Origin of the sequence: Streptomyces sp. ITFR-16, from assembly GCF_031844705.1 — a bacterium.
GTDB lineage: Bacteria > Actinomycetota > Actinomycetes > Streptomycetales > Streptomycetaceae > Streptomyces.
This window is the reverse complement of sequence record NZ_CP134609.1, coordinates 3368404-3481229: the sequence shown is the minus strand read 5'-3', so window position 1 is coordinate 3481229 and position 112826 is coordinate 3368404. Positions and strand designations below refer to the sequence as shown.

Genomic DNA, 112826 nt, shown 5'->3' with positions numbered 1-112826 from the left:
GGTTGGCGCTCAGGGCGTTGAGGGACGAGGACAGTGCTTCGGCGTAGGTGGCGCGGGCGGCCTCGTAGCGGCGGCGTCCCTCGTCCGTGATCACGGCGTAGACGCCGCGCTTGTCGGACGGGCACAGGTCCTTGTACGCGAAGCCGGACTTCTCCAGGCGCCCCACCAGGCGGCTGACCGAGGACGGTTCCAGGCCCACCCGTTCGGCCAGGTCCTGCATGCGCAGCTCACCGTCCTCGGAGTGGTGCAGGTGTTCCAGGGAGCGGAACTCGGACAGGCCCACGCCGTTGGCGCGTTGCAGCGCCAGGGCCAGTTCCCGCTCCACCTGGGCGTGCAGCACGAGCATGCGGTTCCAGACGGCGTGGTCGGACGTGTGCGAGGGGGCGGTGGCCATGAATGCGTCCTCCCGAAGCGGTTGTTGACATCAGAGTACATGCTCATGCAAGCTTCTCGCGTCCCGGAGATCCAGTCACCGGATGCGTACGGGCTGTTTTTAGTTGTATGAGCATGCAATGACTTGATGCCGACACCGAACGAAAGGAACTCCCATGCAGTGGGTCCACCTCGCCGTCGCCGTGGTCTTCGAGATCGGCGTCGCCCTCGCGGCCGGCAAGGCCGAAGGCTTCACCAACCGGACCTGGACGACCGTGACCCTCGTCAGCGGCGCCCTGGGCACGTACTTCCTCAGCAGGGCCCTGCTGACCTTCGACGTCGGCGTCGGCTACGCCCTGTGGACGTCCGTCTCTGGCGTCGGCATCACGCTGCTCGGCGCCACGCTCTTCGGGCAGCGCCTCGACTGGCGCAAGGCGCTGGGCATCCTCGCCATCATCGCCGGAGTCGTCGGACTGCAGCTCAGCGGCGCCGCCTGAGCCCCACGCCGCGCGCTCCCCCTCAGTGAGAACCCGTGATCCGGCTCCTTCGAAAGGAACTTCCCGCCATGTCCCCGACCAGCTCCTCCACCGCCAACTCCTGGCTCATGCTTCTTCTCGCCGGCCTCTTCGAGATCGGCTACGCGCTCTCCGTCGGCGGCAGCCACGGCTTCACCCGGCTGACGTGGTCCCTGGTCGCCGTCGTCTTCTTCCTGCTGACGCTGTGGGCCCTGAGCGTGGGCCTGCGCACCATCGACGTCGGTACCGGCTATGCCGTCTGGGCGGGCATCGGGGCGGCCGGAGCGGCCGCACTCGGCCCGGTCTTCTTCGAGGAGAGCCTCACCCCCGCCCAGGCGTCGTGGCTCGGCCTCATCATCGCGGGGGTCGTCTGGCTCAAGCTCGCCGACCGGACGCGGAGCGCCGACACGCGCTAGCGGGCGGAGGCGTGGACCCCGGGCCGAAGCCGGTCCGGGGTCCACGCGTACGCCCCGCCCACCCCCCACGCCTGGTGCATCGCGTCCGCGTACGCCGCCGCCAGGCGGTGTTCGCCCGTGGGGCCCGGGTGGGTCCCGTCGTAGGTGTCCGTGTGGATGTCGTAGTCCGTGGGGCGCGAGGCCAGCAGGACCGGGGAGGCGGGGTGGTCCAGGTCCGCGACGGCCTTGGCGAGGAGTTCGTTGAAGCGGGCGCACTCCGCGGCGAAGGGGGCGTCCGACTCGGCGCGTATGTTCGGGATGACCGGCAGGAGCACGCACCTGATGTGGGGGTTCGCCGTGCGGGCCGCGGTCAGGAAGGCGCGGGCGTTCGCCGCGGTCTGCCCGCTGTCCGTGTAGAAGCCGAGGTCTATCAGGCCCAGCGAGACCAGCAGGACGTCCGCGCGGTGCTCGGCGACCGTGTCCGCGATCACCGGGGCCATGTGCAGCCAGCCCTCGCCCCAGCCGGCCAGATGGCGGCGGGCGGGGGCCGGGAAGTCCTCGGCGGCGTACGCCTGCGAGACCGGGGTGCCCGTGATGGTGTCGTACAGCTCGGTGCGCGGGCCGACCAGCGCGAAAGCGCCGTCGAAGGACGCCGTCAGGTGCTGCCACATGCGGTAGCGCCATGTGAAGTCCCCGGCGCGTCCGATGGTCATGGAATCGCCGACGCACATGAAACGCATGGCGCCATCATGGCCGATCATGGCTCCGGCCTGCGACGTGACGATGGACACTTGTGCCATGCGTTCGTATCGACTGACCTCTCTCGGCGCCGCCGCGCTCCTCTCCTTCGCGGTGGCGGCGCCCGCCGCGGCCGACGAGGGCGGGGCCGACCGGAGCTTCACGATCGAGGACCCCCGGATCACCGAGTCCAGCGGCCTGGCCGCCAGCCGCGCCCACCCGGGGATCTACTGGACGCACAACGACAGCGACGACGGGCCCTACGTCTTCGCGGTCGACTCCCGGACCGGGAAGACCGTTGCGACGATCACCATGAAGGGCGTCGGCGAGCCCCGCGACGTCGAGGCGATCTCGCTCGGGCCCGACGGCGATCTGTACGTCGGTGACATCGGCGACAACCTGGACGGCAGCTGGGACCACGTCTGGATCTACCGCTTCCCGGAGCCGAAGGTGCTGCGGGACGCGACGGTCCGGGCCACGCAGTTCGACGTCAGGTACGCGGACGGCCCGCGCAATGCGGAAGCGCTGATGGTCCACCCGAAGACGGGCCGGGTCTACATCGCGTCGAAGAAGGAGGGCGGCGGCGGTCTGTACGAGGGCCCCGCGAAGCTCACGGCCGGCACGGACAACGTCTTCCGGCGCGTGGGCGAGGTGCCGTGGGTGACGGACGGGGCGTTCTCGCCCGACGGGAAGGAGCTGGTCCTGCGCTCCTACTTCAGCGCGCGCGGCTACGCCTTCGCCGACGGGCGGCTGGGCAAGGACTACCCGGTCGAGTCGCCCCTGCTGCGGCAGGCCGAGTCGGTGACGTACACGGCGGACGGCTCCGCCCTGATGTACGGCACCGAGGGGCCGCAGAGCGATGTGGTGCGGGTGGACCTGAAGAACGGGGGCGGGGACGGCGGCGGCGGTTCGGACCGGTCCGGCTCCGGGGGGAAGCAGTCGTCGTCCGGCGGCGGGGACGGTTCACCGGTCAAGGGCACCACGCTGACCGGCGTCGCGGTGCTCGCCGGCATCGGGCTGCTGTTCTTCCTGGGGCGCCGGCGCCGGCAGGGGTGAGCGGTCAGGCGCCGACCGGCCGGACCTCGTAGTGCAGGGTCCGGTCCCGCTTGATCCGGTGCGCCAGCGGGACGAGCACGCCGTGCATGACCGGGTACTTGTGCTTGATCAGCGACGCGGCATGCGCGCTCTCCGGGCCGTGCTCCGGCAGCAGCCGCACCCGCGCCCTGATCTCCGGCCCGGTGGGCTTCCCCCGGAGCGTGGAGGGCGCGAGCTCCACCTCGGGGAAGTTCCGCATCCGCTTGACCTTCCAGGCGGAGGAGTAGGTGCGGAAGTAGGCGTGATCGCCCTCGACCGCGAGGTTGACCGGTGTGCCCACGCCCGAGCCGTCGCGCTTGTGGCTGGTGAGCAGCACCGCGTACTGCTTCTCGAAGGGGACGAGCCCCGGGCTCGTGTTCATGACTCCATTGTCGCGCGGGCGGCCCCGCACGTAGGGTCGGGCGGCCATGGAGAACCGAACGATGCCGCACCCCGCCCCCTTTGCCACCGCCCGCCTGGACGTGCTGCCCCTGCGGGTGGCGTACGCGGACGAGATGGCGGCGGTCCTCGCCGACCCGGCCCTGCACGTCTTCACCGGCGGCGCCCCGGAGTCCGCCGACGGTCTGCGGGCGCGGTACGCGCGGCAGACCGCCGGATCGCCGGACCCGGCCGTGCTGTGGTGGAACTGGGTGCTCAGGGTCCGGGACGAGGACCGCCTCGCCGGCTACGTCCAGGCGACGGTGGACACGGCCGGGGCACGGGCGGAGATCGCCTGGGTGGTCGGGAGCGGGTGGCAGGGGCGCGGCTACGCCAAGGAGGCGGCGGTGGGCCTGGTCGCGCATCTGCGGGCCGGGGGCGCGGTCCGTACGGTCGTCGCCCACATCCACCCGGACCACACCGCCTCGGCGGCGGTGGCCGCCGCGGCGGGGCTGGTGCGGACGGGGGAGTGGGAGGACGGGGAGGAGCGGTGGGGGCTGGGCGGTCCGGTGGACGTCAGCTCCGGGGGCGGCCCGCGTTGATCAGCGCGGCGACGTCGAGGGTCACCTCGGCCCCGATCGAGTCGGGGAGCGGGGCCTCCTGGCCGGGGGCGTACACCTCGTGGCGGTCGTAGGCGCCGCCGAGGGGCTCCGTCAGGACATGGACCCGGCCGTGCTTGCGGTCGACGATGACGTAGACGGGGATCTTGGCCTCGGCGTACACGGCGACCTTGTGCCGCAGGTCGCTGTTGTAATTGCTGGAGGTGACCTCCAGGACCAGACGGAAGGCGGCCGGGTCGTAGCAGTTGTACTCGATCAGGTGCTCGTCGAAATCCGCGTCGACCAGGGCGAGGTCGGGGATCGCGTAGTCCTCGGGGCCGCTCGGCAGCCAGAGGCCGATGCCCTGGAGGACTCTCGACTCCGCGCCGTGAAGTCCCGCGGCGAGGAACGGGACCATGAGCGTGGTCAGCGCGTCCGCGTGCGGGCCGTCCGGGGGTGGGGCCACGGTGATGACGCCTCCGATGATCTCGACGCGATAGCCGGGATGCTGCTCGGCGAGCCGGGCGGCTGTGACGAGCAGGGGCTCCGGTCCATCGTCACAGGGGTGCTCGACTGCTGCTGCAGACATTGAGGGCCTCCTGGCATGGCTGGTGTCGAGACCATCATCGTAGAGCGGGACGACCCGAGATCGTGTTTCTGGCATATGCCACTCGGCCGAGTGAAGCAGAAACGGCCCCGCACGCCGTGAGGTGTGCGGGGCCGTTCCGGAGCGGAGGCGTTACAGCTTCTCGATCACGTAGTCGATGCACGCCGTCAGGGCCTGGACGTCCGACGGGTCGATCGCCGGGAACATCGCCACGCGGAGCTGGTTGCGGCCCAGCTTGCGGTACGGCTCCGTGTCGACGATGCCGTTGGCGCGGAGCACCTTGGCGACGGCGGCGGCGTCGATCTCGTCCGCGAAGTCGATCGTGCCGATGACCTGCGAGCGCTTGGCCGGGTCGGTGACGAACGGGGTCGCGTACTTGGACTCCTCGGCCCAGCCGTAGAGGTGGCCGGCGGAGGCGGCCGTGCGGCCGGTGGTGAAGTCCAGGCCGCCCTGGGTGTTCATCCAGGTCAGCTGCTCGTTCAGCAGAAAGAGCGTGGCGAGCGCCGGGGTGTTGTACGTCTGGTTCTTCAGGGAGTTGTCGATCGCCGTGGGCAGCGAGAAGAACTCCGGGATGTGCCGGCCGGAGGCGTGGACGCGGGCCGCGCGCTCCAGGGCCGCCGGGGAGAAGACGCCGATCCACAGGCCGCCGTCGGAGGCGAAGGACTTCTGCGGAGCGAAGTAGTAGACGTCCGTCTCGGCGATGTCGACCGGGAGGCCGCCCGCGCCGGAGGTGGCGTCCACCAGGACGAGGGAGCCCTCGTCGGCGCCCGCGACGCGCTTGACGGGCGCGGCGACACCGGTGGAGGTCTCGTTGTGCGTGAAGGCGTACACGTCGACGCCCGCCTCGGCCTCGGGGTCCGGGTGGGTGCCCGGGTCGGAGGCGATGACGGTCGGGTCGGCCAGCCACGGGGCGAGCTTGGCGGCCTTCGCGAACTTCGACGAGAACTCACCGAAGTTCAGGTGCTGGGACTTCGACTCGATCAGACCGTGCGTCGCGATGTCCCAGAAGGCGGTGGAGCCGCCGTTGCCGAGGATCACCTCGTAGCCCTCGGGGAGGGAGAAGAGGTCGCGTACGCCGTCACGTACCGCGCCGACCAGGTTCTTCACCGGGGCCTGGCGATGGGACGTGCCGAGGAGAGACGTGCCGGTGGCGGCCAGCGCGTCGAGCGCCTCCGTCCGCACCTTGGAAGGACCGGCGCCGAAGCGTCCGTCGGCGGGCTTGATGTCAGCGGGAATCTGGATGTCGGCCACGAGTCGGAGCGTAGCCGCTCGGTGTGGCGGCTACGCATCCTGTCCGTCGGATGAGACAGGAATTCCGATGCGTGGGCGTGGGAGGAACGTCCGTACGGGCCGGGATCAGCCCAGCGTGACCGGGAGTTCGTACAGGTCGTTCTGGGTCACGATCGGCTTGTTGCGCAGCTCGTCCGCCGGGACGGCCAGGGCCAGGCCGGGGAAGCGCTCGTACAGCGCGGGCAGGGCCACGGCCGCCTCCAGACGGGACAGCGCGGCCCCCGGGCACACATGCGGGCCGTGGCCGAAGGAGATGTGCCGGTTGGGGGAGCGGGTGGCGTCGAACTCCGTCGCCGTCGGCCCCCACTGCCCCTCGTCCCGGCCGATGGCCGCGAACGAGATCATGACGCCCTCGCCCTTCGGCAGGATCCGGTCACCGACCTCGATGTCCTCGGTGGCGAACCGGATCAGGATGTGCGAGGTGGGCGCCGACCAGCGCAGCGTCTCCTCGATCACCGAGTCCCAGCCCACCTCGCCCGCCAGCACCGCGCGGCGCTGCTCGGGGTGGCGCTGGAGCGCCACGACGGCATTCACGATGAGGCTGATCGTCGTCTCGTGCCCGGCCGCGATGATCAGCTTCAGGGTGTTGAGGATCTCCTCGTCGGTGAGGTGGTCGCCGTCCTCGGAGGCCACGAGCAGCGCCCCGGTCAGGTCGTCGGCCGGGGACTCCTTCTTCTCGTCGAGGATCCGCGAGAACAGGGCGTGGATGTCCGCCATCATCCGCGGCACCTCGGCGCGGGGCGTCATGTTGGAGAAGAACTTGTCGAACAGTTCCTTCATCCGGGGCAGGTCGGCCGAGTCGATGCCCATCAGCTCGCTGATGACGTTCATCGGCAGCGGGTAGGCGAACTCCGCCTTCAGATCCACCGTTTCGCCCGCCGGGCGCTCCGCCAGCCGGTCCAGCAGCACCTTCGTACGCGCCTCGATGCCGGCGCGCAGCCGCTCCACCCGGCGCACGGTGAGCGCCTGGGCGACCAGCCCGCGCAGCCTGCGGTGCTCGGCGCCGTCGGCGGTGAGCATGGTGCGGCCCGGGTTGACCAGGCCGATCAGCGGCCAGTCGAGCGGGATCTCGCCGCGCTGCCAGGCACCCCAGACGTTGATGTCCTTGACCAGGCGGCTGTCGGTGAGCAGCGCCTTCGCCTCGGCGTAGTGGGTGACGGCGTGGACGGGCACCCCGCCCGGCAGCTCGACCCGGGCGAGCGGGCCCGCCGCGTGCAGCCGCGCGCTCTCGCCCGCGAGATCGCCGACGAGCGGGTCCAGGACGATGCGGTCCCGTCCGTCCGTGCCGGTCGGTTCGGTCGTGGTCGCGGTCATCTCTGGCCTCCAAGAGCGGGGGTGGGCGTGAAGCGCACCGGCAGGTCGGTCAGGCCCCGCAGCCAGGGCGAGGGGCGGCGGGTCAGCCGGTCGGCGGGGACGGCGAGGTCTACGTCGGGCAGCCGGTCGAGGATGACCTCGATGGCCGTACGGGCGATGACCTCGGCGATCTCCTGGGCCGGGAAGGGGCAGCGGTGCTCGCCGTGGCTGAAGGAGAAGAAGGCGTTGTTGCCGCCGGTGAGCGTGGAGCCGTCGGTACGGACCTGGGGGTCGGAGTTGGCGCCCGCCAGGCTGAGGACCAGCAGATCACCGGCCTTGATGTGCCGGCCGCCGAGGTGGGTGTCCCGCGAGGCCCAGCGCCCGGCGATGTTCTGGGACGGGGTGTCCTCCCAGAGCACCTCGTTCATCGCCTCGCCGACGCTGTGCCGGCCGCCGGTGAGCGAGGCGGCGAACCGGTCGTCGGTGAGCATCAGCCGCAGCGAGTTGCCGATCCAGTCGGAGGTCGGCTGGTGCCCGGCGGCCATCATCACCATCAGGTCCCGGGCGACGTCCTCGTCGGTGAAGCCGCCGGTGTTGGCGAGCATCCGGGTGGCCACGTCGTCGCCCGGCTCCTCCCGCCGCTCGGCCAGCAGCCGGTACATGGAGGTGGCGATGTGCCGCTGGCCCGCCAGCGCGGTGGGCCCGCCGTTGATCATGTCGTTCATCGCGGTGACGAGGGCGGGGCCCCGGTCGTCGGAGAAGCCGTACAGCTTCGCCAGTACGCGCACGGGCAGCAGCATCGCGTACGCGGCGACGAGGTCCGTGGTGCCGGCCGAGCAGAACCCGTCGACGAGCTCGTCCGCGAACGCCTCGGTGCTCTTCTTGAGGTCGAAAGGGTTCGCCGCCTCCAGCGCCTCGCAGATCATCGCGGCGCGGAGGCTGTGGCGCTCCCCGACCGTGTAGAGGATGGAGGGCTGGGTCCTGCTGATCATCGGCATCAGCGGCCAGTCCTCGGGGATCTCGGACCACTGGTTCCACAGCTTCGAGTCGCGGCTGAAGAGCACGGGGTCCCCGGTGACCTGGTGCAGTTCCCGGTAGCCGAGGACGAGCCAGGCGGGGATGTCGCCGGGCAGCACGATCGGCGCGACCGCGCCGTGGTCGCGCCGGATCTCCCGGTACAGCCGGGCCGGTTCGGTCTGGAACCGCGGGCCGGACAGGGGTACGGCACCGGCCGCGTGGGGGCACTGGGTCACGGGGTGGGCTCCGAGGTCAGGGCGGCGAGGGCGGGGTCGCCGTCGGGGGAGTCCCCGGCGTCCCCGGCCGCGCTCCCGGCCCGCGCGGCGGACAGCTGGTGCAGGTGCTCCACCAGCGTGATCAGCACGTACTTGCTGGAGGAGCGGTCCCGCGCGTCGCACTCCACGAGCGGGACGTCCGGGGAGATGTCGAGCGCCTCCCGGATCTGCTGCTCGGTGTGGAGCGGGCCGCCGAAGTCGTTGCACGCCACGATGAACGGCGTGCCGTGGTGCTCCAGCCGGTCGATGGCGTACCAGGAGTCGGCCAGGCGCCGGGTGTCGACGAGGACGACGGCGCCCAGGGTCCCGGAGAACAGCCGGTCCCACAGGAACCAGAAGCGCTCCTGGCCGGGCGCGCCGAACAGGTACAGCACCGAGCGTTCGTCGAGGGTGATCCGGCCGAAGTCGAAGGCGACGGTGGTGGACGTCTTCGACTGCACACCGTCGAGGTGGTCGACCGCCTCGCCCGCACGGGTCATCGTCTCCTCCGTGTTGAGCGGACGGATCTCGCTCACGGATCGGACCATGGTGGTCTTGCCGACCCCGAAGCCGCCGACGACGACTATCTTCAGTCCGTTGTCGGCCGTGGCCTGCAGGGCGGCACGGTCAGAGGTTGCGGAGTCCAACGAGCACCTGTTCCAGGATGTCGGGGTCGGGGAGCCGGTCCGCGACGCGGGCGGTGCGCGGATGGCGGGCGCTGATCCGGCCGGTGTCGAGCAGGTCGCACAGCAGGATGCGCACGATGCTGACGGGCAGGTCCAGGCTCGCGGCGATCTCGACGACCGCCGTGGGCCGTACGCACATCCGCAGGATCGTCACGTGCTCCGACTGCATGCCGGGGGACGGCTCGCACTCGGAGACGACCAGCGTGACCAGGTCGAAGGCGGCCGAGTCGGAGCGGCTGCGGCCACCGGTGAGGGTGTACAGCCGGTCCGGGCCGTCGTCCCTGCCCGGGCGGGCGCGGGGGGTCATACGGCGGCTTTCCCGGCGGGCCCGGTGGCCCCGGCCGGTGCGGCGGGCTCCCTCGGCGGGGCCACCAGGTGCTCGCCGAGCTGCTCGACGAGCTCGCTCATGTTGTGCCCGACGAGGCCGACGTCGGCGCTCTCGGAGGCCACGACCGCGAGATGGGCGCCGGCGCCCGCCTCCACGATGAACAGCACACCGCCGTAGAACTCGGCCATGGCCGACCGTACGCCGCCGTTGCCGTTGCCGAACTCCACGGACGCGCCGTGCGAGAGGCTCTGGATGCCGGCGGAGATCGCGGCCAGCTGGTCGGCCTGGTCGACGGACAGCTCGGGCGTACGGCACAGCTTGAGGCCGTCCCTGGACAGCACGAGGGCGTGGCGGGTGCCGGGGGTCCGTTCGAGGAGCCCCTCCAGCAGCCAGTTGAGCTTCTCGTCGGTGGTCGCGGTCATTGGGTGTTGCCTTCCGGGTGCGGGGAGTTGGGCCGTACGGCCTGGCGGAAGCTGCTGAAGCGGGCGGCCCGGTCCTTGGCGTCGGACGCCGGGGGCGTGGCGGCGGCGTCCGGGGTGCCGGGGTCGGCCGCCGCCCGCGCGCGGGACTCGGCCGCGGCCAGGGTGCGCCCGCGGGAGCGCTTGGGCAGGCCGCTCTCCCCGAACCGGGGGAGGTTGCCGGTGGTCTCGGACGCGGAGTCGGAGCGCAGGGGCTCCGGCTCCTGGGGGCGCGGTGCGGCGGGGGAGGCGTGCCGCTCCGCGCCGGACGCGTGCACCGGCTCGGGCTCGGCCGGGGCGGTGGCGGCGGGCGCGGCGGTGGCGGCAGGTTCGGCCGCGGGGGCCTGGGCCGCGGCTGCCGGGGTCCGGGTGATGATCTCCTGCGGGAGCATCATCAGCGCGCCGGTGCCGCCGCGCGCCGAGGGCCGGAAGGAGACGGTCAGTCCGTGCTTGCGGGCGAGCCGGCCGACGACGGCGAGGCCGAGCCGGGTGCCGGAGAGGCCCGCGAGGTCCTGGTCGTCGGCGGAGACGGCGCGCTCGGCCCGGCGCAGCTGCACCTCGCTCATCACCAGTCCGCTGTCCTCGACGGTGAGCACGATGCCGGCCGGCACCTCCTCCACGTACACATGGACCTCGGCCGTGGGCGGGGAGAAGTTCGCCGCGTTGTCGAGGAGTTCGGCCAGGGCGTGCATGACGCCCTCGGCGGCGTGGCCGGCGACGGCGACATCGCTGGTCGAGTGGATCCGGACGCGCTGGTAGCCGCTGATCCGGCCCATCGCGCCGCGCAGGATGGACTCCATGACGATCGGCTTCGCCCAGCGGCGGCCGGAGCGCGCCCCGGTCAGCACGGCGACGGAGTCGGCCAGCCGGCCCGCCTGGGCGGTGCGGTGGTCCAGGTGGAGCAGATCGCCGAGGATGTCCTCGCCGGAGTGCCGGTGCTCCATGTCGCGCAGGTCCGCGAGCATGCTCGTGGCCAGGGCCTGCATCCGGCCGGCGGCGTTGGCGCAGGAGGCGATCGCGGCGGATCGTTCCTGCTCACTGCGGGCGACACGGGCCCTGAGCTTGGCGTTCTCGGCGGTGAGGCGTTCGGCGGTCCGCTCGGACTCCGCGGTGATCCTGGCCGAGTCGGCGGCGGCCGCCGCCTTGACCCGGGCGTTCTCGGCGGTGAACCGCTGGGCCTCGGCGGCCGAGGCCGACACCATCCGCGAGATCTCCGAGGTGAACCGGGCGCTCTCGGCGGCGTTCCGTTCCCGTACCGCGCGCAGGGTGGCGCGGGTGTGGACGGCGACCGCGACGGCGGCGGCGAACAGCACGGCGGCGGCGCCCGTCCCCCAGCCCACCGCGGTCCGGGAGGAGTCGGGGGCGACGAGGGTCGCCCACGCGCACAGGGATCCGGTGAGGGCCACCGTGACCAGCAGGGCCAGTGCGGTCGGCCGGGTTGAGGGGCGCAATCGGAGTCCTTGGGGGCGGACGGTGACGGACAGGGACGGTTCGGTGCTGCTGGTGGGGCGAGGGGCAAAATGCGACAAGTGGAACAGATAATTCCCAGACAAGTCCTGGTCACTATATGAGAATTGACGGCCCGTTTGGGAAGAGCTTCTGGTGCTCTTCGGTGCGTTCGTGTTCGTGAATCCGACTGATTCCGACGTAATAGCGCATTCGGTGGAATCGTGGGCCGCCCGGCGACCATGGACCCCCGCCCACGGCATCCTGGCCCGATGGCATCCACCGATTCGATCACCGCGCTCGCCCGTGAACTGCGGTCGGCCGTACGCGGCGAGGTCGCGTTCGACGCCGCGGCACGGGCGCTGACGACGATGGACGCGTCCAACTACCGGCGGGTGCCGCTCGGAGTCGTCGCCCCGCGCGACGCCGAGGACATCGCCGCCGCGCTCGCGGTCTGCCGTGAGCACCGCGTGCCCGTCGTGCCGCGCGGCGGCGGCACCTCCATCGCCGGGCAGGCCACCGGCACGGGCGTCGTCCTCGACCTCACCCGCCATCTGCGCGCGATCGTCGGCCTGGACCCGGCCGCGCGAACGGCCGTGGTGCAGCCGGGCGTTGTCCTGGACGACCTGCGGGCCGCCGCCGCCCCGCACGGGCTGACCTTCGGCCCGGACCCCTCCACGCACAGCCGCTGCACCCTCGGCGGCATGATCGGCAACAACTCCTGCGGCGCGCACTCCGTCGCCTGGGGCACCACCGCCGACAACGTCCACGCCCTGACCGTCGCCCGCTACGGCGGCGACACCCTGCGCCTGGAACGCGGCGCCGAGGGCCCCGCCGGAGTCCGCCAACTCGTCGACGCCCACCTGGCCCTGCTGCGCACCGGCTTCCCCGAACTCCCGCGCCGCATCTCCGGATACGCGCTGGACGCCCTGCTGCCCGAGCGCGGCCCCGACCCGGCCCGTGCGTTCTGCGGCAGCGAGGGCACCCTCGGCGTGGTCACCGAGGCGACGCTCCGGCTGGTCGAGGCGCCCGCCGCCCGTGCCCTGGCCGTCCTCGGTTACGCCGACGAGTCGGCGGCGGCCGAGGCGGCCCCCGGCCTCCTCCCGTACCACCCGCTCACCGTCGAGGGCATGGCCGCCGACCTCGTACGCGAACCGGCCGGGCTGCCGCGCGGCGGTGCCTGGCTCTTCGCCGAGACCGGCGGCGCCACCCCGGCCGAGGCACGGGCCCACGCGGAACGGCTGGTGCGCGCCGCGTCCGGGGACACCGTGGACGCGGCCGTCGTCACCGATCCGGCCGGGCAGCGGGCGCTGTGGCGCATCCGCGAGGACGCGGCGGGAACGGCCACCCGGATGCCGGAGGGAAGCGAGGCGTGGCCCGGCTGGGAGGACTGCGCGGTGCCGCCCGCCCGGCTCGGCGGCTACCTCCGCGACTTCCGCGCGCTGCTCGCCCAGCACGGTTTGCACGGCACCCCGTACGGGCACTTCGGCGACGGCTGCATCCACGTCCGGATCGACTTCGACCTGCTGACCGGCGAGGGCGTGGCCCGCTTCCGCCGCTTCTCCGAGGACCTCGCCTCGCTCGTCGTCGCCCACGGCGGATCGCTCTCGGGCGAGCACGGCGACGGACAGGCGCGCGCCGAGCTGCTGCCCCGGATGTACGGGGACGAACTCGTCGCGCTCTTCGGCCGGTTCAAGGACCTGTGGGACCCGGACGGCGGCATGAACCCGGGCATCCTCGCCCGCCCGGCCCGCCTCGACGAGAACCTCCGCTTCGACGTGCTGCCGCGCGAGCCCGTCGATGTCGCCTTCGGCTACCCGCAGGACGGCGGCGACTTCTCGGCGGCGGTGCGCCGGTGCGTCGGGGTCGCCAAGTGCCGTACGACGGTGGCGCAGGGCCCGGCCGTGATGTGCCCCTCCTTCCGCGCGACCGGCGAGGAGGCCCACTCCACGCGCGGCCGTGCCCGGCTGCTGCACGAGATGCTGGCCGGCGAGGCGGGCGGCACGGTCACCGACGGCTGGCGCTCCACGGAGGTACGCGACGCGCTCGACCTGTGCCTGTCCTGCAAGGGCTGCCGCAGCGACTGCCCGGTGGGCGTCGACATGGCCACGTACAAGGCGGAGTTCCTGCACCACCACTACCGCCGCCGGCTGCGTCCGGCCGCCCACTACTCGATGGGGCGGCTGCCCCGCTGGCTGCGCCTCGCGGCCCCGTTCGCGGGCCCGCTGAACGCCCTGGCCCGGGTGCGGCCGTTCGCCGCGCTCGCCAAGCGGCTGGCGGGCATCGCGCCGGAGCGCGGGATTCCGCTCCTGGCGCGGGAGACGTTCACCCGGTGGCTGAACCGGCGCTGGGGCAAGGGCACGTTCCTCTTCTCCGGCGACCGGGTGGCCCTGGTCTGGCCCGACACCTTCACCGACCACCTCTCGCCCGAGGTGGGCCGGGCTGCGGTCCGGGTCCTGGAGGCGGCGGGCCGCCACGCGATCCCCGCCGGGCGCGGGGTGTGCTGCGGTCTGACGTACGTCTCCACGGGCCAGCTGGACAAGGCCCGCACGGTGATGCGCCGCACCCTGGACCGGCTCGGCGGGGTGCTCGGCGACCCCGTGGTCGTCCTCGAACCGAGCTGCGCGGCGACCCTGCGCACGGACCTCCCGGAACTCCTGCCCGACGACCCCCGGGCGGCCCGGCTCGCCTCGTCCGTCCACACCCTGGCCCAGTACCTGGAGACGTACGCCCCCGACTGGCAGCCCCCGCACCTCGCCCGCCCGGTCACCGGCCAGACCCACTGCCACCAGCACGCGGTCCTCGGCGACGCGGCCGAGCGCCGGCTGCGCGAACGGGCGGGCCTGACCGGCGATCTGGTCGGCGGCTGCTGCGGCCTGGCCGGCAACTTCGGCTTCGAGCGCGGCCACTGGGACGTCTCCGCGGCCTGCGCCGAGGACGCCCTGCTGCCGGCCGTCCGGGAAGCGGCCCCCGGCACGGAGATCCTGGCCGACGGCTTCTCCTGCCGGACCCAGCTGGCGCAGCTCGGCGGCGTACGGGCCAGACACCTGGCGGAGGCACTGGCGGACGGCCTGCCCCCGGACCCCCGTCCGGCCGTCTCCCCCGAACTGCGGCCGGGGGAGACGCCCTAGGCCGTGCTCAGGCGCGGGCGGCCTTCAGGACGGCTGCCACCAGGCGGGTGTTCTCCGGGGCCGCGCCGCCGGGGAAGGCGAAGCGGCGGCGGGTGTAGCCGTACGCGATCCCGCTCGCCGGGTCCGCGAACGCCTGTGAGCCCGCAGCGCCGCAGTGGCCGTACGCGTCCTCGCCGAGGGACGGGTAGGCCATCTGCGGGCGCTCGAAGCCGAGGCCGAAGTGGTCGGTCTCCAGGGTCACCCGGTCCGTGCCCGTCAGGCCGGGGCGGGCGAACTCGGCCCGGATCTCCGGCTTCAGGAGCGCCGGCCGGCCCGCGAAGTCCGAGAAGGTGGCCGCGTACATCCCGGCCAGTGCGCGCGCCGAGCCGACCCCTCCCGCCGACGCCTGGCCGGCGGCCCGTACGGACGGTTCGTTGATCCAGGCGATCGTGTCGACCGGGGCGTTGAAGGCGATGGCCGGCGGGCTCGTCGGGTCCTTCGGGCGCGCGGCCAGCTCCGCCGCCTGCTCGGGCGTCGGGTTCATGGGCCGGATCGGGAGGTAGCGCGGCTCCAGCTCCGCCGGCTGGCCGAGATAGAGGTCCAGGCCGTACGGGGCGCGGACGCGCTCCTCGAACAGCTCCTGGATCGAGCGCCCGGTGGCCCGCCGCACCACTTCACCGGTCAGCGCGCCGATCGTCAGCGCGTGGTAGCCGTAGGCCGTGCCCGGCTCCCAGAACGGCGCCCGCTCCGCCAGGCGGGCGGCGATCCCCCGGTCGTCGGCCAGTTCCTCGGGGGTGAAGCCGCCCTCGATGCCGATCAGTCCGGCACGGTGGCCCAGCAGCTCCCGCAGGGTCAGCCGGTCCTTGCCCTCGGCGGCGAACTCCGGCCAGTACGAGGCGACCGTGCGGTCCAGATCGAGGGTGCCGTCCTGCACCAGAGGGCGACGACGAGGTGGGCCGCGCCCTTGGTGGAGGAGAAGACGGCGGGCAGCGAGTCGCCGTCGACCCCCTCACCGGCCCAGAGATCGACGACCTGCCGGCCGTCGCGGTGGACTGCCAGCTGCGCGCCCGGTTCATTGGGCTCATCGGCCAGTACGGCGGCGAACTCCTCCCGTACTCCCTCGTATCCGGCGGCCACGGTTCCGTGCACGGTGATGTCGTCCGGCATGGTTCCCCCAGGTGGTGTGTGCGGTGTACGTCCTTGCCCACTGGACCCCAACTGCGCCTCCGCATCGGGAAATTCCCTCGGTCCCGACCCCCGTCCCGACCTCGGTCCGGACTTCAGTCCCCGGCCTCTCGCGCGACGATCTCGCGGGCCAGCGCGGCCAGGTCCGCGAGCGCCGGATGGCCGGGCGCGTCGCGGCGGGCGAGGAGTACGGGGACGGCCGGGGCGTCGGTGAGCGGGCGGTAGACGACCCCGGCGTGCGGGTGCATGGCGGCGGTGGACGCGGTCGAGACGCCCGCGCCCCGGCCCGCCGCGATGGCGGTCAGCCAGTCGTCGGTGTTGGCCACGGTCAGGGTGGCGGCGGGCCGGGCGGACGGCGGCCAGAGACCGGGCGTGGTGGTGCCGGAGACGGTGTTCAGGACCACGCTGCCGGTGGCGAGATCGGCGAGCCGGAGTTCCGCGCGCGCGGCGAGCGGGCTGTCCGCCGCCACGGCCGCGACCCGCTCCTCCTCGTACAGCACCTCGGTCACCAGGCCGGGCACCTCGACCGGGCCGCGCAGCACGGCCGCGTCGACCTCGCCCCGGGTCAGCCCGGCGGTGCGGTCGTCGATCCGCAGCAGTTCCAGCGGGGTCCCCGGATACCGCTCCTGCCAGGTCCGCAGCAACGGCGTGGTGTACCGGCCGAACGCGGACCAGGCGTGCCCCAGCCGCAGCGGCCACCGGCCGGGCCCGCCGGAGCCGAGCGCCTCGTCGAACGCGGCGACCGCGGCGGCGGCCTTGTCGCGGAAGGCGACGCCCTCGGCGGTGAGGGCGAGGTGGTGGGTGGAGCGGTCGACGAGCCGCAGGCCGAGGTGCTGTTCCAGCGCGGCCAGGGTCCGGGAGACGGCGGGCTGGGTGAGCCGGAGGCGGGCGGCGGCCCGGGTGACGCTCGACTCGTCCGCCACGGCGAGGAAGGCGCGCAGATGGCGGACCTCGATCCGGCCCGTACCCCTGCCCCGTTCCCCCGCCTGTCCCGCATCCTGTCCGGCGCTCATGCGCGGGAAGCATAACGGGAGCCCAATCGGCATTTCACGCGCCGCGCGCGGGTCCCTACGGTAAAGAGATGTGCTGCGGAAGGTGAGTGCAGTATCTTCGCAGTGGCAGTGCATTGTGTTGCACTGCCACTCTCCAGGAATTCAGCAGCCGCTCAGCAGGAACTCAGAAGGACAGGCCCCGGGTGAACGACCAGAGCACCGCCGCAGAACCGGCCGCAGCCGCCGTCGCCGTGCCGGAGGCGGTCGCGGCCCCGGCGCTCGGCGACCCGGGCGGCCGACGCGGCCCGGCCGGCGCACGCAGGGCGGCGCTCGTCCCGGTCGCGCTGGTCGTCGCCGGCGGGCTCTCCGTCCAGTTCGGCGCGGCCATCGCCGTCCTGCTGATGCCCAGGGCCGGCGCGCTCGGCGTCGTCACGCTGCGTCTGGCCGCCGCCGCCCTCGTCCTGCTCGTCGTCTGCCGCCCCGCACTGCGCGGCCACTCGCGCGCCGACTGGGGCACCGTGCTGGCCTTCGGCGTCGCGATGGGCGCCATGAACACGCTCTTCTACCAGGCCGCCGACCGCATCCCGCTCGGCGCCGCCGTCACCCTGGAGGTGCTGGGCCCGCTCGCCCTCTCGGTGATCGCCTCGCGCCGCCTGGTCAACGTCGTCTGGGCGGCCCTCGCACTCGGCGGCGTCATCCTGCTGAGCGGCGGCGGCTTCGACCGGCTCGACCCGGCCGGCGCCGCCTACGCCCTGGGCGCGGGCGCCATGTGGGCGGCGTACATCGTCTTCAGTGCCCGCACCGGCCGGCGCTTCCCGCAGGCCGACGGGCTGGCCCTCGCCATGGTGGTGGCGGCCCTCCTCTCGCTGCCGCTCGGCCTCATGGAGGCGGGCTCCGAGCTCCTGGTCCCGACCACCCTCGGGCTCGGCGCCGCCGTGGCGCTGCTCAGCTCCGTCCTCCCGTACACCCTCGAACTCATGGCGCTGCGCCGGCTGCCCGCGCCCACCTTCGCGATCCTGATGAGCCTGGAACCCGCCATCGCCGCCATGGCCGGGTTCCTCATCCTCGACCAGGCGCTCTCCACGACGGACGCCCTCGCCATCGCGCTGGTCATCGGGGCGAGCATGGGCGCGGTACGCAGCCAGGTGCGGGGCGCCCGGAAGCGGTGAGGCACGGGGTGCGCCGGACGGGACCGTTCCGCTGCGCGCCCCCAGGGCCTGTCTTCAGACTCCCCTCTGCCGCGCGACGCCTGGCACGCACTCTCGCTGCACCGGCCGAGATCCCTAGTACGTCCAGTACGAGGGATCGCGGCCGGCACACCGAGAGCACGCACCATGCGCCGCGCGGCCGCCCTCCGGGCGACGAGGGGAGTTTGAAGACAGGCCCTGGGCTGGTCGCGAGACCAGGGAGGCCGCCATGCCGGAACGCGACGATCTGCTCGCGCTCGTGACCGATCAGCGCACCAACTTCCTCTTCACCGTCGAGGGGCTCGACGACACCGGGGCCCGTGCCCGCACCACGGTCAGCGAGCTGACGCTCGGCGGACTCCTGAAGCACCTCGGGCTCGTCCAGCGCGGCTGGCTCGCCGTCGTCGACGGCACCGCCCCGGCCGCGATCGGCTGGGAGGACCTCGACCCCGACGGCAACCGCATGACCGGGGCCGAGACCGTGTCCGGACTGCTGGAGGCCTTCCGCGCGGCGGCGGCCGACTTCGACCGTACGGTGCGCGAGGAGGCCGACCTCGACCGCGAGGTCACGCTGCCGGTGTACCCCTGGTCGCCCCCGGAGCCGGTCGTGTGGACCGTCCGCCACGTGCTGTGGCACATCTTCCGGGAGATCGCCCACCACAGCGGCCACGCCGACATCATCCGCGAGGCGCTGGACGGCGCCAGCACCACGGCGAAGATGAAGGCGGCGGCCGAGGGGCAGTAGACCCCGCGGGCCCGCGCGTGCGGCATGCGGCGGCAAAAATCATGCAAGCATGCTTGATTGTTTTCCGCTCCGCTGGCAGGCTCCCGGACACACCGCCACGCCCCGAGGGGAGCGCACCGTGTCCGATGCCTCAGCCGTACTCGACGACCTGCGCAGCGAGAGCGAGGAACTCGACCTGCTCGTCGCCGGATCGAGCGCCGGGCAGTGGGCGGGACCGACCCCCGCCGCGGGCTGGACCGTCGCCCACCAGATCGCCCATCTGAGCTGGACCGACGAGGTCGCCCTGATCTCCGTCACCGAGCCGGACCGCTTCGGCGACGAGGTCGCGCGGGCGATGAAGGACCCCGAGGGCTTCGTCGACCGGGCCGCCGACGAGGTCGTCGCCGCGTATCCGCCGGACGCCCTGCTCGTCCGCTGGCGCGAGGGCCGCGCCCGCCTCCAGGACGCCCTGCGGGCGGCCCCCGCCGGCACCAGGTTCCCCTGGTACGGCCCGCCGATGAGCATCGCCTCCATGGCGACCGGGCGGCTCATGGAGACCTGGGCGCACGGCCAGGACATCGCCGACGCCCTCGGGGTCACCCGCACCCCCACCGCCCGGCTGCGGCACGTCGCGCGGATCGGGGTCCGGGCCCGCGACTACGCCTTCCTCGTCCGGGGCATCCCGGCCCCCGGCGAGGAGTTCCGGGTGGAACTGACCGCCCCGGACGGCGAGTTGATCGCGTACGGCCCCGAGGGCGCCGCCCAGCGCGTCACCGGGCCGCTGCACGACTTCTGCCTGCTCGTCACCCAGCGCGCCCACCGCGACGACCTCGCGGTCCGGGCCGAGGGAGCCGACGCCGACACCTGGCTGGGCATCGCGCAGGCCTTCGCCGGACCCGCCGGGCCGGGGCGGCCCCCGAAGGCGGACCGATGACCGCGCCGCTCAGGATCGGCAACGCCTCCGGGTTCTACGGCGACCGCTTCGACGCCGTGCGCGAGATGCTCACCGGCGGCCCCCTCGACGTCCTCACCGGCGACTACCTCGCCGAACTGACCATGCTCATCCTCGGCCGCAGCCGCCTCAAGGACCCGTCGCGCGGCTATGCCACCACCTTCCTGCGCCAGTTGGAGGAGGGCCTCGGCCTCGCCCGGGAGCGCGGGGTGCGGATCGTCGCCAACGCGGGCGGGCTCAACCCGGCCGGACTGGCCGACGCGGTCAGGGAACTGGCCGGCAGGGTCGGCGTGCCGGTGCGCGTCGCCCATGTCGAGGGCGACAGCCTCCCCGTGCCCGACGGCTGCCTCACCGCCAACGCCTACCTCGGGGGCGCCGGGATCGCCGCCTGCCTGCGGGAGGGCGCCGATGTCGTCGTCACGGGCCGGGTCACCGACGCGGCCCTCGTCACCGGCCCCGCCGCCGCCCACTTCGGCTGGGGACCCGACGACCTGGACGCGCTGGCCGGAGCGGTCGTCGCGGGGCACGTCCTGGAGTGCGGCACGCAGGCCACCGGCGGGAACTACGCCTTCTTCGGCGGCCACGACCTGCGCCGCCCCGGCTTCCCCGTCGCCGAGATCCACGCCGACGGCACCTCGGTCATCACCAAGCACGACGGCACCGGCGGCGTCGTCGATCTCGGCACCGTCACCGCCCAACTGCTGTACGAGACCGGCGGCGCCCGGTACGCGGGACCCGACGTCACCGCCCGGCTCGACACCGTACGGCTGTCCGCCGACGGGCCCGACCGGGTCCGGATCTCCGGGGTGCGGGGCGAGGCCCCGCCGCCCACCCTCAAGGCCGGGCTCACCCGGCTCGGCGGCTGGCGCAACGAGGTCGTCTTCGTGCTCACCGGACTCGGCATCGAGGCCAAGGCCCAACTGGTGCGCGACCAGATCGCGGACGCGTTCGCCCGCGCCGGACGGCGGCCGCAGGACGTGCGGTGGGAGCTGGCCCGCACCGACCGGGCCGACGCGGCGACCGAGGAGACCGCGAGCGCCCTGCTCCGGCTCGTCGTCCGCGACCCGGAGCCGGATGCGGTCGGGCGCGCGCTCTCCGGCGCCGCGATCGAGCTGGCCCTCGGCAGCTATCCCGGCTTCCATGTCACCGCCCCGCCCGGAAAGGGCGCGCCCTACGGGGTGTTCGAGGCCCGGTACGTACCGGCCGGGGACGTGACGCACGTGGCCGTGCTGCCCGACGGGCGGCGCGCGACGCAGCCGCCGCCGGCCCGGACGCGGGAGCTCACGGACGTCGAACAGCCCCCGCTGCCCGAGCCGTTGCCTCCGGGACCCACCCGCAGCGCTCCGCTCGGGCTGGTCGCGGGCGCCCGCAGCGGCGACAAGGGCGGGGACGCCAACGTCGGGGTGTGGGTGCGTGACGACGCGGCCTGGCGGTGGCTGGCCCATGAGCTGACCGTCGAGCGCTTCCAGGAACTCCTCCCGGAGACCGCCGCGCTCACCGTCGTACGCCATGTCCTGCCGAACCTGCGCGCCCTGAACTTCACCGTCACCGGGCTGCTCGGCGAAGGGGTCGCCGCCCAGCACCGCTTCGACCCGCAGGCCAAGGCGGTGGGTGAGTGGCTGCGCGCCCGCCACCTGGAGATACCCGTGGCCCTGCTGGACAGCGCCGACGCACCGGAGGTGCCCGTATGACCGTCCTGCCCACCGCGCTCGACACCGCGAGCCCCGACTACACCGCCCACCGCGCCGCCATGCTCGACAAGCTCGCCGCGCTCGACGAGGCGCACGCCGGGGCGCTGGCGGGCGGCGGCGAGAAGTACGTCGAGCGGCACCGGGGGCGCGGCAAGATGCCGGCCCGCGAGCGGATCGAGCTGCTGGTGGACCCGGACACCCCGTTCCTGGAGCTGTCGCCGCTGGCCGCCTGGGGCAGTGAGGCCCCCGGGTACACCGTCGGCGCCTCGCTCGTCACCGGCATCGGGGTGGTGGAGGGCGTGGAGTGCCTGATCACCGCCAACGACCCGACCGTACGCGGCGGCGCCTCCAACCCCTGGACGCTGAAGAAGGCGCTGCGGGCCAACGAGATCGCCTTCGCCAACCGGCTGCCCTGCATCAGCCTGGTGGAGTCCGGCGGGGCCGATCTGCCCTCGCAGAAGGAGATCTTCATCCCCGGCGGGGCGCTCTTCCGCGACCTCACCCGCCTCTCGGCCGCCGGCATCCCGACCGTAGCCGTCGTCTTCGGCAACTCCACCGCCGGCGGGGCGTACGTCCCCGGGATGTCCGACCACACCGTGATGATCAAGGAGCGCTCCAAGGTCTTCCTCGGCGGGCCGCCCCTGGTCAAGATGGCCACCGGCGAGGAGAGCGACGACGAGTCGCTCGGCGGCGCCGAGATGCACGCCCGCACCTCCGGTCTCGCCGACCACTTCGCCGTGGACGAGCGGGACGCCCTGCGCCAGGCCCGGCGGATCGTCGCCCGGCTCAACTGGCGCAAGGCGCACCCCGATCCGGGCCCCGCCGAACCGCCGAAGTACGACGGGGACGAGCTGCTCGGCATCGTGCCCGGGGACCTGAAGGTGCCCTTCGACCCGCGCGAGGTCATCGCCCGGCTGGTCGACGGCTCCGACTTCGACGCGTTCAAGCCGCTGTACGGGACGAGCCTGGTCACCGGCTGGGCGCGGCTGCACGGCTACCCCGTCGGCATCCTCGCCAACGCGCAGGGCGTGCTGTTCAGCGAGGAGTCGCAGAAGGCCGCGCAGTTCATCCAGCTCGCCAACCAGCGCGACATCCCGCTGCTCTTCCTGCACAACACCACCGGCTACATGGTCGGCAAGGAGTACGAACAGGGCGGCATCATCAAGCACGGCGCGATGATGATCAACGCCGTCTCCAACTCCCGGGTCCCCCATCTGTCGGTCCTCATGGGCGCCTCGTACGGCGCCGGGCACTACGGGATGTGCGGCCGAGCCTACGACCCGCGCTTCCTGTTCGCCTGGCCCAGCAGCAAGTCCGCCGTCATGGGCCCGCAGCAGCTGGCCGGGGTCCTGTCGATCGTGGCCCGCGCCTCGGCCGCCGCGAAGGGGCGGCCGTACGACGACGAGGCGGACGCAGGACTGCGCGCCATGGTCGAGCAGCAGATCGAGTCCGAGTCGCTGCCGATGTTCCTGTCCGGGCGGCTGTACGACGACGGGGTCATCGATCCCCGCGACACCAGGACCGTCCTCGGGATGTGCCTGTCCGCCATCCACACCGCACCGGTCGAGGGCGCCCGCGGCGGCTTCGGCGTCTTCCGGATGTGAGGGTACGCATGATCAGCACTCTGCTCGTGGCCAACCGGGGCGAGATCGCCTGCCGGATCTTCCGCACCTGCCGGGCCCTCGGCATCGCCACCGTCGCCGTGTACTCCGACGCGGACGCCGGTGCCCTGCACGTGCGGGAGGCCGACACCGCCGTACGGCTGCCGGGCGCGGCCCCCGCCGACACCTATCTGCGCGGCGACCTCGTCGTGGCGGCGGCCCGCGCGGCGGGCGCCGACGCCGTCCACCCCGGATACGGCTTCCTCTCCGAGAACGCAGGCTTCGCCGCCGCCGTGCGGGACGCCGGGCTCGTGTGGGTCGGGCCGCCGGTCAAGGCCATCGAGCTGATGGCGTCCAAGACCCGCGCCAAGGAACTCATGGCCGCCGCAGGGGTGCCGCTGCTCGCCCCCGTGGACCCGGCGGCCGTCACCGCCGAGGACCTGCCGCTGCTGCTGAAGGCGGCGGCCGGGGGTGGCGGGCGCGGGATGCGGGTCGTACGGGAACTGGGCGATCTGCCCGGCGAGCTGACCGCTGCGGCTGCCGAGGCGCTGTCCGCCTTCGGGGACGGCGAGGTCTTCGCCGAGCCGTACGTGGAGCGCGGCCGGCACGTCGAGGTCCAGATCATGGCCGACGGGTACGACGGGATCTGGGCGCTCGGCACCCGCGACTGCTCGCTCCAGCGCCGCCACCAGAAGGTCATCGAGGAGGCGCCCGCGCCCGGCCTCGACGAGGCGCTGCGCGAGCGGCTGCGCGACGCGGCCACGGCCGCCGCACGGGCCGTCGGCTACCGGGGCGCGGGCACCGTCGAATTCCTCGTCGCGGCCGACGGGCGGCCCTACTTCCTGGAGATGAACACCCGGCTCCAGGTCGAACACCCCGTCACCGAGGCGGTGTTCGGACTGGACCTCGTCGCGCTGCAACTGCGGGTCGCGGAGGGCGAGCCGCTGCCCTCCGCCGAACCCCCGCAGCCCCGCGGGCACGCCGTCGAGGTCCGGCTCTACGCCGAGGACCCGGCCCGTGACTGGCAGCCGCAGACCGGAGCACTGCTCGCACTCGACGTGCCCGACGAACCCGGGCTGCGCCTGGACACCGGATACACCGGCGGCGACACCATCGGCGTGCACTACGACCCGATGCTCGCCAAGGTCATCGCCCACGCCCCCTCCCGCGACCTGGCCGTGCGGCTTCTCGCCCGCGCCCTGGAGCGCGCCCGCATCCACGGCCCGGTCACCAACCGGGAGCTGCTCGTCCGCTCCCTGCGCCATCCGGACTTCCTGGCGGCCCGCCCGGACACGGGCTTCTACGACCGCCATCTGGAGGCCCTGACCGAGCCGGCCGACGAGGCTTCCGTCCGGCACGCCGCCACGGCCGCCGCCCTCGCCGAGGCCTCCCGGTCCGCCGGCACCGGCACCGTCGCCCGCTTCGGCGGCTGGCGCAACCTCCCCTCGCAGCCCGGGCTCCGGCGCTACCGGGGTGAGCCCGACGGCCGTGAGTACGACATCACCTACCGCACCACCCGCGACGGCCTCGTGCCCACCGACGGCACCCGCGTCCTCGCCGCCCGGCCCGACCGCGTCACCCTCGACACCGACGGCGTGACCCGGCACTTCGACGTCCACGTCGAGGGCGACCGGGTGTACGTGGACACCGCGTCCGGCGGGTTCACCTTCACCGCCCTGCCCCGCTTCACCGACCCCGCCGCACGCACCGACCGCGGCTCCCTGCTCGCCCCCATGCCCGGCACCGTCGTCCGCCTCGCGGAAGGGCTCGCGGCCGGGAGCGCCGTCGAGGCCGGGCAGCCGCTGATCTGGCTGGAGGCGATGAAGATGGAGCACCGCATCCTCGCCCCCGCCGCCGGCACCCTCACCGCCCTGCACGCCGCACCCGGCCTCCAGGTGGAGGTCGGTGCCCTGCTCGCCGTCGTCACGGAACCATCCACCGGCCTTGTTGAGGAGCAGCCCGCATGAGCACCGTCCTCGAGACAGAAGAGCACCAGGCCCTGCGCGCCGCCGTCGCCGCCCTCGGGAAGCGGTACGGGCGCGACTACATGACCTCCGTCGTCCGCGACGGCTCCCACCCCCGCGAGCTGTGGGCCGAGGCCGCCAAGCTCGGCTACCTCGGCGTGAACCTCCCCGAGGAGTACGGCGGCGGGGGCAGCGGCATGGCGGAACTCTCCATCGTCCTGGAGGAGCTGGGCGCGGCCGGCTCGCCGCTGCTGATGATGGTCGTCTCGCCGGCCATCTGCGGCACGGTCATAGCCCGCTTCGGCACGGACGCGCAGAAGCGGCAGTGGCTGCCCGGGCTCGCCGACGGCAGCCTCACCATGGCCTTCGGCATCACCGAGCCCGACGCCGGGTCCAACTCCCACCGCATCACCACCACCGCCCGCCGCGACGGCGACGACTGGGTGCTCACCGGCCGCAAGGTCTTCGTCTCGGGCGTCGACATCGCGGACGCCACGCTCGTCGTCGGGCGCACCGAGGACGCCAGGACCGGCAGGCTCAAGGCCTGCCTGTTCATCGTCCCGCGCGAGACGCCCGGCTTCCAGCGGTCGCAGATCGACATGGAACTCCAGGCGCCGGAGAAGCAGTTCGAACTCGTCCTGGACGACGTGCGGCTGCCCGCCGACGCGCTGGTGGGAGGGGGCCCCTCCCGTTCGGGCGGAGCCGAGAACGGGGGAGAGGACGCCGGGCTCCTTCAGCTCTTCGCGGGGCTCAACCCCGAGCGCATCATGACCGCCGCCTTCGGCATCGGCATGGGGCGGTACGCCCTCGGGCGCGCCGTCGAGTACGCGAAGACCCGCCAGGTGTGGAAGGAGCCCATCGGCGCCCACCAGGCCATCGCGCACCCCCTGGCCCAGGCCCACATCGAACTCGAACTCGCCCGGCTGATGATGCAGAAGGCCGCGCGGCTCTACGACGACGGCGACGACATCGGCGCCGGCGAGGCCGCCAACATGGCGAAGTACGCCGCCGGAGAGGCCTGCGTCAAGGCCGTCGACCAGGCCGTGCACACCCTCGGCGGCAACGGCCTCACCCGTGAGTACGGCCTCGCGTCCCTGATCACCGCCGCCCGGGTGGCCCGGATCGCGCCCGTCAGCCGGGAAATGATCCTGAATTACGTATCCCACCAGTCCCTGGGTCTCCCCAAGTCGTACTGACAGGGCCCATTCTGTCTCTCCACACCGCGCGCGACCGGTTCACCCGGCTGTTCCACGCGACCGTTCCACGCGACGTACGGGGCGGCGGCGGCACTGCCGCCACCGCCCCGCCATTCCGCACCGAAGGGACCTCTCCCGCCATGGCGCACGTGTTCCGGAGCGACTACCCCGACGTCCAGCCACTCGACACCGCCATCCACGACGCGGTCCTCGGGCACGCGAGCGAGGAGTTCGGCGACACCGTCGCTCTGATCGACGGGACGAACGACGCCGCCCGCCTCACCTACCGGCAGCTCGACGCCTTCCACCGCAAGATCGCCGCCGGGCTGGCCGCCGCCGGACTGGTCAAGGGCGACGTCCTGGCCCTCCACAGCCCCAACACCATCGCCTACCCGGCCGTCTTCCACGCCGCCACCCGGGCCGGCGCCACCGTCACCACGGTCCACCCGCTGGCCACCGCCGAGGAGTTCGCCAAGCAGCTGCGCGACTCCTCCAGCCGCTGGATCGTGACCGTCTCCCCGCTCCTGGCCACCGCGCGCCGCGCCGCCGAACTCGTCGGCGGCATCCAGGAGATCTTCGTCTGCGACCAAGCCGAGGGACACACCTCCGTCCTCGACATGCTCACCACGACCGCCCCCGAACCCATGGTCGCCCTCGACCCGGCCGAGGACGTCGCCGCGCTCCCGTACTCCTCCGGCACCACCGGCACCCCCAAGGGCGTCATGCTCACCCACCGCTCCATGGCCACCAACCTGGAGCAGCTGCGCCCCTTCGTCCCCATGGCCCCCGGCCACCGCATCCTCGCCGTGCTGCCCTTCTTCCACATCTACGGCCTCACCGCCCTGATGAACGCCCCGCTGCGCACCGGCGCCACCGTCGTCGTGCTGCCCCGCTTCGACCTCGCGCAGTTCCTCGCCGCCATCGAGAAGCACCGCATCAACGGGCTGTACGTGGCTCCGCCCATCGTGCTGGCCCTCGCCAAGCAGCCCGTCGTCGACCGCTACGACCTGTCCTCGCTGGAGTACATCGTCAGCGCGGCCGCCCCGCTCGACGCGGACCTCGCCGCCGCCTGCTCCCGCCGCCTCGGCCTGCCCCCGGTCCGCCAGGCGTACGGGATGACGGAGCTCTCCCCGGGCACCCATGTCGTCCCGCTCGCCGCCGAGAACCCGCCGCCCGGGGCCGTCGGCACCCTGCTGCCCAGCACCGAGATGCGGATCGTCTCCCTCGACAGCCCGGACGAGGACGCCGGCACCGGCACCGACGGCGAGATCCTGATCCGGGGCCCGCAGGTCATGAAGGGCTACCTCGGCCGTCCCGACGCCACCGCCGAGATGATCGACGCCGACGGCTGGGTGCACACCGGCGACATCGGCCGCGTCGACGAGGACGGCTGGCTGTTCGTCGTCGACCGCGTCAAGGAGCTCATCAAGTACAAGGGCTACCAGGTGGCCCCCGCCGAACTCGAGGCGCTGCTGCTCGGCCACGAGTCCGTCGCGGACGCGGCCGTGATCGGTGTGTACGACGCCGACGGCAACGAGATCCCGAAGGCGTACGTGGTCCGCCGGCCGGCCGCCCCGGACCTCACCGCCGGGGACGTCATGGCCTGGGTGGCCGAACGCGTCGCCCCGTACAAGAAGATCCGCGGCGTCGCCTTCGTCGACGCCGTGCCCCGGGCCGCCTCCGGGAAGATCCTCCGCCGTGAACTGCGCGAAAGGGAGAAGCAGCAATGAGCCTCGCTCCGGCCGCCCACGAACGGGGCGTCACCACCCTCACGCTCGACTCCCCGGCGAACCGCAACGCGCTGAGCGCGGGGCTGGTGACCGGCCTGTCCGAGGCGCTCGCCGCCTGCGCGGCGGACGAGGCGGTACGGGCCGTGGTCCTCACCCACACGGGCAACACGTTCTGCGCGGGCGCCGACCTGACCGCACCGGCCGACCCGCACGCGTTCGTCGCCCTGATGCGGCAGATCATCGCCCTGCCCAAACCGGTCGTGGCCCGTGTCACCGGCCACGTCCGGGCGGGCGGCCTCGGCCTGCTCGCGGCCTGTGACATCTCGGCCGCAGGCCCCGGCGCCACCTTCGCCCTCACCGAATCCCGCCTCGGCCTGGCCCCGGCGGTCATCTCCCTCCCGCTCCTGGTGCGCACCGACCCCCGGGCCGCCGCCCGCTACTACCTCACCGGCGAACGCTTCGACGCGCCCGAGGCCGCCAGGATCGGCCTCGTGAGCATCGCCACGGAGGACGTGGACAAGGCGCTGATACCGGTACTGGACGGACTGCGCCGCGCCTCACCGCAGGGGCTGGCCGCATCGAAGGAGCTGGTCACGGCTACTGTGCTGGAGAGTTTCGACCAGCACGCAGAAGACCTCGTCGCCCGTTCGGCAGCACTCTTCGCCTCCGCCGAGGCAAGGGAGGGGATGACGGCCTTCCTGGAACGACGGGATCCCGCATGGCTGCTGTGACCCCCACCAGCCCCAAGTCCCCCAAGCAGGACCGCAGCCGCGCCACCCGCCGCCGCCTCCTCGAAGCCGCCGTCGCCAGCCTCGCCGAACACGGCTGGGCCGGCTCCACGGTCTCCGTCGTCGCCGAGCGCGCGGGCGTCTCGCGCGGCGCCGCCCAGCACCACTTCCCCACCCGCGAGGACCTCTTCACCGCCGCCGTCGAGTATGTCGCCGAGGAGCGCTCCGCCGCCCTGCGCGCCGTCCCCGGCCAGGACCGCGCCGCCGTCGTCGCCGCCCTGGTCGACCTCTACACCGGCCCCCTCTTCCGCGCCGCCCTCCAGCTCTGGGTCGCCGCCTCCAACGAGGAGCAGCTCCGCCCCCGCGTCACCGAACTGGAGGCCCGCGTCGGCCGCGAGACCCACCGCATCGCGGTCAGCCTCCTGCATGCCGACGAGACCCGCCCCGGCGTCCGCGAGACGGTCCAGGGCCTCCTGGACATGGCCCGCGGCCTGGGCCTCGCCAACGTCCTGACGGACGACACGGCCCGGCGCGCGCGGGTGGTGCGGCAGTGGGCGGCGCTGGTGGAGGAAGGGCTGGGTCCGGACCTTCCGGCGTACGGGAGTTGACGCGCGGATGAGGAGTCGGCGTCGAACAGCCGCACGGCCGCCCGATCGGCCGTGGGGCGCGGAACCGCTGGCTACGTTGACGCTGTGCGCAGGCGGCAGTGGTCAGAGGGCGACGGCAGGAGCTCCGGTGCGAGCGCGAGCGCGCGGGCGGGCGCGCCGGCCCGCGACGGCGGCCCCCGCTCCCTGCGGGGCATGCAGCAGGCCCTGGGCAACGAGGCCACCACGCGTGCGCTGCGGCGCGGGAAGCAGCCCGTGGTCCGGCCCCCCGCCATCGACGAGCGGGCCGAGCAGGGGCTCGTACTGCCGCCGTATCTGAGGGACCTGGAGGCGGGCGGGCTCTCCACGGCGTACGGGCTGACCGGGCAGGAGTTCGTGGGCAGCGCGGTCGCGGCCGTCGTGGGGCACGGCGGCGGCACGGTGGCCGCGATCTCCGCCGAACTCGCCGGGCGCCCCGAGTCGTTCTTCGGCCGGGGCCGGGCGTTCGCGGTGGAGGGCGCGCAGGGCGGTGACGGGTTCGACGTCACCGTGAGCATCGCGCCCGCGCCCGACGACCTGCCGCCCACGTTCCACCCGGCCGCCGGTCTCACGAGCGCCCCGCCGGACCCGGGCGGGGCGCCGCTCGCCGCGCTGGACGAGGCGGAGGGCAAGGAGACCAAGGTCGACGTCCAGCACAACAGCGGTGCCACCGCGAGCAGTACGGCCGGCAACGCGTCGGGCACGGGAGCGGGCGGTACGGCCTTCGGGCTGGCCCCGGTCGTACCCGGGCTGTGGCTGGGGGCGGCGGTGACGGGCAGCGTGCAGCCCTGGCAGTCCTCCCGGGACTCCCGCTCCCAGCGCGGGGTGGCCGAACCACGGGTGCTGCGCAGCGACAAGGGCTCGGTTGAGGTGGACCGCCGGGTGGTGTACGTCGTACGGGTCCGGCCCCAGGCGGGCGGGGACGCGCAGGTCTTCCGGGGCTCGGGGCGGCTCACCCAGCGGGTGCCCACCGAGCACCTGATCCCGGCGGGGACCGAGGCACCGGCCCCGCCGCAGCCGGTGGACGCCGCCCTCGCGCGGCGGGTCTCGCTGGCCGACTCGCTGGCCCCCGTCGCCGTCTTCGACCCGGCCGGACCGCACCGGGGCGGCGGTGGGCTGTTCGACGCGGTCGCCTCCGTTCTGCACCCCTCGCTGACCGCGCCGGGCGCGCCCGGCCGCTCCCGGCTGTACGAGGCGACGGCCGCTCCGGCCGTGCTGGAGGACCTGCCCCGGCTGCTGGGCGGCGACGGCGTCACGGGGGACGACCTGTACTCCAAGGACGGCAGCAGCGCGGGCAGTTACCGGATGCGCGCCGTCGTCACCGGGCTGACCCCTGCCTGGGGCACCGGGAAGACCCAGCTGCGCACGCGTCAGCAGGCCCAGCACACCGCGACCGAGTCGGCGGGCAAGGGGCGGGCCGTCGCGGGCGGGATCGGCCCGGCGATCGGGGTCGGGGCGGCGGGCAACGCGGCGGTGGTGCGGGCCGCGGCGATGCCGGTCGCCGCCGCCCGCAAGGCCAGGTTCAGCGTGAACGAGCAGACCGTCTCCAGCCGGCAGGGTGCGGAGGTGCGGGGCGAGAAGGTGCTCTACCTGGGGACCGTGCGGTTCACCGCGGAGGGCACAGGACCCCGCTCGGCCCGGATGATCCTGCGCCCCGAGGCGCGGGTGGCCACCCATGAGATGCGGGTCTGGATCGGCCTGCGGGCGGACGAGGCGCGGGAGGCGGGGCTGCCGCTGCCGCCGGGGACGGCGGCGGGCGAGTTCATCAGGAAGCCGGAGCCGCGAGGGACGGGGGCGGAGGCGGAGGACGGGGCCGAGGACGCACGGCACCTGCCCTTCGGCGCGCCGGGGGCGAGCGTGGCGCTCGGCCGCCTCGACACCGCGCCCATGACGAAGGCCGTGCGGGAGCTGTTCGCCACCGATCCCCGGCTGGCCGGGTACCTGCCGGCCTTCGGCACCACGCCGCCCCCGGCAGGCCTCGGCCGGGAGGAGGCCGAGGCGCAGCGCACCAACTACCGCGAGCTGATGACGGCGCTCTCCGAGACCAACCTGCGGGTGAACAAGGACCAGCTGCTGTCCACCGGCATCCGGGTCCGGCTGCGCCGCAAGACCGCGCTGCACTCCCATGACGTCCAGCTGAGGGTGCACGGTGTCATGGGCGAGCCCCGCCATCTGGGCGAGATCGACGACTGGCTGGTCCGCGCGCACTCCGGGGTCGCCGCCAACGCGCAGAGCGGCCGCAGCAGTTCGCGCTCCATCGGGGGCATGGTGCTGGCGCAGGCGCGGCTGATACCGGGTGTGCTCACCGGATCGGCCCGCTACGAGCGCCAGAGCTCCGGCACCCGGCGCAACCAGGGCGGCCCCACCACCCGTACCGACGTCCTCACCAACGGTTCGGAGAAGGCGAGCGCGTTCGGGGCGGCGCTGCGTCTGAACGTGGATGTCACCATGACCTCGCGCCGGCGCAAGGCGGCCCGCGCCCTGACCCCGGGTGCCCCCGGCCGGGACGCGCCGGAGGCCACGCTGCTGTCGGGGCTGCACCTGGAGGAACAGGACGTACGTCTGCTGACGCCGTCCGAGTTCACCGTCGGCACGGACGAGAAGGCACGGCTGGACGCGGGCGGCGGGCAGGCCCCGGGCCCGGAGCGGGCCGTCACGGCGGCGGGCATCGGCGACCTGGCCGGGCTCGCCCCGGTCCCGGCGGCCGGGCGGCCGGTGCGGGACTGGCAGCTGGTGGAGACCGTCGGCGACGGGCAGCCGGTGCGCGACCTCGCCCTGACGCTGCTCTCCCGTGCCGCCGCGCGCGGACAGGCGGGCCGACAGGATCCCGCCCTGGCCGCGGAGGGGCTGGCGCCCCGGCTGGCGGTCGAGGAGCGGTTCAGCCCGCGGGCGGTCGCGGCCGCTCTGCGGCAGGCCTCGTCCTCGGGGTGGGTGGTGAAGAACCTGCGCTACCCGCGCCGGCTGGCCGCGCTGAACGGGGCGGTGGGCACCCGGCTGGCGCTGGCCGCTCCCCGGCTGGTGCACGAGGCGGCGGGTCCGGGCACCGAGACATTCGTGCTGGGCGGCCATCAGGCAGGCGGCCAGCAGGGGGAGGGCACGGCGAGCACGGTGCAGATCGGGGTCAGCGGCGTGCAGAACGGCGCCGGGTGGCGGGTCGGCGAGGGGCTGTCGGGCCACAGTTCGACGAGCAGGGGCGACAGTGAGGCCGCGACCGTGTCGGGCACGGTGGAGCGCAACGCCCACACGCCGAAGAAGGCCCCGCTGTATCTGGTCCGGTGCGATCTGCTCGTCACGATGGTGGCGGAGGTCAAGGTCACGGGCGGCGGCCCGTACGTGGCCGGAGCGGCCCGGACCCTGCCGGGCGCGGCGGCGGTGTGGCTGACGGCGGAGCAGCTGAGGGCGGCGGGGGTGGACCTGCCGGAGTCGGCGCGCAGAGCGCTGAAGGTGAAGCGGCCCGACGACGGCCCCGCCGCGGAAGGCCAGGCCGTCCGCGCGGAGGGCTCGGGGCGGGCCGCGGCCGGTGGCAGTGGCGGCGGTGCCCCGGCCCGGTCGGGGCCGACGCTCGCCCGCGACCTGCCGCTGGGCTTCGGCATGATCGAGGACCTGCCCGACTTCGTCCCCCTGCTTGACCGGCTGCGCGGCAACCTCGCGGCCACCGGCCGGCAGGACCTGGCCGACGATCTCCTGCCCCGCCGGCAGCTGCGGGACCGCAACGACAACGTGCAGCGCCTGCTGCGGGTCCTGGACCGCGACGGCTCGGCCGGACTGCTGGCGGGTGCCATGGACGGCGGGGTCACGGTGGAGCTGCTGGACGGCCGCAGGACGCCGTACTGGGCGGTGTTCAGGATCGTCCGCAGCGGCGACGGCGTCCGGGAGGGCGAGGCGGACGACGGCCGGGACATGGAGTACATCACCTCGGCGGCCGCCCAGCAGGCCACCTCCCACGACGAGGGCGGGACCACCGGCGTGGAGGGCGTTCTGGCGGGCTCCGGCAAACCGGACGGCGGGGCGGGCCCGGTCAGGAGCGCGGGCGCGGCGGCCGGGCTCGGCATCGCCTCCGGCTCCGGACGCCGCAGGGGCGGCGCGGCACGCGGCCAGCTGGGCATGAAGACGGTCGCGGAGGCGAAGACGGCGAAGTCGGCGAGGATACGGGTGCCGATCGTGGCGAGCCTCGAACTCCACCAGGGGGACCGCCGGGTGGCCATGGCCGGCTCGGGCCGTACGTCACTGGTCCACCGGATCCTGGAGAGCGACCTCACGGCCCTGCGCCGGGTGAGCGGCCCGCGCCGCGCCCCGCGCCCCGCTCCGGGCGCCCCGGCCGGCGGCACGGCCGGGCTCGGCACCTGGCGCGCCGACGGGGTCCCGCTGCCGATGGAGGCGCAGCTGAACGGCTTCCAGGGGGCGGCGCACGTACGGGAGCTGGTGAACGCGGCGGTGCGCGCGGCGGGCGGCGGCGACCGCTTCCGGCAGAAGGGGCAGGCGGCCGCGTACACGCTGGGCGAGGCGGTCTCCACCGAGTGGCTGATCGGGGCCCTGCCCCTGCTCACCCACGCCGGCGCGGAGCTGCCCCCGGTGCACGCGAGCGGAGCGGCGGGCCAGGATCTGCGGGCCTCGGTGCACGCGCGGCTGCGCGCGGGCCGGATCCTGGGGGTCGGGGACAAGATGACGTTCGAAACGGTGGCCCAGAGCGGTCTGGGCGCGCCCCGCCCCACCCAGACGGACGGCCAGAGCGCGGCCGAGCGGAGCAGACAGGCGCGCGGCCTCTTCGGCGCCGGGGTGCTGAACGCCGACGAGTTCCGTCTCAACCAGCTGATGGCCAACGCGGGCGGCGCGGGCTCGGCAAGCGGCGCGGCGGCCCAGGGAGCGGGCTCGATGCCGCTCCACAAGCCGAAGTTCGCCTCGGTGCTGGTGCAGTTCACGCTGGACGTACGGGTGGTGGCCCGGGTGACGAACCGGGTACGCGGCTCCCGTGCGCAGGTGGCGGAACGCGAGCTGACACTCCCGCGCCCGGTGGTGATCCGCATGCCCCTCCCGGTGGCGGGCCGCCTGCTGGCCGCGCACCCGGCGCAGCTCGCGGACCCGCAGGACCGGCTGGGCCTGCGGTCGGCGGCGGCGGCGCCGACAGGGCCGTGAGGCACGGCCGGGGGCCCCGATATCCTTCCTCGTCCCGCACCGGCCAGGGAGGTCCGCACCATGAGCAGCAGCACCCCGTCACCCTTCTCCGAGCGCGTCGAGCTCAGGGGCGAGGGTCTCGTCCTGCGTGACTGGGCGGAAGGGGACCTGGCCGCGATGCCGGGGCTGTTCGATCACCCCGACATCGCGCACTGGACGCCGATCGTGTCCCCCTTCGACGAAGCCGCCGCCCGCGACCGGCTGGAGCGGGCGCGGCGGCTGCGGGCCGAGGGGACTGCGGTCCTGCTCGCCGTCACCGCGGACGGCGGGACACCGCTCGGTGAGGTGATGCTGCGCCGCGCACCCGAGGGCACGGAGATCGGGTACGCGATCGGGCCGGCGCACCGGGGCCAGGGGCTCGCCGCGCGGGCCGTGCGGGTGGTGGCCGCGTACGCCTTCGAGCAGCTCGGCGTGGACCGGGTGATCCTGGAGCTGGAGGCCGACAACGCCGCCAGCGTGGCCGTGGCCGTCCGGACGGGCTTCTCGCTGCTCGACGTACCGCTGATCGAGGGGGAGGAGAAGGGGCGGGCCTACGCCTTGCAGACGTGGGGCCTGGACCGCCCCTGATCTCCCCCGGCGCGCGCGGACGGGGCGACGGGCGGTCAGCTGGTCCAGAGGACCGGGCTGTCGCTGTACTCGTCACCCTCGCTGAACGAGGCGGCCACGATGGGCGTGGTCTTCGTCGCGCTCAGCGAACACGTCTCGTACGACGCGCCCTTGCTGGTGAAGTCGCGCGGCGCCGACTCGCTGTCGCACTTGCCCGGGAGGTCGCCTATCAGGATGATGCCCGTGGCGCCGCCGCCCTCCAGCTCGCCGCGCAGCCTCAGCGAGGAGTACGCCAGGTCGGTGCCGCCGACGTTCTCCACCTTCATCCGGATGTAATAGGGCGTCATGCCCTTCGCCTTCGCGCCGAATCCGGACATGTCCGCCTCGGCGCCCTTCTCGATCGCCGTGACGGTCACGGCGATGGTGCCCTTCTTGTCGGTCCCGTACTTGAAGGGCAGGACCGCCCTTTCGCCGACCTTGAACTTGGTGCCCGGCGCGGCGACGTCGCCCCCGGCCGGAGCGGCGCCGTCGTCGCTGGGCTTCGCGGACGGGCTCGCGCTGCCCGGGTCGGACGAGGCCGGGGCGGAGGCCGACGGCGACTCCTGCACCGATGCCGCGTCGTCGCCGTCGTTGCAGGCCGTGAGCCCGAGTCCCATGGTGGTGAGAGCAGCCGCGAGAAGAATGCGTCGCTTGTGTGTCATTTTGACCTAACTGGCAGTGAGAGCTGACCGATACGGCAGCCGGTACGACTGGACGGAGCGTCCGGCCGTGCGGCCGTCACCGTGCCGGAGCGGCACGCCGACGGCCGTCCGTCACCGGGGCGCGCCATGACGCATCTCAGCGTGGGGCGGGAATGCCACAGGAATGCCACAGGCGTGCGACAGGCATGGCACGTTCGCGCCCCCGGCGCGACCGCGGGGTCAGTTGCCCAGGTCCGCCAGCTGGTCGTAGCCCTCGATCTCCCGGGGACTGCGCGACCCGGGGCCCACGTAGCGGGCCGACGGGCGCACCAGGCGGCCCGTCCGCTTCTGCTCCAGGATGTGCGCCGACCAGCCCGCCGTACGGGCGCACGTGAACATCGACGTGAACATGTGCGCCGGGACCTCCGCGAAGTCCAGCATGATCGCCGCCCAGAACTCCACGTTCGTCGCCAGCACCCGGTCCGGGCGCCGCGCGTGCAGTTCCTCCAGCGCGGCCTTCTCCAGCGCCTGCGCCACCTCGAAGCGCGGTGCGCCCAGCTCCTCGGCGGTCCGCCGCAGCACCCGGGCGCGGGGGTCCTCGGCCCGGTAGACGCGGTGGCCGAAGCCCATCAGCCGCTCGCCCTTGTCCAGGGCCTTCTTCACGTACGCGGTGGCGTCGCCGGTGCGCTCGATCTCCTCGATCATGCCGAGGACGCGGGACGGTGCGCCGCCGTGCAGCGGGCCCGACATCGCGCCGACCGCGCCGGACAGTGCGGCGGCCACGTCGGCGCCGGTCGAGGCGATGACCCGGGCGGTGAACGTCGAGGCGTTCATCCCGTGCTCCGCCGCCGACGTCCAGTACGCGTCCACGGCCTTCACATGCCGGGGGTCCGGCTCGCCGCGCCAGCGGATCATGAACCGTTCGACCACGGACCCCGCCTTGTCGATCTCGCTCTGCGGGACCATCGGCCGCCCCTGCCCGCGCGCGGACTGCGCGACGTACGACAGGGCCATGACGGCGGCCCGCGCCAGGTCGTTGCGGGCGGTCTCCTCGTCGATGTCCAGCAGCGGCTTCAGCCCCCACACCGGCGCGAGCATCGCCAGCGCCGACTGCACGTCGACCCGGATGTCCCCGGAGTGCACCGGGATCGGGAACGGCTCGGCCGGCGGCAGACCCGGGCTGAACGCCCCGTCCACCAGCAGCCCCCACACATGGCCGAACGACACATGGCCGACGAGATCCTCGATGTCGACACCCCGGTACCGGAGCGAACCGCCTTCCTTGTCGGGTTCGGCGATTTCCGTTTCGAACGCGACGACTCCTTCGAGTCCGGGTACGAAGTCGGACATCAGGCGGCTCCCTCGGATCGGCGGCTGCGAGCGGGCCCCAGGGCCCACCCAAGATACTGGCGGGTTCCGACGTGACCGGGAAGCGTGACATCCGGCACAGCCTCCCCTTCCACCGCGTAACGGCGGGCGGACCTCCTTCGCGGTGGGCCGCTGCGGCAGGATGGCCCCGTGCCCACCGCAGACTCCTCCTTCGATTCCACCACCGATCCGGCCGCGATGCGCGAGCAGTACCGGTCCGAGGCCTTCACCGAGGACGGGCTCGCCGACGATCCGATGCGGCAGTTCGCCCACTGGTTCCGGCAGATCGCCGCAGGCGGCACGCTCCACGAGCCGAACGCCATGGTGGTCTCCACGGCCACCCCCGAGGGCCGCCCCTCCTCCCGCACGGTGCTGCTGAAGATGTACGACGAGCGCGGCTTCGTCTTCTTCACCAACTACGGCTCCCGCAAGGGCCGCGAGCTGACGGCCAACCCGTATGTCTCGCTGCTCTTTCCCTGGCACCCGCTGGCCCGCCAGGTCATCGTCACCGGCACCGCCTCCCGCGTCGCCCGCGAGGAGACCGTCGCCTACTTCCGGACCCGCCCGCACGGCTCCCAGCTGGGCGCCTGGGCCAGCGACCAGTCCGCGGTGATCGGCTCCCGCGAGGAGCTGATCCACCGCTACGAGGACCTGGAGGCGCGCTACCCGGAGGGCGAGAAGGTCCCCGCGCCCCCGCACTGGGGCGGCTTCCGCGTGGTCCCCGACACGATCGAGTTCTGGCAGGGCCACGAGAACCGGCTCCACGACCGGCTGCGCTACGTCAGGGAGAACGGGGGCGAGAAGTGGCGCGTCGAACGGCTCTGCCCGTGACGCGGCGGCCGGTCACCGTCCCCGGACACGCAGAAACCCGCAGGCTCTGGTCCCTCCTTGCGGAGGAGCCGGCCGGACTTACCGGCGAGCCTGCGGGTCGGTGACTGCTTGGGTTTCGGCAGACAGCCTGCCGAGGTGCACGGTGTGCGACGACGGGCTGTCAGCCCGCAGCCACCTCACGAATCCGATAAGACTGCACTTTTCGGATCACCTCCTTTCAACGTGTAGGACCACCTTAGGAACCACCCCGGGGCCCGCACAACCGAATTATCGGGGCGATTGATTTCGGGGAAGTCGCTGTGTGCTGAGTCACGTTCGAGTTCAATGGTCTGACGTGCGGCAATGGCGGACGCGTCCTGCAGGGGGTCCGGGATGAGTGCTTCCACGACCAGGGGAACGACCGATGCGCTCGGCCCCGAGCCGATTCCCGGGGCGGAGCTGCTGGCGGCTCTTCTCGACGGGATGGACGCCGCGCTGTGCGCGTTCGACGCCGACGGGACCGTGACCCACTGGAACCGCGAGGCCGAGCGGATTCTCGGCTGGTCCGCCGAGGAGGCCGTCGGGCGCCCGGGATTCGCCGGATGGGCCGTGCGACGGGCCGACGCGGACGAGGTCCAGGGGCGGCTGATGGCCGCCATGGACGGGCCCGGACGGCAGGTGCACGAGTTCGCGCTGCTGCGCAAGGACGGCGGGCGGGTGCTGGTGCGGACGCAGTCCGCCGGGGTCCGGGCGGCCGACGGGAAGCCCGCCGGGGTGTACTGCGCGTTCAGCGAGGTCCACGCCCAGATCGATCTGGAGCGGGCCATCGCGCTGAGCGAGGCGCTGTTCGAGGACGCGTCCTGGGGCGTGGTCCTGGTCGACGTGGACCTGCGGCCCACCGTCGTCAACGCGCACGCGGCCCGTGCGCTCGGCGGCGGCCGTACGACGCTGCTGGGCCGGCCCCTGGGCGAGCTGATCGTGCAGGGGGTGGAGGAGCTGGAGGGCGCGTTCCAGCATGTGCTGGCCGAGGGCGCTCCGCCGGCGCCCGCCGAGCTGTGGGTCACCCTGCGGGGCGGTGAGGGCGTGCGGCGGCGCTGCTGGCGCAGCGGCTTCCTGCGGCTGGCCTCACCGCTGGCGGAGGAGCCGGTGCCGCTGGGCGTCGGCTGGGTGTTCCAGGACATCACGGAGGCGAAGACCGCGGCCCAGGAGGCGGACCGGGTGCGCTTCCGGTCGAACCAGCTGCACCGGGCGTCGCGGTCCGCCGCCGAGTGCGAGGACCCGATGGAGGCGGCCACGTCGTCGCTGGACTACGCGCTGGCCGGGTTCGCGGACCACGCGCTGATCGACCTGGTGGCGGGGGAGCGGCTGGTACGGGCGGCGGCGACGCCCTCGGACGCCCCGGGGCCGTGCCTGCCGGTGGCCGGCGGCGGAATCCCGCTCCGGTACGCGCCGGGGCACCCGGCCCTCCAGGCGGTGGACCGTACGGGCTCGGTGCGGGCCTCGGCGGGCGCGGCGCGCTCGGGCCCGGAGTGGGCCACGGAGCGCCAGTGGCCGGGCGACTCGGTGCACGCGCTGTGCGTGGTGCTCCGGAGCCGGGGGCGGACGCTGGGCGTGGTGACGTTCCTGCGCTCGGCCCACCGCGCCGCCTTCGAACGCCCGGACGCGGTCTACGCGGAAAGCGTGGCGGACCGGGTGGCGGCGTCGGTGGACCTGTACCAGACGGTGAACGCCGGCCCGTCCGGCGACTGAGGGCGGCGCGGACCGGGCACTCAGTGCCGGTAGAAGATCCGGTCCGCGTACTCCGTCATCACGCGCCCGTTCCACTCGTGCCCGCCGTCGACGTTCCCCGACCGCAGCAGCGGCGGCTCGATGCCGCGCTCCAGCAGCCGTTCCGCCGCGGCGGCCATCATCGCCTGCATGATCGCGCTGGTGACCACCGTGGACGCCGGTGCGAACGGCGCCTCGATGCCGTCGACGTCCAGCTCCGCGTCACCGATCGCAATCTTGCTGTCGAGGACGATGTCGCAGTGGTCCCGCAGGAATCCGCCCGAGACGTGCCGGGAGCGGGTGCCGTCCGCGTACGCGACCGAGGTGACGCCGATGACCGTGAGCCCCAGGGCCCGTGCGTTGAGGGCCATCTCCACGGGCAGGGCGTTGCGCCCGGAGAGGGAGATGATCACCAGCAGGTCGCCCGACTTCGCGGGGCTGGAGTCGAGGACCGCGCCCGCGAGGCCGTCCACGCGCTCCAGCGCGGAGCCGAGGGTCGCCGGCATGACGTCGACGCCCAGGGCGCCCGGGACGGCGAGGAGGTTCATCAGGGCGAGCCCGCCCGCGCGGTAGACGACGTCCTGGGCGGCGAGCGAGGAGTGCCCGGCGCCGAAGGCGAAGAGCCGGCCGCCGGACTCCACGGTGTCGGCGATCGCGGCGCCGGCGGCCGCGATGGAGCCGGCCTCCTCGTCCCGCACGCGCTCCAGCAGGCCGATCGCTGCGTCGAAGAACTGACCGGCCAGCTTGCTTTCGCTCATCGAGGAGGACCTTTCCGGCGGTGTGGGGTGTCCATGGGGCGTCCGTACCGCCGATCACGTTGCGGTCTGGACCAGTGACATGTCAATAGCGCAGGGCCTGCCGCGGTGCTCCCGGAACACCTCGTTCGGACGGCGCGGCACGGTTGTCGGCGCTATGCGTCAGAATTGGGTCAGGGCCAGCGCACGATTGCATCGAGGGGCACGAATGTCCGGACTGATCGACACAACGGAGATGTATCTCCGCACCATCCTCGAACTCGAAGAGGAAGGCGTGGTCCCCATGCGCGCCCGGATTGCGGAACGGCTGGACCAGAGCGGTCCGACGGTCAGCCAGACGGTGGCGCGCATGGAGCGCGACGGTCTGGTGCAGGTCGCGGGCGACCGGCATCTGGAGCTGACGGAGGAGGGCCGCCGGCTGGCGACCCGCGTGATGCGCAAGCACCGGCTCGCCGAATGCCTGCTGGTCGACGTGATCGGCCTGGAGTGGGAGCAGGTGCACGCCGAGGCGTGTCGTTGGGAGCACGTGATGAGCGAGGCGGTGGAGCGGCGGGTGCTGGAGCTGCTGCGCCACCCGACGGAGTCGCCGTACGGGAATCCCATCCCGGGCCTGGAGGAGCTGGGGGAGAAGGCCGAGGCCGACCCGTTCCTCGACGCGGGCATGGTGAGCCTGGCGGAGCTCGACCCGGGCTCCGAGGGCAAGACCGTGGTGGTCCGCCGGATCGGTGAGCCGATCCAGACGGACGCCCAGCTGATGTACACACTGCGGCGGGCGGGCGTCCAGCCCGGCTCCGTGGTGAGCGTGACGCAGTCGGCCGGCGGGGTGCTGGTCGGCAGCAGCGGCGAGGCGGCGGAGCTGGACTCCGAGGTCGCCTCGCATGTGTTCGTGGCCAAGCGGTAGCGCTTGACCGTTCGGGAACCGGGCGTCGGTGGCCGTGGCCGCCGACGCCCGGTTTCGCATGGTCCGTCCCGTATCCCGTCGTGCACCTTTTCCGGCCGGAACCGCAGCGCTCCGGCGGATGGCGTGCCAGGCTGTGGCTGAGGGATACCTGAGAGTGTCGGCCGCCTGGCCGCGCGGTCGGGGAGGGGAGCAGGGAATGCGCCCGTCGTACTGGCAGGTCCGGCCCCCGGCGGGCGTGTCCCGGAGCGGCCCGGAATCAGCGGATGGCCCCGGCGCCGCAAGGCGCCGGGGCCTGTCCTCCCCTGTTCCGACCTGGAGCCCCGAGCTCTCGAGGTCGGTCCCCGCGAGCCCTCATCCCCGAGTGGCTCGCCTCCCGGAGAAGATCTCCCCGCCGCGGCCGGCGTCAATCCTGGGAAGCAGTCACTCGAACGAGCGGTGTTGTGTGCCGGAACCCGGTTTTCGAATAAAGGTTCGATAGTCTGGGCGACGCGACCGCAGGGTGATCGAGGGACCAGAAGGGGGTGCCAGAACAGATGGTGCAGCGCATCGATGTGACCGGAACCGACGGCGTACGCCTTGCGGCCTGGGAGTTCGCCGACCCGCCCAAGGAGCGCGCGGAGGGCGAGCGCGCCCCCGCCGTCTTACTGCTCCACGGCCTGATGGGCCGGGCGTCGCACTGGGCCTCCACCGCCCGCTGGCTCACCGAGCGGCACCGCGCCGTCGGCCTCGACCAGCGGGGACACGGCCGCAGCGACAAGCCCTCCGGCGGCCCCTACACCCGCGAGGCGTACGTGGCGGACGCCGAGGCCGCGATCGAACAGCTCGGTCTCGCCCCCGTGACCCTGATCGGGCACTCCATGGGAGCGCTCACCGCCTGGCAGCTCGCCGCGAAGCGCCCCGACCTCGTGCGCGCCCTGGTCATCGCCGACATGCGGGCCTCCGCGCTCGGCGCCGCCTCGCAGCGGGAGTGGGAGGACTGGTTCACCTCCTGGCCGGTCCCGTTCGCCACCCTTGCCGACGTACGGAAGTGGTTCGGCGAGGACGACCCCTGGGTGGAGCGGCCCAACCCGGCGCGCGGCGAGTTCTTCGCCGAGGTGATGGCCGAGCGGTCCGACGGGTGGCGGCCCGTCTTCTCCCGGCGCCAGATGCTGGAGTCGCGCGCCACCTGGGTCTTCGACGCGCACTGGGAGGAGCTGGCCCAGGTCAGATGCCCCACGCTGGTGCTGCGCGGCCTGGACGGCGAGCTGGGCCGGGCCGAGGCCCAGGAGATGGTCCGGGTGCTGCCGCGCGGGCAGTACGCCGAGGTGGCCGACGCCGGCCACCTCGTGCACTTCGACCGGCCCGAGGGCTGGCGCGCGGCGGTCGAACCCTTCCTGGAGCAGCTGGCGGAGGACGCGCGGGACGACCGCGAGCCGGTGTCCCCGTAACGACACCCCGGCCGCAGGCGTCCCCGGCGTCCCGGCCGTCAGCCCTTGCTGACCGCCGCCAGGATCTCCGGCAGCCGCTCCGCCGTGCGGGGGGCCGCGACCCGCAGCCCGCCCCAGGTGATCAGCGCCCCGTACACGGCACCCACCGGCAACAGCAGCCACAGCCGGTCCTCCGCACCGGCGATATGCAGCCAGATCGTCAGCCCGATCACCGGCGCGCACAGGAGCGCCGCCGAGACCATGCCGCCGAAGATCGAGATCCACGCGAGCCCGGCCTGTCCGGGCGCCACGTTCTTGAAGGCCCCGTCCTGCGGAATCGAGTACGGGAAGTTGGCCGAGGCCACCGCGCCCGTCGCCAGCATCGCGCCCAGCAGGGCGAACGAGAGCCCCATGACCCCCGGCAGCGCCTCCCAGTCCCCGAGCACCGCGGCCGTCAGGACCGTCACCAGGATCGTGTACGGGAGGGTGATCAGCAGCAGCGCCAGGGCACGGGCCCGCAGTTCGAGGTAGGCGTCCCGGGTCGAGGAGATCGTCAGGGCCACCATCCAGAAGGCGGAGGTGTCCTGGCCGAACTGGTTGTACATCTGGATGCCGAGCATCCCCGCGCCGAAGCACGCGAAGTACACCGACCCGGTGCCCTGCAACGCATTGAGCAGCGGCACGATCATCCCGATCGCCAGCGCCGTGACCCAGGCGGCCTTGGTCTTCGGGTCCCGGGCCACGTACCGCAGGCTGCGCTGCATCACCGTGCCCGTGCGCCCCTCGGGGAACAGCCCCCAGAGCCCGGAGCCCTCCCGGCCGGACTCGGTGCGGGACGGCTCGGCGGCGGCGGTCGTCGAGCCGTCCGGCGCGGTCATCAGCCGGGTCAGACTGCGCTGCCACAGCCACAGCAGCAGGGCCAGTGCCCCGGCGGAGAGCAGCAGTTGCACGACGGCCCGTCCGTACGCCCCCTGGGACGCGGAGTCCACCGAGCCGATCGCGGAGGCCGGCGGCAGCCAGCGGACCACCTCGGCGGCCGGGTCGAGCGCGGAGAGCCCGCCGGCCCGGCCGAGGCGCTGGGCGCCGAAGTTGACGGCCTGGATGCCGACCGCGATCACCAGCCCGCTGAGCACCGCCAGATCGCGGCCCTTGCGGGAGGTGAGCAGCCGGGTGTTGGCGGTGGCGACGGTACGGGCCAGGGCCACGCAGACCAGCAGCGTCAGCGGGGCGGCCAGGACGGCGAAGGCGATTGCGCCCGCCCCGTGCGCCGGGGCGATCACCGAACCGACGGTGAGGCAGAGTGTGAACAGCGGGCCGATGCCGATCAGTGAGGACACCAGCAGGGCGGTGATCAGGGGCCGGGGCCGCAGCGGCAGCATCACGAGCCGGGTCGGGTCGAGCGTCTCGTCCCCGGCGGCGAAGAAGAGCGGCATCACGGCCCAGCCGAGCGCGAGGACGGCCGCGAGCAGGACGACGAGGGAGCCCGCGTGGGCGTGGCCGCGCAGCGCGATCAGGCCGATGAGCTGCCCTGCGGCGATCAGCAGGGCGCCGGCGACGGAGATGATGTAGACGGTCCGGCGGCCGGCCGACTGCCGCAGTCCGTTGCGCAGCAGGGTGAGCTTGAGCCGGGCGAAGACGGGGACCAGGCCCGTCGCGCGGTCGGTGGCGTCGGTCCGGGGCCCGGTTCCCGCCGGGGCGTCGAGGACGCTCATCGGCTGCCGCCGCCCAGCCAGTCCAGGGTCTCGCCGGTGTCGCGGTCGCCCGCGCCGACGAGCTCCAGAAAGGCGTTCTGCAGCGAGGACGCGTCGCCGCGCACCTCGGCGAGGGTGCCCTGGGCGCGGATGGTGCCGGCCGCCATGACGGCCACCCAGTCGCAGAGCGACTCGACGAGCTCCATCACATGGCTGGAGAAGACGACGGTCGCGCCCGAGCGGGTGTAGCGCTCCAGCACGCCCCGGATGGTCTGTGCCGAGACCGGGTCGACGCCCTCGAACGGCTCGTCCAGGAAGAGCACTTCGGGGTTGTGCAGCAGGGCGGCGGCGAGCCCGATCTTCTTGCGCATCCCGGTCGAGTAGTCGATGACCAGCTTGTGCTGGGAGCCCGCCAGGTCCAGGACGTCCAGCAGCTGGGTGGCGCGGGTGTCGACCTCGTGGCCAGGCAGCCCGCGCAGCCGGCCGGTGTAGCCGAGGAGTTCGCGGCCGGAGAGGCGCTCGAAGAGCCGCAGCCCCTCGGGCAGGACGCCGATCCGGGACTTCACCTCGACCGGATCGCGCCAGACGTCCCGGCCGCCGATCTCGATCCTGCCCAGGTCCGGGCGGAGCAGGCCGGTGACCATGGAGAGCGTGGTGGTCTTCCCCGCGCCGTTGGGACCGACCAGACCGATGAAATTGCCCGCGGGCAGCACCAGATCGATGCCGGCGACCGCGGTCTGCTCACCGAACCGCTTCCACAGCCCCTCCACGCGTACCGCGGGCGCCGCCGCCCGCGGTACGTCCGTTCCGTCGTTGTCTGTCCGGTCCGGCATGTGCACGCCCTTCGCAGTCCCCTGGGCGCGTCCGGCCGTTGGGGGCGTCGCCCCCCAACGGCCGGACGCTCCTATGTGGGGGACACCCTACGAAAGGCGGCTCCGTGCGTCGGCCGCCTCCCTGCCGCAGGCGTACGCCAGGGGGCTGATCAGCTCCTCCACCTCGGGCAGCCAGCGGTTGGCGGTGGAGGGGCTGCGGGCCCACTGCACGACGCCGGACCCGCCGACCCGGGTCGGCGGCGCGGTGACGTAGTGGCCCTCGCCGATGGCGCGCAGGCCGATCGACGCGGCGTTCCACCCCACCTTGCGCACGAGGCCCTCCACCTTGGCGGCAGCGCCCGGCAGGACGAAGAACTGCATCCGGCGGTCCGGGGTGCGGGTGACCGGTCCGAGCGGCAGGCTCATCCGCTCCATCCGGGCGAGCGCGAGGAAGCCCGCCGCCTCCGGCACGTCGACGGCGTCGAAGGCGCGTCCGGTGGGCAGCAGGATGGCGGCGCCGGGGTTCTGGGTCCACATCCGGCGGGCGGCGGCGCCGCTGCCGGTGGCCCGGCCCGCCCAGTCCGCCCGGGTGGGATGGGCGCCGGGCGCCGCGCAGCCGGTCTCGCCGCACGAGCACCGCTGGGTGCCGCCGTCCGACTCCAGCCAGGTGCCGGGGCACACGTCCCAGTGCCGCTCCTCCGCGTACCGCACGGCGGCGTCGAGCAGTTGCTCGGTGCGCTGCTGGGGGACGGGTGCGGCTTCCATGACTCCGATGGGTTCTTCCACGCTCAGCACAACTCTGGCCATCGCCTGGGGTTACGGGCGTGGCGGGCGTGGTTACGGTCCAGCGCTTCCGCATACGGGGCGCATCGATGCATGGGCGGGGGCGCGCGGGAGGGGCCGGGCCGGTGGGCGGGTAGCCCTCCACGGGACATCCGGCACAGTTCACTCGGCATCTTAGGGGGCTTGCCGTGACGAAAACGGAGAGACGCGAAGTAAGTGACCAACCCGATGAATCGGTGCATTTCTCAGGCATATGTCGGGCAGTGATCCCTTTACCGATCACTGCGGCCTCAGAGGGAGAAACATGGCAGCCAGGCCTCTCGTCGCACGCCAGCCGAACGAACGGCTGCAGGCGCTCATTCAGGAAGCCGGATGCTCCAACGCGGGCCTGGCCCGCCGCGTCAACATGGTCGGGGCCGAGCGCGGCCTCGACCTCCGCTACGACAAGACCTCCGTGGCCCGCTGGCTGCGCGGGCAGCAGCCGCGCGGCCGGGCGCCGGGCATCATCGCCGAGGCGCTCGGGCGCAAGCTCGGCCGTACGGTCACGATCGACGAGATCGGGATGGCCAACGGCAAGAACCTCGCCTCGGGCGTCGGGCTGCAGTTCTCCCCGACGGTGACCGGGGCCATCGAGCAGGTCTGCGAGCTGTGGCGCAGCGACGTCGGCCGCCGCGACTTCCTGTCCGGTTCGACGGTCGCCTCCTCGGCGCTGGTCGAGCCCAGCCGGGACTGGCTGATCACCGGCGCCGACCCGCAGGTCGCCCGCGCGGCCGGGGCCCGGGTCGGGATGTCGGACGTGGCGGCGGTGCGGGCGACCACGGCCGCGCTGGTCGACCTCGACCACCGGTTCGGCAGCGGCCATGTGCGGCCGGTGCTGGTGCACTACCTCAACAGCGTGGTCTCCGGGCTCCTTTCGGGGGCGTACCGCGAGTCGACCGGGCGTCAGCTGTTCGCGGCGGTGGCCCGGCTCACCGAGCTCGCCGGCTACATGGCGGTCGACACGGGCCAGCCCGGACTGGCCCAGCGCTACTACATCCAGGCCCTGCGCCTCGCCCAGGCGGCGGGCGACCGCGCCTACGGCGGCTATGTGCTGGCCGCATCGATGAGCCATCTCGCCGCCCAGCTCGGCAATCCCCGGGAGATCGCCCAGCTGGCCCGGGCGGCGCAGGAAGGGGCGCGCGGGCGGGTGACGCCGAGGGCGGAGGCGATGTTCTACGCGGCGGAGGCGCGCGGTCACGCCCTGCTGGGCGACGCCCGCACCTGCCAGGCGGTGGCCGGGCGGGCGCTGACCGCGCTGGAGCAGGCCGAGCCGGACACGGGCGACGACCCCGACTGGATCGCCCACTTCGACCACGCCTATCTGGCCGACGAGCTGGCGCACTGCCACCGCGACCTCGGCCAGGCCGAGGCCGCCGCGCGCCGGGCGCAGGAGTCCCTGGACGGCCATCCGGAGTCCCGGGCCCGCCGTCGCGGCATCGGCCTGGCGCTGCTGGCCACGGCGCAGGTGCAGCTGCGCGAGGTGGAGCAGGCGTGCCACACGGGGACGCGCGCGATGGAGCTGCTGGGCACGGTCCGCTCCAGCCGGGGCGCGGAGTATCTGGACGATCTCCAGCAGCGGCTCGTGCCGTACGGGGACGAGCCCGCGGTACGGGAGTTCGGCGCACGTCTGGAGCTCCAGGCGGCCTGACAGGGCCCGCCCGGACGGCCGTTCAGGTCCGCGCGCCCCTTAACTGCGTCTTAAGGGGGTGCGGTGTTACACCCCGCGTGAAGGGAAGGTGAGCGAGGGCACACGCTTGGCAGAGGGCGGCAACCACCCGATAGCGTGAGCCGACGATTCCGTAGATTGACACGTAGGAGTCCCGGTGACACAGAGCGGACAGGGTGACGAGCAGCAGCTCCCTGCTGTACGACCCGCGCACGAGGGTGTCGTGCTGCCCTCGGGTGGCGGCGAGCCCTGGACGCCGGGGGGAGCCGCGGACGGGGCGACCCCGGCGGGCGGCCGGCCGTGGGGGCAGTCCTGGGGGCCTCAGGAGCCCCAGGCGCCCCAGCAGGGCCCCGGGAGCCATGGCGGCTACGGACAGCCGCAGCAGGGCCCGTACGACCCTTCGGGGCAGCAGGGCGGCTACGGCCAGGGACAGCAGCAGTACGGCGGCCAGGGGCAGCAGTACGGACAGGGGCGGCAGGACTCCGGCTACGGCCAGGTCCCGCCCTCGCAGCCGCTGCCGCCGGCCCAGCAGCCCTCGCCGTACGCCCAGCCGCTGCCGCCCGAGGCGGGCCACGGAGCGGGCGGCGACGCCGAGGCCACGCAGTACATCGCGCCGGTGCCCGGCGGACCCGGACCCGGCGGGATGCCGCCGGAGAACCCCGCGGAGTCCACCCGGTACCTGGGCCACGGACAGCAGCCCGGACAGCAGCAGGGGCAGGCGTACGGTCAGCCCGGCGGCCAGGACGCCGACGCCACCCAGTACATCCCCCCGGTGCCGGGCGGCGCCCCGTACGGCATCCGGCCCGGGACGCCCGGTGAGCGGCAGCCCCCGGCGGAGTTCGACAACCTCTTCCGCAGCGACGAGCCGGCGGGCGCCACCCAGCAGATACCCCGGTTCGACCCCGCGCAGCAGCAGTACCAGGGCGGCGGCGCGGCGCCGGACTACCAGCAGCCGCCCCCGTACAACGGCCCCGAGGACGGGTTCGCGCACGACGGGCCGGGCGACGGGCGGCGCAAGCGGTCCGCGCACGTCCCGCTGATCGCGGCGGTCGTCGTCGGCTGTGCGGTGATCGGGCTCGGCGCGGGCGCGCTGATGAGCGGCGGCGACGACAAGAAGGACAACAAGCAGCCGGTGGCCTCGGCGAGTTCACCGGCCGCCGAGCCGTCCGAGAAGCCCGCGGCGGACCCGGCGAAGCCGCAGGCCGAGGCGCTCGACAAGCTGCTCGCGGACAGCAACAACAGCCGCTCCGCGGTCATCGGCGCGGTGGAGAAGACCAAGTCCTGCACCAACCTGGACCAGGCCGTCTCCGATCTCAAGGGTGCCGCGCAGCAGCGCCGCGACCTGGTGACCCGGCTCCAGGGCCTCTCGGTCGACAAGCTGCCGGACCACGCCCGGCTGACCGCCTCGCTCACCAAGGCCTGGCAGGCGTCCGCATCGGCGGACGACCACTACGCCGCCTGGGCGTCGCAGGCCAAGAGCAAGAAGGTGTGCAAGCACGGCCACGCCCGGACGACGTCCCACACCCAGCAGGCGACCGTGCAGAGCGGCGTGGCCAGCAACGCCAAGCGGCAGGCGTCCACGCTGTGGAACGCCATCGCGGTGAAGTACGGCCTGACGAAGCGTGAGGCCACCGCGCTCTGAGAGGGGCAGACAGGCAGGCAGAAGGGGGCGGGAGCGGTTCCCGCCCCCGGCGGGCTCAGCCCGTCGCGCTGGCGTCCGCCAGGGTGCGGGTCACGTCGACGAAGCCCTTGCGGTCGGCGACCAGCCGGCCGTCGCGCACCACCTGGAACGTCACCTTGCTGTTCACGATGCGCGGGTAGGACCCCGAGCCGAGCATGTCCTCGTAGCGCCAGCGCAGCGCCGGGGTGAGGCCGCCGGTGTCGGCCCGGGTGCCCTGGTTGAGGGCCTTGGTGACCTTCTGGGACGTGATCCGCGGCTCGTTCAGCTGCTCGACGACCGACTTCAGCGCGGTGTACGCGACCCAGGTGGTCTGCACCCCGGTGTCGTCCGGGTCGACGCGGTTGTCCCCGAAGGCGTGCTTGCCGATCACCTTGCGCATCAGGTCCCAGCGGGCGTCGCCCGGGGCCGGGTACCAGCCGGTGACGTACGCGCCCTCGAACGGGCTGGCGCGCCCGCCGGTGCGGTCGATGAGCGGCTGCCCGATGCTGCCGAGCACCGAGGAGACCCGCACCGTCGTGTCCGCGGGCTCCAGCCGCCGGAAGGAGTCGAAGAACGTCTCCGTGCGGTCGCCGAGCACCGAGGTCACACAGCCGCCCTCGGTGCCCGCCCCGCTCAGCGCCCGTCCGGCCGCCTGGTCGTACGAGGTGGCGTCCTCGGCGGCCGGTATGTCGACGGGGGCGGGGCGCCCGGCGGCGGTGAGGCCGGTGCGCAGCAGCCACGCCTGGCTGTCGCCGCCCAGCGTGTCCGGCCGCACCAGCGCGACCCGGCCGCAACTGCACGACAGCTGCTCGGCGTTGCCCGCCATCAGCGCGGACTGGCCGCCGGTGACGGGGTAGGACATATAGCTGCGGAACTCCTCCTCGGAGGCCCCGTAGCCGCCGATGTACGGGATGCCGGCGACCTCCAGCGGGGCCATGAAGGCCCGCCCGTGGCGGCTGTAGGAGCCGACGACCGCGACGGCCTTCTCCTTGACGGCCCGGCGGGCGCAGTTCCCCGCGCCGGTCGAGCTGTCCTCCTCGTCGCAGGTGACCACGCGCAGCCGGTGGCCGTCGATCCCGCCCTCGCTGTTGATCCAGCGGGCGTACGTCTGCGCCATGGCGGTCATCCCGGCCATGGCGACGGTGCCCGGGCCCGAGGCGCCGGAGGGGGCCCAGGTGACGACGGTGACGGGCTCCCTGGAGTCCCCCGATGCCCCAGGGAGCGCGCCGCAGCCGGTCATCAGCAGAGCCCCTGCCGCCACCGCACCGATGAGCGGCCGGGAGGGGCGGGGGGAGGTGGGGCGCTGCCGTCCGGTCATGGGCACAGACCTTTCCCGGCCCGGGGTAACGCCGCAGTGTGCGCGGTTCAACGCTCGGTGACGCCCAGGTGAATTGCGGGGGGCCGTAGGGGAGGCCGGAAAGGGAACGTACGATCGACAGCTGTGCAGCAAGGTTCCGAGAACTCTTCCCGTCGCGGCCGTCGCTCCTCCACCATGGGCGGCATGCCGCTCAACGACATTCCGTGGTGGCGCTGGCGCAGCAACGTGCGCTCGGCGCTGCACATGCTCTCCGACCCCGTCTTCCATCACGAGTGCTGGCTGGCCGGCCGGGAGGGATACGGCGACGTCACCGACGCCGTGTACCGCCTGGTCGAGGACACCTGGCTGGACAACTGGTCCGCCGAGAAGTACGTCGGCACGGTCTTCCGCGACTCCAACGAGGCCGCCCTCGTCGACGTCGCGGTGCTGCGCGTGCTGCGCATCATGCACCAGGTCGGCGCGGACGCCCCTGTCTCCGCCTACCTGGAGCACCACGGCTGGCCGGAGGCCGTCCGGGCCGCCCGCGAGGCCCATGTGCTGCTCGCCACGAACGACGGCGAGGACCCCGATGTGCCGCCGCGCTCGCTCGACGTGCTCCGCATCATGACCAGGACCGCCTGAACGGCGGACGGTGTGGCACGCTACGGGGATGACCGCGCCGCAGCCTGCTGACACCGCCCCCGAGCAGTACGTCCTCACCCTCTCGTGCCCCGACAAACAGGGCATCGTGCACGCCGTGTCGAGCTATCTCTTCATGACCGGCTGCAACATCGAGGACAGCCAGCAGTTCGGGGACCACGACACGGGCCTGTTCTTCATGCGCGTCCACTTCTCGGCGGGCACCCCCGTCACCGTGGACAAGCTGCGGGCGAGCTTCGCGGCGATCGGCGACTCGTTCCGGATGGACTGGCAGATCCACCGGGCCTCGGACCGGATGCGGGTCGTGCTGATGGTCAGCAAGTTCGGCCACTGCCTCAACGACCTGCTGTTCCGCTCCCGGATCGGTGCGCTGCCGGTCGAGATCGCGGCCGTCGTCTCCAACCACACGGACTTCGCCGAACTCGTCGCCTCGTACGACGTGCCCTTCCGGCACATCCCGGTGACCAGGGAGAACAAGGCGGACGCCGAGGCGCAGCTGCTGGAGCTGGTCCGGGAGGAGGACGTCGAGCTGGTCGTCCTGGCCCGCTACATGCAGGTCCTCTCCGACGATCTGTGCAAGCAGCTGAGCGGCCGGATCATCAACATCCACCACTCGTTCCTGCCGAGCTTCAAGGGCGCCAAGCCCTACCACCAGGCGCACGCGCGCGGTGTGAAGCTGATCGGCGCGACCGCCCACTACGTGACGGCCGACCTCGACGAGGGGCCGATCATCGAGCAGGAGGTCGAGCGGGTGGGCCACGGCGTCACGCCGGAACAGCTCGTCGCCATCGGCCGCGACGTGGAGTGCCAGGCGCTGGCACGCGCGGTGAAGTGGCATGCGGAGCGGCGCATCCTGCTCAACGGCCGCCGCACGGTGATCTTCGCCTAGGGCGTTCCCCCCGGGGTCACAGCCGGCTGAGCGAGGCGGCCGCGAACAGGACGTCCCGGATCGCCTCGCGGTCACCGCGCTGGCCGGCCGCCGCCTCCACGGGCGGCACATGGCCCGCCACCAGCTGGCAGAACTCCACGCCGTCCAGGGCGATCTGCGCCACCGTGTGGTCCGGGGAGCCGACGGCGGCGGGGGAGTCCAGCGCGATGTACCAGTCGCCGCCGCCCGACCCCTCGACCTCCAGATGGAGCGAGCGCCCCGGAGCGCCGGCCGTCACCAGCCGGCGGGCGGGTCCCGCGAGTCCGGCCCTGCGCCGCACGGCCAGGGCGGCGGGCAGCATCCGCACCGCCAGATCGATCATCCGGTGCAGATGGGCGGCGGACGGCGGTTCGTACGGATAGTCCACCGCCTCCGCGATGTCGCCCGCGTGCACCCAGCACTCGAAGGCCCGGTCCAGCAGGGCGTCCTGCAACGGCAGGGCGAAGTCGCCGTAGGAGACCGAGAGGTCCGAGACGCCCCGGCCCGCGAAGGACACCGTGCGGATCAGGGCGTGGCTCTGCTCGCGCCATGGCTCACGGACGGCGCGGGTCGGAGGCCGCTCGGCGGACGACCAGTACGTCTCGGTGCGGGCGGTGGGAGCGAGCGGCAGCCCGGAGCCGCGGCGCGGGGTCCCCGGGACGCTTTCGGCGAGCGGGTCGTCGAGGCCGAGCGCGGTGCTGACCAGCCCGTCGACGGTCATCAGGTGGCCGATGACCCCGGCGACCGTCGTCCTGCGATACGCCCGTTCCTCGCCCTCGAACCACTTCAGCCGCACCGGCGCGTGCCACTCCGAGCCGACGATGTCCCGCAGCAGCGCGTCGAGCCTGGCCGTCTCCGCGTCGTACGGAGCGGCCCAGTCCGGCACCGGGATCTTCGCGGGCCGGCGGCTCAGACAGTTCTCCAGCACGCGGGACCTGAGCATCGGATCGAGATCCAGCGTGCGGTCGGTGTGCAGCAGCCCGACCGCGTCGCGCAGCCGCAGCGCCTCGTCCGCACAGGGAGCGCACTCGGTGAGATGCGCCTCGACGGCCTCGGTCTCCTCGGCTGAGCACGCGGTCAGTGCCCACGCCCCGAGGAGCGCCTTCAGCACCCGGTGCGGGAGCACGAGAGCGGGCGGCGGCGCCGGCTCGGACGGTTCCGGTGGTCCGTCGTCCGCCCTTTTCGGCTCCGGCACCCGCTCGGGCGGAGCCTTCGGCTCCGGCGGGGGTTCGGGCAGGGGTACGCGGCTGAGGTCGAAGTCGTCCGCGGCGGCACGCGGCCCCGGTATGCGCCGGGCGCCGCGCACCTCGTCGTCCCGGCCGTCGTCCGCGCGGCCGTCCGCGTCGTCGGTCACAGCGGCCGCCCGTATCCGGGCGGCGACGAGCCCTCCAGCGGACGGGTGTGGGCGGTGGACAGCAGTTGCAGCCCGAGCCGCAGACGCCGCCGCGCCTCGTCCTCCGTGACACCGAGGTCCGTCGCGGTCTGCCGGTAGTCGCGGCGCTGGATGTACGCCAGTTCGAGCGCGGCCCTCAGCGGGGCGGGCATCGAGGCGACGATGTAGTCGGCGCGGGCCGCGGCGGTGGCCCGGCGCACGCGCTCCTCCAGACCGACCGGGTCCGGGGCGGCCGTGCCGTCCTCGTCCGCCTCGTCCCGCTCGTCCTCGGCCGACGCGGCTGCGGCGGACCTGCGCAGGCGCTGCACGGACTCGCGGTGGGTGAGCCGGGCCACCCAGGAGCGCATGGAACCCTGCTTGGGGTCGTACGCGTCCGGGTTCTCCCACACGTAGCCGAAGACCTCGCGGGTGACCAGGTCGGCGGCGCTCTCGTCGTCCAGCATCCGGTTGGCCTGGCTGTGCACGAGGGCGGCGAACCGGTCGTAGAGCTCGCCGAGCGCCGCCGCCTCACCGCGTGCCAGCCGCTGCTGCATCTTGCGGTCCCAGCGGGGCGGTGCGTTTTCAGCCATGCGACCCCCAGCCGTGTGCCGTCAGAACCTCTTGTCCTGTACCCCTCGTCACATCGAATGTAGTGGGCCACCCTGACCGAGCACGCCCCTTTGCGGCAAGTACGTCCCCGCGAAAGCCCTGGATGGTAGGGAAATCGTCGCCGGTCGGCGGCGTAATCGGACACGAAGTGATCATTTCTGCCTGAATCGCTTCCGGGCCTTCCTGAGGGAGGCGGTGTTTGCTGGAGGGGCGGCCGGGGCAGCCGCGAGGAGGAACGGAAACTTCCGGAACGAGAGGCCCAGTCGCATGACACTCAGCGTGGCCGAGAGTGAGCAGGGCGGGTGGACCGTGCTCCACATTGACGGGGAGATGGACCTGGTGTCCTCGCCCGCCGTCCGCCAGTCCGTCCACGACGCGGTGGCCGTCGGCCGCCACGATGTCGTGCTCGACCTCTCCGAAGTGCTGTTCTGCGACTCCAGCGGGGTCGGGGTGCTGATCGCCTCGCGCCGGCTGATGCGTTCCTGCGGGGGCCGGCTGCGGCTGATCCTGCCCGCCCGGGGCGCGGAGGAGGGCTCCCATGTGAACCGGGTGCTCGGTGCTCTGGGCGTGCGGCGGCTGTTCGAGGTCTACCCCGACTGGGACTCGGCCGTCGACGACGAGGCCCGGCCGATGACGGCCTGCCCGGGTTGTCACACCACTGAAGCGCGTAAGTGACACGTGACGGCTGTGGGCGTCGTACGCTCCCCGCATGGACAGCGCAGAGTATGAGCGCAAGATCGCTTTCCGTTTCGCCGCCTTCGACCAGGACGGCAACGGATACATCGATCGCGCGGACTTCAACGCCGCCGCGGCCCGTCTGCTCACCGAATTCGGTACGACGGCCCGCTGCGACAAGGGCCAGGCGCTCTACACCGGGGCCGAGGCGTTCTGGCAGGGCATGGCGGGCATCGCCGACGTGGACGGGGACCAGCGGGTCACCCGTGAGGAGTTCGTGGGGGGCGCGGTGAAACGGCTCCGCGACAACCCCGAGCGCTTCGCGGAGATCGCCCGCCCGTTCCTGCGGGCGGCGATCGCCGTGGCCGACCAGGACGAGGCCGGAACGGCCACCGTCCCGGCGGTGGAGCGGGCCCTGCGGGTGCTGGGCGCGAGCCCGGACGCGGCGGCGTTCGCCGCGCAGAGCCTGGACGTGGACCGCGACGGCCGCATCGCGGAGGCCGACGCGGTGGCCGCGTTCGCGGCGTACTTCACGGTCATCGAACCCGACGCGTAGCCCTCGGCCGGGGCGCGGGGTTCCGTCCTCAGTCGCCGGACGGGCTTGTCTGGTGCGGGTGCTCCGCAGGGTGCGCACTCTGTCCGGGTGGGGGTCCGGTGCCCCTCCGGGGAGACTCCTCGGACGACGAACGTGCGGCGACGACGCAGGCGCACCCGGGAACATGTTCGTCGTCCTGCGGGGACTCTCCTGCACGGCCCCGGACCGGCCGTCGTGCGTCTGCGGCAGTCGGACAACCGGCGTTCGGGCGCGAGTGAGCCGAGTGGGGGCGTGCAGGGGAGTCCCCGCAGGAAATGGCGTACGACCCGGGTCCCTCGCGGACCCGGGTGAACACGCCATTTCCGAGGAGTCTCCCCGGAGGGACCCCACCCCCACCCACCGGACAGAGCGCCCCCACGGGCAACCCGCACCACCAAGCCCGTCCGGCGATTGAGGACGGCACCCTCCGCCCCGGACCGGGGCACAGGCACAGGTCAGGAAGACGCGTACCGCGCCCGGAGCCGGTACTTCAGGACCTTGCGCAACGCCTCGTTCCGGGGCAGTGCGTCCACCACCTCCAACTGCTCCGGGAGCTTGTGGACCGCGAGGCCCTCCTCGCGCAGGTACGCCGTCAGAGCGGGCAGGGTGAGGGGGGCGGCGCCCCGGGGCTGTTCCACCACCGCGCAGACCCGCTCGCCCCGCGCCGCGTCCGGCAGACCGATCACCGCCGCGTCGCCCACGCCCGGATGCCGGGCCAGCAGATCCTCTATCTCCTTCGCCGAGATGTTCTCGCCCTTGCGGATGATGATGTCCTTCAGCCGCCCCGTGAGCACCAGATGCCCGCTCGGCCGCAGGTGCCCCACGTCGCCCGTGATCAGGAACCCCTCCGCGTCGAAGGGCGCCGCCGCGCCCAGATAGCCCCGGCAGACCGCCTCGCCCCGCAGCCGGACCTCGCCGTCCGTCCCGCACGGCACCCCCTTGCCGTCCTCGTCGGTGATCCGGATCTCCATGCCTTCCGGCGGCCGCCCCTCCGTCTCGGCGAGTTCCTCCACCGTGTCGTCCGGTGCGCCCATCGTGATCATCGGGACCTCGGTCATGCCGTAGCCGTGCGTGAGCTGGACGCCCATCTCCCGTACCACCGCGTGGTAGATCTCCGGCGGCTTGGGCGCGCCGCCGCCCGCCAGCAGCCGGAGCGTGGGGATCAGCGGCCGGTCCGGGGCCTTGCGCTGTTCGGCCAGGAACATCGAGTAGAAGGCCGTCGAGCCGCCCGCGACCGTCACCCCGTGGCGCCGGTAGCCCGCCAGCGCTTGAGGCATCGCGAAGTGCTCGAACAGCACCGCGGGGAACCCGTACAGCAGCAGCATCACCGCGTAGTCCGGCCCGCCGACATGGGCGAACGGAAAGGCCACCGAGCCGACGTCGTCCGCCGACAGACGCAGCGCGTGGGCCAGGCAGGAGCCGCCCGCGATCAGGCTGCGGTCGGTGTGCAGGACCCCCTTCGGGTCGGACGTGGTGCCCGAGGTCCAGTAGATCCAGCGCACCGACGTGCCGTCCGGGGGCGGGGGCGGCAGGACCGAGGGATCGCCGTCCGGGAGGGTGTCGTACGCCTCGAAGACCTGCGGCGGGCGTTCGAGGCCGGCCGACAGGCGCTCGGCCATCGCCGTGTGGTCGTAGCCCCGCCAGACCCCCGGCACCGCGAAGAACGCCGCCTTCGACTCCCGCAGCGCGAACCCCGTCTCGCGGTCGCGGTAGAAGGGGATGACGGGCGTCTGCACCGCCCCGAGCCGGGTCAGCGCGAAGGACAGCAGCACCGTCTCCACCCGCGTCGGCAGCTGCCAGGCGACCACGTCGCCGGGGCGCACCCCCATCCCGTACAGCCCCGCCGCCACCCGCTCGCCCCGCTCGCGCAGCGCGCCGAAGGTGAGCGTGCGGTCGTCCTGGATCAGGAAGGGCCGGTCCGGGGTCAGGGCGGCCCGGCGTTCGATGAGCTCCCAGAAGGTGCCCGATGCACCCAGGGCGTGTGCGGTCTCGTTCACGGCGAACCCCTCACAGCTGACGGGTAGTCAGATCGTGCGGAGAGCGTAGAGCGCTGCGCCTTGTCGGTCCAGAGGTGCGGGGCTAGCCTGAGGGCGACGTCAATCTGACGGGTCATCAGAAATGCGCGCGCCGAAGGGGACACCATGACGGAACTGCCTCGGATCGTCAGCGTCGACGACCATGTGATCGAGCCGCCGCACCTCTTCTCGGCCTGGCTGCCCGCCAAGTACCGTGAGCGCGGCCCGCAGCCGCTGACCGCCGGCATCGGCGAGCTGGCGTACACGGGTGGCAAGTACGTCATCACGATGGACCCGGACGGGCCGCCGACCGACTGGTGGATCTACGAGGACCTGAAGTTCCCGTACAAGCGGAACATCGCCGCCGTGGGCTTCGACCGCGACGACATGACGCTGGAGGGGATCACCCGGGCGGAGATGCGGCGCGGCTGCTGGGATCCCGTGGAGCGGCTGAAGGACATGGACCTCAACCACGTCGAGGCGAGCCTGTGCTTCCCCACCTTCCCGCGCTTCTGCGGGCAGACCTTCGCCGAGGCGCACGACAAGGAGGTCGCGCTCGCCTGCGTCCGCGCCTACAACGACTGGATGGTCGAGGAGTGGTGCGGGGACAGCGGCGGCCGGCTGATCCCGCTCTGCATCATCCCGCTCTGGGACATCGGCCTGGCGGTCGCGGAGATCAGGCGGAACGCGGCGCGCGGGGTGCGCGCGGTGACCTTCTCGGAGATCCCCACCCATCTCGGGCTGCCCTCGATCCACAGCGGCTACTGGGACCCCTTCTTCGCCGCCTGCCAGGAGACCGGCACGGTCGTGAACATGCACATCGGCTCCAGCTCCCAGATGCCCGCCGCGTCCCCCGACGCCCCGCCCGCCGTGCAGGCCTCGCTCTCCTTCAACAACGCGATGGCCTCGATGATGGACTTCCTGTTCAGCGGGGTGCTGGTGAAGTTCCCGACGCTGAAACTGGCGTACAGCGAGGGCCAGATGGGCTGGATCCCGTACGCCCTGGAGCGCGCCGACGACGTCTGGGAGGAGCACCGGGCCTGGGGCGGGGTGCGCGACCTGATCCCCGAGCCGCCTTCCACGTACTACTACCGGCAGATCTTCTGCTGCTTCTTCCGAGACAAGCACGGCGTCGCCTCGCTCGACGTCGTCGGCCGGGACAACGCCACCTTCGAGACGGACTACCCGCACGTCGACTCGACCTTCCCGCACACCAAGGAGGTCGCCCTCGACCACGTCAAGGGACTGGACGAGGAGACCGTCTACAAACTGATGCGCGGGAACGCGATCCGCATGCTCGGCCTGGACCTCGACAAGTAGGCCGCGGTGGACCTCGCGTACACACCGCAGGAGGAAGCCTTCCGGGCCCGGCTGCGGGAGTGGCTGGCCGCCGTGCTCCCCGGGCTGCCCGCGAAGCCGGACCCCGGCGACTGGCCGGGTCGCAGGGCGTACGACGCCGGCTGGCAGCGGCTGCTGTACGACGCCGGGTACGCGGGGCTGCACTGGCCGGCCGACGCGGGCGGCCGGGGCGCCACCCCCACCCAGCACCTGATCTTCCTGGAGGAGACGGAGCGGGCCGGGGCGCCCTACGTCGGCGCGAACTTCGTCGGGCTGCTGCACGCCGGGCCCACCGTCGCCGCCGAGGGAACCCCGGAGCAGCGGGCCCGCTGGCTGCCGCCGGTGCTGCGCGGCGACGAGATGTGGTGCCAGGGCTTCAGCGAGCCCGGCGCCGGCTCGGACCTGGCCGCACTGCGCACCCGGGCCGTGCGCGACGGCGACGCCTACGTGGTCAGCGGGCAGAAGATCTGGACCTCGCACGCGGAGGTCGCCGACTGGTGCGAGCTGCTGGTGCGGACGGACCCCGAGGCGCCGAAGCACCGGGGCATCAGCTGGCTGGCGATGCGGATGGACAGCCCGGGGGTCACCGTCCGGCCGCTGCGGACGCTGGCCGGGTCCACCGAGTTCGCGGAGATGTTCCTCGACGAGGTGCGGGTGCCCGTCTCGCACCGGGTCGGCGCGGAGAACGACGGCTGGCGGGTCACCATGGTCACGCTCTCCTTCGAGCGCGGTACGGCCTTCGTCGGCGAGGTCGTCGCCTGCCGCCGCACCCTGGCCGCGCTGGCCGCCGAGGCCCGGCGCACCGGCCGCTGGGACGACGCGGTGCTGCGCCGCAGGCTGGGCCGGCTCAACGCCGAGTTCCGGGCCCTGTGGCGGCTCACCCAGTGGAACGTCAGCGAGGCCCAGGCCACCGGCGGGGTCCCCGGGACCGGCGGCTCGGTCTTCAAGCTGCGGTACTCGCACGCCCGCCAGGAGCTGTACGAGGCGGCGGCCGAGGTGCTCGGCGCGGGCGACGCCCTCGACCTGGACCGTGAGTGGGTGCGGGACCGGCTCTCCTCGCTCTCGTACACCATCGCGGCCGGTACCTCGCAGATCCAGCGCAACATCGTCGCCGAGCGGATCCTCGGCCTGCCGAAGGGGCGGTGAGCGGCCGTGGACTTCCAGCTCTCGGACGACCAGCGGGCGCTGCGGACGGGGATGCGGGACCTGCTCGCGGGCCGGTTCGGCCGGGACGCGCTGCGGGCGGCGGTCGAGGGCGGCGGGGGCGTGGGCCGGGAGCTGTGGCGGGAGCTGGGGGCCGCCGGGTGCTTCGCGCTGCGGCTGCCGGAGACGGCGGGCGGGGTCGGCCTCGGCCTGCCGGAATCCGTACTTCTGTTCGAGGAGCTGGGGCGGGTCCTGCTGCCCGGACCGCTGGCCGCCACCGAGCTGGCCGCCGGGGCGGTGAAGGGCGCGGCGGAGGGCGAGGCCGTGGTGGCGGTGGCGGACGGCGACTTGCCGGTGGCGCATCTGGCGGACGCCGACGCGCTGCTCGTCCTGGCCGGCGACCGGGCCCGGGTGCTGACCGGCGCGGCCCTGCGGCGGGCCCTGGACGGGGCCCGGCCGGTGCGCTCGCTGGACCCGGGCACCCCGCTGTGGCGGGTCCCTGACCTGTCCGGGTACGAGGGCGAGCCCGTGGCCGACGGGGCGCGGCTGCGCCGGGAAGGGGCCCTGCTGACCGCGGCCGAGCAGCTCGGCAGCGCCGTCCGCAGCCAGGAGGCTGCGGTCCAACACGCCGGTGAGCGCGAACAGTTCGGTGCGCGGATCGGATCCTTCCAGGCGGTCAAGCATCTGTGCGCCGACATGCTGGTGCGCGCCGAGCTGGCCCGTACCGCCGTGTACGCGGCCGCCGTGACGGCCGTTCCCGTGGAGATCGCCGGGGCCAAGCTGCTGGCCGACGAGGCGGCCGTCCGCAATGCCCGCGACTGCCTCCAGGTGCACGGCGGCATGGGCTTCACCTGGGAGGCGGACGTGCATCTGCATCTCAAGCGGGCCTGGCTGCGGGCCGGCGGCTGGCTCGCGGCGGGGGGCGCCGAGGAGCTGCTTGCGGCCGATCTGGAGTGAGCGGGGTGACCGGTTGCCCGGCGCACGCACGTGACGCGACGCACCCCAGGGGTTCACGCTGCGGAGTGACACAGCGCAGTCGGGGGCCGTCGATACCGGCTTGTGTCCTTTGCGTGATTCGTCACGGGGTGGAGTCGGCGCCGGGCTCGGGTACGCTCCGTTGGATGCGAGTGGTTCTGGAACCTGGCGATCCGGATGTGGCCTGTGCGGCGACTCCGGTCCGCGAGAGGTGCCCTGCTCGTGATCCACACAGAGGGGCCGGGCCTGCCGGGGAAGCGATTCCCGGGCTCCCGAGGCGCCCCTGTTCGACTCTCCGCAACGTGCGTCGCACAGTATGCACCACGCGTACTCCTTCGCGCTGGAATATGCCCGAAGCGCTTGTTGCGGTGACTGTACGTCAACCATGCTGTCTTGTAAGGGAATCACGTTCCGTGACCCTGAGGAGGCGCGAGGCGATGTGTCCGCCGGTTCGGATGGTGTGAGCGGTGCAGGTGCTTCAGGTTCAGTTGGAGGTCGGGCCCGACCCCGCGGAGGTCGGACGGGCCCGCAGATGGGCGCGTTCGAGGCTCGTCGGGTCCGGGATAAGGGATGACGAGCCGCTCGCGGAGACGCTCATCCTGCTCATCTCGGAGCTGGTCACCAACGCGGTCGTGCACACCGGCTGCCCAGCCGTGCTGCGCATGCTGTTCGGCTCGACGGGGGCCCCGGGCAACGCCGGGACCGTCCGGGTCGAGGTGGCCGACACCAGCTGCCGCCCACCGCAGCAGCGGCACGCGCAGGGCGAGGACACCGGCGGCCGGGGTCTCGAACTGGTCGACGGCCTGGCCGACCGCTGGGGCTGGCAGCCCGAGGGTGCGGGCAAGCGCATCTGGTGCGAGGTCGACCGGGGCATCCCGCTGATCCAGGTCCAGATGCCCGGCGGCCATATCGGTGCGCAGGCCACGGGCGAGTGCGAGGGCCCCGGCTGCGAGGCGTGCAGGCGCGAGACGGCGCACGCCGTCACCCATCACGCCTGACGGCCCCGCGCCCGAGGCCGTACGCCTGGGGTTCCGCGCCTCGGGTGCTCCGCCCGGCCGGGCGCCCCGGTCAGAGCAGGGCGACGGGCGCGACCGGGGTTCCGGTCGCGCCGACGAAGGGCTCCGGCATGGCCGAGAGCAGGAAGGCGTGGCGCGCCTCCTCGGCGCAGGCGGTGGACAGCGCCTCCAGATTCCAGTTCTGCCCCTGCGGCATGCCCATCTCGACCAGGTCCAGCGCGTGCACGCCCAGCCACAGGTCCTCGATCTCCGGCGGGAAGATCTCGAAGGTCAGTGTGTCATTGGCGACCGCCGCCACATCGCGGGCCCGGAACCACTCCGGTGTCCGGATCGACAGCCCCGGTGACGGATAGCCGTACGCGTTCCTGTCGCCGGCCAGGTGCACCTGGATCTGCCCGGTCCGTACGAGGACGACGTCCCCGGCCCGTACGCGGACCCCGGCCAGCTCCTCCGCCGCTTCCAGGTCCTCCGGGGTGACCGCGTGGCCGCCCGGCAGCCGGTCCACACCGTGCGCCCGGGCCACGTCGAGGAGCACCCCGCGCGAGACGACGGGCGGCAGGGTGTCGATGCCGCTGAACTCCGCGCCGCCGTGTGCGGTGATCGTGGCGGCGGGGCGGCCGTTGTAGATCCTCCCCGAGTGCGAGGCGTGGGTGAGGGCGTCCCAGTGCGTGGCGGTCTGCAGGCTCAGCACGGCGGTGTCGTCGCTGGTGGCGACCGTGCCGGGGCCGAACAGCTCCTGATTGATCTGGACCATCGTGTGCAATGGGTTGATCCGGCCCGGGATGAGTCCGCTCTGCACCCCGTCCTGCCGGAGCGGCAGCGCGAGCGGGATCCGCAGCCCGCTGCGGACGGTGGCGGCGGCCTCCCGTACGACCGCGTCGGTGATCAGGTTGAGCGTGCCGATCTCGTCGTCGGCGCCCCAGCGGCCCCAGTTGTTCACGCGCTGCGCGAGGTCGTGGAACTCGTCCGGCAAGGACATGGCGCCTCCTGGGGCTTGTGCCGGTGGACCCGGTGACCCATAGAATCTAACGGTCCGTCAGAAACCGCGGGAAGGGGCCGGGCATGGGGAACTTCTTGGCAGGCAAGGTGGTGGCTGTGACCGGTGCCGGACGCGGCATCGGGCGGGCCGTCGCGCTCGCCGCGGCGGCGGAGGGGGCGCGGGTCGTGGTCAACGACTACGGCGTCTCCGTCGAGGGCGGCGCACCCACGAGCGAGATAGCCGAGTCCGTCGTCAAGGAGATCGTGGCGGCGGGCGGCGAGGCGGTCGCGGTGGCCGACGACATCTCCACGATGGCGGGCGGGCAGCGGGTCGTGGACACCGCGCTGGAACGGTTCGGGCGGATCGACGGGGTCGTCTGCGTGGCCGGCATCCTGCGGGAGCGGATGCTGTTCAACATGTCCGAGGAGGAGTGGGACCCGGTGGTCGCCACCCACCTCAAGGGCACCTTCACCGTCTTCCGGGCGGCGTCCGCAGTGATGCGCGGGCAGGAGGGCGCGGGCACGCTGATCGGCTTCACCAGCGGCAACCACCAGGGCAGCGTGTCCCAGGCGAACTACAGCGCGGCGAAGGGCGGGATCATCTCGCTGGTCCGCAGCGCGGCGCTGGGCCTGCACAAGTACGGCGTCACGGCGAACGCGGTCGCGCCGGTGGCGCGTACGCGGATGTCGGCGAACGTTCCGATGGAGCTGGCGGAGATCGGTGAGCCGGAGGACGTGGCGGCGCTCGTCGTCTACCTCCTGAGCGAGCGCGCCCGCGCGGAGGGGATCACCGGGCAGGTGTACACGATCGCGGGCCCGAAGATCGCGGTCTGGGCCCAGCCGAGAGAACTACGGGCGGCGTACGCGCAGGGCGCCCCCTGGACCCCGGAACGCATCGCGGACTTCCTGCCGGGGTCGGTGGGGTCGGACCCGATGCCGCTGCTGAGCCGTGTCGGGGAGATGGCGGACGCGGCGGCCCGCCGCAAATCGGGGCCCTCCCGCGATTGACGGGCGGGCACTCATGTCCAGCTCCTCCGGCGATTGAGGGGCTGGATCCGCCCGCAGGGCCGGACGCCCACGTCGTAGACAAGGAGGCACCCCCATGGACTTCGCCCCCCACCCCCAGGACGCCGTCTTCCGGCAGGAGGCGCGGGCCTGGTTGGCGGCCCACCTCGTCGGGGACTTCGCGGCGGCAGCCGCGACCGGCGGGCCCGGCAGTGAGCACGAGTGCGTCGACGACCGCCGTGCCTGGGAGCGCGAGCTCGGCCGCGACGGCTGGATCGGCATCGGATGGGACAGCGCGGCGTACGGCAACCGCACCGCCACCCTCACCCAGCAGATCGTCTGGGCCGAGGAGTACGCCCGCCTCCGGGCCCCCGCCCGCGTCGGCCACATCGGTGAGAACCTGCTCGCCCCCACCCTCCTCGCCCACGGCAGCCGGGAGCAGCGGGACCGCCACCTGCCGCCCGTGGCCCGCGGCGAGACCCTGTGGTGCCAGGGCTACAGCGAGCCGGACGCGGGGTCCGACCTCGCCGCCGTCCGTACGGCCGCCGTGCGCGACCCCGGCGCGGGCGGCGCGTACCGCGTGACCGGCCAGAAGATCTGGACCTCGCTCGCGCGGGACGCCGACTGGTGCTTCGTGCTGGCCCGCACCGGGCGGGGCTCCCGGCGCCACCACGGGCTGTCCTTCCTGCTGGTGCCGATGGACCAGCCGGGCCGCGTCGAGGTGCGGCCGATCCGCCAGATGTCGGGGACCAGCGAGTTCAACGAGGTCTTCTTCGACGGGGCGCACGCCGAGCCGGAGCCGGTCGGCGGCGAGGGCGAGGGCTGGGCGGTCGCCATGGACCTGCTGGCCCTGGAGCGCGGGGTCTCCACGCTCGTCCAGCAGATCGGGTTCGCCGCCGAGCTGGACCGCGTGGTGCGCGCCGCCGTCTCCACGGGCGCCGCCGCCGACCCGGTCCTGCGCGCCCGGCTCGTTGGCCAGTGGGCCGAGCTGAGAACGATGCGCTGGAACGCCCTGCACACCCTCGGCACCACCGGCGACCCCGGCGCCCCGAGCGTGGCGAAGCTGCTGTGGGGCGGCTGGCACCGGCGGCTCGGGGAACTCGCCGTGGAGGTCCGGGGCGCGGCCGGGGCCGTCGGCCCGCAGGACTGGTCGCCCGGCGAACCGTACGTACTCGACGAGGCACAGCGCCTGTTCCTGTTCACCCGGTCCGACACCATCTACGGCGGCTCGGACGAGATCCAGCGGAACATCATCGCCGAGCGCGTGCTCGGCCTACCGAGGGAGCCGAGATGAGAGGCGTCGTGTTCGACGGCAAGCGGACCGAGGTCGTCGACGACCTGGAGATACGGGACCCGGGCCCCGGCGAGGTGCTGGTGGCGGTGGCCGCGGCCGGACTCTGCCACAGCGATCTGTCGGTGATCGACGGGACGATCCCGTTCCCGCTGCCGGTGGTCCTCGGCCACGAGGGCGCGGGCGTGGTCGAGGCCGTCGGCGCCGGCGTGAGCCATGTCGCGCCCGGCGACCACGTGGCGCTGTCCACGCTGGCGAGCTGCGGGGCGTGCGCGCAGTGCGACCGGGGCCGGCCGACGATGTGCCGCAAGGCGATCGGGATGCCGGGGCAGCCGTTCTCGCGGGGCGGGAAGCCGCTGTACCAGTTCGCGTCCAACTCGGCGTTCGCCGAACGGACCCTGGTCAAGGCGGTGCAGGCGGTGAGGATCCCGGCCGGTCTGCCCCTGACGTCGGCGGCCCTCATGGGCTGCGGGGTGCTGACGGGGGTCGGAGCCGTACTCAACAGGGCCGGGGTCGACCGGGGCGAGAGCGTGGTGGTCATCGGCACCGGCGGCATCGGGCTCAACGTCATCCAGGGGGCGCGGATCGCCGGCGCGCTGACGATCGTGGCGGTCGACTCCAACCCGGACAAGGAGACGGTGGCCCGGCAGTTCGGCGCCACGCACTTCCTGACCTCGGCCGACGGCGTCCGCGAGATCCTGCCGCACGGCGCCGACCACGCCTTCGAGTGCGTGGGCCGCACCGAGCTGATCCGTACCGCGATCGACCTGCTGGACCGGCACGGCCAGGCGATCCTGCTGGGCGTGCCGGCGGCGACGGCCGAGGCCTCGTTCCTCGTCTCGTCGATGTACCTGGACAAGTCGATCCTGGGCTGCCGCTACGGCTCCTCGCGCCCGCAGCGGGACATCGCGCTCTACGCGCAGCTGTACCGGGAGGGCCGGCTGCTGCTGGACGAACTCGTCACCGAGACCTACCCGGTGGAGGACTTCGCCAAGGCGGCGGACGACGCCCACCACGGGCGGGTGGCCCGGGGAGTGCTGGTGTTCTAGGGCCTTCTCCGGCTCAGGCCCGGTTCCCCGCCGTCGTGCGGAACGTCCGCCGGTAGACCGTCGGGGAGACGCCCAGCGCCGCCTGGAGGTGCTGGCGCAGCGAGGTGGGGGTGCCGAAGCCGGCGTCCCGGGCCACCTGGTCGATCGACAGGTCGGTGGACTCCAGCAGCCGGCGCGCCAGCTCCACCCGCTGCCGGGTCAGCCACTGGCCGGGGCTGACCCCGACCTCCTCGCGGAACCGCCGGGTGAAGGTCCGTACGCTCATCGACTCCTGCTGGGCCATCTCGCGCAGCAGGATCGGCCGCTCCAGCCGGGCGAGCGCCCAGGCCCGTGCGGTGGTCGTGGTGGCGAACTGGGTGTCGGGGACCGGCCGCTGGATGTACTGCGCCTGGCCGCCGTCGCGGTGCGGCGGTACGACCGTGCGCCGGGCCACGTCGTTGGCGACGGCCGTGCCGTGGTCGCGGCGCACCATGTGCAGGCACAGGTCGATCCCGGCGGCGACCCCGGCGGACGTCAGGACGTCCCCGTCGTCGATGAACAGGACGTCGGGATCGACGCGGACGGCAGGGAAGAGCTGCTGGAAGTGGTCGGCGGAGGACCAGTGGGTGGTGGCGGGCCGCCCGTCGAGGTAGCCGGCCGCCGCCAGGACGTAGCTGCCGGTGCAGATCGACACCATCCGGGTTCCCGGCCTGATGTGGGCGAACGCGGCGGCGAGCTCGTCGGTGAGCCGGCCCTCGGTGTAGACGGGGCCGAGTTCGTAACTGGCGGGGACGACCACCGTGTCGGCCGTGGCGAGCGCCTCCGGGCCGTGCTCGACGGTGATGGTGAAGTCCGCGTCGGTGCGGACGGGGCCGGGCGGGCGTACCGAGCAGGTCACCACGTCGTACAGTTTCCGGCCCCGGTTCAGCGGCTCGGAACCGAGTGAGCGCCCGAATATCCTTTGGGGGATGCCGAGTTCGAAGGGGAGCAGCCCGTCAAGGGCGAGAACGACGACGCGATGCGGCACTACGGACTCCCTTCACCTCTAGCTGGTATAGACCATAAGCTGATACATGTCATCGGTGTGAAGGAAAAGTCAGCAGACCCCGCGCGCATTCCCGCCGCGCATCATGAGACCGTTTCGGTCGGTTCAGCACGTTCCGCGGACCCGCTGCCGCCCCTGCCCGTCGGGCCCGACCGGCTCTGGAACCGTAACTTCCGGCTCTTCTTCGTCGCCAGGACCGCCGCCCTCTTCGGCGACGGGATGATCCCGGTGGCGCTCACCGCCGGACTGCTCGGCGCCGGGCGCCCGCACTCCTCGGTCGGCTACGCGCTGGCCGCCTGGATGGGCCCGCTCGCGCTGTTCGTGCTCTTCGGCGGGGTGCTCGCGGACCGGTTCACCCCGCGCCGGATGATGATCATCGCCGACTCCCTGCGGCTGGTCGGCGCCACGGTGCTCGCCGTCTCCTTCGCCACCGGCAACCCGCCGCTGTGGGCGGTGTACGCGCTGAGCTCGATCGCGGGCGTGGGGGCGGCGCTGTTCCAGCCGGGCGTCGCGTCGACCGTGCCGAGGGTGTCCTCCGACGTCCAGCGCGCCAACGCCGTGCTGCGGGTCTCCGAGGCGCTGATGACCATGGCGGGCCCGGCCTTCGCGGGGGTGCTCGTCGGGCTGGCGAGCGCGGGGGCGGTCTACGCGGCGAACGCCTCGACGTTCCTGGTCTCCGGGGTCTGCCTCTTCCTGCTGCGGCTGGCCCCCGCCCCCTCGGACGAGGCGCGGCGCGGCACGTTCGTCGCCGAACTGGTCGACGGCTGGCGCGAGTTCCGGGCGCGCAGCTGGCTGTGGGGCGTGATCGCGATCTGGACGGTGTACGGCTTCACCGTCCTCGGCCCGATGCTCCCGCTGACCGCCGTCGAGGTCACCGAGGCGCACGGCTCGGGGACGTACGGCGCGATGATGGCGGTCAACGGCGCGGGCAGTGTCGTCGGCGGCCTGCTCGCGCTGCGCCTGCGGCCGCGCCGGCCGCTGGCGGCGGGCGCCGTCGCGCTGAGCGGGGTGTGTCTGAACCTGGTGGTGCTGGGGCTCGGGCTGCCGGTGGCGGCGCTGGGGGCCGGGCAGTTCGTGGCCGGCGCGGCGTTCGCGTTCTGGCTGGTGATGTGGTCGACGACGGTCCAGACGCATGTGCCGCCGGAGGCGCTGAACCGGCTGCACGCGTACGACGTGGCGGGATCGCTGCTGATGCTGGCGGCCGGACGGGCGCTGGCCGGGCCGGTCGCGGACCGGGTGGGCGCGCCGGAGGTGCTGCTCGCCGGGGCGGTGATCAACGTGCTGGTGGTGGGCGTCCTGCTGGGGGCGCACCCGATCCGGCGGCTGCGGCGGATCGGGGCCTGACGGGGCCCGGGCGGGCGGCTACTTGGCGCGCGCCCGCTCCTCGGACTTCTGCATCTCGATGACCTGGAGGACGTGTGCGCTGGTCTGCCGGCGCACACTGCCGCCGACGAGCAGTCCCGTACCGGCCACCGAGAGGGGCGCGGAGACGGCCAGCAGGGTCAGCTCCTTGGGCAGGGTGGTGTCCAGCTCGCAGACGGATGAGGCGCGGAAGCAGTACAGCGTGTCGTCCTGGTCCCACAGCAGGGTGCCCAGCCAGATCCACAGCGCGCAGGCGACGAGCAGCAGCAGGGCACCCCAGCCCTGCATCTGCACGGACCGGTGGTGGAAGTGCTGACGTGCGGCCCACTGCATGAGGTCCCCCGAGGACGTGAACGAAGCGGTGTGCGCGCCCGCGGAGACCCGGGGCGCCGGGACGGAAAACCCGTCGACGGATCAGGACGGCCCCCTGCTAGCCTCCCGGAGGCCGTGCGAGAGAACAAGGAGGTGGTACCCGTGAACGCAGAATCCACATGGGTGCTCCCCTCCGGGGTCACGGCCGGGCGATAGGTCGTCCGGGAGCGCCGCTTCGAGCCCTCCCGAAAGGCACGACCATGAACAACATCTCAGGCATGCCCCCGCACGACACCGAGGGCACGCCTCTCCCCGGCACGCTCCCGCGCTTCACGTCCGAGGAGCGCCTCGACGACGGCGTCCTGGCCCGCGAGTTCACCCTCGGGGACATCCCCGGCACCCTGTGGACGCCGGAGTCCGCCGCCCCGCTCCCGCTGATCCTGATGGCCCACAACAACGGCATGTCCAAGAACGAACCCCGGCTGGTGGCCCGGGCCCGGCTGTCCGCGGCGTACGGCTACGCGGTGGCTTCCATCGACGCCGCCGGGTGCGGTGACCGGCCCCGGTCCGCCGCCGAGGAGCAGGCCCGCGCCGATCTCCGCCGGGCGATGCGGGCGGGCGAACCGGTCGACGGGATCTTCGAGTCCTTCATCGGCCCGCTGATCGAGAAGGCGGCCCCGGACTGGCTGGCCACCCTGGACGCCCTCCTCGCGCTGCCGGAGATCGGCGGCCCGGTCGGGTACTCCGGCTGGACCGCACTCGGCATCCGCCTCGCGGTGGCCGATCCGCGCATCAGGGCCGCAGGCTGCTTCGCCGGGGGTTACGTGCCCCGCGCCCAGCGCGAGGAGGCCCGGCGGGTCACCGTTCCGCTGCTGCTCCTGCTCCAGTGGGACGACGAGGGGAACCCCCGGCAGCGGGCCCTCGACCTGTTCGACGCCTTCGGCAGTACGGAGAAGACGCTGCACGCCAACATGGGCGGGCACACGGGCACTCCGTGGTTCGAGCGGGAGGACGGCGACCGCTTCTTCGGGCGCCACCTGAAGTAGCGGGGTCCGGGGCGCCAGGGATCGGGCGGCGGCCGGGGCCCGGGCCCGGCCGCCGTCGCCCGTGGCCCGATCCCTGCGAACCATGTCCCTCGGGCCACTCGTGAGCGGGGCCCCGCCCCCGGATGCTGGGCAGCGTGAACCCGACAACCGAGAGCGCCGCCCCCGTCGGCCGGCCGCCGACCGCCCCCGGCGCGCGCCGGGAGCCGCGTATCCACCGTGCCTGGATCGTCGCCGCCGTCACCTTCGTGACGATCATCGGCGGAGCCGCCTTCAACGCCCTCCCCGGGCTGCTCATCGACCCCCTCCACACGGAGTTCGGCTGGTCGCGCGGGGAGATCGGCCTCGCCGTCTCCATCGACATGGCGCTGTACGGGCTCACCGCGCCGTTCGCCGCGGCGCTGATGGACCGGTTCGGCATCCGCCGGGTCGTGGTCGTCGCCCTCGGCGCGGTGGCGTCCGGGGCGCTGGCCAGTGTCTGGATGACCGCGTCCTGGCAGCTGATGATCTATTGGGGGCTGCTGGTCGGCCTCGGCACGGGATCGATGGCGATGGCCTTCTCCGCGACCGTCACCAACCGCTGGTTCGTCGCCCGCCGGGGCCTGGTGACCGGCATCCTCACCGCGGCCGGTGCCTCGGGCCAGCTGGTGTTCCTGCCGCTGTGCGCCTGGATCGTCGACCGGCACGGCTGGCGCCCGGCGTCGGTGACCGTCGCACTGGCCGCGCTGGTCGTCGTCCCGTTCGTCTGGCTCCTGATGCGCGACCACCCGGCCGACGTGGGCCTGGCCCCGTACGGCGGGGAGTACGCGGACAGGCCCGCGCCCACGCGCGGGGCGGCGGGCCGGGCCGTGCGCGTGCTGCTGGACGCGGCGCGCGGCGGGCCGTTCTGGCTGCTGGCGGGGTCGTTCGCGATCTGCGGCGCGTCGACCAACGGCCTGATCCGTACGCACTTCGTGCCCTCGGCGGTGCACGACCACCACATGCCGATCACCGCCGCGGCCTCGCTGCTCGCGGTCATCGGGGTCTTCGACATCATCGGGACGATCTTCTCGGGCTGGCTCACCGACCGCTTCGACGCCCGCCGGCTGCTGGCCGCCTACTACTCGCTGCGCGGGATCTCGCTGCTGTTCCTGCCGTTCCTGATGGAGTCGACCGTGCAGCCGCCGATGGTCCTTTTCATCGTGTTCTACGGCCTCGACTGGGTGGCCACGGTCCCGCCGACGCTGGCCCTGTGCCGGCAGCAGTACGGCGAGGACAGCCCGATCGTCTTCGGCTGGGTCCTCGCCTCGCACCAGGTCGGCGCGGCCCTGGTGGCGTTCCTGGGCGGGGTGGCGCGCGATGTGCTCGGCTCGTACGACGTGGTCTGGTACGCGGCGGGCGCGCTGTGCGCGATGGCGGCGCTGATGGCGCTGATGCTGCGCCGGGTGCCGGCGCGGCCCGAGGCCGTCCTCGCGAAGTGACCCGCGGGCTGCGGCTCAGCCGCGGCCGAAGCGCCCGAACACCCCCCGGTGGAACAGCAGCGGTCCCTCCGCGCCCCCGCCGGCTTCCTCCGCCGCGCCCAGCGCCGCCACCCGGCCGACCACGATCAGATGGTCGCCGCCGGTGTGGACGGCCTGGATGCGGCAGTCGACCCAGGCGGGCACCCCGCCCAGCAGCGGTGAACCGGTAGCGGGGGAGGGGGTGTACGCGACTCCGTCGAACTTGTCGGCCCCGCTGACCGCGAACCCCCGGCACAGCGCGCCCTGGTCCGCCCCCAGGATGTTGACGCAGAAGGCCCCGGCGCGGGCGATGCGCGGCCAGGTCGTCGACGTACGGGCGACCATGAACACGACCAGCGGCGGGTCCAGCGAGAGCGAGGCGAACGACTGGCAGGCGAATCCGGCCGGGCCGCCGGGATCCTGCGGGTCGTGCGCCGTCACGACCGTGACCCCGCTGGCAAAGTGCCCCAGCACGCGCCGGAATTCCCCCGGATCCACGGGCAGCCGCTCGTCGTCGCCGACGGCCCGGAGATCCGGGCGCGGCAAGGGATCGACCGGCCCCGGAGGGGCGGCCGTCGCGGCGCCGACGGACCTGAGGTAGCGGACGGCGGTTGCGGCCATGCCTGCGTGTCCCATCACCCTCCGATTAGAGCTGACGATGCGTCAGATGGGAAGGCCCGCGAACCCCGTGGCACGGGCGGCGGGAATGGGCTACTCTCAAACGAGACGGACCGTACCGTCTCGTTTCATCGCTGTCGCCCTGAGGAGTGAAGACATGCCGAGTACCAGGACCTGGCTCATCACCGGTGCCTCGCGCGGCCTGGGCCGCGCCTTCACCGAGGCCGCCCTGTCCGCCGGGGACCGGGTCGTGGCGGCGGCCCGGGACATCAGCCCCCTGGCCACGCTGACGGAGGAGCACCCGGAGTCCTTCCTGCCGCTGGCTCTCGATGTCTCCGACCGGGAGGCGGTGTTCAAGACGGTGGAGCGGGCGGCGGCGGAGTTCGGCGGCCTCGACGTCGTCGTCAACAACGCGGGCGGGCTGCTGTACGGGATGGTCGAGGAGGCCACGGAGCGGCAGATCCGCGACCACCTCGACGTCAACTTCTTCGGCGCGGTCTGGGTCGCCCAGGCCGTGGTCCCGCACCTGAGGGCGCGGGGCTCCGGACGCCTGCTCCAGATCAGCTCGATGGGCGCCGGCGGCGGCATGGCCTCGGTCGGCTTCTACGGCGCGGGGAAGGCGGCGCTCGACTCGGTCAGCGAGGCGCTGGCGATGGAGGTCGAGCAGTTCGGGATCAAGGTCACCGTCGTCCAGATGGGCGGCTACGCCACCGGCCTGTTCACCACCGGCACCACGGCCACCACCCCCGACCCCGCCTACGACACCCTCCGCGCCCAACTGGCCGAAATGTGGGGCGACGACGCGGGCCCCGCTCCGTCGACGGCGGCCCCCGCCCTCCTGAAACTGGCCGAACTCCCGGACCCGCCCCGGCGCCTGATCCTCGGAGACCGCTCGTACGACCTGGTCCAGGAGATGAACCGCGCCCGCACGGAGCAGTACGAGGCCTGGGAGTCCCTGAGCCGGATGGCACCGGGGTGACGGGGAGCCACGGGGGTGACGGCGTGACGGGGTCCGGGAGGGGGTCGGCTAGAGCCCCCGGTACGTCGGTGTCCGTCGTGCCACGAAGCCGGCCACGCCCTCGTTGGCGTCCTGGGTCGTCATGTTGATCTCCTGGGCCGCCGCCTCGGCGGCGAACGCCGTCGTGCGGTCGGTGTCCAGGGACGCGTTGACGAGTTGCTTGGTCAGGGCGAGGGCGCGGGTGGGTCCCTCGGCCAGGCGTCGGGCCCAGGCGCGGGCCGTGGCCGGCAGCTCCTCGTCCGGGACCGTCCGGTTGACCAGGCCCAGCCGTTCCGCCTCCGCCGCCGGGAGCGCGTCGCCGAAGAACATCAGCTCCTTGGCGCGCTGCGGGCCGATCAGGCGCGGCAGCAGATACGCGCCGCCGCCGTCCGGTACGAGGCCCCGGCGGACGAACACCTCGATGAACCTGGCCGATTCGGCGGCCAGCACCAGATCGCAGGCGAAGGCCAGATGGGCGCCGATGCCGGCCGCCGTGCCGTTGACGGCCGCGATGACCGGCTTCTCGCAGTCCAGGACCGCCGCGATCAGCCGTTGCGCGCCGAGCCGGATCGTCCGGGCCACATCGCCCGGGACCCGGTCGCCGGTGGCCGGGGAGCCGCCCCCCGGGGCGCCGCGCAGGTCGGCGCCCGCGCAGAAGCCCCGGCCCCTCGCGGTGAGGACGACGGCCCGGACGCCCGGGTCGGCGGAGGCCTCCGCGAGCAGGGCGATGATGCGTTCGCGCTGGTCCCGGGTGACGGCGTTCATCGCCTCGGGGCGGTTGAGCGTGATCCACGAGACCCCGTTGTCAGTGGCGTGGAGTATCAATGAATCAGGCGCCCCGCAGGGGGCGTCGTCAGTGGTGTCTTCGGGGGAGGACGGCATGAAGCAGCTCCTGGGCAGATGGTGGCGGGACAGGCGGGACAGGCGGGACAGGCGGGACCGCCGGTCAGCGGCAGACCGCGAGCGCGTCGAGCGCCACCGCGCCCTGCCCCCGCCCCAGCACCATCAGCGGGTTGATGTCGAGTTCGCTCAGGTCGTCGCCCAGCTCCAGCGCCATCCGCTGCACCCGCAGGACGACTTCGACGAGCGCGTCCACATCCACCGGCGGCCCGCCGCGCACCCCTTCGAGCAGGGCCCGGCCCCGCAGCTCGCCGAGCATCGCCCGCGCCTGGTCCTCACCGAAGGGCGGCACCCGCACCGCCGCATCGTGCAGCACCTCGACGAGTACGCCGCCGAGGCCCACGGTCACCGTCGGCCCGAACAGGGCGTCCTGCGTGACCCCGACCATCATCTCCACACCCCGCTCGACCATCTGGCAGACCAGGATCCCGTCCAGCTCGACGCCCTCGTAGCGGGCGATGTCGGTCAGCTCGCGGTAGGCGTCCCGGACCTGGCTGGCGGAGGTGAGGCCGACCTTGACCAGGCCCAGTTCCGTCTTGTGGGCCAGCCGCGCCCCGGACGCCTTCATGACGACGGGGTAGCCGACGAGCCCGGCCGCCCGGACGGACGCGGCGGCGCTGGTCACCAACTGCTCCCGGGGCACCCGGATTCCGTACGCCCGCAGCAGCTGCTTCGCCGCGTGCTCGCTCAGCTGGTGGCCCGGGCGCATCAGTGCCTGCGCCTTGCGGAAGGAGGGCGACGGCGTGCGCGGCGCCTCGTCGAAGGGGGAGCGGTAGGAGGCGGCGAAGCGGTGGTGGTCCAGATAGGCCCTCACCGCGGTGATGCAGTTGCCGAAGGTACGGAAGGTGGCGACGCGGGACGAGCCGAGCAGCGTCGTGCGGTACGCGTCCTCCGTGCCGACCGGCGACCCCCACACCACGCACACCAGTTTGTCCGTGGCCTCCGCCGCGTCCACCAGGTCCTGCGCGAGCCGGTCGCTCATCGGCGGGAAGGGCCCCGTGATCGGACAGATCAGCACCCCGACCCCGGGGTCGGCCAGGATCGCGTCGATGATCTTCCGCCCGCGCCAGTCGCCCACCGGGTGGCCGCCGTTGTCGACCGGGTTGGCGACGCTGAGGTAGTCCGGGATCCAGGTGTGCAGCTCGGCCTGCTTCTCCTCGGACAGCACCGGGAGGCGGAGACCGGCCGAGGTCGCCAGGTCCGAGAAGTGCGCCCCCGTGCCGCCGGAGATCGAATACACCACGACCCCGTCGGACAGCGGCTTGCGCGCCCGGGCCAGCAGCGCGGCGGTGTCCTGGAGTTCGTCGAGCCCGTCCACGCGGATCACACCGAACTGCCGCATCGCCGCGTCGACGACCTGGTCGGCGCCGGTCAGCTTGCCGGTGTGTGACGCGGCCGTCCGGGCCCCCGCCTCCGTACGCCCCACCTTGACCGCCACCACGGGGACACCGGCCCGTGCGGCGCGGTCCGCGGCGAGCAGAAAGGAGCGGCCGTCCTTGAGCCCCTCCACGTAGCAGGCGATGGCCCCGACCTCGGGGCGCTGGGAGAAGTACGCGATGAAGTCGGAGGTCTCCAGATCCGCCTCGTTGCCCGTGGGCGCCCAGTGGGAGAGGCGTACGCCCAGCTCCTGGAGGGTGTAGACGGGACGCCCCTGGTGTCCGGACTGGGTGATCAGCGCGATGGCCGGCCCGTCCAGGTCGTCCCGGAACTCCTCGAAGGCGTTGAGATTGGTGTTGGGCCCGAGCAGCCGCAGCCCGGACCGCTCCACCGCGGCGGCCAGCCGGGCCTGGGCGGCGGCCCCCTCCGCGCCGGTCTCGGCGAACCCGGAGGCGAAGGCGACGGCGAACCGCACCTTGGCCTGCGCGAGTTCCTCGATCACGGGGAGCGGGTCACCGACCAGCAGCACGGCCAGGTCCACCCGCTCGGGCAGCTCGGCGACGGAAGGAGAGCAGGCCCGCCCGAAGACGGTCTCGCGGGTGGGGTGCACGGGATGGAGCCGGGCCCCGACCCGCTCGGCCCAGGCGATGAGCTGGCGGGTGATCCCGGTGTTGGGCCGCCCCTCGGCGTCGGACGCGCCGATGACGGCGACGGACTCCGGCCGGAAGAAGCGGTCCAGGTCCGGCACGGCGGCGTGCAGTGGCCGCCCGCTGACATCGAGGTCGCCCTCCGCGGCGGCGGCCGTCATGCAGTGGACGGCGGCATGCGGTTCCTCGCCGCAGGCCACCACCCGGGCGCGGAAGTCGGTGGTGAGGGTGCCGTGAGTCGATCCAAGCATCGTTCCGCCCACTCCTGCTCGAAGGTCCTCGGCGCACGGGGGCGCCCGGCGGCGCCACGAACTGACGCAGTGTCAGTTTACTGAACTGACGCTCCGTCAGGAATGGGTGTGCAGGCAAAGGCTGGGAGCGGGGGTACGGGGGGTGGGTGCGGCGGGCGGGCCCGCTCGGCGCATCCGCGCCCTCACCGCCCCCGGGCCGGCACCTTCGCGATCCGCGACGCGATCTTCTCCGCGTCGCGGGCCATTTCGCGGAACATCCCGCTGATCGGGTTGGTGAACCCGGTGAAGTACAGGCCCGGGGCCTGCTTCGGGGTGCGGGCGCCGTGGACCACCGGGCGGCCCCGCTCGTCCAGCACGCCCAGGTGTCCGACCAGCGGTTCCAGGGCCCGGAGATAGCCCGTCGCGGCGATCACCGCGTCCGGGGTGAGCCGGGTCCCGTCCGCCAGCACCACCGCGTCCTTGTCGAACGACTCCACCGCCGCCACCGGCAGCACCCGGCCGCCCTTGACCGCGTCGATCAGGCCCACGTCCTGGACCGGGATGGCGCCCTGCCTGACCCGGGAGTACAGGCCCGTGTCGGGGCGGGGCAGCCCGTGTGCGGACAGGTCGGGCACCGCGACGCGGGCCATCAGCCGCCCGGCCCGGTCGACGAGCCGCACCGGCAGCCGGCGCACCAGGATGCCGGTCGCCTGGGCCGGCCACCCCGCCGTGGAGCGGCGCACGATGTGCGGGACGGTGCGCACCGCGAGGCGTACGCGCGCGGCCCCGCCCTCGACCAGGTCGACGGCGATCTCGGCCCCCGTGTTGCCGACGCCCACGACGAGGACGTCCTTGCCCGCGTAGGGGGCCGGATCGCGGTAGTCCGCCGCGTGCACCAGTTCGCCGGTGAAGGTCTCGCGCCCGTCCCAGTCGGGGATGCGCGGGGTGTGGTTGAAGCCGGTGGCCACGACGACGGCCCGCCCGGTCAGCTCACGGCCGCCGCTCGCGGTCAGCAGCCAGCCGGTGCCGTCCGCCGCCCGGTCGACGCGGGAGACCTCGACGCCCGTCACCACCTCCAGCTCGTGGTGCTCGGCGTACTTCTCCAGGTAGCGCACCACGTTGTCGCGGGAGACCCAGCGGCCGAACCTGCGGGGCATGGCCAGCCCGGGAAGGGCGGACCAGCGCCGGGTGGTGTGCAGATGCAGCCGGTCGTAGTGGCGCCGCCAGGACGCGCCGACGTCCCCGGACTTCTCCAGCACGACGGCCCGGACCCCCCGCGCGCGCAGGGAGGCCGCGGCGGCCAGGCCGCCGGGGCCGCCCCCGATGACGTAGACGGGGCGGTCCTCGGTGAGGTCGGTGGCAGGTGCGCTGTCGGACATGCTTCGGAGCGTAATCGCGCACTTCCTTGATGGGTCTCGGTCAAGACGGGAATCGATTGCGAATTGATCACGTATGCACGCGCATGCGAACCCGGCCCCCGCCTCTTGCGTGGACCGCCGCCATCAGGTGAACTGACGTACCGGTGAACTGGCGTACCGTCAGATTTAGCGTGCAACGGGAGGCCCCATGCGGACGGTCTGGCTCGATGGCGCCCAGTGGCTCGCCGTGCTGCGGATGGGTCTCGGCCTGTGGTGGCTGGAGAGCTGGCGCCACAAGGACAAGAAGGGCTGGTTCGAGCGCGGCACGGGCATCGCCTGGGCGGCGGATGTGGCGGGCAGGCACCGCTGGCAGGTGGTGCGCGGCGGCTTCGAGAAGGTCGTCGCTCCGCGCCCGAAGGCCATGGCGTACCTCGTCGTGTACGCGGAACTCGCTCTCGGCCTCGGCCTGGTGACCGGCCTGCTGACCCCGGTCGCCCTGGTCGCGGGGCTCCTGCTCAACCTGCTCTACCTGGTGCTGATGATCCACGACTGGGCCGAGCAGGGGCAGAACGCGATGATGGCGCTGATCTCGCTCGTCGCGCTGTTCGCCATGTCCTGGCAGACCTGGTCCCTCGACGAAGCGATCGGACTCTTCCTGTGACGACACCCCCCGGCCCTCCGGCCGCCCCCGCGCCCCGCCACGACCTCCCCGAGCCCGACGCGTTCACCCGCCCCTACTGGGACGCGGCGGCCGACGGCCGGCTCCTGCTGCGCCGCTGCCGCGCCTGCGGCCGGGCGCACCACTACCCGCGCGAGTTCTGCCCGCACTGCTGGAGCGAGGACGTCCGGTGGGAGCGGGCGAGCGGCCGGGCCACGCTGTACACATGGTCCGTCGTGCACCGCAACGACCTGCCCCCGTTCGGCACCCGCGTGCCGTACGTCGCGGCCGTCGTCGACCTGGCCGAGGGCCCGCGGATGATGACGGAGATCGTGGACTGCGAGGAGAGCGCGCTCGCCATCGGGATGGAGCTGAGCGTGACGTTCCGGAGGGAGGAGGGCCGCGAGGCGGTGGCGGTGTTCCGCCCCTGAGCCGCCGGTCCCAGGACCCGGGCGCCACCCCGCATCCGCACGGTGGCACGCTGATGATCCGTGATCCGTACGTCAGCGAGGGAAGCGCCCGTTGAACACCGGCAGCAGCAGTTACTACGAACGCATCGACGACCACCGCTACAAGCCCACGGCCCACGCGAGCGGCGCGTGGAGCACGGACGAGGTGCACTTCAGCCCGTTCGGCGGGCTCATCGTCCACGCCGTCGAACGCCATCTCGCCGACCGTCCCGGCGCCGCCCTGCTGCTGTCCCGGATCAGCTTCGACATCCTCGGCCGGCTCGCGCTCGACGAGTGCGAGATCAGGGTCGAGACGGTCCGCCCCGGCCGCACCATCGAACTGGTCGAGGCCGTCGCCCTCATCGCAGGCCGCCCGGTCGTCCGCGCCAGGGTCTGGTGCCTGGCAGCCGGTGACACCGAGGCCGTCGCCGACGGCGAGGCGGACCGGCTCACCCCGCCCGAGGAGCTCGCGTCCTGGCCGATGGCCGACCTCTGGCCCGGCGGCTACATCGCGTCCCTCGACGTCCGCCCGCTCGCCCCGCCGATGCCCGGCCGTACGACCGCCTGGATCTCCACCCCGCTCGACCTGGTCGCGGGCGAGCCCGTCAGCGCGCTCGCGTCCTACGTCGCGCTCGTGGACACCGCCAACGGCATCGCCGTGCGCGAGCAGCCCACCGACTGGATGTTCCCCAACGTCGATCTGACCATCCACCTGCACCGCCGGCCCGAGGGCCGCTGGACCGGGCTCGACACCACGGTCGTCTTCGGCCCCACCGGTCAGGGCGTCACCAGCACGGTCCTGCACGACGTCCGCGGCGCGATCGGCCAGGCGCAGCAGATCCTCACGGTCCGCCCGGTGTGAGGGCGGGCGGGCTCAGCGTGAGAGTTCCTTGCGCTGCCTGCGGCGTTCGCGGAAGTTGGGGTGACGGATGTGGACGCCGCCCATGCCGCAGGTGCCGGTGATCCGGAGCACGGGCGTGCCCGGCAGCCGTTCGCCGACGGTCTTGTCCTTCACCCCGCCGAACCCGAGATCCAGCGCGTCGGTGTCCGCCTTCCAGCCCACCGGGACCACGATCTGGACGCCGGACATCTGCGCGTCCACCTCCACCTGGATCTCGCGCAGCCGGCACTCGGCCTGTGTGAAGTCGATGCGGACGCCGCCCATGCCTCCGTACGCGACGATCTTCGGCGGCACCTTCCAGCGGCCCTTCCGCTGCGCGCCGTGGATACCGCCCTGGAGGGTCAGCGGCTCGCCCGGGTCGGACACGACGGGCCCGAGGTCGTCGGTGAGCGGGGCGAGTTCGCCGTACGTCTTGGCGGTGAGGGCCTGGCTCAGGCGGGCGTCCAGCTCGTCGAGGTCGATGCGCCCCTCGGCCGCCGCCTCCCGCAGTTGTTCCACCACGGCTTCGCGGTCGGCGTCGGAGGCGCGCATGCGGTCGGCGGACCGGGAGGGCTCGGCAGTCATGCGCCCGATGATACGGACGCGGACGGGCCCGGCGGGAGCGCGTGTCCCGGGCTATTCCTCGGCCACGAGCTGAGCCGTCACGACTCCGTGCAGCAGCTCCGCGTCCACGAAGTCCCCGTCCTCGGGCGCCCCGCACCGCCAGCTCAGCGGGTATGTGTTGCCGTGGGCCGCCGGAATCCCCACGTACTGGTCCCGGGCGGCCGGCCCGAAGCACTTCGCGCCGGGCGGCCAGTCGAAGTCCTGGCTCGCCCCCGGTTCGAGCAGGAAGTACGTCCACCGCCCGCCCGCGACCTCCCGCACCACGGGCCCCGGCTCGCCGTCGGTAAGGGTCTCCAGATGATGGACCACGGCCTCGCCCCGGACGCCGCGCATCCGGATCGCGTCGAAGTGGATGCCGGTCAGATGGAGTTGGAGCCCCGAGGAGGGTACCCATTCGGGGAGTTTCTTCTGCGTCATGGCTACGAGCATCCCGCTGGTTGCGTAGCGTCACCAGGAGGACACGGTCCACATCGGGGCGATGTGGGGAGGGTGGTGACGGCTGTGGGGACGAGTGGCGAGACCACGCACGGGCGGCGGCTGGTGGGGGAGTTGATCCGTATCCACCGGGTGCGGGCGGGATTGACGCAGAAGGAGGCGGCGGAGCGCCTGCTGATCTCGGAGTCACTGATGGGCGCGGTCGAGCGCGCGGAACGCATCCCCTCGCGTGACCTGCTGATCGATGCCGATGAGGTGTTCGGGGCGGGCGGTGCCCTGAAGGCGTGCTGCGAGCTGGTGGACGAGGAGAAGTACTCGCCCAAGTTCCTGGACTGGGCGAAGCTGGAGCGGACCGCGCGCGTCATCAGCGCGTACGAGACGATGCTGATCCCGGGCCTGCTCCAGACGGAAGCGTACGCGTACGCGCTGCACCGGTCGCGCGTACCGGCGTACTCCGAGACGGAGATTATCCGGCACGTCGAAGCGAGGCTGGAACGGCAGACGGTGCTCTCGCGCACACCGCCGCCGAGGATCGGGTACGTCATCGAGGAATCGGTCCTGGACCGTGCGCTCGGCGGATCGGAGGTGCTGAAGGACCAGCTACGGCACGTACTCGACTGCGTCGGACGGTACAACCATCTGACGGTGCAGGTGATGCCGTCGGCTCAACACACGCATGCGGGGTTGAACGGCCCCATGCAGCTGATGTCCACGGCGGAAGGCCGCACATTGCTGTTCGCGGAGGGGCAGGGCGGCGATAGGTTGATCTCGAAACCGGAGCAGGTGGGCGATCAGTTCGACCTCTTCGGCATCCTGCGGGCCCAGGCACTCAACCCCTGGAAGTCTGCGGAGATCATCGAGACAAAGGTGGGAAAACTGTGAGCCACGGACCCGGACTGACCTGGTTCAAGTCCAGCTACAGCAACAACGAGGGTGGCGAATGCATCGAGGTCGCCTACGACTGGCACAAGTCCAGTTACAGCAACAACGAAGGTGGGGCCTGCGTCGAGGTCGCGGCCTGCCCCCACAGCGTGCACGTCCGTGACTCCAAGGTCACCGACGGCCCCACTTTCGCCGTCGCCCCCGCCGCCTGGACCGCCTTCCTGAACCACGCGACGGTCACCGCCTGAGCGGTGCTCGGCGGACGTGGAAGAGATCCAGCGTCGCTGACGCCCGCCCGGGGCCGCACGCCCAAGGAGTGAGTGCGGCCCCTGCCGCTGTCTGACACGCTCGTGCCGTTGGCGACTCATCGTCGTCGGCCTCCACACCTCGTTCAGTCCAGGAAGGCTTGGTCGATCTGGTGTACCTGCGCAGGAATGACGCCCTGGCTCGGATCCCCGCCGGCTTCGGCATCCCGGTCGGCACCACCCACGCCTGAACCACCGCAGTGATCGATCCCCTGGCCGTGCGGGGCCCGGTCTGCTCAAGGGATCATCCTGACGCCGACACGAAGCGATCCAAGTTTGCCCCGGAGCCGCGCATCGGCCGGGCGGGGTTCGCATTCGGCTGAGCGCGGCAAGCACCGACTACTGCATAGGTCGAGCGTGAACGAGAGCCCCAGCCTCTCGCGCCGTTTCGAGAGCCCGCTCAAGCACCTCGGCCGGAACGTCCACCCAGACAAGAACAGGAGACTCGACTGTGCCGAAGATTTGGCGGTCCCGGTCCCATGCCTCTGCGTTGATCACCTGGTGAGCCAGGCGTGAGAAATGTTCTGCCTGGTCACTCTGCAGCAGGTCGACTTCCACGCCCATCAAGAGATCGCGCCGCGCGGAGAAGAGTGATCGCCGCGCGAGACCGCCTTTTGTCTGAGCCATGTCCACCATCGCCCGGAAAGAAGTCAGCGAAGTCTCGTCTCCCATGGGCTCATCGACGTAGAGATCAATGAAGACCTGAGCTTTGACCCTTAGCAGATCCGGAATGATGCCGGAAATGAAGGCTTCCATGTCATGAGGACTCGCGGCTTCAATGTACCGCACGTGTGTCGCTTCCCTTCTTTGGCCGGATATCGGGCCCCTTCCACTCTTTCATTGGGCGAGAAGGGGCCCGAGGAGTCGCGAAATCTGGCTATGCTTCGCAGCTATGGTTCGCGCAGGGGTGAGCGTACCGACGTACCTCTCTGGGTATCCAGATCGGCGGCCCCCAGAAGCGGCCTCCCCGGAGGAAGCGGCTGCCCCATCTGGCAGCAGTCCTCCACGCGTTGCGTGCGCGGTAGTGCTTCTTGCCTACGTTGAGGTGCCATCTGCTGTGCCGATCCCATTCGAAACGGATTCGGTGGTTCTTGAAGTGCAGGCCGGGTCTGCCGTCCCGCATGACGAAGTGCCGATTCGACTTTTTGAAGAATAGACACTTGGTGGCGCTGCAGCCGAACTTGGGCCAGCTCCACTTGCCATCGAGGTCATAGCAACCGAGGGGTTCCGCAGTGCAGTAGTCGTAGGCGTTAGCGTTGCCGCCCGTGATCGGATCGACCGACAGGAACCGGCCGGCGGCTGGATCGTACAGGCGCACCCCCATGAGGATCACCGCGCTCGGGGTTTCGGTGGAACGCTGTTTGCCGCCGAGCCAGCCATAGCGAGCAGGGTCGGTTCCTGGCAGCGGGTTGCCATACTCGTCGTAGGAGTTGACCACCGGGGTGCCGTCGTCCGACAGTGGAATCTGAGTGCTGATATCGCCATGCAGATTGGCCAATTGGAGGACAACATCGCCCGTAGCGCTGGTGGTGGCGACCAAGTTGCCGGCCAGGTCTTCGAGGCTCCGGCTGACCCCGTTGGTGTCCGCAGTCCAGTCCGGGCTGTCGCCGTCGCCGCCGTAGTGATTGGTCTTGGTGGCGGGAGTGCCCCAGGCGCCGCTCTCCGCCTGTTCCTCGGTCGCCCAGGACGCCAGGCGGCCGACCGCGTCCACGTTCCACGTCGTGCGCTTGGCGTTGGCGGTGATCTGGCGGACGAGATCGTCGGCGTAGTAGGCGTTCTGCGTGCCGTCGGCCTGAGCGGTGGTGCGGCCGAAGGTGTCGTAGGCGGTGCCGGTGGCGATCAGCCGGTCGGCGCTGTCGTAGGCGGAGTTGATGGTTCTGCTGGTGGGCGTACCTCCGTCGACGTCGTCGACCGTGGTGGTCAGCGCGGTGCGGTTGGTATTGCTGTCGAGGGTATACGCCCGGTGTGTGGTGACGCCGCTCTCGAAGTCGTCCACCTTGTTCAGGCGGCCTGCGGCATCGTAGATGTAATGCTGGTAGGCGCCGCCCCCGGTGTAGACGGTGCGGTTGACGATCTGGTCGTGGATGGACTGGGTCGTGGACTCGCCCTGGACCGTCCAGCCGGACTCCCAGTGCCAGTAGCGGGAAGTCTCCGTGCCGGTGGGGTCGAGGTTGAATTCGACGTCCATGTTCCACGGTAGCTTCTGCTTGTACAGGCGGCTGTCGGAGTCGTAGAAGCCGGTGACGTCACCAATGGCGCCCATCACCGAGTCATGGATGTGGGTGGGCAGCCCGGCGGGGTTGTCGTAGTCGTACGTGATGGTGGACGGCGCCGAGTCGGTGACGCGGGTCTTGCGGTCGCGGTTGTCGTACTCGGTGCGTGTGACGTTGCCCGCGCCGTCGTCGTAGGCGATCTCCCGGCCAAGCAGGTCGATGGTGTGCCGAACGGTGGCCGTACCGGTGGAGATGGTGGCCAGGACACCGCTCGCCGGGTCGTACGTGGTGGTTCGGGCCGGCACAGCCGTGCCCACACCCCCGGTGATCTGGGTCTGCTTCAGACGTCCTGAGGAGTCGTAGGCGGAGGTCGTGGTGCGAGTGACGCCGTTCGCAGACTCCGTGACCTTGGCGCTGTTTCCCCAGCGGTCGTATTCGGTTGTCTTCGTGGGCAGTTCACCGGGGTTGGAACCGCCTCTGGTGATCACACCGGCCGGCCCCGTGGAGCACGCCAGGTCGGCCCACTCCGGACGCCCGGCGCACGTACCGGTGCCGGTGGCAGACCAGTAGCGGGTCACCGTCGCTGCGGCGTCCGTGCCAGTGGACTTCGGCAGTGTCGCCTTGATGACCCGGCCCTGGGCATCGTAACCGGTCGTCCTGGTCAGCTTCAGTCCGCCCGGATCGGTGGTTTCACTGGTGGGTAGGCCCTTGGCCCAGTCGTAGACGGTCGTGCTGGAGCGCACGTCGCCATCGGTGGGGTAGCCGTCGATCCATGCCCCCACCTTGACCGTGGTGACCTGGTCGCTGACCGTGGCGGTGTCATCGGTGGGACGGCCCTCGTCGTAGCTGTTGACGGTGTGCTTCCGTGCCGCGACCTGCACACCGGCCACAAGGTCCGGGCTGTCTGTATCGCCTGCGAGGTCGCTTGTGAGGGCGATCAGGTGCAGTGGGCCGAACTCCTCCGCTACCCGCCTGCCGTTGCCCGAGTAGGCCGTGACGGTGCCGAGCTGATGGGCCCGCTCTGCCGGAGAGTCGGAGAAGATTCCGAGTTCGCTCTGGGTGTTGACGGCGTACTCGTCGTCGCTGAGTGCCAGCTCCCGGTTGGTTGCCGTCAGTTCGAAGACGGTGTTGCCGAACCGGTCGTGCTCCTTGACGGTCAGGTGCCGGCCGGGCAGCCCTGTGTTGACCTGGCGGCCGGAGGCATTGGTATAGGTGATGGTGGCCTTGTCGTAGTCGGCCGCTCCCAGGCCGCTTCCCGTGTGTGAGGCGGGGACCTGGTCGGTGGGGAAGACCGCGGTGGCGTCCGTGGGTGCGTCCCTCTGCCCCCAAGTCGCGGCGTCATCGGCCGAGACCTGGTTGGGAGCCTTGGTGCCGGACAGCGGCACGTCGTAGACGAGAGAAGTGGTGGCCGTGCCTCTGTCCTGCTCGTCTTTGGTGCCGACCTTCAATGTCGGACGGGACGCTGACAGGAGCATGCCGTCGCCGGCCACCGTGCTGGTGCCGGCCCTGCCGTACTCGAACGTCCACGGCAGCTCACCGGGTGGCGTGAGTGCTGTGACACGGCCCGCGCTGTCATAGCCGTAGGCCGTCTTCAACGCCGGGGAGACACGCGGGTCCCACTGTTCACGCAGACGGCCCTGGCTGTCGTACGCGTACTGGGAGACAGCCGTGGCCGTGGCAGTGGGGGCGCCAGGGTCGGTGGCCCACAGGCGGATCTCCTTCACCTGCCCGTTGTAGTCGCCCAGAGCGGATGAGGTCGCGGTAGTGGAGGCGGCGTACACATATTGCAGCGCTCGGCAGCCCTTGGCCGCCGGCGTGGCCGCACACGTCTCGGCCGTGACCGCCGAGGTCGGGGCAATGACGTACTTCGGGCGGGCAAGCGTCTTGCCGCCCACCGTGACCTTTTCCGAGATCACCTTCGTGGCGGTCTGGTCCGTCGGCAGAAACGTGGTGGCCAGCTGCCACGTGGTAGCGGTGGGATCGACCTTGCTGAAGACCGAGGTGGTCCCCTCGGTGTCCTTCAACGTGAACGAGGTGGTCAGCGAGCCGGTCAGCGTCAGGTCCTCCGCACCGGTTTCCGGCTTCCAGCCGCCACCGCTTGCCGCGGTGAACCCCGTCTCTTCGCCGTCCACATCCACGATCGCCACCGATGTCGCCGATGTCTTGCGCACGTACGCCCAGTCGCCGTCGGAGATCTCCGCAGTCGTGCCGGCGGTCCACTGCGGACCGAAGATCGAGGCTTGGCCTTCTTGCTGGGTGCCGTTGGACGGACGCCGTGAGGAGAAGGAACGCGTCACCGTCATATCGAAGCCCGAAGCGTCGGTGGCCGACAAGCCGAAGTCACCGGTGAGCGTGTTCACGCTTCCCGTGCCGACCTCCTCACTGGGCGACTCACCTGCATTCCGATCCACAGTGATCCGGCTCGCCGGGGAAGCGTCGGTGGTGGTGCCATCGGTAAACACAGCCCGGGCGTCAACCGGCCCGTCGTCGCTGAAGGTGTCGGTGACGTTCCAGCTCAGCTTCTCGGCATCGCCGCTCGTGACCTTGGCCGGCCAAGCCGTCAGGGCGGAACCGTCAGACTTCCGGCGCACATCCTGGACAGGGATGTCCTTCCAGGTGTCGGTCTCACCACGCCGGTACTGGTAGCGGACACCGGTGTCGCTTGCCTTGCCCTGCCCCGTCAGCTCCGCACGACGTGCAGGGCGGTCACCGTCAGAGGGCGTGAGCAGGGCAGAACCGGAACCGGCATAGAAGACATGGCCCGTCGTGGCCGAAACGTTGCCCGCCGCGTCCTTGCTGCGCACGCCGAGTGAGTGCCTGCCCGCACGAAAGGCTGGTTTGCGGCTGACCGCGGCGCCGGTAGTGGCTGCGGACTGCCACGTGCCACCGTCCAGGTTCCACTGGACTTGCTTCACGCCGCTGGTCGGCGGGGTGAAGGTAAATGTGCCGGTGAAGTCGCCGTTGTCATCGGGCGTCCCGGACCACTGGCCGGCAGGGAAGTCGGTGGAGGAGACCTTCGTGGTCGTCGGCGCAGTGGTGTCGACAGTGAGGGAGTGGAAGGCTGACCAGGCGCTGTTCGCCGAGCCGTCCCCAGAACGCGAGCGCCACTTGTAGGTGCCCTCGGGCAGTGCCGTCGGTGTCCAGGTCGCGGTCGCACCGGAGGCGACGGAGGCGCTGGAGCCGGAGCGGAGCGCGGCGGTACCGTTGGATGCCCAGACCTCGAAACCAAGCGTGACCTGTGAGCCGTCACCGTCCAGAGCCTTCGCCGACAGGGTCGGCGTGGTGTCGTTGGTGGCGGCTGCGGCTGTCGGCGCTATGAGTGTCGGGACGTCAGGGATGGAGTTATAGGTCACTGACATGTATGGAGTGTTGGACGCGGCGTTGCCCGAATTGAACCGCTTCCAGCCATAGGGGTCGGACTCGTCCGAAGCCTGCAGGCCGAGATGGTTGCTGCCGTTGCCGTTCGACGCCCACGCCTTCGCCAGTGAGGTCACATCCGCACTGACCCAGCCGTCGTTGCAGGAGCTGGAGAAGCCCTTGGTCTGGGTACTCGTGGCGTACTTCGTGCCCCAGCTCGGTTGGCTGGTCCAGCGGGTACCTGTCGAGGAGGCCGTCGCGCTGTAGACGTCCCAGCCCTTGCTCGTGCAGGACCAGGAGTGGAATTCATACAGGTTCAGCTTCGCCGCGGTGACCTGCTTCCCGGTGATGTTCTTCATCGGAAAGGACAGGAACGAACGGGCCTTCTGGCCTGATCCGTTGTTGCCTATCTTCAGCTCGGTCGCAGCGGACTGATCGGTGGCATATCCCTCCTGGACGAAGGTGTCGAAGCTGGTGCCGACGTTGATGGACGGGTCGATGGTGACCGGGAACTGAGTCCCGGCGTCTGCCAGGAACGTGGCGTCCGGAGTCAGGGTGATGGAGATGACGGAGCCATCCTGCGCGACCTCCACCCCTACACGGGCCGTGTGTGTGTGCTCGCCGGAGTTCTTGTCGATGCGGGCATCCCACATCATCGGAGAGGGCAGGGTCCCCGCGCTCTTGCCCTTGGCATCGACGAAGGCAACGGACCCGTCTTCGTACGCCTTCGCGGTCAGCCCCTTGGCCGTCAGGCTGTAGGTCACCTGCCCGTTGGCGCCAACGGCAGATCGGTCCTTCAGCTCAAGGAATTGCTCGTAACCGGTCCGCGTGGATTCGATGAGCAGGTCGGTGGCTGGCAGGGCCTGCTTGTATCGAGCGATCGTGTCCTGAGACCCTTCGATCGTCGGTTCCGGCAGCGTGCCGTACCAGCCGAGTTGTAGCGGGCGACCCGCGCGGTCCAGGACTGTCACCAACGGCACCGCCGCAACGTCCCCGGTACCAGTTGCCTTCAGCCCCTTCGGCGCTGCCTTCCTGCCTGCCAGGGTCAACCCATGCGGGTGCCCCTTCGCTTTGACGGAACCGTCGGCGTCCTGCACCAGCGACGGGTCGACGTCCTGCCACCGGCCGTCGTCGCCTTTGAAGCGGACCGGACCGGCGTACGCCTCCTCCGTGACCGTGCCATCCGGGTTCACGTAGGCCGTCGAAGTTTCCGTACGTGCGTCGGTGACCTCGATCCTGCGCTTCTGAATCCTGGCCTTCAACCGCGCCGCGGACTCTGAACCAGCGGTGGCAGACCCCAAGTCCTCGTGCGCCGCACTGAGCACCCTTGAACTCGCGGCCGAGCGTCCCAGAGCCACTGCCTGATCTGTGGACTCGACCACCGAAGCGGTTTCGACGGCCAACAGCAGTGTCAGCACGGCGGCTACCGGACGCAACCGACGCATGGCCGGCAACGGGAGAAGGGGTTGCTCTGAGACTGCGGGTCTGAGTCGGACGGATCTGCGAAAGGGGGATGACATGTGTGTTCCTCACCGGTGCAGTTTCCTCTCTGCACCACCGCAGGATCTTCACATGCGGCCACCGGCACGTTATGAAGCCTCACTTGCGTACGCATCAGTCAAGGCCTCTTCAAATACGTTGATCTATCGGTAAGTCCCTGTAAGTCTGGTTCGTTCCCTCAAAGGCGTGTCGATTCACGCCTTTTGGCTGCCATATCCCCTCTGGGGTTTGACGGGGATTTTACTTGTGAGGTGTCACACCTCGTGCGCTCGGCGCCGTTCCAGCCCTGTACGCCGGGCGGTCCACACCCCGTGCCGCGTCCCCCTCACAACCCCGGCGCCCCCCACACCGGAAACCACCGCGAGAGGTCCTTCTCCACTCGGAGGTCGTCGCCGAGTGCGGCGCGTACCTGCAACTCCAGTTGGTTGTCGCGCTTCTCGCCGCCGCCCGGGGCCGGGGCGAACGGGTAGAACGTGCCGCGTTTGTAGAGGTAGACCAGGGCGAGCGGGCGGTCCCGGGGGTCGCGGAAGGCGATCAGGGAGCAGAGCAGCTGGGGGCCGAAGCCGCCGTCCTGGAGCAGGGTGTTGACCGCGTGCAGGTCGTTGACCAGGGCGGCCGTGTCGTCGGCCGGATGGGCGGCGAGCAGCCAGGTGTAGCCGTACGCGTCCTGGCTGAACTCCACCGGGATGCCGCCCTGTGCCGTGTCCGCGTCGAGCAGTTCCCGTACGTCCTGCTGGATACGGGCGAAGGTGCCGCCCTCCACGCCCGCGAAGCACACCGAGCCCTGTCCTGTGGGGACGAAGCCGGTGGCCGCCTGGAGGGTGAGGGCGGCGGAGGGGATGGCGAAGAGCTGGTCGAGGTCGGGGCGGACCGGCTTGCTGCGGCCGAGGATGGTGTCGAGCAGGCCCACGGAGGACTCCTTACGGGCGGGACAGGTCGGCGGCGATGCGGGAGAGCTGGTCGAGGCGCTGTTCGAGGGTGGGGTGCGAGGAGAGCAGGCGGCTCAGGCTCTCCTTGGAGGAGAAGGCGGGGACGAAGTAGAAGGCGTTGTACGGCTCCGCCTTCCGCAGGTCCTCCGTCGGGATACGGGCCATCTGGCCGCTCACCTTGGTGAGGGCGGAGGCCAGGGCAGAGGGACGGCCGGTGAGCAGGGCGGCCGTGCGGTCGGCGGACAGCTCGCGGTAGCGCGAGAGCAGCCGGGTCAGCAGGAAGCTCAGGGCGTAGACGACCGCGCTGATCAGCGGGATGAGCATGATCGCGATGCCCATGGGGTCGTTGCTGCGGCTGTTGCGGGAGAAGCCGCCCCACAGGGCGACCCGGGTGATGATGCCGGCGAGGACGCCCAGGAACGAGGCGATCGTCATGACGGCGACATCGCGGTGCGCGACATGCGACATCTCGTGGGCGAGGACGCCTTCCAGCTCCTCCGGCTCCAGTCTGCGAAGGAGACCCGTGGTGGCGCAGACCAGGGCGGTCCTCTCGCTGCGGCCGGTGGCGAACGCGTTCGGCACATCGCTCTCGGCGATCGCTACCCGGGGCTTGGGCATGTCGGCAAGGGCACAGATCCGGTCGATCGCGCCGTGCAGCTCCGGCGCCTGCTCGGGGGTGACCTCGCGGGCGCCCATGCTGAAGGCGGCGATGCGGTCGCTGAACCAGAACTGGGCGACGAACAGCCCACCGGTGATGATCAGGATGATCGGCCAGGCGCCGCGCAGCACCGCCAGGAGCACTCCGACCAGCACCACGTACAGCAGGCCGATCAGGAACATCGTCGTGACCATGCGCGTGGTCAGACCGCGGTCGGCGGCGTACCGGCTACGGGTTCGGGTCATGGGTGACCTCCAGTCCTCACCTGTCTCCCATAGTGCCCCTCTGTTGTTGAAAGTGGATAAAACTGGCCGAGCCGACGCGGTTCGGGGGATTTGGCCGAACAGCGCCTAGCCCGGATAGGTGCCTGGGGCATCTAGTGGTGGTGATCGGCAGGACACCCCCCTCTCGTTGCGAGGTCCGCCATGACAGAGACACAGACAGAGCCCGACGCCGTCGCCTTTCCGCAGAACCGCAGCTGCCCCTACCACCCGCCCACGGGATATCCGAGCGCGAGCCGAGGACAGCGGTCGGTGTCCCGGGTCCGCCTCTACAACGGCCGTACGGTGTGGCTGGTGACCGGGCACGCCGAGGCGCGCTCGCTCCTCGCGGACCCGAGGCTGTCCTCGGACCGTGAGCACCCCGCGTTCCCGCTGTTCGCGCGGCGCCAGGCCGAGACCACCCAGCGCCGCGTGGAGCTGATCGGCGTCGACGACCCGGAGCACAACACACAGCGCAGGATGCTGATCCCGAGCTTCACGGTCCGGCGGACGGCGGCGCTGCGGCCCCGCATCCAGGAGACCGTGGACCGGCTGCTCGACGCGATGGCCGAGCAGGGGCCGCCCGCCGAACTGGTCAACGCCTTCGCGCTGCCCGTGCCGTCGATGGTCATCTGCGCGCTCCTCGGGGTGCCGTACGCGGACCACGAGTTCTTCGAGGCGCAGTCCCGCAAGCTGCTGCGCGGACCCGACGCCTCCGATGTCGAGGAGGCACGGGACGCGCTCGACGACTACTTCCGCGCACTGATCGACCGGAAGCGGCGCGACCCCGGCGACGGGCTGCTCGACGAGCTGATCGCCAAGCAGCTGGAGAGCGGCGCGCTGGACCGCGAGGAGCTGGTGCGGCTGGCGGAGATCCTGCTCGTGGCGGGGCACGAGACGACCGCGAACATGATTTCGCTCGGTACGTTCACCCTCCTCCAGCACCCGGATCAGCTGGCCCGGCTGCGGGCAGGGGGCGAGGCGGTGCCGGCCGCCGTGGAGGAGCTGCTGCGGTTCCTGTCCATCGCCGACGGGCTCTCCCGGGTCGCCGTCGAGGACATCGAGATCGGCGGGGAGACCCTGCGGGCGGGGGAGGGGGTTCTGCTGTCCACGGCGGTGATCAACCGGGACGAGGCCGTCTATCCGGCTGCGGACGAGCTGGACCTCGGCCGCAGCGCGCGCAACCACGTGGCGTTCGGCTTCGGCATCCATCAGTGCCTGGGCCAGAACCTCGCGCGGGCGGAACTGGAGATCGCGCTGCCCGCCCTCTTCGACCGCTTCCCCGGGCTGCGGCTGGCGGTGCCCGCCGAGGAGGTCCCGGTCAAACCCGGGGACACGATTCAGGGGCTGCTGGAACTGCCCGTGACGTGGTGAGCGGAATCCGAGCGGAGGGACACAGGGACGTGCGTATCGATATCGACCGGGACGTGTGCATCGGCGCCGGACAGTGCGCGCTGGCGGCGCCGAAGGTGTTCACGCAGGACGACGACGGGCTCAGCGAGCTGCTGCCGGAGGCGGAAGCGGAGGGCGGGGCCGGACCTGCGGCCGGGCCCATGGTCGGGGAGGCCGCCCGCGCCTGCCCGGTCCAGGCGATCACGGTCACCTGACGGCAGGGGACGCGCGGGGCGGGGGCGGCCGTCACGGCCAGAGCAGCTCCCGCTCCCAGACCCCCGCGTCCGCCTCCCGCCGGTAGCGCAGCCGCACGTGCCGCCGCCGCGCGTCGCCCTGGAAGAACTCGGCCTCGCGCGGCTCGACGACGTACCGCGTCCAGCTCGCCACCTCCGCGTCCGGTTCGACCCGGGCCCGGTCCCAGGCCGCGTCCGAGGCGCGGTCGAGGTCCGCGACCGCGCCCAGGACCTCGCTCTGGCGGCCCACCAGGGCCGAGGCCAGCGCCCCGGTCGAGCGGGCGTGCAGATCGGCCCGGCTCTCGGCCGGGGAGCACACGGTGACCGGCCCCCGCACCCGTACCTGCCGCCCCTGCGCCGGCCAGTAGAACCCGAGCGCTCCGTACGGGCGGGCGGCAAGCTGGCGGCCCTTCGCGCTGGTGGAGTGCGTGGCGAAGTGCCAGCCGCGCGCGTCCGCGTCGTGCAGCATCAGGGTCCGTACGTCGGGCAGCCCCTCGGCGTCCGCAGTGGCCAGGGTCATCGCGTGCGGCTCGGCCTGCCCGGCGGCCACGGCCTCGGCGAACCAGGCGTGGAAGAGGGGGAGGGGCGCGTCGGGCGCGGCGGCCGGATCGAAGACCGGGAGGTCGACGTCCCAGACGCGCTGGGCGTGGAGGAGTCCGAGGAAGCTCTCGTGTGTGTCGCTCATGGGGCTATTGCAGCAGCCGCGGCCCGTGCCGGGGCGAGGGACCGCGCCCGGGGCGAGGGCGGGGCCCCGCCTCAGCCCCGTCCCAGCACCACCGTCCCCGACGAGCAGAACCAGCCGCCCGTGCCCGAGGCCACCGCCAGTTCCGGGAGGCGGCCGCCCGGCTTGCGGACCTGGCGGGCGCCGGCCTCGCCGCGCAGTTGGCGTACCGCCTCCACCAGCAGGAACAGGCCGCGCATGCCGGGGTGGCAGGCGGAGAGGCCGCCGCCGTCCGTGTTGACCGGGAGTTCGCCCGTGAGGCCCGTGCGGCCCTTCTCCATGAACGCGCCGCCCTCGCCCTTGGCGCAGAACCCCAGGTCCTCCAGCGTCACCAGGGTCATATAGGTGAAGGCGTCGTAGATCTCGGCCAGGTCGATGTCGGACGGGCGCACCCCCGCCCGTGCGAAGGCGAGGCGGCCCGAGACGGCGGCGGGGGAGACCGTGAAGTCGTCCCACTCCGACATGGCGGAGTGCGAGACGTGCTCGCCGGTGCCCAGGATCCAGACGGGGCCCTTCGCCGTGTCCGGGACGTACTCCTCGGCTGCCAGCAGCACCGCGCAGCCGCCGTCGCTGCGGATGCAGCAGTGCAGCTTGGTGAAGGGGTCCGCGATCATCGGCCCGGACAGCACCTCGTCCACCGTGAGCGGGGTGCGGAACATCGCGTCCGGGTTGGCCGCCGCGTTCGCCCTGGCCTGCACCGCCACCTCGGCCAGCTGCTCCGGCGTGGTGCCGTACGCGTGCATGTGGCGGCGGGCGGCCATCGCGTACTTGGCGATCAGCGAGTGCCCGTACGGCACCTCGAACTGCAGTGGGCCCCGCGCCCCGAAGGACAGGCTGGAGGTGCGCCGGCCCGCCCTGATGTCCGCCCGCGCCGTCGATCCGTACACCAGCAGGACGGCGTCGGCCCGGCCCGCCGCGATGGCGTCCGCCGCATGGGCCGCCATCACCTCCCAGGTCGACCCGCCCACCGAGGTGGAGTCCACCCAGGTGGGTTTCAGCCCCAGATACTCGGCGACCTCGACCGGGGCGAGCGTGCCCAGACCGGCGGAGGCGAAGCCGTCCACGACGGACCGGTCCAGGCCCGAGTCGGCGAGCGCGCGGCGGGCGGCCTGGGCGTGCAGGGCGTACGGCGTGGCCGTGTCGACGCGTCCGCAGTCGGCCAGGGATATGCCGACGACCGCGACCTTGCGGGGGGAGGAAGTCCTTGAAGGCATAAATCTGACGGTACATCAGATACAGGGGCGGCGGATACGTGCGCGGATGCCCGGCCGGGGGTGGGAATCTCGTTGCCGCGCCTCTAGCATGACGACCCGTCAGATCAGAGGCCGTCGGTCTCTGAGGGGAAGGAGCCCGACGATGGACGCCGCCTTCACCGCGGAACAGGACGAGATCCGCCGCACCCTGCGCGCCCTGCTCACCGAACACGGCGGACCCGACGACGTACGCGGCGCCGCAGCCACCCCGGACGGCTACGACGCCGCGCTGTGGCAGCGGCTCGCCCGCGACCTCGGGCTGTCCGGACTGGCCCTTCCGCCGGAGTACGGGGGCGTGGGCTGCGGGGCCGTCGAACTCGCCGTCGCCCTGGAGGAGACCGGCCGCGCCCTGCTGCCCTCCCCGCTGCTCGCCACCGCCGTGCTCGCCGCGCCCCTGATCCTGGCCCTCGGCACCGCCGCACAGCGCGCGGCCCTGCTGCCGCCCCTCGCGGCCGGCGGGCTCACCGCCGCCCTCGCCGTCCCCGGCGGCTCGCTGTCCACGGCCCTCGGCCTCACCGGCGACGCGACCGGCGGGGCCTGGGCGGGCGGCGGCCGGGCGGGCGGGGTGCAGGCCCGGCCCGCCGGCGGCGGGAACGGCGGGTGGCGGCTGTACGGGGAGGCCGACCGGGTCCCCGACGGGCACAGCGCCGGACTGCTCCTCGTCGCCGCCCACGCCGGGGGCTTCCCGCGCAGCCGCACCCTGCTCTTCCTGGTCCGGGCGGACGGGCCGCAGCCGCCCGCCGGACTCGTCCGCACCCGGCAGACCTCGCTCGACGAGACCCGGCCGCTCGGCCGGATCCAGCTGCGCGACACCGAGGCCGAACTCCTCGGCGCCGACGACACCGCGGACGCGGCCGCCGCCCTCGCCGCCGTGGGGCACACGGCCGCCGCCGCGCTCGCCGCCGAGGCGGCCGGGGCGGCGGCGAGCGCGCTGGAGCGCACGGTCGCCTACGTGGGGGAGCGCGAGCAGTTCGGCCGGGCCATCGGCTCGTTCCAGGCGGTCAAGCACCGCCTGGCGGACCTGTACGTACGGGTGCGGTCGGCCCGTTCCGCCGCCTATTACGCGGCCTGGGACCCGGAGGCCGGCGGGCTCGCGCTGGCCCAGGCGCTGGAGGCGCTGCGGATCACCGCCGCGGAGGCCGTGCAGCTGCACGGGGGCATCGGCTTCACCTGGGAGCACGAGGCGCAGCTCTACTTCAAGCGGGCCGCCGCCGGTGAGCTGCTCCTCGGACCCGTCCACCGGCTTCGCGACCACGCGGCCGAGCGGGCCGGGCTCTTCGGGCCGGAGCGGGGCGTGGCGGGTCCGGCCGGGCGGGTGGCGGTCTGATGGCGGCCGGGGTGAGGCTCGTCCAGAAGGTCTCCGCCACCCGGGCCTTCGCCCGGATCGCGCCCCATGTCGTGCCCGCGATGGACCGCGCGGTCCACCGGCTCACGCGCGGGAAGGTGCTGCTCAGCGCGCAGATGCTGCCCGGGGTCGTGCTGACCGTGCCGGGGGCGCGCAGTGGCCAGCTCCGGACCACTCCGCTGGCCTGCATGCCGCAGCCGGGCGGAGGCACGGGCGGGGGTGCGGGCTCGGACTCGGGTGCGGGCGGCAGCTGGATCCTGGTGGGCAGCAACTTCGGCCGTCCGGGGCATCCGGCCTGGACGGCCAATCTGCTCGCCCGTCCGGACGAGGCGGTCATCAGCTGGAAGGGCCGGGACATCGCGGTGCGCGCCCGGCTGCTGGAGGGCGCGGAGCGCGCGGAGGTGTGGCGGGCGGCGCTGGCGTTCTGGCCGCCCTATGCCGCGTACCAGGCGCGGATCGACCGGGAGATCCGGCTGTTCCGGCTGGAGCGGCGGGAGGGGGCCTGAATCCGCCGGGCGGAGTCCGCCCGGCCCGGGGGTTCGGTCCGGGGGTTCGGTCCGGGTCCGGGTACGCCGACGGCGGACCACCTGCGTGGTCCGCCGTCGGTGAGACAGGACCTGGGGCACCCGGGATCACCGCGCGTCGCCCAGTACGTACGAGCGGGAATCCGCGCGGGCGCTACTTCGTCGGCTTCTTGCCGGTGATCCCCAGATGCACCAACAGCGCGAGGTTCGGGCGGAGTTCGGCCTGCTTGACGCCCCAGGTGGTGAACCCCTTCTGGTGCGAGGCGACCGCCGCCAGCATCGCGACCAGGGAGCCCGCCATCGCGGCGGGGCTGACGTCCTTGTCGACCTTGCTCTTGGCCTGGAGCTCCTTCACCGAGTCCGTGAGGGAGTTGGTGACGGAGTTCAGGATCTTCATGCGGATCTTGTAGAACCGCTTGTCGCCCTCGGCCGCGCCGAGGTCGACCACGCGCAGGATCGCGTCGTTGCGCCGCCAGAAGTCGAGGAATCCCTCGACGAGTTCTTCGGACGTCTGCCATCCCGCCTTGCCGACCCAGGAGCGCCCGGCGACCAGTTCGGTCAGTCCGGCACCCTCCTTGGCCATTTCTTCGGCGATTTCGAGGACCGCGCCCTCGACGTCGGGGAAGTACTGGTAGAAGGTCGCGGGTGAAGTCCCCGCCTTCCGGGCGACGTCGATGACTTTGACGTCCCGGTACGGCGAGGAGCTGAGCATCTCGCTGAGGCAGTCGAGCAGCTTCTGCCGCGTCGCCTGTCCTCGCCGACCGGCCACGCGGCCGTCGACGGTGCGTACTTGTCCTGTCATGCCGTCAGCTTACCGACGGGTGATCGGAGCGCGATTCGGCCGACTGCAAATGGGGAGCGGTGCCGGGAGCGGGGCGGGGAGCGGTGCCGGGAGCGGGGCGGCGAGCGGTGCCGGGCACCGGCGCTTTCCCACAGTGCGATTAGTGTTATCAACAGCCTGTGGACAACTTCCGTGGATAACTTTCCGTGACGGCTCCATTCGGTACGGGGTCCGGGTCGGGGCGCGAGCGGCGCTCCGCGCGGCTACGTTGGTGTGACGAGCGTGTGTGACGAGCGTCACCACGGCGTCCCGCGACGGAAGGATCCGGGCCCATGGCCGCATTCGCGCAGTCCGCCCCCTGCTGGGTGGATGTGCAGCTCTCCGACCTCGAAGCGGGCAAGCGCTTCTACGGCGAGCTCTTCGGCTGGACCTTCCGGGCGGGCGAAGGCCCCCGTGCCGACGCCCTCAGCGACGGAAAGCTCGTGGCCGCCCTCGCCGCCAAGCGCGACGGCCGGATGCCGACCGAATGGGGCGTCTACTTCGCCACCGACGACATCGCCGCGTCCGTCGCCCGCATCCGCGCGGCCGGCGGCCAGATGATCACCGACCCGGTCCGGGCCGGTGACGCGGGGGTGCTCGCCCAGGCCGCCGACCCCGGCGGCGCGGTGTTCGGCCTCTGGCAGGCCGACGGGCGCGAGGGCTTCGAGAAGCAGAACGAGCCGGGCTCCTTCTGCTGGACCGAGGTCTACACCCGCGAGAAGGAGCGCGTGGACGCCTTCTACGAGGAGGTCTTCGGCTTCCTGCCCACCGACCTCGCGGAGTCCGGCGCCGTCGGCGGCCCGGGCACGGACGAGTCCCGCGTCGACTTCCGCATGTGGTCCCTGGCCGGCACCGAACCGGGCCCCGACACGGCGGTCGGCGGGCGCAGCGTCATCACGGACGCGTTCCCCGCCGTGATGCCCAGCTACTTCCTGACCTACTTCACCGTCGCGGACTGCGACGGCTCGGCCGCGACCGTCGAACGGCTCGGCGGCCGGATCTCCGCACCGCCCTTCGACATCCCCTACGGACGGATGGCGGTCCTCCAGGACGACCAGGGCGCCGTCTTCGCCGTACTCCAGGAACCTGTGGCCTGATGTCCTGATACGGCATGGAGTGGCACGGGACACCCCGATCCGCCCCCGGGTTCGCAACCGGGGCCTTCGCCAGGAACAATCGGGGTGCGCACCGCCGGGTGGTGCCCAGTGATGAGACGCTGCACACGGCGGGTTTTTCGCGGACCTCTGTTCCCTGAGGTCCGTACGGGGAGGTGGCAGGCAAGTGGTGGAGCAGCTGACGCAGCACGACCCGAGGCGGATCGGCCCGTTCGAGGTGCTGGGACGGCTCGGGGCCGGCGGCATGGGGCTGGTCTATCTGGCCCGGTCGGCGTCGGGCCGGCGGGTGGCGATCAAGACGGTCCGTACGGAACTGGCCGAGGACCAGCTGTTCCGGGTGCGCTTCACGCGTGAGGTGGAGGCCGCGCGGGCCGTCAGCGGCTTCTACACGGCCGCCGTGGTGGACGCCGACCCGCGCGCCGCCGTGCCCTGGCTCGCCACCGCCTATGTGCCCGCCCCCTCGCTGGAAGAAATAGTGAATGAGTGCGGGCCGATGCCGACCCAGGCCGTGCGCTGGCTGGCGGCGGGCATCGCGGAGGCCCTCCAGTCCATCCACGGGGCCAAGCTCGTCCACCGCGACATGAAGCCGTCCAACGTGCTCGTCGTCGAGGACGGGCCCCGGGTGATCGACTTCGGTATCGCGTCCGGCGTCTCCAACACCCGGCTCACCATGACCAACGTGGCCGTCGGCACGCCCGCGTACATGTCGCCCGAGCAGGCGCGGGACTCGCGCAGCGTCACGGGCGCGAGCGACATCTTCTCGCTCGGCTCGACGCTGGTCTTCGCGGCGACCGGTCATGCGCCGTTCCACGGGGCCAACCCCGTCGAGACGGTGTTCATGCTGTTGCGCGAGGGCCCCGACCTCGCGGGTCTGCCCGACGACCTGCGGCCGCTGATCGAGTCCTGCATGCAGATGGACGCCTCGCTGCGGCCCACCCCGGCCGAGCTGCAGGCCCAGCTCTCCCCGCACCTCTTCGCCTCCGGCGGCGACGACAGCGGTACGGCGTCGGCCTGGCTGCCGGCCGCCGCCACGGCGATGATCGAGCAGCGCCGGGGCGGGGGGCGTGCGGTGGCCCCCGCGCCCCCTGTCACGCCTCCGCCCGCCCCCCAGCCGGCGCCGGGCGCCGACTGGGACGGCGCCTGGCGCAGCGGCGGCGGCGCGCGTCCGCCCGCCCCGCCCGCCGCGCCGCCGGTCCAGGCACCCGCCCCGCTGCCCTCCGCCGTGTCCTCCCCGGCGCCCGACGGCGGTCCGGTCCGGCTGTCCGGCGGGAACGTGCCGATCGGGCCGGGGCCGCGCGCCAAGGACGTACGGGCCTCGGCCGCCGCCGCGGACGCCGGTCCGGCGACCGGCTGGGTCCGGCCGCCCGCCGGGGTGAACGGAGCGGGCGCCTCCGCCCCGACCGCACCCGTACCCCCGCCGGCGCACGCCCCCGACAGCGGGCAGTCCGGCCCCGAGCGCTGGCGGCCCTGGCGCTTCCGCATGTCGAACGACGTGTGGGGGACACCGGTCGTCGTCGGCGATTTGCTGTACGTGACCTCCTTCGAGGTCCACGCGCTGGACACCGGCAACGGGCGGCGCCAGTTCAAGACCCGTGACGTGGCCTGGGCGATGGCCGTGGACGGCGGGCGCATCCACGCGTCCGACGGCCCGTCGCTCTACGCCCTGGACGCGACCACCGGCACCGAGCGGTGGCGCCTCCAGACCGACGCGTGGGTGTACTCGCTCAAGGCCGACCGGGGCACGGTCGTCACCGGCACCCGGGGCGGCGGGATCCAGGCGTGGGAGGCGTCCACCGGCGAGAAGCTGTGGGACCTCACCGGCGCGCAGACGGACTTCGAGACCCCGGAGGCCGGTCCCGCCGTCCACGACGGCACGGTCTATCTGTGGCAGGACGCCCGGCTGCGGGCCGTGGACGCCCGCACCGGCGTCGAGCGCTGGTCCTACCCGGTCGGCGACGCCGCGTCCTGCGGCGGGGTGCCGTTGCGGGTGACCCCGGCACCGGACGGCTATGTGTACGTCTCCGCCGGGACCCGGGTCCTCGCGGTGGACATCGCGTCCGGGCGGGTGCGCTGGCACTTCGAGTCCCCGGCGGTCTTCCTCTCGCCGCCCGCGTTCGCCCCCGGGCCCGCCGTCACCGGCGGCGGGGTGTACCTCGCGGACTACCTCGGCACGGTGTACGCCCTGGACGCCTCGACCGGCAAGGACCGCTGGCGCATCGCCACGGAGTCCCGGCAGTCGAGCGAACCGGTGCTGGTGGTCGCGGGCAACGTGCATGTGGGCAGCGGCAGCGCGCTGTACACGCTGGACGCGGTCACGGGCACTCCGAAGTGGCGGTTCGCCGCAGGCGGCGAGGTGGTCGGCTCGCCGGTCGTCGCGGACGGACGCGTCCACTTCGGCTCGGCGGACCATGTGCTGTACACGCTGGACGCGGCGGGCGGCCAGCTCCGCTGGAAGCTGGCCACGGGCGGCGAGATCACGGGGTCGCCGGTGGCGCAGGGGGGTGTGGTGTACGCGTGCAGCAAGGACCGCTGCGTGTACGCGCTGGACGCGCTGAAGGGCACCGGCACGGGCAACAGAGCCCGCGCGTAGCCTCCCGGCCCGTGGCCGACCGCCGCTTCAGCTTGTCCGGACGACCTTTCCGGCTGGTGGCCGGCCGGGCTTCAGGCTGTCCGGGCGACCCTTCCAGCCCGTCCGGCGATTGAGGACGGAACCGGTGCCGGGTGGGCGGTGCACAAAGGGTCCGGGTGCGCCCGGTGGCCGCTTCGTCCTCAATCGCCGGACGGGCCGGGCGGGCCGGGCGGTGGGGCGGAGGGCGGGCGGGCGCGGTCCTGGACCGGATACGTGGTCGTCGGCCGCGTGTCGCGCGGGGACCCCGGCGGCGGCCCCACATACGGGTCGGGTTCCGGTTCCGGCCAGGGGCTCGTCTGTACCGAAGGGCCCGGCTCCCGCGTGGGCGGCCACGTATCGGGCGACGCCGACCCCGGCACCCCGTACGGCTCGTCCACGCGGCTACGGCGCCGCCGCCCCGACATCACCGCCGCGCCCAGCAGCATCAGCACACCGCCGCCCGCCGCCCATGCCACGCCCTCCTGGAGTCCCGTACCGTCGCCCGCGATCGTGAGGCTCCCCGCCGCCTGGCCGGCGCGCACCATCCACAGCACCGTGAACCCGAGCACCACCACGCCCGCGAGGGCGACCAGCGGCCGGAAGCGCAGGACCACGCCGACGACCGTCACGACCGCGGCGAAGAGGAAGGGCAGCCACAGGGACCCGAACAGCCCGGGATGCGCCCCGGTGACACCCGTGAACAGGTCACCGATCCGGTAGTGCCGCCCGAGGCGGCCGTCGTACCAGTCACGGAAGGGGCTCAGCACGGCGGCCGCCGCTCCTGCGAGAGCGACGATCGAGCCGAGGACGTTACGGATCATCTCCGGACCTCCTGCTCTCGCTCCGACGCTACGCCGCACGCGTGACACCCGCCACCAGACGATGACGAGACCGTGACAGGGCCATGACCGGCCCGCCGGTCGGCGGCGGCATGCTGTGCGTTACGGTGTCGCGCGCCCGATCGCGCGGCACGACACAGACACAACACAACGGGGGCGGCATCGATGATGCGGCAGCACATCAAACTGACGGTGGTCCTGGTCGCGGTGGTTCTCGCGCTCACCGGCTTCTCCAGCTCCAGCCACGGCGGCAAGAGCGGCAAGAGCCGCAAGTCCAGCAGTAGCAGCAGCGGCGGCGGGTGCTCCAACTCCAAGAAGCACAACGGCACCTACCACGACAACGACTACGACGACGATGACGACTACAGCGGCTCGTCGAGCAGCTCCACCGGCTCCACGTACGGAACTCCCACGCCCACCGCGACCGACGCCCCGCGCGCGTACGTCTTCCGCTGCGCGCAGCCCGGCAAGGGCAAGCGCAAGGCCGTCACCACCTCGACCGTGCGGCTCACCGCCGCCGCGAGCGCGGTCGGCAGCCACACCTACGAGGTGGACGTGAACTTCCTGGACGCGGTCGGCAACACCGTCGACACCGGTGAGGCGACCGTGGAGGCGGACGGCGGCGAGACCAAGACCGTCTCCGTGCGGATGGTGCACCCGAACAAGGTCTCCCGGGTGAAGAAGTGCGCGGTCACGGCCGAACTCAGCTTCTGAGCCCCCGGCCCCTCACCGCAGCCGGTACGCGCCCGGCCCCCTGCCCCGCCCCCCGAACAGCTCCGCCTGCCGCTCCGGCGCCAGGTTGCCGAGCGCGATCAGGTGCGGGGCATGGGCGAGCGCCTGCGCCCGCGCCGCCTCCCCGGCGGACCAGACGGCCCGTACGGTGCCCTGCACCGCGCCGGCCGGGTACGAGGCGATGACCGCCGCCGCCCGCAGCGACGCCGCGACCGCGCCGCCGGGCGGGGTGACCTCGCTGACGAGCCCCGTTTCGTACGCCCGCCGGGCCGAGACCCGTTCGGCCGTCCCCATCAGCGCCATCCGGGCGACCTCCCCGATCGGCATCCGCCGCGCCATCGAGATCGCCTCGTACGCGCTGACCATGCCGTACGACGTGTGCGGGTCGAAGAACGTCGCCTCCTCGGACGCGATCACGAACTCCGCCTCGCCCAGCAGATAGAACGCCCCGCCGCAGGCCATCCCCTCCACCGCCGCGATCACCGGCTTCCACAGGTCGTTGGCCTTCGGCCCGATCGCGAGCAGCGGATCGTCGATCGTGTACGGGGACGAGGGCTGCGGCACGTCCACGTCCCGGTCGATCCCGGTGCAGAACGCCCGGGTGCCGGCCCCGGTGACGACGACCGCCCGCACCTCGTCGTCGTACCGCAAGGCCCGCCAGGCGGCGGCGAGTTCGGCGGCGGTCGCCAGGTCGATCGCGTTGTGCTTCGCCGGCCGGTCCAAGGTGAGCAGCGCGACCCCGGTCTCGCGGTCGGTCTCCGTGCGCAGGGCCATCGCCGGTCACCGCTCCAGCAGCCAGCGGACCAGGGTCACGCCGGGGGAGACGGGGCAGAAGACGGCCCTCACCGCGGCCCCGATCCGCAGCCGCGCCGGATCGACGGAGTCCAGCGGCGCGTCGGGCCCGCTGACCACATTGCCGACGAGCCGGATGCCGGGGGCGTCGGCCAGCTCGACGACGACCGCGTTGTACGGGGCCTGGGCGGCGTACGCGGGGAGCAGCGGGGGATGCGGCAGCACGTACGACCAGATGCGGCCGCGCCCGCTCGTCGCCCGCCACTCGCTGTCGAACGACCGGCAGTGCGGGCAGCACGGCCGGGGCGGGAAGCGGAGCCGTCCGCAGTCCGGGGCGGCGCACGCCTGGACGCGGAGTTCGCCGCGGGCCGCGTACTCCCAGAAGGGTGCGCCGTCCTCGTCGACGACGGGCAGCAGCAGTCCGTCCATGGTGGTCAGCTCCTCAGCAGTACGGCGGACGTGGGCACGCCCTCCCCGGCGGTGACCAGGCAGGTCGAGGCGTCGGGGACCTGGGCGGTGGAGGTGCCGCGCAGCTGCTTCACGCCCTCGTTGATGAGGTTGAAGCCGTGGATGTAGCCCTCGCTCAGGCCGCCCCCGCCGGTGTTGACGGGCAGCCGCCCGCCGATCTCCAGGGCGCCGCCCTCGGTGAACGCGGCGCCCTCGCCCCGGCCGCAGAATCCGTATCCCTCCAGGGAGAGCGGGATGAGCGGGGTGAACGCGTCGTAGATCTGGGCCACATCGACGTCCTCGGGCCCGAAGTCGGCCTGCTTCCAAAGCTGTCGGGCGGCGGCCCAGGCCGGTCCGGTGAGCGGGTCGTCGTTCCAGTAGTTGACCATCCCGTGGTGCTGGGAGGGGAGTCCCTGGGCGACGGAGTGGAGGTAGACGGGCTTCTGCCGGCAGTCACGGGCCCGTTCGGCGGAGACGACGACGCAGGCCAGCGCCCCGTCCGTCTCCAGGCAGTTGTCGAAGAGGCAGAGCGGCTCGCTGATCCAGCGCGAGGTCATGTACATCTCGCGGGTCAGCGGTCGCTCGTACATCACGGCGGCGGGGTTCTGGTTGGCCCGGTTGCGGCAGGCCAGCGCCACGTTGAAGAGGTGGTCGCGGGTGGCTCCGTACTCGTGCAAGTAGCGCCGGGCGAGCATCCCGATCTCGTCGGCGGGGCGCAGCAGGCCGTAGGGGCGGGTCCACTGGGCGGGGGTGGGCAGCTGCACGGCGGTGTTCCTCCAGGGGCGCGGGCCCGAACCGCGCTTCCGGGACCGCCAGGCGACCCCGACGCTCGCCTGCCCGGTCGCGACGGCGGCCGCGAGGTGCCCGAGGGTCGCGCAGGAGCCGCCGCCGCCGTACCCGACCTTGCTGAAGAAGGTGATGTCGCCGGCCCCGATCGCCTTGGCGATCTCGACCTCGTCGGTCTCCTCCATCGTGTACGAGGCGAACGCGTCCACCTCCGACGCGGCGATGCCCGCGTCGTCCAGCGCCGCGACGATGGCGCGGCAAGCCAGAGTCTTCTCGGACTCGAGCAGGTGCTTGGCAAACTCGGTCTGTCCTATACCGGCTACTGCCGCCTTGTCCTTGAGCGTCGCCACCGCCACCTCCGAGGCCGTCGTGACTGCTGACAGCGGAGGAGGCTACAGCTAATCTGACGGATAGTCAGCTACTGCGGTTCCGTTCGGCGGGAGGGCACGAGATGCGCGGCGACGAGGAATGGTCCACCGTCCCCGGCCTGGTGCGGTCGGCGGCCGAGCGGTACGGCGGCCGGGAGGCCGTGGTCGAGGGCCGCACCCGCATCACCTACACGGAACTCGGCGAGCGCGTGGAGCGGGCCGCCGCCGCGTGCATGGCCGCCGGGGTGGAGCCGGGGGACCGGGTCGCGATCTGGGCGCCCAACACCCTGGACTGGATCGTCTCCGCGCTGGGAGCGGTGACGGCGGGCGCGGTCCTGGTCCCGCTCAACACCCGCTTCAAGGGCGCGGAGGCGGCGTACGTCCTGGAACGGTGCCGCGCCAGGCTGCTCTTCGTCACGGGCACCTTCCTGGGGACGTCGTACGTCGCGTCCCTGCGCCGGGCCGCGGCGAAACTCCCGCACCTGGAGAAGGTGGTGGTGCTCGCCGACACCGCGCCCGACGACTACGTGACGTGGAAGGACTTCCTGGCGGCGGGCGAGCGGATCTCCCCGGAGCGGGTACGCGAACGGGCGGACGCGATCCCCTCCGCCGCGCCCTCCGACATCGTCTACACCTCGGGCACCACGGGCCGGCCCAAGGGCGCCGTCATCAGCCACGCCCAGACCCTGCGCTGCTACGCGATCTGGAGCGACCTGGCGGGACTGCGCGAGGGCGACCGCTATCTCATCGTGAACCCGTTCTTCCACACCTTCGGCTACAAGGCGGGCATCATCGCGTGCCTGATGCGGGGCGCGACGATGATCCCGCAGCCGGTGTTCAACGTGGACACGGTCCTCGCCAACATCGCGGCGGAACGCATCTCGGTCCTGCCGGGCCCGCCCACGCTCCACCAGTCCCTGCTGGACCACCCGGCCCGCGCCTCCCACGACCTCTCGGCGCTCCGCCTCGTCGTGACCGGCGCGGCGGTCGTCCCCCTCCAGCTGGTGAACCGCCTGCGCACCGAACTCCGCATCGCCACGGTCCTGACCGCGTACGGCCTCTCCGAGGCGAGCGGCATCGTCACGATGTGCCGCCGGGGCGACGCGCCGGAGGTCATCGCCTCCACCTCGGGCCGCGCGATCCCCGGCACGGAACTCCGCGTGCTGGCCGCCCCGGGCGAGCCGGGCGAGATCCTGGTCCGCGGCTTCCACGTGATGAGCGGCTACTTCGAGGACCCGGAGAACACGGCCGCCGCGATCACCTCGGACGGCTGGCTGCACACGGGCGACGTGGGCGTCCTGGACGAGGCCGGCAACCTGCGCATCACGGACCGGATCAAGGACATGTTCATCGTCGGCGGCTTCAACGCCTACCCGGCGGAGATCGAACAGCTCCTGGGCCTGCACCCGGACGTGGCCGACGTCGCGGTGGTCGGCGTCCCGGATCCCCGCCTCGGCGAGGTCGGCAAGGCCTACGCGGTCCGCCGCCCGGGCGCGACGGTCACGGCCGACGACCTGATCGCCTGGTCCCGCCGCGAGATGGCCAACTACAAGGTGCCCAGGGCGGTGGAGTTCGTGACGGAACTCCCGCGCAACGCGAGCGGCAAGGTGGTGAAGGGGGAGCTGCGGGGGCGGGCGTAGCCGGCCCGCCCCCGGACATGCAGCGGCCGCGACGGCTCCCCCTCCGCGCCGCCGCGGCCGCTCCCCCGTACCTCGTCGAGTGAGTCCGCTACGCCTTCTCGGAACCCGCGTGGTTCTCCTGCGGCTTGAGAAGGTCCTTCGGGGTACCGCCCGCGTGGTTCTCCAGGGTGACGACGTTCTCGGTCACGCTGCCCGCGTGGTTCTCCAGCGGGGTGACCTTCCCGTCGCCCGGGCTCCCGGCGTGGTTCTCCTGCGTGGTGGCTTCACCGGTCTTGGGCTTCAGTGCGTCGCTCATGCTTGTCTCCCAGAGGTCTAGCGTGTTCGGTCGGCGATGCCCGCCCGGCAGCTCCCCCGTGGGCCGCCGGACGGGCGTATCAGGGCCGTTCACCCTAGCGGTGCGGTGCCCCGTGCAACCCGCCTGCCCCCCGACGCGACGGATCGATGGGGACAAGACTGACGAGTGGCGATAAACGTTCGATGAACGCCCTCGGCGAGCGGGCGGGCTCCGCCCTCAGGCCGCCGCCGCGGGGGCGAGGAGTCCGCGTACCTCGTCCGCCTCGGCGGCGCCGGTCTGCTCGTAGATGGACAGCGCCTCGTGCCAGCACGCGCGGGCCCGGTCGATCTGTCCGAGGTGGCGCAGGGCACGGCCGAGCGTGGTCAGGACGTTGCCCCGCATCCACTCGCCCCCGATGACCCGCAGGGCCAGGGCCTGTTCCGCGTGCTGCGCCGCCTGGGCCGGGCGCAGGGCCGCCAAGTGGGCCTCGGAGATGCGGAAATGGGTGGATCCCTCCCACAGGCGCTGGCGGTTGCCCTGGAAGACGCGCAGCGCCTCCGCCAGCTGCTCCAGCGCCTCGGCGGACCGGCCGGCGCGGGTGAGCGCGATGCCCAGCGCGAAGCGCCCGTTGGCGGTGCGCAGGCTCAGCCCCATGCCGTCGAAGATGGCCGTGCCCTGCTGCGCGAGCTCCACGGCGCTGGCGACCCGGCCCATGTCCACGTGGATCCTGGAGAGGTTGCACAGGGCGGAGGCCTCTCCGACGAGGTTCTTGTCCGCGCGGTAGTTGTCTATCGCCTCCTGCAGGAACCTCTCGCCGTCCGTGTGCCGCCCCTGGTAGAACGCGATGATGCCCCGGTCGTTCGGGGCCCAGCAGGCCGGGATCGGGTCTCCGGAGGCCCGGGCGAGTTCCATCGCGTGCCCGGCCTCCTCGTCGGCCAGGGCGAAGCGGCCGGACACGAGGTACACCGTGGACAGGGAGGCGCGGGCCCGCGCCTCGGAGCGGGGGTCGCGTGCCGCCCGCGCCGCGTCGCGCAGAGCCGTTCCGGTGGTCTCGTACTGACGGGAGTTCGCGCCGGACTCGGCCAGGTCCTTCGCCGCGCAGAGCAGGTCCACGGCCCGCCGGAGCATGCCGACCGACGCGCACTGGTGCGCGCAGGCGAGCAGGGCGTTGGCCTCGCTGTAGAGCCAGTCCACCGCCGCGTGGCCGTCGGCGAACGAGAGGCCGGGGCGGTCGGGCGACTCCAGATGGGCGACCGCCCGGTCCCCCGGCCGCTCCAGCGCGTACACCCCCGCCGCCGTCGCCAGATAGAAGTCCAGCAGGCGCGACAGCGCCGATTCGCGCTCCTGGGGGGACTGTTCGTCGCGCTCCGCGCACGAACGCGCGTAGAGGCGCACCAGGTCGTGGTAGCGGTAGCGGCCCGGCGCCGCGGACTCCAGGAGGGACGTGTCGACCAGCGCTTCGAGGAGGTCCTCCGCCGTGTGCGGGTCCAGGTCGAGCAGGGCCGCCGCCGCGGCCAGCGAGATGTCGGGGCCGTCCGCGAGGCCCAGGAGGCGGAAGGCGCGGGCCTGGGCCGGCTCCAGCTGGCCGTAGCCGAGTTCGAAGGTGGCCTTGACCGCGAGGTCGCCCGCCTGGAGCTCGTCCAGCCGGCGCCGCTCGTCCGCGAGTTTCGCGGCGAGCACGGAGACCGTCCAGGTGCGGCGGGCGGCCAGCCGGGACGCGGCGATACGGATCGCGAGGGGCAGGAAGCCGCACGCGGCGACCACGTCGAGCGCGGCCTTGCGCTCGGAGTTGATGCGCTCATCGCCCACGATCCGGGTGAAGAGCTGAAGTGCCTCCTCCGGCGACATCACGTCCAGGTCGACCAGATGCGCGCCGGCCAGGTCCACCATCCGCACCCGGCTGGTGACCAGTGCCGCGCAGCCCGCCGTCCCGGGCAGCAGCGGCCGGATCTGGGCCGCGTCATGGGCGTTGTCCAGGAGGACCAGGACGCGGCGCCCGTCCAGCGTGGAGCGGTAGAGCGCGGCCCGTTCGTCCAGGGTGTCGGGGATCGCGGAGTCCGCCGTGCCCAGCGCGCGCAGGAACGCCCCGAGGACCGTCTCCGGCTCGGCGGCGCGGTGGCCGGCGCCCTGGAGGTCCACGTACAGCTGGCCGTCCGGGAAGTGCTTGCGGGCCTGGTGCGCCACATGCACGGCGAGCGTGGTCTTGCCGACGCCCCCGATGCCGGCCAGTGCGGAGACGGCCATGACGGAGCCCTCGGCCGTGGCGAGCCGGTCGCCCAGCTCCCGCACGAAGGGCGCGCGGCCCGTGAAGTCGGGCACGGTGGCCGGCAGTTGCGCGGGCCGCAGCGGCGCGGACGCCGGGGCCGGCTCGTCCACCGGGCGGGCCAGCTCCTCGTCCGCCCGCAGGATGCGCTGCTGGAGCTGGGCCAGCTCCGGGCGCGGGTCGACACCCAGCTCCTCGGCGAGCAGCCGGCGGGTGTCGGCGTAGACGGCGAGTGCCTCCGCCTGGCGGCCGCTGCGGTACAGGGCCACCATCAGCAGCTCGCGCAGCCGCTCGCGCAGCGGGTGCGCGGCGGTCAGCGCGGTCAGCTCGGAGACCGCCTCCGCGTGGCAGCCGACTTCCAGGTCCAGATCGAGACGGGTCTCGGTGAGCTGGAGCCGCCACTCCTCCAGCCGGGTCCGCTGGTTCTCCGCGTACGGTCCGGGCACGGAGGCCAGCGCCTCGCCGTCCCACAGCCCGAGCGCCTTGTTCAGCAGCACCCGCGCCTGGCAGCGGTCGCCCGCAGCCCGCGCCTTCTCCGCGTCGGCCGCCAGCTCCTGGGCCACGGTCAGATCGAGCGCGTCCGGCCCGGTCCGCATCGCGTAGCCGCCCGAATCGCTCGCCAGCACGTCAGGACCGAGTACCTTGCGCAGCCGCGAGGCGTACGTCCGCACGGCGGCCAGCGCCTGCGAGGGCGGGTCCTCGCCCCAGATGGAGTCGATGAGTTCGGCGGCCGTCGCCGTGTGCCCGCCGCGCAGCAGCAGGGCCGTCAGCAGCGCGCGCTGCTGCGGCGAACCGGACGGCAGCGTCTCGCCGCCGCGCCGGGCCCGTACCGGACCGAGCACGGAAAACTGCAGCATGGCCTCGTCCGCCGGCCGCTGCTCCGGAGCCCGCTGCACCGGAACACGTACCCGTGGCCCGTCGTCACGGCCCATTGCTGCCTCCTGTCCTGCCTGAGCGCTGCCCGGCACGGTCCTTACATGTCCGGATCCGACCGAGGCCATCCGGATTGCTCCATACCGTTGGTATCGCCGTCAACAGTCTGCCTTGTGAGGGGTGGACGCGTCAGCAGCGGATGACTCTCTGCACAAGCCTTCGACAACGATTGTGGAACGGGCCCGCGTCCAGAGAGCTGACGGTTCGTCAGATCGGCGCTACCGTGGAACGCATGGAGACCTTCCCGAAGATCATCTCGGTGGACGACCACACGGTGGAGCCCGCTCATGTCTGGCGGGACCGGCTCCCGTCCAGGTACGCGGACCAGGGCCCGCGCATCGTCCGCGCGCCGCTCAAGGAAATGACCTTCATGGGCGGCAAGTTCGCGCCCGTGATGGGTGCGAAGGGTGACGAGGGCCCGGTCGGCGACTGGTGGGTGTACGAGGATCTGCACCGCCCGCTCACCCGGCTCGACACCTCCGTCGGCTACGACAGGGACGAGATCAAGCTCGAAGTCATCACGTACGAGCAGATGCGTCCCGGTTCGTTCTCCGTGCCCGACCGGCTCGCGGACATGGACATCAACCACGTCCAGTCCGCCCTGTGCTTCCCGACGTTCCCCCGATTCTGCGGCCAGACCTTCACCGAGGCGAAGGACCGCGAACTGGGGCTGCTCGGGGTGCGCGCCTACAACGACTGGATGGTCGAGGAGTGGTGCGGACCCGAGGCGCACGGCCGGCTCATCCCGCTCACCCTGGTCCCGCTGTGGGACGCCACGCTCGCCGCCGAGGAGGTCCGGCGCAACGCCGCACGTGGAGTCCGTGCGGTGGCCTTCTCCGAGATACCTCCACATCTCGGACTGCCGTCCATTCATACGGACGACTGGGATCCGTTCCTGCGGGCGTGCGACGAGACGGGGACGGTGATCGCCATGCACATCGGCTCGTCGTCGAAGATGCCGTCCACCTCGGCCGACGCCCCGCCGGCCGTCGGCTCCACCATCACCTTCGCCAACTGCTGCTTCTCGATGGTCGACTGGCTGATGAGCGGCAAGTTCGAGCGCTTCCCCCACCTGCGGATCATGTACGCGGAGGGCCAGATCGGCTGGATCCCCTACATCCTGGAGCGCGCCGACGTGGTCTGGGAGGAGAACCGCGCCTGGGGCGGGGTCGCCGACAAGGTCCACCGGCCGCCGTCCGAGCTGTTCACCGAGCACGTCCACGGCTGCTTCTTCGACGACGCCTTCGGCCTCAAGAACCTGGACGCGATCGGGGTGGGGAACGTCCTGTACGAGACGGACTACCCGCACTCCGACTCCACCTGGCCCAGGTCCCGCGAGGTCGGCGAGGCCCAGATGGGGCACCTGGCCCCGGACGTCGTGGACCGCATCGTGCGCCGCAACGCGATCGACCTGCTCGGCCTGACGGCGGACGGGCTGTGGCCGGGACCCGGCGGAGGCGCGGGGGCGTAGGCGGAGAGGCTCGGGGACAGGCCTCAGGGAGGGGGAGGGGCCGGCCGTACGAGGGACGGCCCCTCCCCCTGGCTCAGGCGTCCCCGACGACCGGCTCCTGGAGCTCCGTCACCCACTCCGCCCTGTCCTCGGGGCATTCGAGGTTGACCTCGCGGGCGTACCCCGCCGACCGGTAGCCGTTGGCGTCGATCCAGCGGGCCAGCGTCTGGGAGGTCGGCAGGATCCCGTCCATCGAGTCCCGGTGCACGACGGTCGCCGCCTCGAACGGGGGCAGCTCGACCACCGTCACCCCGGTGTCACCCAGCGGCCCCGCCGGCGCCGAGACCGTCACCCCGGCGTGGACGACGACCGCGCCGCCGCCGTCGGGGACGTCCTCGTACCGGGCGATCCCGGGGCCCGCCGGGCGGACACCGGCCTCCTCCAGCAGCGGGAACAGCCGGTCGTACAGCGGGCCGATGACCGGGGTGATGTTCTCCGGCTCGTAGCCGTCGGCCACGCCGGTCAGCTCCGCGACCCGTACCGCCGGCACGTTCTTGATCACAACATCGTCGGTGGACATGTGTCCCTCGCTCTCGATCGACCGGAGCCTCGCCTCGATCCGGGCCAGCCGGGCCGCCGCGGCGGCCATCGCCGCCTCCAGCTCCGACCTGCGCAGCCGCAGCATCCCGCGCAGCTCCTCCGGACCGACCTCCTCGTCCAGGACCGCCCGCACCTGCTGGAGCGTGAAGCCGAGGTCCTTGAGCGCGATGATCCGGTTGAGCCGGGCCAGCAGGCCGGCGCCGTAGTAGCGGTAGCCGGTGGCGGGGTCGGTGCGGTCCGGGCGCAGCAGCCCGATCGCGTCGTAGTGACGCAGCATCCGGGCCGACACCCGCCCGTACCGGGCGAAGTCTCCGATGGTGAACATGACGTCTCCCACTGCACGGGTTCACACGGTGTGAAGGTCAAGAGGCGGCCGGAGGGATCTGGCGCGGCCCACCACAGGCAGGAGCCCCGCTCCTCCGCCGGGGCGGGGGAGCGGGGCTCCTTGGGTACTGCTTTACCGGCCGCGATCGGCCGACCCGGGCAACTAGGCCGGGGTGACGTTCTCAGCCTGCGGACCCTTGGGTCCCTGAGTGACGTCGAAGTTCACGACCTGGTTCTCCTCGAGGGAGCGGAACCCGGACGCGTTGATCGCGGAGTAGTGGACGAAGACATCCGGGCCGCCGCCGTCCTGGGCGATGAAGCCGAAGCCCTTTTCAGCGTTGAACCACTTGACGGTTCCGGTAGCCATAAGCCCTCCTTGGGCCAAAGGGTTGCCCTGCTCCAGAACCTGCAAAGAAGTCTGAAAACTACAAAAGCCTGCGGGTTACATGCTCCGCAGGCTCTGTACTGCAAGGGAAACCAAACTGCAACTTGGCGTCGAGCCTAGCACGCAGCGTGTGCGGAAGGGTAGAGGGAAAGATCACTTCACCCGGATGTTTGATTGCCGTGCGGATGAGCGCTCCGAGAGACCTTCGGGGACCATTCCCGGCACCCCGGGAGGCCCGATCGTGCGACGGCGCGCGCCCCCGGTGGGGCCGCCGGGCGGTGACGGGTCTAGCCTCGCGATGTGGACAATTCAACCGTCTCGAACGCCGCGGTCGACGACCGTCGCCATCGGCCGCGCGTCGGCCACATCCAGTTCCTGAACTGCCTGCCCCTC

99 protein-coding genes and 1 pseudogene (2 of these 100 only partly in view) are annotated in these 112826 nt (G+C 72.6%); 53 read left to right on the top strand and 47 right to left on the bottom strand.

Annotated elements, in window-relative coordinates:
- Positions 1–394, bottom strand: partial view of a MarR family winged helix-turn-helix transcriptional regulator gene (locus RLT58_RS15425; protein WP_311310955.1) — the 5' portion only. 47 nt of this gene lie to the left of the window's left edge; the window shows 394 of its 441 coding nt (coding positions 1–394); the start codon lies at positions 392–394; its stop codon lies off the left edge, out of view.
- Positions 395–548: 154 nt separating this feature from the next.
- Here RLT58_RS15425 and RLT58_RS15420 point away from each other — a divergent pair, with 154 nt between their 5' ends.
- Both RLT58_RS15420 and RLT58_RS15415 read left to right on the top strand, forming a co-directional pair.
- The gene (locus tag RLT58_RS15420) at positions 549–869 is read left to right on the top strand and encodes a DMT family transporter (protein WP_311310954.1); all 321 of its coding nucleotides are present in this window, start codon (positions 549–551) and stop codon (positions 867–869) included.
- A 68-nt stretch (positions 870–937) separates the two neighbouring features.
- The gene (locus RLT58_RS15415) at positions 938–1303 is read left to right on the top strand and encodes a DMT family transporter (protein WP_311310953.1); all 366 of its coding nucleotides are present in this window, start codon (positions 938–940) and stop codon (positions 1301–1303) included.
- On the opposite strand, the gene RLT58_RS15410 is transcribed toward RLT58_RS15415, so the two are convergent.
- Positions 1300–2022 (bottom strand): GDSL-type esterase/lipase family protein, encoded by a 723-nt coding sequence (locus tag RLT58_RS15410; protein ID WP_311310952.1) that lies wholly within the window; start codon positions 2020–2022, stop codon positions 1300–1302. The genes RLT58_RS15415 and RLT58_RS15410 overlap by 4 nt on opposite strands.
- Before the next feature lie 58 nt (positions 2023–2080).
- Here RLT58_RS15410 and RLT58_RS15405 point away from each other — a divergent pair, with 58 nt between their 5' ends.
- Positions 2081–3076, top strand: coding sequence for a YncE family protein (locus tag RLT58_RS15405; RefSeq protein ID WP_311310951.1), 996 nt, complete (start codon positions 2081–2083; stop codon positions 3074–3076).
- A gap of 4 nt (positions 3077–3080) precedes the next feature.
- Here the strand turns inward: RLT58_RS15405 and RLT58_RS15400 are convergent, their stop codons facing one another.
- On the bottom strand, positions 3081–3476 hold the full coding sequence (locus RLT58_RS15400) for a PPOX class F420-dependent oxidoreductase (protein WP_311310949.1): 396 nt from the start codon (positions 3474–3476) through the stop codon (positions 3081–3083).
- 46 nt (positions 3477–3522) lie between these two features.
- Here RLT58_RS15400 and RLT58_RS15395 point away from each other — a divergent pair, with 46 nt between their 5' ends.
- Positions 3523–4074: a GNAT family N-acetyltransferase gene (locus RLT58_RS15395; RefSeq protein ID WP_311310948.1), complete on the top strand. Its 552-nt coding sequence runs from the start codon at positions 3523–3525 to the stop codon at positions 4072–4074.
- Here the strand turns inward: RLT58_RS15395 and RLT58_RS15390 are convergent.
- The 8 genes from RLT58_RS15390 to RLT58_RS15355 all read right to left on the bottom strand — a co-directional run bounded on the left by RLT58_RS15390 (position 4049) and on the right by RLT58_RS15355 (position 11455).
- Positions 4049–4660, bottom strand: coding sequence for a Uma2 family endonuclease (locus RLT58_RS15390; protein WP_311310947.1), 612 nt, complete (start codon positions 4658–4660; stop codon positions 4049–4051). The two genes, RLT58_RS15395 and RLT58_RS15390, sit on opposite strands and share 26 nt — an antisense overlap.
- 150 nt (positions 4661–4810) lie before the next feature.
- A complete protein-coding gene (gene serC / locus RLT58_RS15385) occupies positions 4811–5929 on the bottom strand; it encodes a phosphoserine transaminase (protein ID WP_311310946.1) in 1119 nt (372 codons plus the stop codon).
- A gap of 105 nt (positions 5930–6034) precedes the next feature.
- Positions 6035–7282, bottom strand: coding sequence for a cytochrome P450 family protein (locus RLT58_RS15380; protein WP_311310945.1), 1248 nt, complete (start codon positions 7280–7282; stop codon positions 6035–6037).
- Positions 7279–8514: a cytochrome P450 gene (locus tag RLT58_RS15375; RefSeq protein WP_311310944.1), complete on the bottom strand. Its 1236-nt coding sequence runs from the start codon at positions 8512–8514 to the stop codon at positions 7279–7281. Before RLT58_RS15375 ends, RLT58_RS15380 begins: the two co-directional genes overlap by 4 nt.
- Complete coding sequence (locus RLT58_RS15370) at positions 8511–9179, bottom strand: GTP-binding protein (protein WP_311310943.1); 669 nt, start codon at positions 9177–9179, stop codon at positions 8511–8513. Before RLT58_RS15370 ends, RLT58_RS15375 begins: the two co-directional genes overlap by 4 nt.
- Positions 9160–9525, bottom strand: a complete 366-nt coding sequence (locus tag RLT58_RS15365; protein WP_311310942.1) for a DUF742 domain-containing protein — start codon at positions 9523–9525, stop codon at positions 9160–9162. Before RLT58_RS15365 ends, RLT58_RS15370 begins: the two co-directional genes overlap by 20 nt.
- Entirely contained in the window at positions 9522–9968 is a 447-nt protein-coding gene (locus tag RLT58_RS15360; protein WP_311310941.1) for a roadblock/LC7 domain-containing protein, read from the bottom strand. The genes RLT58_RS15365 and RLT58_RS15360 overlap by 4 nt, the downstream gene beginning before the upstream one ends.
- On the bottom strand, positions 9965–11455 hold the full coding sequence (locus RLT58_RS15355) for a sensor histidine kinase (protein WP_311310940.1): 1491 nt from the start codon (positions 11453–11455) through the stop codon (positions 9965–9967). The genes RLT58_RS15360 and RLT58_RS15355 overlap by 4 nt, the downstream gene beginning before the upstream one ends.
- 267 nt (positions 11456–11722) lie before the next feature.
- Between RLT58_RS15355 and RLT58_RS15350 the strand changes: the two genes are divergently transcribed.
- Entirely contained in the window at positions 11723–14581 is a 2859-nt protein-coding gene (locus tag RLT58_RS15350; protein ID WP_311310939.1) for an FAD-binding and (Fe-S)-binding domain-containing protein, read from the top strand.
- A 7-nt stretch (positions 14582–14588) separates the two neighbouring features.
- Here the strand turns inward: RLT58_RS15350 and RLT58_RS15345 are convergent.
- Both RLT58_RS15345 and RLT58_RS15340 read right to left on the bottom strand, forming a co-directional pair.
- Positions 14589–15727 (bottom strand): annotated as a pseudogene (locus RLT58_RS15345) (serine hydrolase domain-containing protein).
- A 113-nt stretch (positions 15728–15840) separates the two neighbouring features.
- On the bottom strand, positions 15841–16758 hold the full coding sequence (locus tag RLT58_RS15340; RefSeq protein ID WP_311310938.1) for a LysR family transcriptional regulator: 918 nt from the start codon (positions 16756–16758) through the stop codon (positions 15841–15843).
- A 182-nt stretch (positions 16759–16940) separates the two neighbouring features.
- Here RLT58_RS15340 and RLT58_RS15335 point away from each other — a divergent pair, with 182 nt between their 5' ends.
- The 12 genes from RLT58_RS15335 to RLT58_RS15280 all read left to right on the top strand — a co-directional run bounded on the left by RLT58_RS15335 (position 16941) and on the right by RLT58_RS15280 (position 34872).
- Positions 16941–17906 (top strand): EamA family transporter, encoded by a 966-nt coding sequence (locus tag RLT58_RS15335; RefSeq protein WP_311310937.1) that lies wholly within the window; start codon positions 16941–16943, stop codon positions 17904–17906.
- A 247-nt stretch (positions 17907–18153) separates the two neighbouring features.
- Positions 18154–18669, top strand: a complete 516-nt coding sequence (locus RLT58_RS15330) for a mycothiol transferase (RefSeq protein ID WP_311310936.1) — start codon at positions 18154–18156, stop codon at positions 18667–18669.
- A gap of 118 nt (positions 18670–18787) precedes the next feature.
- Positions 18788–19582, top strand: a complete 795-nt coding sequence (locus RLT58_RS15325; protein ID WP_311310935.1) for a TIGR03084 family metal-binding protein — start codon at positions 18788–18790, stop codon at positions 19580–19582.
- Complete coding sequence (locus RLT58_RS15320; RefSeq protein WP_311310934.1) at positions 19579–21291, top strand: acyclic terpene utilization AtuA family protein; 1713 nt, start codon at positions 19579–19581, stop codon at positions 21289–21291. The genes RLT58_RS15325 and RLT58_RS15320 overlap by 4 nt, the downstream gene beginning before the upstream one ends.
- Positions 21288–22895, top strand: a complete 1608-nt coding sequence (locus RLT58_RS15315; protein ID WP_311310933.1) for an acyl-CoA carboxylase subunit beta — start codon at positions 21288–21290, stop codon at positions 22893–22895. The genes RLT58_RS15320 and RLT58_RS15315 overlap by 4 nt, the downstream gene beginning before the upstream one ends.
- Positions 22896–22903: 8 nt before the next feature.
- Positions 22904–24859 carry an acetyl/propionyl/methylcrotonyl-CoA carboxylase subunit alpha gene (locus RLT58_RS15310; protein WP_311310932.1) on the top strand — a complete coding sequence of 652 codons (1956 nt, stop codon included), beginning with the start codon at positions 22904–22906 and terminating at the stop codon, positions 24857–24859.
- On the top strand, positions 24856–26052 hold the full coding sequence (locus RLT58_RS15305; RefSeq protein WP_311310931.1) for an acyl-CoA dehydrogenase family protein: 1197 nt from the start codon (positions 24856–24858) through the stop codon (positions 26050–26052). Before RLT58_RS15310 ends, RLT58_RS15305 begins: the two co-directional genes overlap by 4 nt.
- A 140-nt stretch (positions 26053–26192) precedes the next feature.
- Entirely contained in the window at positions 26193–27782 is a 1590-nt protein-coding gene (locus RLT58_RS15300) for an AMP-binding protein (protein ID WP_311310930.1), read from the top strand.
- Positions 27779–28513, top strand: coding sequence for an enoyl-CoA hydratase family protein (locus RLT58_RS15295; protein WP_311310929.1), 735 nt, complete (start codon positions 27779–27781; stop codon positions 28511–28513). The genes RLT58_RS15300 and RLT58_RS15295 overlap by 4 nt, the downstream gene beginning before the upstream one ends.
- Entirely contained in the window at positions 28501–29118 is a 618-nt protein-coding gene (locus tag RLT58_RS15290; RefSeq protein ID WP_311310928.1) for a TetR/AcrR family transcriptional regulator, read from the top strand. Before RLT58_RS15295 ends, RLT58_RS15290 begins: the two co-directional genes overlap by 13 nt.
- An 84-nt stretch (positions 29119–29202) precedes the next feature.
- A complete protein-coding gene (locus tag RLT58_RS15285) occupies positions 29203–34266 on the top strand; it encodes a hypothetical protein (RefSeq protein ID WP_311310927.1) in 5064 nt (1687 codons plus the stop codon).
- 60 nt (positions 34267–34326) lie between these two features.
- A complete protein-coding gene (locus tag RLT58_RS15280; RefSeq protein WP_311310926.1) occupies positions 34327–34872 on the top strand; it encodes a GNAT family N-acetyltransferase in 546 nt (181 codons plus the stop codon).
- 35 nt (positions 34873–34907) lie between these two features.
- On the opposite strand, the gene RLT58_RS15275 is transcribed toward RLT58_RS15280, so the two are convergent.
- Positions 34908–35552, bottom strand: a complete 645-nt coding sequence (locus RLT58_RS15275) for a hypothetical protein (protein WP_311310925.1) — start codon at positions 35550–35552, stop codon at positions 34908–34910.
- A gap of 219 nt (positions 35553–35771) precedes the next feature.
- On the bottom strand, positions 35772–36881 hold the full coding sequence (locus tag RLT58_RS15270) for a citrate synthase 2 (RefSeq protein ID WP_311310924.1): 1110 nt from the start codon (positions 36879–36881) through the stop codon (positions 35772–35774).
- 216 nt (positions 36882–37097) lie between these two features.
- Between RLT58_RS15270 and pdxH the strand changes: the two genes are divergently transcribed.
- Both pdxH and RLT58_RS15260 read left to right on the top strand, forming a co-directional pair.
- A complete protein-coding gene (gene pdxH, locus RLT58_RS15265) occupies positions 37098–37730 on the top strand; it encodes a pyridoxamine 5'-phosphate oxidase (RefSeq protein WP_311314527.1) in 633 nt (210 codons plus the stop codon).
- A 372-nt stretch (positions 37731–38102) separates the two neighbouring features.
- Positions 38103–39458 (top strand): PAS domain-containing protein, encoded by a 1356-nt coding sequence (locus RLT58_RS15260; protein ID WP_311310923.1) that lies wholly within the window; start codon positions 38103–38105, stop codon positions 39456–39458.
- Between the two features lie 20 nt (positions 39459–39478).
- Here RLT58_RS15260 and RLT58_RS15255 read toward each other — a convergent pair whose 3' ends face one another.
- Positions 39479–40234, bottom strand: coding sequence for an SIS domain-containing protein (locus tag RLT58_RS15255; RefSeq protein WP_311310922.1), 756 nt, complete (start codon positions 40232–40234; stop codon positions 39479–39481).
- A 205-nt stretch (positions 40235–40439) separates the two neighbouring features.
- Here RLT58_RS15255 and RLT58_RS15250 point away from each other — a divergent pair, with 205 nt between their 5' ends.
- Together RLT58_RS15250 and RLT58_RS15245 are read left to right on the top strand one after the other, a co-directional pair.
- The gene (locus tag RLT58_RS15250) at positions 40440–41132 is read left to right on the top strand and encodes an iron-dependent transcriptional repressor DtxR (RefSeq protein ID WP_311310921.1); all 693 of its coding nucleotides are present in this window, start codon (positions 40440–40442) and stop codon (positions 41130–41132) included.
- Positions 41133–41665: 533 nt separating this feature from the next.
- Positions 41666–42559: an alpha/beta fold hydrolase gene (locus RLT58_RS15245; RefSeq protein ID WP_311310920.1), complete on the top strand. Its 894-nt coding sequence runs from the start codon at positions 41666–41668 to the stop codon at positions 42557–42559.
- Positions 42560–42597: 38 nt separating this feature from the next.
- On the opposite strand, the gene RLT58_RS15240 is transcribed toward RLT58_RS15245, so the two are convergent.
- The 3 genes from RLT58_RS15240 to RLT58_RS15230 form a co-directional block, all read right to left on the bottom strand.
- Positions 42598–44250, bottom strand: a complete 1653-nt coding sequence (locus tag RLT58_RS15240) for a transporter (protein ID WP_311310919.1) — start codon at positions 44248–44250, stop codon at positions 42598–42600.
- A complete protein-coding gene (locus tag RLT58_RS15235; RefSeq protein ID WP_311310918.1) occupies positions 44247–45062 on the bottom strand; it encodes an ABC transporter ATP-binding protein in 816 nt (271 codons plus the stop codon). Before RLT58_RS15235 ends, RLT58_RS15240 begins: the two co-directional genes overlap by 4 nt.
- A gap of 87 nt (positions 45063–45149) precedes the next feature.
- The gene (locus tag RLT58_RS15230) at positions 45150–45806 is read right to left on the bottom strand and encodes a bifunctional DNA primase/polymerase (RefSeq protein WP_311310917.1); all 657 of its coding nucleotides are present in this window, start codon (positions 45804–45806) and stop codon (positions 45150–45152) included.
- A gap of 322 nt (positions 45807–46128) precedes the next feature.
- Between RLT58_RS15230 and RLT58_RS15225 the strand changes: the two genes are divergently transcribed.
- Entirely contained in the window at positions 46129–47511 is a 1383-nt protein-coding gene (locus RLT58_RS15225) for an NsdA family TPR-like regulatory protein (protein WP_311310916.1), read from the top strand.
- 175 nt (positions 47512–47686) lie between these two features.
- Positions 47687–49171, top strand: a complete 1485-nt coding sequence (locus tag RLT58_RS15220; protein WP_311310915.1) for a hypothetical protein — start codon at positions 47687–47689, stop codon at positions 49169–49171.
- Positions 49172–49226: 55 nt separating this feature from the next.
- Here the strand turns inward: RLT58_RS15220 and RLT58_RS15215 are convergent, their stop codons facing one another.
- Positions 49227–50507: an ABC transporter substrate-binding protein gene (locus RLT58_RS15215; RefSeq protein WP_311310914.1), complete on the bottom strand. Its 1281-nt coding sequence runs from the start codon at positions 50505–50507 to the stop codon at positions 49227–49229.
- Positions 50508–50690: 183 nt separating this feature from the next.
- Here RLT58_RS15215 and RLT58_RS15210 point away from each other — a divergent pair, with 183 nt between their 5' ends.
- Together RLT58_RS15210 and purU are read left to right on the top strand one after the other, a co-directional pair.
- On the top strand, positions 50691–51128 hold the full coding sequence (locus tag RLT58_RS15210; RefSeq protein WP_311310913.1) for an SCO4402 family protein: 438 nt from the start codon (positions 50691–50693) through the stop codon (positions 51126–51128).
- 28 nt (positions 51129–51156) lie between these two features.
- Positions 51157–52035, top strand: coding sequence for a formyltetrahydrofolate deformylase (gene purU / locus RLT58_RS15205; RefSeq protein ID WP_311310912.1), 879 nt, complete (start codon positions 51157–51159; stop codon positions 52033–52035).
- Positions 52036–52051: 16 nt separating this feature from the next.
- On the opposite strand, the gene RLT58_RS15200 is transcribed toward purU, so the two are convergent.
- Together RLT58_RS15200 and RLT58_RS15195 are read right to left on the bottom strand one after the other, a co-directional pair.
- Positions 52052–53407, bottom strand: coding sequence for a zf-HC2 domain-containing protein (locus RLT58_RS15200; protein WP_311310911.1), 1356 nt, complete (start codon positions 53405–53407; stop codon positions 52052–52054).
- Complete coding sequence (locus tag RLT58_RS15195; protein WP_311310910.1) at positions 53404–54015, bottom strand: RNA polymerase sigma factor; 612 nt, start codon at positions 54013–54015, stop codon at positions 53404–53406. The genes RLT58_RS15200 and RLT58_RS15195 overlap by 4 nt, the downstream gene beginning before the upstream one ends.
- 286 nt (positions 54016–54301) lie before the next feature.
- On the opposite strand from RLT58_RS15195, the gene RLT58_RS15190 reads away from it, so the two are divergent.
- Both RLT58_RS15190 and RLT58_RS15185 read left to right on the top strand, forming a co-directional pair.
- On the top strand, positions 54302–54709 hold the full coding sequence (locus RLT58_RS15190) for an STAS domain-containing protein (protein WP_311310909.1): 408 nt from the start codon (positions 54302–54304) through the stop codon (positions 54707–54709).
- A 34-nt stretch (positions 54710–54743) separates the two neighbouring features.
- Positions 54744–55265, top strand: coding sequence for an EF-hand domain-containing protein (locus RLT58_RS15185; RefSeq protein WP_311310908.1), 522 nt, complete (start codon positions 54744–54746; stop codon positions 55263–55265).
- A 473-nt stretch (positions 55266–55738) separates the two neighbouring features.
- On the opposite strand, the gene RLT58_RS15180 is transcribed toward RLT58_RS15185, so the two are convergent.
- A complete protein-coding gene (locus RLT58_RS15180) occupies positions 55739–57280 on the bottom strand; it encodes a class I adenylate-forming enzyme family protein (RefSeq protein ID WP_311310907.1) in 1542 nt (513 codons plus the stop codon).
- A gap of 144 nt (positions 57281–57424) precedes the next feature.
- Between RLT58_RS15180 and RLT58_RS15175 the strand changes: the two genes are divergently transcribed.
- The 4 genes from RLT58_RS15175 (at position 57425) to RLT58_RS15160 (ending at position 61752) form a co-directional block, all read left to right on the top strand.
- Positions 57425–58618 carry an amidohydrolase family protein gene (locus RLT58_RS15175; RefSeq protein ID WP_311310906.1) on the top strand — a complete coding sequence of 398 codons (1194 nt, stop codon included), beginning with the start codon at positions 57425–57427 and terminating at the stop codon, positions 58616–58618.
- Positions 58619–58624: 6 nt separating this feature from the next.
- A complete protein-coding gene (locus tag RLT58_RS15170; protein WP_311310905.1) occupies positions 58625–59782 on the top strand; it encodes an acyl-CoA dehydrogenase in 1158 nt (385 codons plus the stop codon).
- Between the two features lie 6 nt (positions 59783–59788).
- Positions 59789–60736 (top strand): acyl-CoA dehydrogenase family protein, encoded by a 948-nt coding sequence (locus RLT58_RS15165; protein WP_311310904.1) that lies wholly within the window; start codon positions 59789–59791, stop codon positions 60734–60736.
- Between the two features lie 485 nt (positions 60737–61221).
- Complete coding sequence (locus RLT58_RS15160) at positions 61222–61752, top strand: ATP-binding protein (RefSeq protein ID WP_311310903.1); 531 nt, start codon at positions 61222–61224, stop codon at positions 61750–61752.
- 70 nt (positions 61753–61822) lie between these two features.
- On the opposite strand, the gene RLT58_RS15155 is transcribed toward RLT58_RS15160, so the two are convergent.
- Positions 61823–62749 carry a cyclase family protein gene (locus RLT58_RS15155; protein WP_311310902.1) on the bottom strand — a complete coding sequence of 309 codons (927 nt, stop codon included), beginning with the start codon at positions 62747–62749 and terminating at the stop codon, positions 61823–61825.
- 83 nt (positions 62750–62832) lie between these two features.
- Here RLT58_RS15155 and RLT58_RS15150 point away from each other — a divergent pair, with 83 nt between their 5' ends.
- The 3 genes from RLT58_RS15150 (at position 62833) to RLT58_RS15140 (ending at position 66093) form a co-directional block, all read left to right on the top strand.
- A complete protein-coding gene (locus RLT58_RS15150) occupies positions 62833–63756 on the top strand; it encodes an SDR family oxidoreductase (RefSeq protein ID WP_311310901.1) in 924 nt (307 codons plus the stop codon).
- A gap of 94 nt (positions 63757–63850) precedes the next feature.
- A complete protein-coding gene (locus tag RLT58_RS15145; RefSeq protein ID WP_311310900.1) occupies positions 63851–65047 on the top strand; it encodes an acyl-CoA dehydrogenase family protein in 1197 nt (398 codons plus the stop codon).
- A complete protein-coding gene (locus tag RLT58_RS15140; protein WP_311310899.1) occupies positions 65044–66093 on the top strand; it encodes a Zn-dependent alcohol dehydrogenase in 1050 nt (349 codons plus the stop codon). The genes RLT58_RS15145 and RLT58_RS15140 overlap by 4 nt, the downstream gene beginning before the upstream one ends.
- 13 nt (positions 66094–66106) lie before the next feature.
- Here RLT58_RS15140 and RLT58_RS15135 read toward each other — a convergent pair whose 3' ends face one another.
- On the bottom strand, positions 66107–67099 hold the full coding sequence (locus RLT58_RS15135) for a GlxA family transcriptional regulator (protein WP_311310898.1): 993 nt from the start codon (positions 67097–67099) through the stop codon (positions 66107–66109).
- An 87-nt stretch (positions 67100–67186) separates the two neighbouring features.
- On the opposite strand from RLT58_RS15135, the gene RLT58_RS15130 reads away from it, so the two are divergent.
- Positions 67187–68461 carry an MFS transporter gene (locus tag RLT58_RS15130; protein WP_399131887.1) on the top strand — a complete coding sequence of 425 codons (1275 nt, stop codon included), beginning with the start codon at positions 67187–67189 and terminating at the stop codon, positions 68459–68461.
- Positions 68462–68479: 18 nt separating this feature from the next.
- Here the strand turns inward: RLT58_RS15130 and RLT58_RS15125 are convergent, their stop codons facing one another.
- Positions 68480–68812, bottom strand: coding sequence for a hypothetical protein (locus RLT58_RS15125; protein ID WP_311310896.1), 333 nt, complete (start codon positions 68810–68812; stop codon positions 68480–68482).
- Between the two features lie 257 nt (positions 68813–69069).
- On the opposite strand from RLT58_RS15125, the gene RLT58_RS15120 reads away from it, so the two are divergent.
- Both RLT58_RS15120 and RLT58_RS15115 read left to right on the top strand, forming a co-directional pair.
- Positions 69070–69837 (top strand): dienelactone hydrolase family protein, encoded by a 768-nt coding sequence (locus RLT58_RS15120; RefSeq protein WP_311314526.1) that lies wholly within the window; start codon positions 69070–69072, stop codon positions 69835–69837.
- A gap of 134 nt (positions 69838–69971) precedes the next feature.
- On the top strand, positions 69972–71294 hold the full coding sequence (locus RLT58_RS15115; protein WP_311310895.1) for an MFS transporter: 1323 nt from the start codon (positions 69972–69974) through the stop codon (positions 71292–71294).
- A 15-nt stretch (positions 71295–71309) separates the two neighbouring features.
- Here RLT58_RS15115 and RLT58_RS15110 read toward each other — a convergent pair whose 3' ends face one another.
- The gene (locus tag RLT58_RS15110) at positions 71310–71933 is read right to left on the bottom strand and encodes a flavin reductase family protein (RefSeq protein ID WP_311310894.1); all 624 of its coding nucleotides are present in this window, start codon (positions 71931–71933) and stop codon (positions 71310–71312) included.
- Between the two features lie 154 nt (positions 71934–72087).
- Here RLT58_RS15110 and RLT58_RS15105 point away from each other — a divergent pair, with 154 nt between their 5' ends.
- Entirely contained in the window at positions 72088–72909 is an 822-nt protein-coding gene (locus RLT58_RS15105) for an SDR family NAD(P)-dependent oxidoreductase (protein ID WP_311310893.1), read from the top strand.
- A 48-nt stretch (positions 72910–72957) separates the two neighbouring features.
- Here the strand turns inward: RLT58_RS15105 and RLT58_RS15100 are convergent, their stop codons facing one another.
- The 3 genes from RLT58_RS15100 to RLT58_RS15090 all read right to left on the bottom strand — a co-directional run bounded on the left by RLT58_RS15100 (position 72958) and on the right by RLT58_RS15090 (position 77460).
- Positions 72958–73809, bottom strand: coding sequence for an enoyl-CoA hydratase/isomerase family protein (locus RLT58_RS15100; RefSeq protein WP_311310892.1), 852 nt, complete (start codon positions 73807–73809; stop codon positions 72958–72960).
- Positions 73810–73873: 64 nt separating this feature from the next.
- A complete protein-coding gene (locus RLT58_RS15095) occupies positions 73874–76102 on the bottom strand; it encodes an acetate--CoA ligase family protein (protein WP_311310891.1) in 2229 nt (742 codons plus the stop codon).
- A 182-nt stretch (positions 76103–76284) separates the two neighbouring features.
- A complete protein-coding gene (locus tag RLT58_RS15090) occupies positions 76285–77460 on the bottom strand; it encodes a flavin-containing monooxygenase (protein ID WP_311310890.1) in 1176 nt (391 codons plus the stop codon).
- 187 nt (positions 77461–77647) lie between these two features.
- Here RLT58_RS15090 and RLT58_RS15085 point away from each other — a divergent pair, with 187 nt between their 5' ends.
- The 3 genes from RLT58_RS15085 (at position 77648) to RLT58_RS15075 (ending at position 79408) form a co-directional block, all read left to right on the top strand.
- Positions 77648–78100: a DoxX family membrane protein gene (locus RLT58_RS15085; protein WP_311310889.1), complete on the top strand. Its 453-nt coding sequence runs from the start codon at positions 77648–77650 to the stop codon at positions 78098–78100.
- The gene (locus RLT58_RS15080) at positions 78097–78528 is read left to right on the top strand and encodes a Zn-ribbon domain-containing OB-fold protein (RefSeq protein WP_311310888.1); all 432 of its coding nucleotides are present in this window, start codon (positions 78097–78099) and stop codon (positions 78526–78528) included. Before RLT58_RS15085 ends, RLT58_RS15080 begins: the two co-directional genes overlap by 4 nt.
- Before the next feature lie 91 nt (positions 78529–78619).
- Positions 78620–79408 carry a thioesterase family protein gene (locus RLT58_RS15075; RefSeq protein WP_311310887.1) on the top strand — a complete coding sequence of 263 codons (789 nt, stop codon included), beginning with the start codon at positions 78620–78622 and terminating at the stop codon, positions 79406–79408.
- Between the two features lie 12 nt (positions 79409–79420).
- Here the strand turns inward: RLT58_RS15075 and RLT58_RS15070 are convergent, their stop codons facing one another.
- Positions 79421–80011 (bottom strand): DUF1707 SHOCT-like domain-containing protein, encoded by a 591-nt coding sequence (locus RLT58_RS15070; RefSeq protein ID WP_311310886.1) that lies wholly within the window; start codon positions 80009–80011, stop codon positions 79421–79423.
- A 51-nt stretch (positions 80012–80062) separates the two neighbouring features.
- Positions 80063–80467 carry a hypothetical protein gene (locus RLT58_RS15065; RefSeq protein WP_311310885.1) on the bottom strand — a complete coding sequence of 135 codons (405 nt, stop codon included), beginning with the start codon at positions 80465–80467 and terminating at the stop codon, positions 80063–80065.
- A gap of 72 nt (positions 80468–80539) precedes the next feature.
- Between RLT58_RS15065 and RLT58_RS15060 the strand changes: the two genes are divergently transcribed.
- Positions 80540–81367: a helix-turn-helix domain-containing protein gene (locus tag RLT58_RS15060; RefSeq protein WP_311310884.1), complete on the top strand. Its 828-nt coding sequence runs from the start codon at positions 80540–80542 to the stop codon at positions 81365–81367.
- Positions 81364–81615: a DUF397 domain-containing protein gene (locus tag RLT58_RS15055; RefSeq protein ID WP_311310883.1), complete on the top strand. Its 252-nt coding sequence runs from the start codon at positions 81364–81366 to the stop codon at positions 81613–81615. The genes RLT58_RS15060 and RLT58_RS15055 overlap by 4 nt, the downstream gene beginning before the upstream one ends.
- 396 nt (positions 81616–82011) lie before the next feature.
- Here the strand turns inward: RLT58_RS15055 and RLT58_RS15045 are convergent, their stop codons facing one another.
- From RLT58_RS15045 to htpX, 4 genes are all read right to left on the bottom strand, one after another.
- The gene (locus RLT58_RS15045) at positions 82012–82461 is read right to left on the bottom strand and encodes a hypothetical protein (protein ID WP_311310882.1); all 450 of its coding nucleotides are present in this window, start codon (positions 82459–82461) and stop codon (positions 82012–82014) included.
- 88 nt (positions 82462–82549) lie between these two features.
- Positions 82550–88660: a DNRLRE domain-containing protein gene (locus RLT58_RS15040; RefSeq protein WP_311310881.1), complete on the bottom strand. Its 6111-nt coding sequence runs from the start codon at positions 88658–88660 to the stop codon at positions 82550–82552.
- Between the two features lie 407 nt (positions 88661–89067).
- Positions 89068–89652, bottom strand: coding sequence for a PspA-associated protein PspAB (locus RLT58_RS15035; RefSeq protein WP_311310880.1), 585 nt, complete (start codon positions 89650–89652; stop codon positions 89068–89070).
- 10 nt (positions 89653–89662) lie between these two features.
- Positions 89663–90574 carry a zinc metalloprotease HtpX gene (gene htpX, locus RLT58_RS15030; protein WP_311310879.1) on the bottom strand — a complete coding sequence of 304 codons (912 nt, stop codon included), beginning with the start codon at positions 90572–90574 and terminating at the stop codon, positions 89663–89665.
- Between the two features lie 180 nt (positions 90575–90754).
- Here htpX and RLT58_RS15025 point away from each other — a divergent pair, with 180 nt between their 5' ends.
- Entirely contained in the window at positions 90755–91963 is a 1209-nt protein-coding gene (locus RLT58_RS15025) for a cytochrome P450 (RefSeq protein ID WP_311310878.1), read from the top strand.
- Positions 91964–91992: 29 nt separating this feature from the next.
- Entirely contained in the window at positions 91993–92196 is a 204-nt protein-coding gene (locus RLT58_RS15020; protein ID WP_311310877.1) for a ferredoxin, read from the top strand.
- A 31-nt stretch (positions 92197–92227) separates the two neighbouring features.
- On the opposite strand, the gene RLT58_RS15015 is transcribed toward RLT58_RS15020, so the two are convergent.
- Complete coding sequence (locus RLT58_RS15015) at positions 92228–92899, bottom strand: pyridoxine/pyridoxamine 5'-phosphate oxidase (protein ID WP_311310876.1); 672 nt, start codon at positions 92897–92899, stop codon at positions 92228–92230.
- A gap of 71 nt (positions 92900–92970) precedes the next feature.
- Entirely contained in the window at positions 92971–94149 is a 1179-nt protein-coding gene (locus RLT58_RS15010) for a thiolase C-terminal domain-containing protein (protein WP_311310875.1), read from the bottom strand.
- 142 nt (positions 94150–94291) lie between these two features.
- On the opposite strand from RLT58_RS15010, the gene RLT58_RS15005 reads away from it, so the two are divergent.
- Both RLT58_RS15005 and RLT58_RS15000 read left to right on the top strand, forming a co-directional pair.
- Positions 94292–95515, top strand: a complete 1224-nt coding sequence (locus RLT58_RS15005; RefSeq protein WP_311310874.1) for an acyl-CoA dehydrogenase family protein — start codon at positions 94292–94294, stop codon at positions 95513–95515.
- Complete coding sequence (locus RLT58_RS15000; RefSeq protein ID WP_311310873.1) at positions 95515–96039, top strand: nitroreductase/quinone reductase family protein; 525 nt, start codon at positions 95515–95517, stop codon at positions 96037–96039. Before RLT58_RS15005 ends, RLT58_RS15000 begins: the two co-directional genes overlap by 1 nt.
- A gap of 172 nt (positions 96040–96211) precedes the next feature.
- Here RLT58_RS15000 and RLT58_RS14995 read toward each other — a convergent pair whose 3' ends face one another.
- Positions 96212–96859: a TetR family transcriptional regulator gene (locus RLT58_RS14995; protein WP_311310872.1), complete on the bottom strand. Its 648-nt coding sequence runs from the start codon at positions 96857–96859 to the stop codon at positions 96212–96214.
- 311 nt (positions 96860–97170) lie between these two features.
- Here RLT58_RS14995 and RLT58_RS14990 point away from each other — a divergent pair, with 311 nt between their 5' ends.
- Positions 97171–97974 (top strand): VOC family protein, encoded by an 804-nt coding sequence (locus tag RLT58_RS14990; RefSeq protein WP_311310871.1) that lies wholly within the window; start codon positions 97171–97173, stop codon positions 97972–97974.
- A 184-nt stretch (positions 97975–98158) separates the two neighbouring features.
- On the top strand, positions 98159–100582 hold the full coding sequence (locus RLT58_RS14985) for a protein serine/threonine kinase AfsK (protein ID WP_399131545.1): 2424 nt from the start codon (positions 98159–98161) through the stop codon (positions 100580–100582).
- Positions 100583–100761: 179 nt separating this feature from the next.
- Here the strand turns inward: RLT58_RS14985 and RLT58_RS14980 are convergent, their stop codons facing one another.
- The gene (locus RLT58_RS14980; protein WP_311310870.1) at positions 100762–101421 is read right to left on the bottom strand and encodes a hypothetical protein; all 660 of its coding nucleotides are present in this window, start codon (positions 101419–101421) and stop codon (positions 100762–100764) included.
- A gap of 183 nt (positions 101422–101604) precedes the next feature.
- On the opposite strand from RLT58_RS14980, the gene RLT58_RS14975 reads away from it, so the two are divergent.
- Positions 101605–102153 carry a hypothetical protein gene (locus RLT58_RS14975; protein WP_311310869.1) on the top strand — a complete coding sequence of 183 codons (549 nt, stop codon included), beginning with the start codon at positions 101605–101607 and terminating at the stop codon, positions 102151–102153.
- Positions 102154–102165: 12 nt separating this feature from the next.
- Here the strand turns inward: RLT58_RS14975 and RLT58_RS14970 are convergent, their stop codons facing one another.
- From RLT58_RS14970 to RLT58_RS14960, 3 genes are read right to left on the bottom strand one after another with little or no spacing between them, the layout of a single operon-like run.
- Positions 102166–102945 carry an enoyl-CoA hydratase/isomerase family protein gene (locus RLT58_RS14970; RefSeq protein WP_311310868.1) on the bottom strand — a complete coding sequence of 260 codons (780 nt, stop codon included), beginning with the start codon at positions 102943–102945 and terminating at the stop codon, positions 102166–102168.
- Between the two features lie 6 nt (positions 102946–102951).
- Positions 102952–103392, bottom strand: coding sequence for a Zn-ribbon domain-containing OB-fold protein (locus RLT58_RS14965; RefSeq protein WP_311310867.1), 441 nt, complete (start codon positions 103390–103392; stop codon positions 102952–102954).
- A gap of 5 nt (positions 103393–103397) precedes the next feature.
- Positions 103398–104546 carry a lipid-transfer protein gene (locus tag RLT58_RS14960; RefSeq protein WP_311310866.1) on the bottom strand — a complete coding sequence of 383 codons (1149 nt, stop codon included), beginning with the start codon at positions 104544–104546 and terminating at the stop codon, positions 103398–103400.
- Between the two features lie 101 nt (positions 104547–104647).
- On the opposite strand from RLT58_RS14960, the gene RLT58_RS14955 reads away from it, so the two are divergent.
- Positions 104648–106204 carry a FadD3 family acyl-CoA ligase gene (locus tag RLT58_RS14955; protein ID WP_311310865.1) on the top strand — a complete coding sequence of 519 codons (1557 nt, stop codon included), beginning with the start codon at positions 104648–104650 and terminating at the stop codon, positions 106202–106204.
- 88 nt (positions 106205–106292) lie between these two features.
- Here RLT58_RS14955 and RLT58_RS14950 read toward each other — a convergent pair whose 3' ends face one another.
- Positions 106293–106499, bottom strand: coding sequence for a co-regulatory small protein AfsS (locus tag RLT58_RS14950; protein WP_311310864.1), 207 nt, complete (start codon positions 106497–106499; stop codon positions 106293–106295).
- A 216-nt stretch (positions 106500–106715) separates the two neighbouring features.
- A complete protein-coding gene (locus tag RLT58_RS14945) occupies positions 106716–109673 on the bottom strand; it encodes an SARP-family global regulator AfsR (protein WP_311310863.1) in 2958 nt (985 codons plus the stop codon).
- Positions 109674–109906: 233 nt separating this feature from the next.
- Between RLT58_RS14945 and RLT58_RS14940 the strand changes: the two genes are divergently transcribed.
- Positions 109907–111145 (top strand): amidohydrolase family protein, encoded by a 1239-nt coding sequence (locus RLT58_RS14940; protein ID WP_311310862.1) that lies wholly within the window; start codon positions 109907–109909, stop codon positions 111143–111145.
- 73 nt (positions 111146–111218) lie between these two features.
- On the opposite strand, the gene RLT58_RS14935 is transcribed toward RLT58_RS14940, so the two are convergent.
- The gene (locus tag RLT58_RS14935) at positions 111219–112049 is read right to left on the bottom strand and encodes a MerR family transcriptional regulator (protein WP_311310861.1); all 831 of its coding nucleotides are present in this window, start codon (positions 112047–112049) and stop codon (positions 111219–111221) included.
- A 162-nt stretch (positions 112050–112211) separates the two neighbouring features.
- Positions 112212–112415, bottom strand: a complete 204-nt coding sequence (locus RLT58_RS14930; protein WP_003967102.1) for a cold-shock protein — start codon at positions 112413–112415, stop codon at positions 112212–112214.
- 318 nt (positions 112416–112733) lie between these two features.
- Between RLT58_RS14930 and RLT58_RS14925 the strand changes: the two genes are divergently transcribed.
- Positions 112734–112826 carry the 5' end (the start) of a menaquinone biosynthetic enzyme MqnA/MqnD family protein gene (locus RLT58_RS14925; protein ID WP_311310860.1) on the top strand. 786 nt of this gene lie beyond the right edge of the window, so only the first 93 of its 879 coding nucleotides appear in the window; it begins with the start codon at positions 112734–112736; its stop codon lies off the right edge, out of view.

Bases quoted from the DNA above. Each gene is read 5' to 3' on its own strand.
- RLT58_RS15420 (WP_311310954.1), top strand. From the start codon at position 549: ATGCAGTGGGTCCACCTCGCCGTCGCCGTGGTCTTCGAGATCGGCGTC.
- RLT58_RS15415 (WP_311310953.1), top strand. From the start codon at position 938: ATGTCCCCGACCAGCTCCTCCACCGCCAACTCCTGGCTCATGCTTCTT.
- RLT58_RS15410 (WP_311310952.1), bottom strand. From the start codon at position 2,022: ATGCGTTTCATGTGCGTCGGCGATTCCATGACCATCGGACGCGCCGGG.
- RLT58_RS15405 (WP_311310951.1), top strand. From the start codon at position 2,081: ATGCGTTCGTATCGACTGACCTCTCTCGGCGCCGCCGCGCTCCTCTCC.
- RLT58_RS15400 (WP_311310949.1), bottom strand. From the start codon at position 3,476: ATGAACACGAGCCCGGGGCTCGTCCCCTTCGAGAAGCAGTACGCGGTG.
- RLT58_RS15395 (WP_311310948.1), top strand. From the start codon at position 3,523: ATGGAGAACCGAACGATGCCGCACCCCGCCCCCTTTGCCACCGCCCGC.
- RLT58_RS15390 (WP_311310947.1), bottom strand. From the start codon at position 4,660: ATGTCTGCAGCAGCAGTCGAGCACCCCTGTGACGATGGACCGGAGCCC.
- RLT58_RS15380 (WP_311310945.1), bottom strand. From the start codon at position 7,282: ATGACCGCGACCACGACCGAACCGACCGGCACGGACGGACGGGACCGC.
- RLT58_RS15365 (WP_311310942.1), bottom strand. From the start codon at position 9,525: ATGACCCCCCGCGCCCGCCCGGGCAGGGACGACGGCCCGGACCGGCTG.
- RLT58_RS15360 (WP_311310941.1), bottom strand. From the start codon at position 9,968: ATGACCGCGACCACCGACGAGAAGCTCAACTGGCTGCTGGAGGGGCTC.
- RLT58_RS15350 (WP_311310939.1), top strand. From the start codon at position 11,723: ATGGCATCCACCGATTCGATCACCGCGCTCGCCCGTGAACTGCGGTCG.
- RLT58_RS15340 (WP_311310938.1), bottom strand. From the start codon at position 16,758: ATGAGCGCCGGACAGGATGCGGGACAGGCGGGGGAACGGGGCAGGGGT.
- RLT58_RS15330 (WP_311310936.1), top strand. From the start codon at position 18,154: ATGCCGGAACGCGACGATCTGCTCGCGCTCGTGACCGATCAGCGCACC.
- RLT58_RS15320 (WP_311310934.1), top strand. From the start codon at position 19,579: ATGACCGCGCCGCTCAGGATCGGCAACGCCTCCGGGTTCTACGGCGAC.
- RLT58_RS15315 (WP_311310933.1), top strand. From the start codon at position 21,288: ATGACCGTCCTGCCCACCGCGCTCGACACCGCGAGCCCCGACTACACC.
- RLT58_RS15310 (WP_311310932.1), top strand. From the start codon at position 22,904: ATGATCAGCACTCTGCTCGTGGCCAACCGGGGCGAGATCGCCTGCCGG.
- RLT58_RS15305 (WP_311310931.1), top strand. From the start codon at position 24,856: ATGAGCACCGTCCTCGAGACAGAAGAGCACCAGGCCCTGCGCGCCGCC.
- RLT58_RS15300 (WP_311310930.1), top strand. From the start codon at position 26,193: ATGGCGCACGTGTTCCGGAGCGACTACCCCGACGTCCAGCCACTCGAC.
- RLT58_RS15295 (WP_311310929.1), top strand. From the start codon at position 27,779: ATGAGCCTCGCTCCGGCCGCCCACGAACGGGGCGTCACCACCCTCACG.
- RLT58_RS15290 (WP_311310928.1), top strand. From the start codon at position 28,501: ATGGCTGCTGTGACCCCCACCAGCCCCAAGTCCCCCAAGCAGGACCGC.
- RLT58_RS15280 (WP_311310926.1), top strand. From the start codon at position 34,327: ATGAGCAGCAGCACCCCGTCACCCTTCTCCGAGCGCGTCGAGCTCAGG.
- RLT58_RS15275 (WP_311310925.1), bottom strand. From the start codon at position 35,552: ATGACACACAAGCGACGCATTCTTCTCGCGGCTGCTCTCACCACCATG.
- RLT58_RS15270 (WP_311310924.1), bottom strand. From the start codon at position 36,881: ATGTCCGACTTCGTACCCGGACTCGAAGGAGTCGTCGCGTTCGAAACG.
- pdxH (WP_311314527.1), top strand. From the start codon at position 37,098: ATGCGCGAGCAGTACCGGTCCGAGGCCTTCACCGAGGACGGGCTCGCC.
- RLT58_RS15260 (WP_311310923.1), top strand. From the start codon at position 38,103: ATGAGTGCTTCCACGACCAGGGGAACGACCGATGCGCTCGGCCCCGAG.
- RLT58_RS15255 (WP_311310922.1), bottom strand. From the start codon at position 40,234: ATGAGCGAAAGCAAGCTGGCCGGTCAGTTCTTCGACGCAGCGATCGGC.
- RLT58_RS15250 (WP_311310921.1), top strand. From the start codon at position 40,440: ATGTCCGGACTGATCGACACAACGGAGATGTATCTCCGCACCATCCTC.
- RLT58_RS15245 (WP_311310920.1), top strand. From the start codon at position 41,666: ATGGTGCAGCGCATCGATGTGACCGGAACCGACGGCGTACGCCTTGCG.
- RLT58_RS15240 (WP_311310919.1), bottom strand. From the start codon at position 44,250: ATGAGCGTCCTCGACGCCCCGGCGGGAACCGGGCCCCGGACCGACGCC.
- RLT58_RS15235 (WP_311310918.1), bottom strand. From the start codon at position 45,062: ATGCCGGACCGGACAGACAACGACGGAACGGACGTACCGCGGGCGGCG.
- RLT58_RS15230 (WP_311310917.1), bottom strand. From the start codon at position 45,806: ATGGAAGCCGCACCCGTCCCCCAGCAGCGCACCGAGCAACTGCTCGAC.
- RLT58_RS15225 (WP_311310916.1), top strand. From the start codon at position 46,129: ATGGCAGCCAGGCCTCTCGTCGCACGCCAGCCGAACGAACGGCTGCAG.
- RLT58_RS15215 (WP_311310914.1), bottom strand. From the start codon at position 50,507: ATGACCGGACGGCAGCGCCCCACCTCCCCCCGCCCCTCCCGGCCGCTC.
- RLT58_RS15210 (WP_311310913.1), top strand. From the start codon at position 50,691: ATGCCGCTCAACGACATTCCGTGGTGGCGCTGGCGCAGCAACGTGCGC.
- purU (WP_311310912.1), top strand. From the start codon at position 51,157: ATGACCGCGCCGCAGCCTGCTGACACCGCCCCCGAGCAGTACGTCCTC.
- RLT58_RS15195 (WP_311310910.1), bottom strand. From the start codon at position 54,015: ATGGCTGAAAACGCACCGCCCCGCTGGGACCGCAAGATGCAGCAGCGG.
- RLT58_RS15190 (WP_311310909.1), top strand. From the start codon at position 54,302: ATGACACTCAGCGTGGCCGAGAGTGAGCAGGGCGGGTGGACCGTGCTC.
- RLT58_RS15185 (WP_311310908.1), top strand. From the start codon at position 54,744: ATGGACAGCGCAGAGTATGAGCGCAAGATCGCTTTCCGTTTCGCCGCC.
- RLT58_RS15175 (WP_311310906.1), top strand. From the start codon at position 57,425: ATGACGGAACTGCCTCGGATCGTCAGCGTCGACGACCATGTGATCGAG.
- RLT58_RS15155 (WP_311310902.1), bottom strand. From the start codon at position 62,749: ATGTCCTTGCCGGACGAGTTCCACGACCTCGCGCAGCGCGTGAACAAC.
- RLT58_RS15150 (WP_311310901.1), top strand. From the start codon at position 62,833: ATGGGGAACTTCTTGGCAGGCAAGGTGGTGGCTGTGACCGGTGCCGGA.
- RLT58_RS15145 (WP_311310900.1), top strand. From the start codon at position 63,851: ATGGACTTCGCCCCCCACCCCCAGGACGCCGTCTTCCGGCAGGAGGCG.
- RLT58_RS15140 (WP_311310899.1), top strand. From the start codon at position 65,044: ATGAGAGGCGTCGTGTTCGACGGCAAGCGGACCGAGGTCGTCGACGAC.
- RLT58_RS15125 (WP_311310896.1), bottom strand. From the start codon at position 68,812: ATGCAGTGGGCCGCACGTCAGCACTTCCACCACCGGTCCGTGCAGATG.
- RLT58_RS15120 (WP_311314526.1), top strand. From the start codon at position 69,070: ATGCCCCCGCACGACACCGAGGGCACGCCTCTCCCCGGCACGCTCCCG.
- RLT58_RS15110 (WP_311310894.1), bottom strand. From the start codon at position 71,933: ATGGCCGCAACCGCCGTCCGCTACCTCAGGTCCGTCGGCGCCGCGACG.
- RLT58_RS15105 (WP_311310893.1), top strand. From the start codon at position 72,088: ATGCCGAGTACCAGGACCTGGCTCATCACCGGTGCCTCGCGCGGCCTG.
- RLT58_RS15100 (WP_311310892.1), bottom strand. From the start codon at position 73,809: ATGCCGTCCTCCCCCGAAGACACCACTGACGACGCCCCCTGCGGGGCG.
- RLT58_RS15095 (WP_311310891.1), bottom strand. From the start codon at position 76,102: ATGCTTGGATCGACTCACGGCACCCTCACCACCGACTTCCGCGCCCGG.
- RLT58_RS15090 (WP_311310890.1), bottom strand. From the start codon at position 77,460: ATGTCCGACAGCGCACCTGCCACCGACCTCACCGAGGACCGCCCCGTC.
- RLT58_RS15085 (WP_311310889.1), top strand. From the start codon at position 77,648: ATGCGGACGGTCTGGCTCGATGGCGCCCAGTGGCTCGCCGTGCTGCGG.
- RLT58_RS15070 (WP_311310886.1), bottom strand. From the start codon at position 80,011: ATGACTGCCGAGCCCTCCCGGTCCGCCGACCGCATGCGCGCCTCCGAC.
- RLT58_RS15065 (WP_311310885.1), bottom strand. From the start codon at position 80,467: ATGACGCAGAAGAAACTCCCCGAATGGGTACCCTCCTCGGGGCTCCAA.
- htpX (WP_311310879.1), bottom strand. From the start codon at position 90,574: ATGACCCGAACCCGTAGCCGGTACGCCGCCGACCGCGGTCTGACCACG.
- RLT58_RS15025 (WP_311310878.1), top strand. From the start codon at position 90,755: ATGACAGAGACACAGACAGAGCCCGACGCCGTCGCCTTTCCGCAGAAC.
- RLT58_RS15015 (WP_311310876.1), bottom strand. From the start codon at position 92,899: ATGAGCGACACACACGAGAGCTTCCTCGGACTCCTCCACGCCCAGCGC.
- RLT58_RS15010 (WP_311310875.1), bottom strand. From the start codon at position 94,149: ATGCCTTCAAGGACTTCCTCCCCCCGCAAGGTCGCGGTCGTCGGCATA.
- RLT58_RS15005 (WP_311310874.1), top strand. From the start codon at position 94,292: ATGGACGCCGCCTTCACCGCGGAACAGGACGAGATCCGCCGCACCCTG.
- RLT58_RS15000 (WP_311310873.1), top strand. From the start codon at position 95,515: ATGGCGGCCGGGGTGAGGCTCGTCCAGAAGGTCTCCGCCACCCGGGCC.
- RLT58_RS14995 (WP_311310872.1), bottom strand. From the start codon at position 96,859: ATGACAGGACAAGTACGCACCGTCGACGGCCGCGTGGCCGGTCGGCGA.
- RLT58_RS14990 (WP_311310871.1), top strand. From the start codon at position 97,171: ATGGCCGCATTCGCGCAGTCCGCCCCCTGCTGGGTGGATGTGCAGCTC.
- RLT58_RS14980 (WP_311310870.1), bottom strand. From the start codon at position 101,421: ATGATCCGTAACGTCCTCGGCTCGATCGTCGCTCTCGCAGGAGCGGCG.
- RLT58_RS14975 (WP_311310869.1), top strand. From the start codon at position 101,605: ATGATGCGGCAGCACATCAAACTGACGGTGGTCCTGGTCGCGGTGGTT.
- RLT58_RS14970 (WP_311310868.1), bottom strand. From the start codon at position 102,945: ATGGCCCTGCGCACGGAGACCGACCGCGAGACCGGGGTCGCGCTGCTC.
- RLT58_RS14965 (WP_311310867.1), bottom strand. From the start codon at position 103,392: ATGGACGGACTGCTGCTGCCCGTCGTCGACGAGGACGGCGCACCCTTC.
- RLT58_RS14955 (WP_311310865.1), top strand. From the start codon at position 104,648: ATGCGCGGCGACGAGGAATGGTCCACCGTCCCCGGCCTGGTGCGGTCG.
- RLT58_RS14950 (WP_311310864.1), bottom strand. From the start codon at position 106,499: ATGAGCGACGCACTGAAGCCCAAGACCGGTGAAGCCACCACGCAGGAG.
- RLT58_RS14945 (WP_311310863.1), bottom strand. From the start codon at position 109,673: ATGGGCCGTGACGACGGGCCACGGGTACGTGTTCCGGTGCAGCGGGCT.
- RLT58_RS14940 (WP_311310862.1), top strand. From the start codon at position 109,907: ATGGAGACCTTCCCGAAGATCATCTCGGTGGACGACCACACGGTGGAG.
- RLT58_RS14935 (WP_311310861.1), bottom strand. From the start codon at position 112,049: ATGTTCACCATCGGAGACTTCGCCCGGTACGGGCGGGTGTCGGCCCGG.
- RLT58_RS14930 (WP_003967102.1), bottom strand. From the start codon at position 112,415: ATGGCTACCGGAACCGTCAAGTGGTTCAACGCTGAAAAGGGCTTCGGC.